Annotated in this window: 107 protein-coding genes and 1 tRNA gene; 49 read left to right on the top strand and 59 right to left on the bottom strand. The window is 64.9% G+C overall.

Annotation, left to right across the window (positions count from 1 at the left end; genetic code table 11):
• From H292_RS0113605 to H292_RS0113630, 6 genes are all read right to left on the bottom strand, one after another.
• The coding region (locus H292_RS0113605) for an SDR family NAD(P)-dependent oxidoreductase (protein ID WP_020111770.1) at positions 1-317 on the bottom strand (317 nt) is incomplete at its 3' end.
• 142 nt (positions 318-459) lie between these two features.
• Positions 460-1,518: a hypothetical protein gene (locus tag H292_RS0113610; protein WP_019667069.1), complete on the bottom strand. Its 1,059-nt coding sequence runs from the start codon at positions 1,516-1,518 to the stop codon at positions 460-462.
• Positions 1,515-2,720 carry a sensor histidine kinase gene (locus tag H292_RS0113615; RefSeq protein ID WP_020111771.1) on the bottom strand — a complete coding sequence of 402 codons (1,206 nt, stop codon included), beginning with the start codon at positions 2,718-2,720 and terminating at the stop codon, positions 1,515-1,517. The genes H292_RS0113610 and H292_RS0113615 overlap by 4 nt, the downstream gene beginning before the upstream one ends.
• Positions 2,721-2,760: 40 nt before the next feature.
• Positions 2,761-3,453, bottom strand: a complete 693-nt coding sequence (locus tag H292_RS0113620; RefSeq protein ID WP_020111772.1) for a TMEM165/GDT1 family protein — start codon at positions 3,451-3,453, stop codon at positions 2,761-2,763.
• 236 nt (positions 3,454-3,689) lie between these two features.
• Positions 3,690-4,217, bottom strand: a complete 528-nt coding sequence (locus H292_RS0113625; protein ID WP_019667072.1) for a hypothetical protein — start codon at positions 4,215-4,217, stop codon at positions 3,690-3,692.
• Positions 4,218-4,380: 163 nt separating this feature from the next.
• Positions 4,381-5,004 carry a superoxide dismutase gene (locus tag H292_RS0113630; RefSeq protein WP_019667073.1) on the bottom strand — a complete coding sequence of 208 codons (624 nt, stop codon included), beginning with the start codon at positions 5,002-5,004 and terminating at the stop codon, positions 4,381-4,383.
• Positions 5,005-5,240: 236 nt separating this feature from the next.
• Here H292_RS0113630 and H292_RS0113635 point away from each other — a divergent pair, with 236 nt between their 5' ends.
• The gene (locus H292_RS0113635; protein ID WP_020111773.1) at positions 5,241-6,371 is read left to right on the top strand and encodes an acyltransferase family protein; all 1,131 of its coding nucleotides are present in this window, start codon (positions 5,241-5,243) and stop codon (positions 6,369-6,371) included.
• A 31-nt stretch (positions 6,372-6,402) separates the two neighbouring features.
• Here H292_RS0113635 and H292_RS0113640 read toward each other — a convergent pair whose 3' ends face one another.
• Positions 6,403-7,320 carry an LLM class F420-dependent oxidoreductase gene (locus tag H292_RS0113640; protein ID WP_027498811.1) on the bottom strand — a complete coding sequence of 306 codons (918 nt, stop codon included), beginning with the start codon at positions 7,318-7,320 and terminating at the stop codon, positions 6,403-6,405.
• A gap of 198 nt (positions 7,321-7,518) precedes the next feature.
• On the opposite strand from H292_RS0113640, the gene H292_RS0113645 reads away from it, so the two are divergent.
• From H292_RS0113645 to H292_RS0113665, 4 genes are all read left to right on the top strand, one after another.
• Positions 7,519-7,839 (top strand): rhodanese-like domain-containing protein, encoded by a 321-nt coding sequence (locus H292_RS0113645; RefSeq protein WP_020111775.1) that lies wholly within the window; start codon positions 7,519-7,521, stop codon positions 7,837-7,839.
• Positions 7,839-8,876 (top strand): DUF4328 domain-containing protein, encoded by a 1,038-nt coding sequence (locus tag H292_RS0113650; RefSeq protein WP_196806171.1) that lies wholly within the window; start codon positions 7,839-7,841, stop codon positions 8,874-8,876. The genes H292_RS0113645 and H292_RS0113650 overlap by 1 nt, the downstream gene beginning before the upstream one ends.
• Positions 8,873-9,652, top strand: a complete 780-nt coding sequence (locus H292_RS0113655; RefSeq protein WP_019667078.1) for a glycerophosphodiester phosphodiesterase — start codon at positions 8,873-8,875, stop codon at positions 9,650-9,652. Before H292_RS0113650 ends, H292_RS0113655 begins: the two co-directional genes overlap by 4 nt.
• A 155-nt stretch (positions 9,653-9,807) precedes the next feature.
• Positions 9,808-10,713 (top strand): DUF5926 family protein, encoded by a 906-nt coding sequence (locus tag H292_RS0113665; RefSeq protein WP_026348127.1) that lies wholly within the window; start codon positions 9,808-9,810, stop codon positions 10,711-10,713.
• 64 nt (positions 10,714-10,777) lie between these two features.
• Here the strand turns inward: H292_RS0113665 and H292_RS0113670 are convergent, their stop codons facing one another.
• The 5 genes from H292_RS0113670 to H292_RS0113690 form a co-directional block, all read right to left on the bottom strand.
• Positions 10,778-11,332, bottom strand: a complete 555-nt coding sequence (locus H292_RS0113670; protein WP_019667080.1) for a ferritin — start codon at positions 11,330-11,332, stop codon at positions 10,778-10,780.
• Between the two features lie 111 nt (positions 11,333-11,443).
• Positions 11,444-11,986, bottom strand: a complete 543-nt coding sequence (locus H292_RS0113675; protein WP_020111777.1) for a ferritin — start codon at positions 11,984-11,986, stop codon at positions 11,444-11,446.
• Positions 11,987-12,085: 99 nt separating this feature from the next.
• Positions 12,086-13,315 (bottom strand): LCP family protein, encoded by a 1,230-nt coding sequence (locus H292_RS0113680; protein ID WP_442978564.1) that lies wholly within the window; start codon positions 13,313-13,315, stop codon positions 12,086-12,088.
• A gap of 285 nt (positions 13,316-13,600) precedes the next feature.
• The gene (locus H292_RS0113685) at positions 13,601-14,407 is read right to left on the bottom strand and encodes a CPBP family intramembrane glutamic endopeptidase (RefSeq protein WP_019667083.1); all 807 of its coding nucleotides are present in this window, start codon (positions 14,405-14,407) and stop codon (positions 13,601-13,603) included.
• Between the two features lie 14 nt (positions 14,408-14,421).
• Positions 14,422-15,189 carry a DUF2470 domain-containing protein gene (locus H292_RS0113690; protein WP_019667084.1) on the bottom strand — a complete coding sequence of 256 codons (768 nt, stop codon included), beginning with the start codon at positions 15,187-15,189 and terminating at the stop codon, positions 14,422-14,424.
• Between the two features lie 107 nt (positions 15,190-15,296).
• Between H292_RS0113690 and H292_RS0113695 the strand changes: the two genes are divergently transcribed.
• Genes H292_RS0113695 through H292_RS0113705 form a run of 3 tightly spaced genes read left to right on the top strand, consistent with a single transcriptional unit; the run spans position 15,297 to position 17,625 of the window.
• On the top strand, positions 15,297-16,010 hold the full coding sequence (locus tag H292_RS0113695) for a hypothetical protein (protein ID WP_019667085.1): 714 nt from the start codon (positions 15,297-15,299) through the stop codon (positions 16,008-16,010).
• Between the two features lie 11 nt (positions 16,011-16,021).
• Positions 16,022-16,966: a prephenate dehydratase gene (gene pheA, locus H292_RS0113700; protein WP_019667086.1), complete on the top strand. Its 945-nt coding sequence runs from the start codon at positions 16,022-16,024 to the stop codon at positions 16,964-16,966.
• Positions 16,963-17,625 carry a histidine phosphatase family protein gene (locus tag H292_RS0113705; protein WP_020111778.1) on the top strand — a complete coding sequence of 221 codons (663 nt, stop codon included), beginning with the start codon at positions 16,963-16,965 and terminating at the stop codon, positions 17,623-17,625. Before pheA ends, H292_RS0113705 begins: the two co-directional genes overlap by 4 nt.
• Positions 17,626-17,638: 13 nt before the next feature.
• Here H292_RS0113705 and H292_RS0113710 read toward each other — a convergent pair whose 3' ends face one another.
• The 4 genes from H292_RS0113710 to H292_RS0113725 form a co-directional block, all read right to left on the bottom strand.
• Complete coding sequence (locus tag H292_RS0113710) at positions 17,639-18,451, bottom strand: ESX secretion-associated protein EspG (RefSeq protein ID WP_020111779.1); 813 nt, start codon at positions 18,449-18,451, stop codon at positions 17,639-17,641.
• Complete coding sequence (locus H292_RS0113715; RefSeq protein WP_230620991.1) at positions 18,448-19,701, bottom strand: PPE domain-containing protein; 1,254 nt, start codon at positions 19,699-19,701, stop codon at positions 18,448-18,450. The genes H292_RS0113710 and H292_RS0113715 overlap by 4 nt, the downstream gene beginning before the upstream one ends.
• A 58-nt stretch (positions 19,702-19,759) precedes the next feature.
• The gene (locus H292_RS0113720; protein ID WP_170949280.1) at positions 19,760-20,062 is read right to left on the bottom strand and encodes a PE domain-containing protein; all 303 of its coding nucleotides are present in this window, start codon (positions 20,060-20,062) and stop codon (positions 19,760-19,762) included.
• A 118-nt stretch (positions 20,063-20,180) separates the two neighbouring features.
• On the bottom strand, positions 20,181-20,732 hold the full coding sequence (locus tag H292_RS0113725; RefSeq protein ID WP_020111780.1) for a histidine phosphatase family protein: 552 nt from the start codon (positions 20,730-20,732) through the stop codon (positions 20,181-20,183).
• A 198-nt stretch (positions 20,733-20,930) separates the two neighbouring features.
• Here H292_RS0113725 and H292_RS0113730 point away from each other — a divergent pair, with 198 nt between their 5' ends.
• Together H292_RS0113730 and H292_RS0113735 are read left to right on the top strand one after the other, a co-directional pair.
• A complete protein-coding gene (locus tag H292_RS0113730) occupies positions 20,931-21,125 on the top strand; it encodes a CbtB domain-containing protein (protein WP_019667092.1) in 195 nt (64 codons plus the stop codon).
• On the top strand, positions 21,116-21,895 hold the full coding sequence (locus H292_RS0113735) for a CbtA family protein (RefSeq protein ID WP_020111781.1): 780 nt from the start codon (positions 21,116-21,118) through the stop codon (positions 21,893-21,895). The genes H292_RS0113730 and H292_RS0113735 overlap by 10 nt, the downstream gene beginning before the upstream one ends.
• Positions 21,896-21,923: 28 nt before the next feature.
• Here the strand turns inward: H292_RS0113735 and H292_RS0113740 are convergent, their stop codons facing one another.
• Together H292_RS0113740 and H292_RS0113745 are read right to left on the bottom strand one after the other, a co-directional pair.
• Positions 21,924-22,256: a metallopeptidase family protein gene (locus H292_RS0113740; RefSeq protein ID WP_019667094.1), complete on the bottom strand. Its 333-nt coding sequence runs from the start codon at positions 22,254-22,256 to the stop codon at positions 21,924-21,926.
• 13 nt (positions 22,257-22,269) lie between these two features.
• The gene (locus H292_RS0113745) at positions 22,270-23,337 is read right to left on the bottom strand and encodes a septum formation family protein (RefSeq protein ID WP_019667095.1); all 1,068 of its coding nucleotides are present in this window, start codon (positions 23,335-23,337) and stop codon (positions 22,270-22,272) included.
• Positions 23,338-23,371: 34 nt separating this feature from the next.
• Between H292_RS0113745 and H292_RS0113750 the strand changes: the two genes are divergently transcribed.
• Both H292_RS0113750 and serS read left to right on the top strand, forming a co-directional pair.
• A complete protein-coding gene (locus tag H292_RS0113750) occupies positions 23,372-23,764 on the top strand; it encodes an ankyrin repeat domain-containing protein (RefSeq protein WP_019667096.1) in 393 nt (130 codons plus the stop codon).
• A gap of 11 nt (positions 23,765-23,775) precedes the next feature.
• Positions 23,776-25,029, top strand: coding sequence for a serine--tRNA ligase (gene serS, locus H292_RS0113755; RefSeq protein WP_019667097.1), 1,254 nt, complete (start codon positions 23,776-23,778; stop codon positions 25,027-25,029).
• Positions 25,030-25,038: 9 nt separating this feature from the next.
• Here the strand turns inward: serS and H292_RS0113760 are convergent, their stop codons facing one another.
• From H292_RS0113760 to H292_RS0113775, 4 genes are read right to left on the bottom strand one after another with little or no spacing between them, the layout of a single operon-like run.
• Positions 25,039-25,857: an ABC transporter permease gene (locus H292_RS0113760; protein ID WP_020111782.1), complete on the bottom strand. Its 819-nt coding sequence runs from the start codon at positions 25,855-25,857 to the stop codon at positions 25,039-25,041.
• On the bottom strand, positions 25,854-26,693 hold the full coding sequence (locus tag H292_RS0113765) for an ABC transporter permease (RefSeq protein WP_019667099.1): 840 nt from the start codon (positions 26,691-26,693) through the stop codon (positions 25,854-25,856). Before H292_RS0113765 ends, H292_RS0113760 begins: the two co-directional genes overlap by 4 nt.
• Complete coding sequence (locus tag H292_RS0113770) at positions 26,690-27,499, bottom strand: ABC transporter ATP-binding protein (RefSeq protein WP_019667100.1); 810 nt, start codon at positions 27,497-27,499, stop codon at positions 26,690-26,692. Before H292_RS0113770 ends, H292_RS0113765 begins: the two co-directional genes overlap by 4 nt.
• Before the next feature lie 33 nt (positions 27,500-27,532).
• Positions 27,533-28,549 carry an ABC transporter substrate-binding protein gene (locus tag H292_RS0113775; protein ID WP_019667101.1) on the bottom strand — a complete coding sequence of 339 codons (1,017 nt, stop codon included), beginning with the start codon at positions 28,547-28,549 and terminating at the stop codon, positions 27,533-27,535.
• A 258-nt stretch (positions 28,550-28,807) separates the two neighbouring features.
• On the opposite strand from H292_RS0113775, the gene H292_RS0113780 reads away from it, so the two are divergent.
• From H292_RS0113780 to H292_RS0113800, 5 genes are read left to right on the top strand one after another with little or no spacing between them, the layout of a single operon-like run.
• The gene (locus H292_RS0113780; RefSeq protein WP_019667102.1) at positions 28,808-29,371 is read left to right on the top strand and encodes a MaoC family dehydratase; all 564 of its coding nucleotides are present in this window, start codon (positions 28,808-28,810) and stop codon (positions 29,369-29,371) included.
• A complete protein-coding gene (locus H292_RS0113785; protein WP_020111783.1) occupies positions 29,368-30,582 on the top strand; it encodes a CaiB/BaiF CoA transferase family protein in 1,215 nt (404 codons plus the stop codon). Before H292_RS0113780 ends, H292_RS0113785 begins: the two co-directional genes overlap by 4 nt.
• On the top strand, positions 30,579-31,961 hold the full coding sequence (locus H292_RS0113790) for an MmgE/PrpD family protein (RefSeq protein WP_020111784.1): 1,383 nt from the start codon (positions 30,579-30,581) through the stop codon (positions 31,959-31,961). Before H292_RS0113785 ends, H292_RS0113790 begins: the two co-directional genes overlap by 4 nt.
• An 8-nt stretch (positions 31,962-31,969) precedes the next feature.
• Positions 31,970-33,133, top strand: a complete 1,164-nt coding sequence (locus H292_RS0113795; protein WP_020111785.1) for an acyl-CoA dehydrogenase family protein — start codon at positions 31,970-31,972, stop codon at positions 33,131-33,133.
• Positions 33,130-33,960 (top strand): HpcH/HpaI aldolase/citrate lyase family protein, encoded by an 831-nt coding sequence (locus H292_RS0113800; RefSeq protein WP_020111786.1) that lies wholly within the window; start codon positions 33,130-33,132, stop codon positions 33,958-33,960. The genes H292_RS0113795 and H292_RS0113800 overlap by 4 nt, the downstream gene beginning before the upstream one ends.
• An 8-nt stretch (positions 33,961-33,968) precedes the next feature.
• Here H292_RS0113800 and H292_RS0113805 read toward each other — a convergent pair whose 3' ends face one another.
• Positions 33,969-35,219, bottom strand: a complete 1,251-nt coding sequence (locus tag H292_RS0113805; RefSeq protein WP_037188495.1) for an NAD(P)/FAD-dependent oxidoreductase — start codon at positions 35,217-35,219, stop codon at positions 33,969-33,971.
• Between the two features lie 53 nt (positions 35,220-35,272).
• Between H292_RS0113805 and H292_RS0113810 the strand changes: the two genes are divergently transcribed.
• Complete coding sequence (locus tag H292_RS0113810; protein WP_020111788.1) at positions 35,273-37,189, top strand: hypothetical protein; 1,917 nt, start codon at positions 35,273-35,275, stop codon at positions 37,187-37,189.
• A gap of 2 nt (positions 37,190-37,191) precedes the next feature.
• On the opposite strand, the gene H292_RS0113815 is transcribed toward H292_RS0113810, so the two are convergent.
• Positions 37,192-37,614 (bottom strand): hypothetical protein, encoded by a 423-nt coding sequence (locus H292_RS0113815; protein ID WP_019667109.1) that lies wholly within the window; start codon positions 37,612-37,614, stop codon positions 37,192-37,194.
• A 31-nt stretch (positions 37,615-37,645) separates the two neighbouring features.
• Positions 37,646-38,491 carry a hypothetical protein gene (locus H292_RS0113820; protein WP_027498813.1) on the bottom strand — a complete coding sequence of 282 codons (846 nt, stop codon included), beginning with the start codon at positions 38,489-38,491 and terminating at the stop codon, positions 37,646-37,648.
• A gap of 81 nt (positions 38,492-38,572) precedes the next feature.
• Here H292_RS0113820 and H292_RS0113825 point away from each other — a divergent pair, with 81 nt between their 5' ends.
• Entirely contained in the window at positions 38,573-39,313 is a 741-nt protein-coding gene (locus H292_RS0113825) for a lysophospholipid acyltransferase family protein (protein WP_020111790.1), read from the top strand.
• A gap of 4 nt (positions 39,314-39,317) precedes the next feature.
• Positions 39,318-40,055 (top strand): lysophospholipid acyltransferase family protein, encoded by a 738-nt coding sequence (locus tag H292_RS0113830; protein WP_020111791.1) that lies wholly within the window; start codon positions 39,318-39,320, stop codon positions 40,053-40,055.
• A 19-nt stretch (positions 40,056-40,074) separates the two neighbouring features.
• On the opposite strand, the gene H292_RS0113835 is transcribed toward H292_RS0113830, so the two are convergent.
• Both H292_RS0113835 and H292_RS0113840 read right to left on the bottom strand, forming a co-directional pair.
• Complete coding sequence (locus tag H292_RS0113835; RefSeq protein WP_019667113.1) at positions 40,075-40,818, bottom strand: CPBP family intramembrane glutamic endopeptidase; 744 nt, start codon at positions 40,816-40,818, stop codon at positions 40,075-40,077.
• Between the two features lie 32 nt (positions 40,819-40,850).
• Positions 40,851-41,951 (bottom strand): RNA polymerase sigma factor, encoded by a 1,101-nt coding sequence (locus H292_RS0113840; RefSeq protein ID WP_020111792.1) that lies wholly within the window; start codon positions 41,949-41,951, stop codon positions 40,851-40,853.
• A 76-nt stretch (positions 41,952-42,027) separates the two neighbouring features.
• Between H292_RS0113840 and H292_RS0113845 the strand changes: the two genes are divergently transcribed.
• Complete coding sequence (locus H292_RS0113845; RefSeq protein WP_020111793.1) at positions 42,028-42,861, top strand: Cof-type HAD-IIB family hydrolase; 834 nt, start codon at positions 42,028-42,030, stop codon at positions 42,859-42,861.
• A 328-nt stretch (positions 42,862-43,189) separates the two neighbouring features.
• On the opposite strand, the gene H292_RS0113855 is transcribed toward H292_RS0113845, so the two are convergent.
• Complete coding sequence (locus tag H292_RS0113855) at positions 43,190-43,678, bottom strand: nuclear transport factor 2 family protein (RefSeq protein WP_019667116.1); 489 nt, start codon at positions 43,676-43,678, stop codon at positions 43,190-43,192.
• Between the two features lie 142 nt (positions 43,679-43,820).
• On the opposite strand from H292_RS0113855, the gene H292_RS0113860 reads away from it, so the two are divergent.
• Positions 43,821-44,414: a TetR/AcrR family transcriptional regulator gene (locus tag H292_RS0113860; RefSeq protein ID WP_020111796.1), complete on the top strand. Its 594-nt coding sequence runs from the start codon at positions 43,821-43,823 to the stop codon at positions 44,412-44,414.
• Between the two features lie 274 nt (positions 44,415-44,688).
• On the opposite strand, the gene H292_RS0113865 is transcribed toward H292_RS0113860, so the two are convergent.
• Positions 44,689-46,761, bottom strand: coding sequence for an N-acetylmuramoyl-L-alanine amidase (locus H292_RS0113865; RefSeq protein ID WP_020111797.1), 2,073 nt, complete (start codon positions 46,759-46,761; stop codon positions 44,689-44,691).
• A 193-nt stretch (positions 46,762-46,954) separates the two neighbouring features.
• On the opposite strand from H292_RS0113865, the gene H292_RS0113870 reads away from it, so the two are divergent.
• The 17 genes from H292_RS0113870 (at position 46,955) to H292_RS0113955 (ending at position 71,938) form a co-directional block, all read left to right on the top strand.
• Positions 46,955-47,722: a cobalt-precorrin-4/precorrin-4 C(11)-methyltransferase gene (locus H292_RS0113870; protein WP_020111798.1), complete on the top strand. Its 768-nt coding sequence runs from the start codon at positions 46,955-46,957 to the stop codon at positions 47,720-47,722.
• On the top strand, positions 47,719-48,453 hold the full coding sequence (gene cobF, locus H292_RS0113875; RefSeq protein ID WP_020111799.1) for a precorrin-6A synthase (deacetylating): 735 nt from the start codon (positions 47,719-47,721) through the stop codon (positions 48,451-48,453). Before H292_RS0113870 ends, cobF begins: the two co-directional genes overlap by 4 nt.
• Positions 48,454-48,565: 112 nt before the next feature.
• Positions 48,566-49,825 (top strand): UDP-galactopyranose mutase, encoded by a 1,260-nt coding sequence (gene glf / locus H292_RS0113880; RefSeq protein ID WP_371828926.1) that lies wholly within the window; start codon positions 48,566-48,568, stop codon positions 49,823-49,825.
• Positions 49,822-51,729: a glycosyltransferase gene (locus tag H292_RS0113885; RefSeq protein WP_020111800.1), complete on the top strand. Its 1,908-nt coding sequence runs from the start codon at positions 49,822-49,824 to the stop codon at positions 51,727-51,729. The genes glf and H292_RS0113885 overlap by 4 nt, the downstream gene beginning before the upstream one ends.
• Positions 51,707-52,243 (top strand): phosphatase PAP2 family protein, encoded by a 537-nt coding sequence (locus H292_RS0113890; RefSeq protein WP_170949282.1) that lies wholly within the window; start codon positions 51,707-51,709, stop codon positions 52,241-52,243. The genes H292_RS0113885 and H292_RS0113890 overlap by 23 nt, the downstream gene beginning before the upstream one ends.
• Positions 52,240-53,148, top strand: coding sequence for a decaprenyl-phosphate phosphoribosyltransferase (locus tag H292_RS0113895; RefSeq protein ID WP_019667124.1), 909 nt, complete (start codon positions 52,240-52,242; stop codon positions 53,146-53,148). The genes H292_RS0113890 and H292_RS0113895 overlap by 4 nt, the downstream gene beginning before the upstream one ends.
• Positions 53,123-54,985: a flagellar motor control protein ZomB gene (zomB, locus tag H292_RS0113900; protein ID WP_019667125.1), complete on the top strand. Its 1,863-nt coding sequence runs from the start codon at positions 53,123-53,125 to the stop codon at positions 54,983-54,985. The genes H292_RS0113895 and zomB overlap by 26 nt, the downstream gene beginning before the upstream one ends.
• A 225-nt stretch (positions 54,986-55,210) precedes the next feature.
• The gene (locus H292_RS0113905; RefSeq protein WP_026348133.1) at positions 55,211-56,203 is read left to right on the top strand and encodes an alpha/beta hydrolase; all 993 of its coding nucleotides are present in this window, start codon (positions 55,211-55,213) and stop codon (positions 56,201-56,203) included.
• A gap of 315 nt (positions 56,204-56,518) precedes the next feature.
• Complete coding sequence (locus H292_RS0113910; protein WP_027498814.1) at positions 56,519-57,532, top strand: alpha/beta hydrolase; 1,014 nt, start codon at positions 56,519-56,521, stop codon at positions 57,530-57,532.
• 329 nt (positions 57,533-57,861) lie between these two features.
• A complete protein-coding gene (locus tag H292_RS0113920; RefSeq protein WP_019667129.1) occupies positions 57,862-59,688 on the top strand; it encodes an alpha/beta hydrolase-fold protein in 1,827 nt (608 codons plus the stop codon).
• Positions 59,689-59,841: 153 nt separating this feature from the next.
• A complete protein-coding gene (locus H292_RS0113925) occupies positions 59,842-60,384 on the top strand; it encodes a DUF732 domain-containing protein (RefSeq protein ID WP_019667130.1) in 543 nt (180 codons plus the stop codon).
• Positions 60,385-60,395: 11 nt separating this feature from the next.
• Complete coding sequence (locus H292_RS0113930) at positions 60,396-61,364, top strand: cutinase family protein (RefSeq protein ID WP_019667131.1); 969 nt, start codon at positions 60,396-60,398, stop codon at positions 61,362-61,364.
• A gap of 176 nt (positions 61,365-61,540) precedes the next feature.
• A complete protein-coding gene (locus tag H292_RS0113935) occupies positions 61,541-62,560 on the top strand; it encodes an LLM class F420-dependent oxidoreductase (protein WP_019667132.1) in 1,020 nt (339 codons plus the stop codon).
• 220 nt (positions 62,561-62,780) lie between these two features.
• The gene (fadD32, locus tag H292_RS0113940; RefSeq protein WP_019667133.1) at positions 62,781-64,679 is read left to right on the top strand and encodes a long-chain-fatty-acid--AMP ligase FadD32; all 1,899 of its coding nucleotides are present in this window, start codon (positions 62,781-62,783) and stop codon (positions 64,677-64,679) included.
• 48 nt (positions 64,680-64,727) lie between these two features.
• Complete coding sequence (gene pks13 / locus H292_RS0113945) at positions 64,728-69,788, top strand: polyketide synthase Pks13 (RefSeq protein WP_020111802.1); 5,061 nt, start codon at positions 64,728-64,730, stop codon at positions 69,786-69,788.
• 3 nt (positions 69,789-69,791) lie between these two features.
• Positions 69,792-71,336 carry an acyl-CoA carboxylase subunit beta gene (locus H292_RS0113950; protein ID WP_027498815.1) on the top strand — a complete coding sequence of 515 codons (1,545 nt, stop codon included), beginning with the start codon at positions 69,792-69,794 and terminating at the stop codon, positions 71,334-71,336.
• A gap of 122 nt (positions 71,337-71,458) precedes the next feature.
• Entirely contained in the window at positions 71,459-71,938 is a 480-nt protein-coding gene (locus H292_RS0113955; protein WP_020111804.1) for a DUF4265 domain-containing protein, read from the top strand.
• A gap of 25 nt (positions 71,939-71,963) precedes the next feature.
• Here H292_RS0113955 and H292_RS0113960 read toward each other — a convergent pair whose 3' ends face one another.
• The 9 genes from H292_RS0113960 to H292_RS0114000 all read right to left on the bottom strand — a co-directional run bounded on the left by H292_RS0113960 (position 71,964) and on the right by H292_RS0114000 (position 87,050).
• On the bottom strand, positions 71,964-72,716 hold the full coding sequence (locus H292_RS0113960) for an ABC transporter permease (RefSeq protein WP_020111805.1): 753 nt from the start codon (positions 72,714-72,716) through the stop codon (positions 71,964-71,966).
• On the bottom strand, positions 72,713-73,429 hold the full coding sequence (locus H292_RS0113965) for an ABC transporter permease (RefSeq protein ID WP_020111806.1): 717 nt from the start codon (positions 73,427-73,429) through the stop codon (positions 72,713-72,715). The genes H292_RS0113960 and H292_RS0113965 overlap by 4 nt, the downstream gene beginning before the upstream one ends.
• Positions 73,426-74,319, bottom strand: a complete 894-nt coding sequence (locus tag H292_RS0113970; protein WP_020111807.1) for an ABC transporter ATP-binding protein — start codon at positions 74,317-74,319, stop codon at positions 73,426-73,428. The genes H292_RS0113965 and H292_RS0113970 overlap by 4 nt, the downstream gene beginning before the upstream one ends.
• Positions 74,320-74,414: 95 nt before the next feature.
• A complete protein-coding gene (locus H292_RS0113975) occupies positions 74,415-77,741 on the bottom strand; it encodes an arabinosyltransferase domain-containing protein (protein WP_020111808.1) in 3,327 nt (1,108 codons plus the stop codon).
• A gap of 72 nt (positions 77,742-77,813) precedes the next feature.
• Positions 77,814-81,014: an arabinosyltransferase domain-containing protein gene (locus tag H292_RS0113980; RefSeq protein WP_051127761.1), complete on the bottom strand. Its 3,201-nt coding sequence runs from the start codon at positions 81,012-81,014 to the stop codon at positions 77,814-77,816.
• 105 nt (positions 81,015-81,119) lie between these two features.
• A complete protein-coding gene (locus H292_RS0113985) occupies positions 81,120-82,910 on the bottom strand; it encodes a hypothetical protein (protein WP_020111810.1) in 1,791 nt (596 codons plus the stop codon).
• A 34-nt stretch (positions 82,911-82,944) separates the two neighbouring features.
• Complete coding sequence (locus H292_RS0113990) at positions 82,945-84,837, bottom strand: galactan 5-O-arabinofuranosyltransferase (protein WP_020111811.1); 1,893 nt, start codon at positions 84,835-84,837, stop codon at positions 82,945-82,947.
• Entirely contained in the window at positions 84,838-85,602 is a 765-nt protein-coding gene (locus H292_RS0113995) for a decaprenylphospho-beta-D-erythro-pentofuranosid-2-ulose 2-reductase (protein ID WP_020111812.1), read from the bottom strand.
• Positions 85,599-87,050 (bottom strand): FAD-binding oxidoreductase, encoded by a 1,452-nt coding sequence (locus H292_RS0114000; RefSeq protein ID WP_019667145.1) that lies wholly within the window; start codon positions 87,048-87,050, stop codon positions 85,599-85,601. Before H292_RS0114000 ends, H292_RS0113995 begins: the two co-directional genes overlap by 4 nt.
• Before the next feature lie 74 nt (positions 87,051-87,124).
• Here H292_RS0114000 and H292_RS0114005 point away from each other — a divergent pair, with 74 nt between their 5' ends.
• Positions 87,125-87,625, top strand: a complete 501-nt coding sequence (locus H292_RS0114005; RefSeq protein WP_020111813.1) for a GtrA family protein — start codon at positions 87,125-87,127, stop codon at positions 87,623-87,625.
• 114 nt (positions 87,626-87,739) lie between these two features.
• Here H292_RS0114005 and H292_RS0114010 read toward each other — a convergent pair whose 3' ends face one another.
• The 6 genes from H292_RS0114010 to H292_RS0114035 all read right to left on the bottom strand — a co-directional run bounded on the left by H292_RS0114010 (position 87,740) and on the right by H292_RS0114035 (position 92,498).
• The gene (locus tag H292_RS0114010) at positions 87,740-88,327 is read right to left on the bottom strand and encodes a dTDP-4-dehydrorhamnose 3,5-epimerase family protein (protein WP_020111814.1); all 588 of its coding nucleotides are present in this window, start codon (positions 88,325-88,327) and stop codon (positions 87,740-87,742) included.
• A complete protein-coding gene (rfbA, locus tag H292_RS0114015) occupies positions 88,327-89,196 on the bottom strand; it encodes a glucose-1-phosphate thymidylyltransferase RfbA (RefSeq protein WP_020111815.1) in 870 nt (289 codons plus the stop codon). Before rfbA ends, H292_RS0114010 begins: the two co-directional genes overlap by 1 nt.
• A gap of 38 nt (positions 89,197-89,234) precedes the next feature.
• Entirely contained in the window at positions 89,235-89,585 is a 351-nt protein-coding gene (locus tag H292_RS0114020; RefSeq protein ID WP_230620989.1) for a hypothetical protein, read from the bottom strand.
• Positions 89,582-90,679, bottom strand: coding sequence for a hypothetical protein (locus tag H292_RS0114025; protein ID WP_230620988.1), 1,098 nt, complete (start codon positions 90,677-90,679; stop codon positions 89,582-89,584). Before H292_RS0114025 ends, H292_RS0114020 begins: the two co-directional genes overlap by 4 nt.
• A gap of 115 nt (positions 90,680-90,794) precedes the next feature.
• Positions 90,795-91,562 carry a hypothetical protein gene (locus H292_RS0114030; RefSeq protein WP_231383841.1) on the bottom strand — a complete coding sequence of 256 codons (768 nt, stop codon included), beginning with the start codon at positions 91,560-91,562 and terminating at the stop codon, positions 90,795-90,797.
• A gap of 180 nt (positions 91,563-91,742) precedes the next feature.
• Positions 91,743-92,498 (bottom strand): hypothetical protein, encoded by a 756-nt coding sequence (locus H292_RS0114035; RefSeq protein WP_231383842.1) that lies wholly within the window; start codon positions 92,496-92,498, stop codon positions 91,743-91,745.
• 87 nt (positions 92,499-92,585) lie between these two features.
• Between H292_RS0114035 and rfbB the strand changes: the two genes are divergently transcribed.
• Both rfbB and H292_RS0114045 read left to right on the top strand, forming a co-directional pair.
• On the top strand, positions 92,586-93,590 hold the full coding sequence (rfbB, locus tag H292_RS0114040) for a dTDP-glucose 4,6-dehydratase (RefSeq protein WP_020111816.1): 1,005 nt from the start codon (positions 92,586-92,588) through the stop codon (positions 93,588-93,590).
• Complete coding sequence (locus H292_RS0114045; RefSeq protein WP_020111817.1) at positions 93,574-95,049, top strand: hypothetical protein; 1,476 nt, start codon at positions 93,574-93,576, stop codon at positions 95,047-95,049. Before rfbB ends, H292_RS0114045 begins: the two co-directional genes overlap by 17 nt.
• On the opposite strand, the gene H292_RS0114050 is transcribed toward H292_RS0114045, so the two are convergent.
• The gene (locus H292_RS0114050; protein WP_020111818.1) at positions 95,035-96,555 is read right to left on the bottom strand and encodes a hypothetical protein; all 1,521 of its coding nucleotides are present in this window, start codon (positions 96,553-96,555) and stop codon (positions 95,035-95,037) included. The two genes, H292_RS0114045 and H292_RS0114050, sit on opposite strands and share 15 nt — an antisense overlap.
• A 113-nt stretch (positions 96,556-96,668) precedes the next feature.
• Between H292_RS0114050 and H292_RS0114055 the strand changes: the two genes are divergently transcribed.
• Positions 96,669-98,540: a glycosyltransferase gene (locus H292_RS0114055; RefSeq protein WP_020111819.1), complete on the top strand. Its 1,872-nt coding sequence runs from the start codon at positions 96,669-96,671 to the stop codon at positions 98,538-98,540.
• A gap of 43 nt (positions 98,541-98,583) precedes the next feature.
• Here H292_RS0114055 and H292_RS0114060 read toward each other — a convergent pair whose 3' ends face one another.
• The 5 genes from H292_RS0114060 to H292_RS0114080 all read right to left on the bottom strand — a co-directional run bounded on the left by H292_RS0114060 (position 98,584) and on the right by H292_RS0114080 (position 102,922).
• Positions 98,584-99,438: a TylF/MycF/NovP-related O-methyltransferase gene (locus H292_RS0114060; protein WP_020111820.1), complete on the bottom strand. Its 855-nt coding sequence runs from the start codon at positions 99,436-99,438 to the stop codon at positions 98,584-98,586.
• A 116-nt stretch (positions 99,439-99,554) separates the two neighbouring features.
• Positions 99,555-100,463 (bottom strand): galactofuranosyltransferase GlfT1, encoded by a 909-nt coding sequence (gene glfT1, locus H292_RS0114065; protein WP_026348205.1) that lies wholly within the window; start codon positions 100,461-100,463, stop codon positions 99,555-99,557.
• The gene (gene wzt / locus H292_RS0114070; RefSeq protein WP_020111821.1) at positions 100,447-101,322 is read right to left on the bottom strand and encodes a galactan export ABC transporter ATP-binding subunit Wzt/RfbE; all 876 of its coding nucleotides are present in this window, start codon (positions 101,320-101,322) and stop codon (positions 100,447-100,449) included. The genes glfT1 and wzt overlap by 17 nt, the downstream gene beginning before the upstream one ends.
• Before the next feature lie 9 nt (positions 101,323-101,331).
• Positions 101,332-102,207, bottom strand: coding sequence for a galactan export ABC transporter permease subunit Wzm/RfbD (wzm, locus tag H292_RS0114075; protein WP_020111822.1), 876 nt, complete (start codon positions 102,205-102,207; stop codon positions 101,332-101,334).
• 130 nt (positions 102,208-102,337) lie between these two features.
• Positions 102,338-102,922 carry a bacterial proteasome activator family protein gene (locus H292_RS0114080; protein WP_026348206.1) on the bottom strand — a complete coding sequence of 195 codons (585 nt, stop codon included), beginning with the start codon at positions 102,920-102,922 and terminating at the stop codon, positions 102,338-102,340.
• Positions 102,923-103,088: 166 nt separating this feature from the next.
• Between H292_RS0114080 and H292_RS0114085 the strand changes: the two genes are divergently transcribed.
• Positions 103,089-104,294, top strand: a complete 1,206-nt coding sequence (locus tag H292_RS0114085) for a cysteine desulfurase-like protein (RefSeq protein ID WP_019667521.1) — start codon at positions 103,089-103,091, stop codon at positions 104,292-104,294.
• A 65-nt stretch (positions 104,295-104,359) separates the two neighbouring features.
• On the opposite strand, the gene H292_RS0114090 is transcribed toward H292_RS0114085, so the two are convergent.
• Positions 104,360-105,331 (bottom strand): NAD(P)H-quinone oxidoreductase, encoded by a 972-nt coding sequence (locus tag H292_RS0114090; protein WP_020111823.1) that lies wholly within the window; start codon positions 105,329-105,331, stop codon positions 104,360-104,362.
• A gap of 10 nt (positions 105,332-105,341) precedes the next feature.
• Positions 105,342-106,379 (bottom strand): L-glyceraldehyde 3-phosphate reductase, encoded by a 1,038-nt coding sequence (mgrA, locus tag H292_RS0114095; protein ID WP_019667523.1) that lies wholly within the window; start codon positions 106,377-106,379, stop codon positions 105,342-105,344.
• A 116-nt stretch (positions 106,380-106,495) separates the two neighbouring features.
• Here mgrA and H292_RS27145 point away from each other — a divergent pair, with 116 nt between their 5' ends.
• Both H292_RS27145 and H292_RS0114105 read left to right on the top strand, forming a co-directional pair.
• The gene (locus H292_RS27145; RefSeq protein ID WP_026348207.1) at positions 106,496-106,993 is read left to right on the top strand and encodes a MarR family winged helix-turn-helix transcriptional regulator; all 498 of its coding nucleotides are present in this window, start codon (positions 106,496-106,498) and stop codon (positions 106,991-106,993) included.
• A 52-nt stretch (positions 106,994-107,045) separates the two neighbouring features.
• Positions 107,046-107,132: transfer RNA gene (locus H292_RS0114105), tRNA-Ser, on the top strand.
• A 269-nt stretch (positions 107,133-107,401) separates the two neighbouring features.
• On the opposite strand, the gene H292_RS0114110 is transcribed toward H292_RS0114105, so the two are convergent.
• The 6 genes from H292_RS0114110 to H292_RS0114140 all read right to left on the bottom strand — a co-directional run bounded on the left by H292_RS0114110 (position 107,402) and on the right by H292_RS0114140 (position 112,024).
• Positions 107,402-107,770, bottom strand: coding sequence for a hypothetical protein (locus H292_RS0114110; RefSeq protein WP_020111824.1), 369 nt, complete (start codon positions 107,768-107,770; stop codon positions 107,402-107,404).
• Positions 107,771-107,801: 31 nt separating this feature from the next.
• Positions 107,802-108,305: an LppA family lipoprotein gene (locus tag H292_RS0114115; protein ID WP_230620985.1), complete on the bottom strand. Its 504-nt coding sequence runs from the start codon at positions 108,303-108,305 to the stop codon at positions 107,802-107,804.
• Positions 108,306-108,400: 95 nt separating this feature from the next.
• Entirely contained in the window at positions 108,401-110,119 is a 1,719-nt protein-coding gene (locus tag H292_RS0114120) for an alpha/beta hydrolase (RefSeq protein ID WP_020111826.1), read from the bottom strand.
• Entirely contained in the window at positions 110,116-110,412 is a 297-nt protein-coding gene (locus H292_RS0114125; RefSeq protein WP_019667528.1) for a hypothetical protein, read from the bottom strand. Before H292_RS0114125 ends, H292_RS0114120 begins: the two co-directional genes overlap by 4 nt.
• Before the next feature lie 274 nt (positions 110,413-110,686).
• The gene (locus tag H292_RS0114135; protein ID WP_196250053.1) at positions 110,687-111,598 is read right to left on the bottom strand and encodes a pseudouridine synthase; all 912 of its coding nucleotides are present in this window, start codon (positions 111,596-111,598) and stop codon (positions 110,687-110,689) included.
• 75 nt (positions 111,599-111,673) lie between these two features.
• Entirely contained in the window at positions 111,674-112,024 is a 351-nt protein-coding gene (locus H292_RS0114140) for an excalibur calcium-binding domain-containing protein (RefSeq protein WP_019667531.1), read from the bottom strand.
• 111 nt (positions 112,025-112,135) lie between these two features.
• On the opposite strand from H292_RS0114140, the gene H292_RS0114145 reads away from it, so the two are divergent.
• The 3 genes from H292_RS0114145 (at position 112,136) to H292_RS0114155 (ending at position 114,199) form a co-directional block, all read left to right on the top strand.
• Positions 112,136-112,339: a DUF3072 domain-containing protein gene (locus H292_RS0114145; protein ID WP_019667532.1), complete on the top strand. Its 204-nt coding sequence runs from the start codon at positions 112,136-112,138 to the stop codon at positions 112,337-112,339.
• A 51-nt stretch (positions 112,340-112,390) separates the two neighbouring features.
• Complete coding sequence (locus tag H292_RS0114150) at positions 112,391-113,020, top strand: YrhK family protein (protein WP_020111828.1); 630 nt, start codon at positions 112,391-112,393, stop codon at positions 113,018-113,020.
• 141 nt (positions 113,021-113,161) lie between these two features.
• Positions 113,162-114,199 carry an alpha/beta hydrolase gene (locus tag H292_RS0114155; RefSeq protein WP_019667534.1) on the top strand — a complete coding sequence of 346 codons (1,038 nt, stop codon included), beginning with the start codon at positions 113,162-113,164 and terminating at the stop codon, positions 114,197-114,199.
• On the opposite strand, the gene hisC is transcribed toward H292_RS0114155, so the two are convergent.
• Positions 114,196-115,257: a histidinol-phosphate transaminase gene (gene hisC, locus H292_RS0114160; RefSeq protein ID WP_020111829.1), complete on the bottom strand. Its 1,062-nt coding sequence runs from the start codon at positions 115,255-115,257 to the stop codon at positions 114,196-114,198. The genes H292_RS0114155 and hisC overlap by 4 nt on opposite strands.
• Positions 115,258-115,343: the final 86 nt, after the last annotated feature.

A 115,343-nucleotide genomic window follows, 5' to 3' on the forward strand; every position in this document is an offset into this window, starting at 1 on the left:
AAGAGCTCGAGCTCGTGCGGGCCCTTCTTCGACAGGATGCGTCCCGCCCAGCCGACACCGGCGCAGTTGACGACGATGCGCAGGGGCACCCCGGACGCGGTGATGGTGTCGAGGGCTGCCTCGACGTCGGCTTCGCTGGTGACGTCGGCGGCGATGAGCGTGACACCGTCGGGCACGCTGTCGCCCGCCCGCTCGATCGACTGCGCCAGGTCGAGGCCGAACACCGTCACCCCGGCGTCGGCGAGGCGCTTGGCCGTTGCCGCACCGAGGCCGGACGCCCCGCCTGTGACCAACGCTGCTGTTCCCGAAATCTCCACGTGCACATCTCCTCGACTAGAGCGGTGGACGATCGGCGCAAACGATCAGCGCTGACCGTGATTGTCTCGTTCTGCACCATAACCGGACAGCAGTGAGCCGCAGCCGGCGGAGTGACAGAAGTGCAGTGGATCACACTCGGTGTCAGTGGCTGATTTCGCGAGCCCGACCGTCGTGCTCGTACTCGATTCGGTAGGTCCGTTCGGAATCGACCAGCATCGTGGCGAGGGCGGGCCGCCCTGCCGGGAGCAGTCGCACAGTGGCCGATCCGCTCGCCATCCCGTCGATGTGCTCCGCTGCGGAGTCGACGACGAGGTCGCGCACCGCGGGGTCGAGTTCGACGTCGGCGCGGTCGTCGAGGAGTACGACGCTGACGCCGCGGTCGCGTGCCGTCCGCACCGACGTACGTAGTCGATCGGTGACAAGAGCGCGCGCTCGCAACGAATCCCGCAACTCGGCTTCGAGCAGGGTGTACGACGCGATCTCCTCGGGAGCCAGGTCGGGGCCGTGGACGGTCCGTTCGAGGAGTGGGCGAGCGAGTTCGTCGAGCCGACGCAGTTGCGAGTCACGCTCTTCGAGCACGGCTGCGGCGGCCGCCTCGGATGCGACTCGCGACGTCGACTGGTCACGCAGCGCGAAAACGGAGCGAGCGAGGGGCCGGAGCGTGAACGCGAAGAACGTCGACATCAGCAGTGGGGCAGCGTTGATGACGCCGAAGGCGATGCCGTAGGCGGCGCCCTGCCCGGTCTGGACGGACCAGAAGATCGTCACGGCAACCGTCGTCCCCAGTCCGGCCCACGCTGCCGACGTTCGTCCTCGGACGCACAGGGCCGTGAACAATGCGACGCTCGTGCCCAGCGGCCAGGTCTGCAGTGGGCTGCTGACCGGAACGGGAATCACGCTGTAAGTCAACGCGCAGCTGACGGGGCCGAGGGCAGCGATGAATACGGTGTACCGCCACGGCAGTGGATCTCCTGGTGCGGTGATCATCGTGACTGCACCGATCGAGCACAACCCAGCGGAGACGAAGATCGGCCACGGGGAGCTCACTCCCTCCAACGTCGCTGCGGCGCAGAGAAAACACGTGAAGATGTAGAGGGCGACCAGTCCCGTCGCGAATCGCGACCGCAGTCCGATGAGGTCGCGAATATCCTGACCCGAGCCGTCCTGACACGCGTCGTGCGTGCTCCGGGTGCCGTTCACGACGGTGCCGACCAGTGCAGTGCCACCGTCGTGCCACCGTCGTTCTTGTCCGACTCGACGCGCGCGGAGCCACCGGGCAGGCTGCGCATGCGTCCGACGATGCTCACCGCGATCCCCATGCGATGCGGCGCGACCGAGGTGGGGTCGAACCCGGACCCGTCGTCGGACAGCACGATGGAGATGTCGTCCCTCGTCAGCGACAACGTTGCGACCCGCGTCGCGTCGGAACCTGCGTGCGTGACGCTGTTGCGAACTGCCTCGGCCAAGGCGGCACTGGCCGTGCGGATGACCTCGGCGGGATACAGAGCGTCGGTGCGTGATTCGACGGCGATTTCGATCTCCTCGTCGACATTCGTTGCGGCCGAACGTAACCGGGCGAGCGCCTCGTCGACATCGAACGTCGTGGTGGACGAGTGGTTTCGCAGCGAGTCCAGCTGAGCGAGAGTGTGCTCGGTCTGTCGGATCACGCCCTCGGTGCGTCCGAGGCGAGCCACCGCGAGAAGGGAGGACAACACGCCGTCGTGGATGAGGGCGTCGAAACGCTCACGCTCGACGGCGCGGGCGCTGACGGCAGCCTCCGTCGCCGCCTGTCGGTGGGTGGTTTCGCGCGTGCTGTCGAGAATGCGTGCGGTGCGGATGACGCCCAAGGTGGCGGCCACGAAGATGGAGCAGAACATCAGCGCGAACGTGATGTCCGCCAGCAACGGGCCGTCCAGCAGTGGACCACGGAGAATGTTGATGCTGAGCTGAACCGAGACGACAGTGACGGTCAGCTGTGCGAAAGCCAACCATGACGGCAGCGACGCGGCCGCGGCCAGTCCCGCCAGGCCGGGGAACGACGCCAGGGGCATTCCGTTGGTGTCGACGACGGAGCTGTCCCACGCCAGCCACCAGCTCAGCGCGGCGGCCAGGAAGGTGAAGGTCGCTACGGCACCGGTGACGCGGATCCACCTGGTGTCCGTGGCCAGGGACGCCACTCCCATGGACAGACCTGTTCCGAACACGGCGACCATCGCTGCGGGCGTCCACCAGGATTCCGTCACGTAGGCGGTGCGGAGGAAATCCGGCAGCAGAATCGCGAAATAGATGAGGTAACCGGCGGCGACGAAGCGCGCTACCGTCCGGAGAAGCCGATCCGACGACGTGTTGTCGTCGTGGGTGGTGCGGCGCGTCCTGCTGGGATCGTGGTCGATGGTTGTCATGTGCCCCTGGTTCTGATCGGGGCAGATGATACGTCGATTCTTACTTGTCGTTCAATACCTCGACCGGCGTCGGGCGACGGCGCCGGACGGTTGCGATTGCTCCCCACACCGCTGCCGACAGGACGAGAACGACGCCGCCGGCGATCACGGGCGCGGACGTTCCGGGCATTACGCCCTCGAAGAACAGCGAGACGCCGAACACGAAGAAGAGGATTGCGGCACCGAACTGGATGATGCGTTCGGGAAGATGCTTGCCCAGGACCGCGCCCACGACGATGGCGAGGGCATCGGCTGCGACCATGCCGACGGTAGAGCCGATCCAGACGCCGACCCAGTTGTTGTCCGCGGCGAGGGTGACGGTGGCGAGCATGGTCTTGTCGCCGAGCTCGGCCAGGAAGAATGCCGACGCGATTGCGATGAACGCCGAGCGGGTGACCTTGGAGGCTTTGTCGCCTTCGTCGTCGGAAAGCTTGTCTCCCTTGAGGGTCCACAGTCCGAAGACGACGAAAGCGACTCCGGCGACGATCGAGATCAGGTGGGTGGGAATCGAGAGTCCGAGGAAGTGCCCGACGGCGACCGACACGAGGTGGGTGACGGTGGTGGCGATCGTGATGCCGCCGATGACGACGTACCACTTGTAGCGCAAGGCGAACGTCATGGCCATGAGCTGCGATTTGTCGCCAAGTTCGGCGACGAAGATGACTGCGAAACTCAACAGCAGCGCGGACAGCATGTGGAGGCACTCCTTCGGTCGTCTGAATGACCGAAGGTCTCGCCCACCGGCGCCGAGCACGCAGCCTGTGCGTGAGCGGTATCGGTTCACGGTGCCGGGCCCGATTGCGGACCAGTATGTCGACACGATGATTGGGGGCTACTCCCCTTCGCTGCACTCCACAGTAGGAGGACGTAGTCGAAAAGTCCAATGCCGCAGCAAGTTTGGGAACCCGAAAACTCTTGTACGGGCCACGTTCAGGACGCGAGGAGCATGGCCAAAACTGCAGTGTCGGGATCGCTGATCGGGTCGAGGCCGATGCGGCTCACCATCGAGGTCACGGTGCCGTCGGATTCGGCTTCCACCCAGGCAGCGCGATGATCGAGACCGAGATGCGGCAGGCCGGGAAGGAGGACACACCCGGACGCCGCACCGGCGCATTCAGGGAGTGACGGGGTGGTCTCCGACGGCGGATGCAGCATCAGAATCGCCGCCGGCTGGTGGTGCGCGAACCGCTCGGGTGTGACAGCAGTCTCACCCACGATGGGCCCCTCGGCGAGGACCAGCCCTATCGTTCCCGGGGCCGGATCGTCGGGAAGCTCCTCGCGAGCCCCGAAGACCGTCGACGTCGTGAGCAGGCCCGGCATCGATGCGACCTGGACGGCCAGTACGAGAAACTGCGCCCATTCCTTCGTCGTGTCCGGCCACCGCCCGGAGATCACGAACCCGCGCAGAAGCCCAGCGGCATGGAAAGGGGAAACGCCGATCAGATCGCGATCGCTCATGTGCACTCCTCGTTCGCCCAGAAATATCCGGTACGCCACGCTGGGTACACCCCAATATGAACCAGAAACGTGCTGGCACACAAGACGTGTCGAGTGCTAACGAAGGGAAACTCGAAAAGGGCCACCACGACGTTGCGTGATGGCCCTCTGCGGTGCGGAAGAATTACGGGAAGATCAGACCCGGGGTCTTCGACGTGGCTGCCTCGAAGCGGGCCTGAACGTCGGCCCAGTTCACGACGTTCCAGAACGCCTTGACGTAGTCGGCCTTGACATTCTTGTACTGCAGGTAGAAGGCGTGCTCCCACATGTCGACCTGGAGCAGCGGGATGATGCCCAGCGGCACGTTGGCCTGCTGATCGTAGAGCTGGAACGTCAGCAGCTTCTTGCCGAGCGAGTCGTAGCCGAGAACGGCCCAGCCGGAGCCCTGCAGACCGTTGGCTGCCGCGGTGAACTGTGCGCGGAACTTGTCGAACGAACCGAACTGATCGTCGATGGCTGCGCCGAGTTCACCCTCGGGCTTGTCGCCACCGTTGGGGGAGAGGTTCTTCCACCAGATGGAGTGGTTGACGTGGCCGCCGAGGTGGAACGCGAGGTTCTTCTCGAGCAGGAAGATCGAGCCGTGATCCTCGGCTTCGCGGGCTGCAGCGAGCTTCTCGAGCGCGGTGTTGGCGCCGGCGACGTACGTTGCGTGGTGCTTGGAGTGGTGCAGTTCGTTGATCTCGCCCGAGATGTGTGGCTCGAGGGCGGAGTAATCGAAATCAAGGTCGGGCAAGGTGTACTCGGACACGTGGTTCCCTTCTTTGTCGACGCCGGCTTCATCGATCGAAGCGCGGCGCGTAGTGCTGCGGATCTTCTCTCGGGTTCAACCCAATCTCATTACTACCCCCAGTGCAACCGTTGTACTCGAGACTCATTTCTCGGAATAAAACCGCGCTGCCGCGGCAGCCTCGGGAGGTCACGGCGAGGTCACGGCTCGGCGTCACGATTGGTCCGGCAGGTGAACAGGAATCTAGACTGGCCGCCGTGAGCCCCCATCGCAGGTCGACCGATGCGGTCGACGCCCGACAGGCGGTCACGGACGTCCATGCGCCGAGGGTCCAACTCGACGGCGCGAACCTGCTGCGGTTGATCGCGGTACTCGCCGTTCTCTACTCGCACATCTCGTTCTACCTGATCGACGACCGCGGCGACGGCTGGTGGATGATCGACGTCGTCTACCGGGTGTTCGTCCAGGAAGCCGGCCTCAACAACCATCTCTCGTTCGTCGGCGTCGCGATCTTCATGCTCCTCACCGGCCTGCTGGTGACCCGCTCGGCGATGCGGCAGTCGCGACGGGATTTCGCGGTCAGCAGGCTTTCCCGCCTGGTCCCGGCGCTGTGGGTGTCCGTCGCGCTGGCCATTCTGCTGGTGCGTCTGGGAATCAACGGCATGTTCAGCGGTCAGAACGGGATCAGCAACTCCGAAGCTGCGCTCAGCTTCGTGCTCGGCGGTTTCTTCCTGAAGCCCGAAGTCGCCGTACTGGGCGTCACCTGGACGTTGACGGTCCAGCTGATGTTCTACCTGTACTGCATCGCGGCCCGCGACATCCTGCGGAAGTGGCCCGTCGTCGTTCCACTCGTCGGGGCCTTCCTCTGCGCGGCCGTGCTGATCTACAACCTCTACATCCCGCAGCCGTGGTCGGTGCCGATGCTGTCGAAGATCGCCGCGACGCTCCCGACGCTGTTCCTCGGGCAGATCATCTACCTCGGCTGGGCCCGGATCATCAGCTGGAGATGGGTCGTCGTCTCGGTCGTCGCGCAGGCCGAGGTGGTGCGACTGGCAACCGACGTCCACGCTTACTGGGCAGGCGACCAGTACATGTGGACCATCGTCGTCGTCACCGGTCTTGTCCTGCTCCTCGCGCGGTACGACGGCAGGATCGCTCATTGGGCGATCGTTCGCTGGACGGGCACCCGCAGCTACGCGATCTACCTGGTCCACACGCTGATTCTCTACCGGGTGTACGAGAACGTGGTTCCGTACACCGGACCGACGGGCGCGGTCGTCGCGTTTCTCGTCGCCACGGCCGCCGTGTCGGAAATCGTCTACCGATGGGTCGAGACTCCCGCTGCACGCTGGCTGGGCGCCCGGCTGCGTCGACCCGCGCACGCCTGAGGGCAGGCGTGCGCGAGCCGGGGCCGACGTATCAGAGCTGAGGCATGACCTCCGACGCCACCAGTTCCAGATGGTCCAGGTCGGCCAGGTCGAGGACCTGCAGGTACACCCGGGATGCTCCGAGCTCGCCGTAGCGTCCGAGTTTGTCCACCAGTTCTGCGGGGGAACCGGCCGCACCGTTCTCCCGCAGCTCGGACACGTCACGACCGATCGCGGCAGCGCGGCGGGCGATCTCCTCCTCGGACTTGCCGCAGCACAGCACGAGCGCGCTCGAATACGCCAGCTCGCGTCCGGTCTCGGACGCCGCGGCCCGCACTCGATCGAACTGAGTTCCGGTGGCCTTGAGCGAGGCGAACGGAATGTTGAACTCGTCGGCGTACTTCGCAGCCAGTGCCGGGGTGCGCTTCTTGCCGCCACCGCCGATCAGGATCGGGGGCCGCGGGGACTGCGCCGGCTTGGGAAGCGCAGGTGAGTCGACGATGGGGTAGTGCTTACCGTCGTACGAGAACGTCTCGCCGACGGGGGTCTCCCACAGTCCGGTGATCACGGCCAGGGACTCCTCGAGCTTGTCGAAACGCTCTCCCAGCGGTGGGAACGGAATGCCGTACGCCGTGTGCTCCTCCTCGAACCAGCCTGCGCCGAGACCGAAATCGACGCGGCCCCCGCTCATCGCGTCGACCTGCGCGACGCTGATGGCCAGTGGGCCGGGATAACGGAAGGTGGCCGACGTGACGAGAGTGCCGAGGCGGATCGTCTTCGTCTCGCGAGCAATTCCGGCGAGCGTGATCCACGCGTCCGTCGGACCGGGTAGGCCGTCGGAGTTCATCGCCAGATAGTGATCGGAGCGGAAAAACGCGCCGTAGCCCAGACTTTCAGCGGTCTGGGCGACGCGAAGAAGATCGTCGTAGGTGGCGCCTTGCTGAGGTTCGGTGAAGATTCGAAGTTCGATTGCGGCCATGGTTTCGAGTCTAGGGAATCGAGCCGGGAGCGCTCCGCGCCTGTGGATGAAACCGGCAGATGCCCGGTTTCTGTGGATCGGTCTGTGGATAGTGTGGATAACTTCCTTGCTCTATCCACAGGGAACGGGTGGCAGGGCCGGTGGATTGCGTGACAAGATCGTTTTGTGTCTGCTCCGGATCTGCCCTCAGTGACCGTCGCCCAGCTGCCCACCGAGCTGAGCGAGTCGGTGATTCTGCTCGACGTCCGCGAGAACGAGGAATGGCAGCAGGGCCACGCTCCCGGTGCCGTGCACATTCCGATGGCCGAAGTGCCGTCCCGCATCGGCGAGATCGACGCCGACGCCGACTTGTACGTCGTGTGCAAGGCCGGGGGGCGCTCGCTCCGCGTCGTCGAATACCTCGCGCAGATCGGATACGAAGCCACCAACGTCGACGGCGGCATGTCGGCGTGGCAGCACGCAGGCCGTCCACTCGTGCGCGACGACGGCGCCGAGGCGAGAATCGTCTAGTGTCCGCATTTCAGGTCTGTGCCCGCTGCGCGACGCGGTGGCCCGTCGGAACGCGACCGGCGGTGTGGTGTCCGCGCTGCCACGGCGTGCTGCTGTCCCCGGTGTCGGCGCAAGCGCCCGCAACCGGAACCCGCAACTTCCGCTGGGTCGCCAAGAAGCCGCGGAACAAGACCTCGCGGCCGGCCGGCTCGTCGCATCCACGCCGCACCGCGACACCGAAGTACGACGAGATCCCGCGCTGGGGTCTCATCGACCAGCCCGTATCGAACGTCCAGGAACGGGAACCGCGACTTCGACGCTGGGCAGGCGCTGCACCCGGTCTGCTGGTGCTCGCCGCATCGCTACTCGGCCTCGCCGCAGCAGCGGAGCTGTTTCGGTACGGAATCCTGCTGTACAACCGCACACGCCTCGTCGGGCAGACGACGATCGTGACGTCCGACGCGGTGGTGCTGTTCGCCGAGACCGCGTCGATCGTCATCGGAATCGCCGCCGCCGTCGGCTCCGCATGCTGGTTGGTGGATCGACGACGAATCTTCTTCGAGAGAGCCGGAACACGTGACCCACGCTCGTCGCGCACCCTCTTCGTCGGAACACTCGTTCCGGTGCTGTCTCTCGCACTCCCCGGAGTCTTTCTCACCGAGCTGGCCGACGCCAAAGCCGGCGTCGACAAGCCACGCCTGGTCCGTGACATCCGCATCTGGTGGGGACTGTGGGTCCTGAACTGGGCACTCGTCGTCGCCGCATCCCTCTGGCGGCTGCGCGACTCCCTCCAATCTCAGGCCGACGGCGTACTGCTCTCCGCCATCGTCGCCCTGGTGGGCGTCCTCACCGCCCTGTGGACCGTCCACCTCCTCCACAGCATCGACGGCCTCGGCTGGCGCGGCACCCACAAACCCTCGCCGACGCGATGGGTCATGTCGGTTCCACGTGAAACCGTCGCCGACGCCCCCCTCCCGGACCGAATGAACCGTTCGGTCACTCAGAGTGACCGAACGTCACGTTCGGTCACCGAGACGGAGAAGGCGGCGGCGTCGTGAGCGGAGATCGTCGCGGACCGTTCGTCGTTGCGCATCGCGGAGCGTCGGCGGAGAAGAAAGAGCACACGCTGGCTGCCTACGACCTTGCGCTACGCGACGGAGCCGACGGCCTCGAGTGCGATGTTCGGCTGACCCGCGACGGCCACATCGTGTGCGTGCACGACCGGAGAATCGACCGCACGTCCTCCGGTACCGGAATCGTCAGCGAGCTGGACTACGACACCCTCAAAGGCTACGACTACGGCGACGGCGCCGAGCCCGCCGATCTGCTGACACTCAGCGACCTGATTCAGCTGGTGCTGGACTGGACGTCCAAACCGACGAAGCTGTTCATCGAAACCAAGCATCCGGTGCGCTACGGGTCGCTCATCGAGAGCAAGGTGCTGGCGGAGCTGCACCGCTTCGGCATCGGCCAACCTGCGTCCGCCGACCATTCGCGCGCAGTGATCATGTCCTTCGCGGCCACCGCTGTCTGGCGAATCAGACGAGCCGCGCCGATGCTGCCGACAGTTCTTCTCGGCGACTCGTCGCACTACCTCGGGGGAGGCGCCGCGACCACCGTCGGAGCCACGGCAGTCGGACCGTCGATCAAAAGCCTGCGCGAGCACCCGTCGATCGTCGACCGCGCGGCGGCGTCGGGCCGCGCGACGTACGTGTGGACCGTCGACGACAAGGCCGACGTCGACCTGTGCCGTGAACTGGGCGTCGGGTGGATCGCCACCAACAACCCAGCGCGCACCCGTGCTTGGTTGGCAGGAGCGGAGCCTGCGGAGTGACTCGGTAAGGCAGGAGCGGAGCCTGCGGAGTGACTCGGTAAGGCAGGAGCGGAGCCTGCGGAGTGACCGGGTAAGGCAGGAGCGGAGCCTGCGGAGTGAGCTGGAGCTTTGGGCTTGCTGGACGTGCAGGTGGGGTGACCCTGTAGGTTTCGGGCGTGGGTAAGAGCAAAAGAAACAGTGGTCCGAAGCAGGACAGTAACCGCGCAGCAAAGCTTGCTCAGCGCGCGGCCGAGCGGGAGAACCTGTCCGCGGCGCCGGTGCGGCCGTTCCATGGTGTGCGGGCCGAGTGCGATCTCGTTGCGATGCGGGAGTTCGTTCCGTCGGCGACGGCACCGGTTGTGGTCGACGGTCGCACGCTGACGGTGGCGACGGTGTTGCCCGGTGCGGTTGCGGCGCTGGTGCGTGAGGAGAGCGGCGACGTGCGGGGCTTTGCTGGCCTGCAGGTTCAGGTGCATTCGCCGAATGTCGCTGCTGATCTGTCCAGTGCATTGTCGTGGGCGTCCATCGCGCAGCCGGGTGAGTCGTTGGAGTCCGCGGGGCCGGACGGCAACACTCCTGCGCTGTCGGAGGTGCTGGATCCGACGCTGGAACTCGACATCACGGTGCATCAGGATTTCAACTGGTGGCTTCCCGAGGGCGCTGAGCCTGCTGCCGACGTCGCGGCGACGGTGGAGCGTGCGAATGGAGCCATCATGCCGTCGGCTCGCCTCGAAGGTGAGGGCCTGACTGCTGCGTGGTGGGTCGATGCGGGCGACAAAGCGCATCTTCGGTGGGTTCGTCCGGAGAGCGAGGACGATCTGATGCTCGCGTTGGCGCGTCTGCACGCTGCCGGTGATCTGACGCTCGGCGAGGGCTCGCGGTACGCCGGTTCGTTCCGGACGCACGGGCTGCTCGTGCCGGTGTTCGATCTGGATCCGGAGATGCACCCGACGGAATGGGCCGCGCCCACCGTTCGGTTCGGAAACAAGCTTGCCGAGGCTCTGGCTGTGGATGCGCCGCTGACCTCGGAGCAGCGGCGGTCGCGCGACGGACTGCGCGGGCGTCAGGTGACGCTGAGGTGATCCGTTGTGAGTGGAAATGTGTCCCCCAGGACACATTTCCACTCACGAGCGCGGGACGCGCGACTTAGATGGCGCCGCCGGCAGCCTGAGGTGCACCGCTGTCCGAGGGGACAGTGTTGCTGTACTCACGAGCAACGAACTGCTCGAGGTCGAACAGGTTGTGTCCGGCACGGTCCGCGACGTTGAGCAGCGTCTTCATGCTCGCAACTTCCTCGACCTGCTCCTTGAGGAACCACTGCATGAACTGCTCGCCGAGGTAATCGCCCTCTTCGCGTGCGGTGCTCGCGAGCGCGATGATCTGCTCGGTGACGGTCTCTTCCTGGGCCAGGGCCAGAGCGATCGGCTCGCGGGCGTCGGTGAAGACGGACTTGGCGCCGTCGACTCCGGTAAGCTCGACGGTGATGTCGCGGTCCAGGAAGTACTGGACGATCATCATCGCGTGGTTGCGCTCTTCGACGGCCTGCGCGTAGAAGTGCTTGGCCAACTGCGGCAGGTCGGTGTTGGCGAAGTAGACCGCGGTGGCGATGTACTGATGCGAAGCGTTGAACTCGTTCCGGATCTGATCGCGGAGGAGTGCGTGGAATTTGGAATGGTTGGTTTCTTTGACGTCTGCGCTCATGGTGAAGAGAATATGCAGGTCAGAGGCTATTGTCACCCAAGTTCACCCTTATTGAGGTCAAGGTTGCCTAAATAAGAGGGCCCTAATTCTTGACTATGACCAGCGAAAAAGTCATACTTCGCCGGCCTGTTTGGGGGCGTTTGTGGTGCGGTTCACTCGCGCGGCGGTCTCCCTCGCAACGTACGTCTCGACGTCGAACAGTTGATTGCCTGCCCGGTGCACGATGTTCAGCAGGCTCCTCATGCTGGCCACTTCCTCGACCTGCTCCTGCAGGAACCACTGCATGAACTGTTCGCCGATGTAGTCACCGTTGTCCCGTGCCGTGCGCGCAAGGGCCGTGATCTGCTCGGTCACCTGTTTCTCCTGGGCAAGCGCCAACTCGACAGGCTGGGCGACCCGGTCGAACTCGTCGACGACGTCGCCGATCCCGGAGATTCCGACCTTCACCTTCCGGTCGATGAGGTACTGCACGATCATCAGGGCATGCCCGCGCTCTTCGGCCGCCTGCGCGTAGAACCTCGCCGCGAGCTGGGGGAGATCGTTGGTCTCGAACCACACCGCAATCGCGATGTACTGCTGCGACGCCGTGAACTCGTGACGCACCTGAGCGCGGAGAAGGTCGTGAAAAGCGTTGCTGCCGTCGCTCGAAGTCATGCACCCCAGATTACCGCTGGGGGTTGCTCGACCCCGGTCGTTCCGCAGGCTCCCTTCCTGCGGCACCGCCCCGGTCGTTCCGCAGGCTCCACTCCTGCGTCAGGGCCCTGACGTCCTGAGGTCCTCCGGGATCTGCTGGTCGTCGGCCAGCAGTCCGAAGAACTGCGAGGCGCGGTCGGAATCCCACAGCAGGACGTTGCCGACGTCGGTGTTCTCGAATCCAGCGACGGGCACCGTCGTCGTGACGAGGTCTCCGCGCATGGCCCAGGCGAGCGAGCCGAGATTCCAGATGTGATCACCGTCGTCGACGCTGAGGGATCCGGCGGCGTCCTTGACCAGCGGCCACAAACGGAACGGGTTGAGGAATGTCGACGGACTCGTCGCCTTGTCCAGCAGGGCGGACATGAACTGGCGCTGATTGTTCATGCGGTCGATGTCGGCGAGCGCGGTCGCGCGGGTGCGAACGAATCCGAGAGCGTCCGATCCGGCCAGCTCCTGGCATCCGGCGGGCAGGTCGATCCCGGCGAGGGGATCGGAAATCGCGTTCTGCAGGCAGACGTCGACGCCGCCGACAGCGTCGACGATCCCCGCGAAGCCACCGAAACCGATCTCGGCGTAATGGTCGATGCGTAGACCCGTCGCGCCTTCCACCGTCTGGACCAGCAGAGGCGCGCCTTCGAACGCGAATGCCGCATTCAGCTTGTCCTGGCCGTAACCGGGAATGGACACGTACGAGTCACGCGGGAGGCTGACCATTGTCGTGGCGCCACCACCCTCGGGAATGTGGATGAGAATGATCGTGTCCGTGCGCGACGGGCCGGTCTCGCCACCCGTCGACAGCGAGGCCTCCTGCTCGGGCGTCAAGCCGGTTCGAGAGTCCGAGCCGACGAGCAGCCAGTTGGTTCCCGGTGTGTCCGCGATGCGCCCGTCGTAGCTGGTGAGCGCGTCGACCCGGGTGAGCGAGCTGTCGACGTAGTAGACCAGTCCGCCGACGATCAGAAGCAGCACCAGGAACGTCAGGCCGAAGCGTCGACCCCAGTGCCGTTTCTTGCGAACCCGAGGAGGCTTCGCGGGCTCGGGGCGGCGCAGGGCCCGCTGCGGGGGCGGCGGAGTCCGGCGGCGTGGAGGTTCCTCGACGTACGGCCGAGGAGTCTGCCGCGGCGCGTGATCGCCGTCGTAGCGATCGGCTCTGTCACGAGGCGGGTACTGCTCGGTCGGGCGGTATCCGGCGGTGCGATCGCGGGAGACGACTCCCGGCTCGGGTGCCTGCGACCACGCCTGCTGCGATGCCGGTGGCCGGTGCGAGTCCGGCCGGCCGTCGCGTCGAATGATCTGAGTGCCCTCCTGCCGCGGTGGGAGCGGCGGGCGAGCGCCGGGAGGGGGCGGCCGGTAGCCGTCGTGTGGTCGGCCGCCGGCGGGAGGTGGCCGGCGATCGACCGGAGGCGGCGGCTGACGATGACCGGGCGGGGGCTGAGAGCCGGCCGGCGGCGGAGGCCGGTAGCCGGGCGGGGGTGTACGACGCCCAGGGTTTCGAGGCGCAGCAGGTGGACCCTGTGGCGGGGTGCCTCGTCTTCTGCGGTCGTCGTCGTTCACCCGTCGAATGTACCTACAAATCTAGGGTAGCCAGGAGAGATGGTCGCGGAGGAGGGCGTAGCCGACGAAAGCGACGATGTCGATGAGGGCGTGGGCGACGAGCAGTGGCCACAGACGGTTGGTCTTCTGCCAGAACCGTCCGAACACCAGGCCCATCAGAAAGTTCCCGACGCCGGCTCCGAGGCCCTGATAGAGGTGGTACGAGCCGCGGAGCAGGGCGGAGAGCAGCAGTGAGGAGTTCTCGCCGAGTCCGAGCTTTCGCAATCGGGAGATGAGGTAGGCGACGACGAGTATCTCCTCGGCGCCGGAGTTGGCGAAGGCGAAGGCCACGAGGGCTGGAATGCGCCACCAGGTGTCGTCGATCGTGCTGGGGACAACGGTGAGATTGAGTCCGACGGCGTTTCCGACGAGGTAGAACACCAGGCCTGGCAGGCCGATCAGCGCGGCGAGCCCGATGCCGGCGAGCAGGTCCTTGCCGAGCTTCGGTGTCGCGAGCCCGACGAGCCTCGGTCCCAGCCCGGCGCGCCACAGTAGGTACAGACCGAGGGCTCCCCACGCGCACAGTCGCAGGATGCGCAGTACCTGGTACAGCAGATCGATGACACCGAGGGAGGAGTTCGACGTGTTCAGCGCTACCGATCGGTCGGACAGACTGCCCGCGAGCAGGGCGTCTTCCACGAGCGAGAGGATGCTGCTCGCGCCGCTGAGGCCGAACGTCACCAGCAGAACGATGACGATCTCGATTTTGATCGCTCGTCGTTCTCGCGGATCCAACGGAGGGCCGTCGGGCACGTTCGGCGGGTTGATCCAGCCCTTCAGATCGATCACGAATCAAGTATGAGCTAACCCCGTGCGCGCAATCCGTTCAGGAACGGGCACCCAGCGAGTACACGGAGCGCGCGGCTCAGCGCCATGGTGTCGTCGACGGGTTCGGCGAAACCGAGCCGAACGTCGTTGTCCCCGTAGTCGCTTTCGATGCGCAACCGGATGCCGTAGCGATCGATGCCGAGAGGCCGGATGCGTCCCTGTCGCAGCGACGGCGGGAGGCGTCGGGCAAGTTGGTTGACGAGGTCTGCATGGTCCTCGTCGAGGTGTTGCAGCCAGCTGGTCTCCATCTCCCAGAACGGATCCGGCTCGGCGGAGAGCAGGTCGTCGACGGCGACCGGCTCGGCGCCGGTGCTGTCCGCGACGACGGCCGAGGTGAGGATCAGCCGCAGCAACACCGTCGAATGTCCGACGTCGAGCAGTGCGGGGTGTGGGTGCTCGGCGGCAACGGCACCGGCCATGGGTCGCATCAGCGACTCGGGCACGGGCCGTAGCTCGCCGCGCAGCCACACCAGCGAACGAACCGGCTCACGCAACGCCAGTGGTGCGTGATCGGTCAGTTCGAGGACAGCCGGGACCCCTGCACGGGTCGACTGCCACGCAATGGCGCCGGTAGCGGAATCGCTGGGCACCGCAAGCACTACTTCACCGTTGGACCGCAGGTGGTGAAGGCTCGTGACGACGGGTTCGCTGCCTTCGATCGCCAGAGCCGCACCCTCGGCACGCGCACAAGCGCTGCGGACTCGTTCTGCGGTCGACGGTCCGGTCGTCGTGGCGCCGATCATGGGCTCCTCCGATGCGGTTGCTAGTAGGTGAGGCAAACCTAAGTTAAATGACGGGAGCCGGTATCGCAAGTGCACGACGAAAATTCCTCCGCGCTAGCGTGAGAGCCGTGTCCATTCCCCTGACCCTGGGCGTGCCCCACCGACCGGAACCGGGGGCCCTCGTCGCCGGCCTCCTCCACCAGCGTTCCCGCAGTTCCGAGCGCGTCGAGCGCGATGCCGACGAGGTGACGAGCGGTCCGGCGATCGTGTCCGCATCGGTGTTGCGCGACCATCCGGGGGAACCTGCGCTCGGCAGACTCGTCGTCGACCTCGACATCGATCCCGAGGAACTCCGAGGATCCCGCGCCGTCTACGAAGCCGTCCGGTTCCACCTCGACGTCGACGCCGAGACCATCGACGACGCCACCGCCCTGCGCGTCCCGTCGCCGCTGGTTCTGTTTCCCGACCTCGGTGATGGACCGACACTCGACGCGGTCACGCAGATCGTCGAAGCACACCGCATCCCCGGTCTGATCGCGTCGGCGTCGCCGCGGCAGGTCGCCGACGTGCTCGCCGTCGTCGCCCACGCCGACGGCGGATTCTTCGCGCGGGCTCGGTCGGGTTCCGAGGTCATCGCGTTGCTGTCCGCCACCGTCGCAGCCCTGCGCGGTGACGACATCGCCACCGCATGGGCGAACCCCGACACGGCCGCGTTGGCGGCATTGAGGCCCGAGGCCGCGGAGGCGGTGCGGACGGTACTTCTCGGCATCGAGGTCGACGACGCCACCGCCGCGCATCACGATCTCGCGGCAGCGGGCTTGGTTCCGGCACCGTCGGCGTAATCTCGTCTTCCGTGCCCACAATCGCGTATTTCGGTCCATCGGGAACATTCACCGAGATGGCACTCGGCCAGTTCGAAGCGCAGGGCGTCTTCGCGGATCTCGGTTTCGTCGGAGATATCGAACGACGTCCACTCGGTAGTCCGCCGGCGTCGCTCGACGCGGTCCGCGCAGGCGACGTCGATGCAGCGGTGGTGCCCATCGAGAGTTCCGTCGAGGGTTCGGTCTCACCCACTCTCGACGCTCTCGGCGCGGGCAGCAGGCTGCAGATTCTCGCCGAAACCGAGGTGGACGTCGCGTTCTCGATTCTCGGCGCGCCCGGTGTCGCGCTCGCCGACGTTCGTACGGTCCGTGCGTATCCGATTGCCGCAGCACAGGTTCGGCAATGGATCGACGCCACGATCCCGGGTGCGGAGGTGCAATTCGCCTCCTCGAATGCCGCTGCGGCGGAGGATGTTGCGGCCGGGCTGGCCGACGCGGCGGTGTCCACGCCGCTGGCCGGCGAGAAAACGGGATTGCCGACGCTTGCTGCGGGCGTCGCCGACGTCGACAACGCGCGCACCAGGTTCGTGCTCGTCGCGCCTCCGAGATCCGCACCACCGCGAACCGGTGCCGATCGCACCGCGCTGGTGCTCATGCCGGACAACGTTCCCGGCGTGCTCAACCGGGCTCTTGCGGAGTTGGGCATCAGGGACATCGATCTCACACGCATCGAATCACGTCCGACGCGTGAGCAATTCGGCACCTACTGGTTCTACCTCGACCTCGCCGGTCACATCGACGACGAAGCCGTCGGCGAGGCACTGCGTGCACTGCACCGCAAGATGAAATTGCGGTTCCTCGGATCTTGGCCTGTCGCGACGGGAACAGGGCACCGTCCTCCGTCGTTGGAGGAGGAGATCGAATGGTTGAGTGCGCTTCGCGGAGGTGCGCACCGAGACGAAGAGGAGGATCGATGACGGGCAAGCTCGTACTCGTCCGTCACGGACAGACGTTCTCCAACGTGGACAAGCTCCTCGACACGAAGCTTCCGGGGGCGCAGCTGACCGATCACGGTCACGAACAAGCCAGGCGCTACGGCGCCTCGATCGCGTCGACACCTCCGAGCGTTCTCGTCTCTTCCTTCGCGATCCGCGCCGTGCAGACAGCGACGCACATCGGTGATGCCACCGGACTCGAGCCCCAGCAGCGCGAAGGTATTCACGAGGCGCAGGCAGGGGAATGGGAGGACCGGAGCGACGACGCCGCGCACAAGGGCTTCACCGAAATCTACGGCCGTTGGCACGCAGGCGATCTCGACGCCACGGTCCCTGGCGGGGACAGTGGGCGCAGCATCCTCGACCGATACGTGCCGGTTCTCGACGAGCTGCGGGAGCAGTACCTGACGTCCCCGGACTCCGCCGATGTCGTCGTGGTCAGCCACGGCGCCGTGATCCGGTTGGTCGCTGCCGTACTCGCCGGTGTCGACGGCACATTCGCCGCGGACAACCATCTGGACAACACCGAGACCATCGAGCTGGTGCCGTCGGGAACAGGTTGGACCTGCGAGCGTTGGGGTACGTTCCTGCCGCCGTTCGAAGGCAAGGGAAGCACGACCGCGGACAACCCGATCTCCTAGAGCGGCCTGTCGATCAGCGCGCCCTGTCGATCAGTTCGGACAGGGCCGCTCTGATGCGGGTGTCGGTGCCGGCGGACAGGGTGGTCCAGTGGCTCCCGTCGGCAGCGCTGCTGGACGTCGCGGCGATCCGTCCCCGCGGGGTGTCGAAGAAGGCGACGGGGTGAGCGCCTGCCGATCTGTTGCCGGATTCGACGGTGACCGAGGTGATCTCGGCTTGTGCCGAACACATACTGATCGCCGACGCCACCTCCTGGGCCACGTCGGCGTCGATTCCGAGGTGTGCCAGGCGGGATGTCGTGGCCCCGGAGTCGGTAGGCGCAGCGTCGAGGGCCTCCGCGAGTCCGTCCGTCGGAGCCGACAATCCACGGAATTCCAACGGCCGGCCACTACCGAGCTCGGTGAACAGCTCGACGGCCGGGTCGACCGCTGCGATGCGCAGCCGTAGACGGCCTTCCGCCTTGGTTGCGATCACGGTGCCGGTGCTGTTGGCTGCCAGGCAGATTCGTAGGATCGGACTGTCCTCCGTGTACGGCGTGGGGACCCGACGCGCCGATACGTACCATCGTGGTTGCTCGAGCATCCGGAGCCATGCCTCCAGGTCCGGGTGGATGAAGCCGTCGACAATCAGATTGTCCTGCACCAGGCCGGCATGACCGCGTGCGAGCGATTCGTGTTTCTTCTCGAACGAGTCGTAGCGAGGGAACACGTCGAGAACGACGGGCAACTCGACGATGCTCAAACTGTCGACGAGGAAATCCGTTCTGTCCGCGTCCAACTCGGCGAACGGGAGAGTATGGCCGAGCGGTTGGGTTCCCAAGTCGATCAACGATCGTTCCAGGACGGATCGGCCCCGATCACCGAGGGAGCAACCGTGCGCCCGTCGGAGAAATGCTCGAACTGACGTAGATAACCGGGTGTGTCGTGTTCGTCGTCTTCGTTGTTGCTGCTGTGGCCTGCGCCGACGGGTCCTGGGCCGTGGGCTCCGCGTGCCGCCGCGGCGCCGTCCGGCGCGGCAGAGCCGAACATGGACCCGGTACCGACTGCGCGTTCGCCGCCCACCCCGGGGCCCGAGCTCGGCGACCCTGCGACCGGACTCCCGAGTGAACCTGCAGCCGAACCGAATCCGCTGCCCGAGCGCAGCCCACCGGCGCCCGGCACGCCGACGTTCGACGCGGACACCGCACGGGTGGACGTCGTCCCCGCCGTCGGGGACTCTGTTCTGAACGAGGCAGGGGTCGACGCCTGCCCGGTGGAACTGGAGTTCGAGCTCATCAGCGACGACACCGCGGCGCTGCCGATGTTGGTTGCCGCCGATGCCACGGTGGTGACCGACGACCCGGCGACCGAACCTGCCGTGCTCGCAATCTGGCCTGCGGCACCGGCCAACGCGGGATTCTGCAGCGCGGAACCGACGGCGGCGAGAGCTGCCTGAGCCGGGGACGTGTTGGTGCTGAAGCCGAATATGCCTGTCTCCGAATGAGATCGTGCGGAGTCGATGGGGCGTCCCGCGCTGTCGATGCCTCCGCTCACGGCAGAGTCGTTGACGATCTTCGGCGGATGGTCGAACGATACCTGCAGTGCAAGGGGTGTCGTCGCGGCCTCGTAACCCTCCATGACCAGGCCCGCCCGGACGTCGAGGGCGCGCTCGGCGACTTCGAGCGCCTGGGCGCTCCCGTTGAGCGCACCACCGGCACCGTAGGCGGCGATCTTGGCGCTCTGCACGGCACCGATCTCGACGGGATTGGGCATGGTCAGCGCGGCCGTCGAGTACGCCGCGGCTTCGCCGGCAGCCATTCCGGATATCTGAGTGGCCTTCGCCGTGACGCCTTGCGTCCAGGCGAGAAAACCACCGAGTCGCTCCTGAGCGGCATTGGCGGCCTCACCTTCCCACCCCGCGGCGAGAACGGCCATCACGCGAGTGAGGGTGATCGAGGTGTCCGCGTACGCAGCCGCGACGGCCTGCCAGGCTCCGCCGGCAGCAGCCAACGGAGCAGCGCCCGCACCTGCCAACAGCGACGTCGAGTTGACCATCGCCAAGCGTGGCATCCACACCACACCGGTGACTCCGAGTGTCATCGTTTTGCTCCCAAGGATGAGTGGGCGTGAAAGAAGGTTCTTCGGCGCGCGGAGGTTCTCAGCTGCCCAGCGCTTTTCCGTGCTCGAAATCCACGTTGCGGTAGGCCGCCGCCTGCGCACGGAGGGCAGCTGCCGTCTCGATCAGTTCGCCCACCGCCTGGGCCGCGGCCGGGGAGAACGTGCCTGCCGAATTTCTGAAGAACCGGTTGGCGAGCAGAGAAACTTCCTCGCTACCGGAGGGAATCGGTTGAATGGGCAGTGACACCGCGGTGAGGTTCGCCTGCAACCGCGCGGCCGCGGCATCGAGATCCGCGGCAGCAGCGTCGAGGGCCACAGGGTCGACCCGCACGGTACCTGGCATGCTCACTCCTCGTTCAAGTTGTTCTCGCGATGCGGCGGCCCTCGTTGCCGAGAATTCGCCCTTCGTATGGATTGGACGAGACCGGAACCCGATCGGTTCCAGCAGAACGAGAAAAAGCTCAGCTAATTTTTTCCGCGACCGAGCGGAGGGTCCATCGACCCGCCCGACACTGCACTGTCGTCGAGGTCAGCGGCGGAATGTCGACGCGCCAGAAGGACAGCCTCGGTGCGTCGAGAGTTCTCACGACCGCCGCCCTGATCACCGCGGGATGAGTCACCGCGCAGACCCTCGTCGGATCGGAGGCGACACGATCCATCCAACCGGTGACCCGAGAGAAGAGATCGTCGACGGATTCGCCACCGGGCGGTGTGAACGATGTGTCCGTCAGCCACGCCAGAACGTCGGGCTCGGGGAGTCGGTCCATCGTCGAGCCACGCCAGTCGCCGTAGTCGATGTCCGCGATCGCCTGCGTCGTCGACCCCGTCAATCCGAGCCCCTCCGCAGTCTGCCGGGCGCGTAGTTCGGGAGCGATCACGACTGCGTCGGCGGTACCTGGATACCGAACGGCGACAGGAGCAATGACCGGTTCGTCCGATTCGAAGCGCGCCCGACGCTGCGCTTCGGTGACGGCATGGCTGACCAGCGTCAGTCGCAGCACCGAATTGCCCACGCGCGTCACTGTAGTTCCGATTGACAGCTGTAGGAGATCGGTGCCACAGTTCGCGGGTAAGTGCGACGTGTGCAGGTAATCCGGTGGAAATCCGGAGCGGTTGCGCCACTGTGAGCAGGTCCCGGCCTGTCAGCCAGAAAACTCACACGTCGTGGACGTTTCTACGGGACGCACAATCCCAGGAGGCAACACCGAATCATGGCTACAGTCGTCCATCCCAGCAGATCCGCGGAGTCCGCGGCCCTCGCCCTCGTGGTGGGAGCGGTCATCCTTCTCGCATTCCTCGTGCTCTATCTGGTCGGCTTCGACCAGGGCGCCATCTCCCGCAGCGGGATGTACATGCACGAGTTGATGCACGACGGACGCCACCTGCTGGGGCTCCCGTGCCACTGACCACACTCGGAGGCACGTTCATCCAACTTCTCGTGCGCGGTCTGCTGGCAGGCCTGATCGCCGGATTACTCGCCGGTGCGGTGGCCTTCACCATCGGTGAGCCACACATCGACTCGGCCATCGCTATCGAAGAAGCCGCAGGCGCGGGCGAGCATTCGCACGGTGAAGAGGCCGCGGCCGGACACTCGCACGACGAGGAGGACGCTCTCGTCAGCCGCGACGGACAACGCGCAGGACTGTTCCTCGCGACAGGGCTGGCCGGTCTCGCTCTGGGAGCGATCTTCGCCGCGGTACTGCACTACGCCCGACGATTCACCGCACTGCCCGGATCGATCCTCGCGCTCGCGACGGCGTTCCTCGGGTGGGTGGCCATCGAAGCGGTCCCGTTCTTCAAGTACCCCGCGAACCCACCCGCCGTCGGAGACCCGGACACGATCACCCAGCGAACCTGGCTGTGGCTGGCAGCAGTGGTTCTCGGACTCGTCGCCGTCGGCATCGGTGTCTACGTCGCCAAGCTCGTGTCGACCCAGACCTCCGTCGCCATCCGCATCGGAGCCCCGACCCTGACCTTCCTCGTCATCGCGGCACTCGGATACGTCCTACTACCCGGAATCAACGAAGTCGGCGACGACTTCCCCGCCACCCTGCTCTGGGAATTCCGACTGTCGTCCCTCGCGACCCAGGCAACACTGTGGCTCGGCCTCGGCCTGGTCTTCGCCTTCCTCACCGACCGCACCTCCTCGCCCACCAGGGAAGCGGTCTCGGCCTAGCGCCTCCCGCCCGCAGCTGGGCCGGGGGTCAGCCGAAGCCGAGTTCGTGCAGACGTTCGTCGTCGATACCGAAGTGGTGGCCGACTTCGTGGGCGACGGTGATGGCGATTTCGCGTTTGGCGGTGTCGGCGTCGTCGACCATGTCGAGGATGGGTAGCCGGTAGATCGTGATGACGTCCGGTAGGTGTCCGCTGTATTCGTAGCGCTCGGTGAGGGCGACGCCTTCGTACAGGCCGAGGATGTCTTCCGTCGGGTGTTCTTCTTCGACGAGGATGACGACGTTGTCCATGCGGTCGGTGATGTCGGGCGGGAGGGTGTCGAGGGCGTCGGCGACGGCTTCTTCGAACTCGGCGCGGGTCATGTGGGTGGGAATGTCACCCTCCGGGAGTGATCGGCGCTGCGCCGGGCAGCGGAGTGGGGAGGGCGCGGCCGTCGGGAGCGGCGGGGGGAGGCACGGGGGCTTCACCGTTGATGAGGATGTCGCCCTTCGCGGATCCGGCGATGGTCGCGAAGCCGCCTTCGTCGAGTTCCTTGCCGATGGAGCAGCTCACCTGGCGTGAGCCGGCGAGCCAGCTGGTGACGTCGATGGTGTTCCAGAAGAGCGTGAGCGTTTTGTCTCGCAGCGCGGTGTCCGAGCCGAGGTAGCCGTTGACGGCTTCGGTGCAGGTCTGTTCGAGGTAGGCGTCCTGGTCGGCTTCGGTGGGGATGCCGCTGGGGAACTGCTGCTGCAGGTCGATGATCGATGCGACTTCGAAGGCGTGTGCCTGGGCGCAGTCGACGGGGTCGGCCGGGACGTTCTGGTTGATGCCGATGCAGGTTCCGACGTCCCACACGTTCGATTGGTCCTGTCCCTGAACCGAGCCGCTCATCTCCTGCGGGATGCCGGTGTTGGAGGACTGTTGGATTCCGCAGCGCAACGTTCGTTCGCCCGACGCCCATCCGGCCTGGCTGGGGAACATGAGCCCGACGCTGAACTTGCCGCTCGGATCGAACTTGGTGCCGAGGTAGTCGTCGACGACGTCGATGCAGTGTTCGTCGCGTAGTTGCCCGAACCGTAGGGCCCCGGGGTACGCGGCTCCCGGGGCGAACTCGAGGCCCGGGTAGGCGGTCATGTCGACGTCCTTGGCGACCTCGAATCGGTGCGGTTCGGCGCAGGAGACCTCCGCCAGATCCTGGCGGTCGGTCTCGGGGTCGTCGGTCGGCGTCCAGTCGAGGCAGGTGCCCGGGTCGGCCGAGCCGAAGGACGCCGCGGACACCGGGCCGTCGGTGGCGGGACCTGCCTCGGAATGCGTCGTGATCTTCTCGGGCTGGGAGAAACCGTCGGACACGAAGAGGGTGATCGCCGCGGCGGCGACGGCGCCGATGGCGACGAGCACCAGGCCACGACGCGCGACGTGGGCGGTGACGGTGCGCTGGTTCGGTTTCTCGGGCTTGCTGGACATCGCCTTCCATCATGCCCGAGTAACTTCTACTGTCATGACGGGACCTGATGACGCCGACGACGTTGCCGAGCTCGCCGGACGGCTGTTCGACATGGCTCGTGCCGGGGACACCGAGGAGCTGACGGCGTACGTCGATGCGGGTGTTCCGGTCGATCTGAACAATTCTGCCGGGGACACGTTGGTGATGCTCGCGGCGTACCACGGGCATGCGGCGACGGTGAATGCCCTGGTGGAGCGGGGTGCGGACGTGAATCGGCCCAACGACAAAGGTCAGACGCCGCTCGCCGGTGCTGTGTTCAAGGGCGAGGACGACGTCGTGAAGGCGCTCGTCGACGGTGGTGCCGACCCGGCAGGGGGTCACCCGTCGGCGATCGATGCAGCTCGGATGTTCGGACGCGAGGACTACCTGGGGTTGCTCGGCAAGTAAGGTTTGTCTCCGTGATCGACCTCAAGTTCCTCCGCGAGAATCCTGACGTAGTTCGAGCCTCGCAGCGCACACGTGGTGAAGACCCTTCACTGGTGGACGCGTTGCTCGAGGCGGATGCGTCTCGTCGCGCAGCTGTGTTGGCCGGGGATCAACTCCGCGCCGAGCAGAAGGCGCTGGGCAAGAAGGTCGGCAAGGCGTCTCCCGACGAGCGCCCGGCGCTGCTGGCCGGTGCGTCCGAGTTGGCGGCTCAGGTCAAGGCTGCCGAGGCGACGCAGAACGAGGCCGACGCGGCCCTCGACGTCGCGGCCCGCAAGATCTCCAACATCGTCGAGGAGGGCGCACCCGCCGGCGGCGAGGACGACTACGTTCTGCTCGAGACCGTCGGCGACATCCCGACGTTCGATTTCGAGCCGAAGGATCACCTCGAACTGGGCGAGTCGCTCGGCCTGATCGACATGGAACGCGGCGCGAAGGTGTCCGGTTCACGGTTCTACTTCATGACCGGGTACGGCGCTCTGCTGCAGCAGGGAATGCTGCAACTCGCCGCGCAGAAAGCCGTGAAGAACGGTTTCACGATGATGATTCCGCCGGTGCTGGTGCGCCCGGAGATCATGGCGGGCACCGGTTTCCTCGGGGCGCACGCGGACGAGATCTACCGGCTCGAAGCCGACGACCTCTATCTCGTCGGAACGTCGGAAGTTGCTCTTGCGGGCTATCATTCGGGCGAGATCATCGATCTGTCCGACGGTCCCAAGCGCTACGCGGGATGGTCGTCGTGCTTCCGCCGCGAGGCAGGCAGTTACGGCAAGGACACCCGCGGCATCATCAGGGTCCACCAGTTCGACAAGATCGAGATGTTCTCCTACATCAAGCCGGAGGACGCTGCGGCCGAGCACAAGAAGCTGCTCGAGTTCGAGCGCGAGATGCTTGCCGCGGTGGAGCTTCCGTACCGCATCATCGACGTCGCCGGCGGCGATCTCGGTTCGTCGGCCGCCCGCAAGTACGACTGCGAGGCATGGGTGCCCACCCAGAACGCCTACCGCGAGCTCACCTCGACCTCGAACTGCACGACCTTCCAGGCGCGTCGTCTCGGCGTTCGGTACCGCGACGAGAACGGCAAGCCCCAGATCGCGGCGACGCTCAACGGCACCCTGGCGACGACCCGGTGGATCGTCGCCATCCTCGAGAACCACCAGCAGGCCGACGGTACCGTGCGGGTACCGGAAGCGTTGGTGCCCTTCGTCGGAACGGATGTCCTGCGCTGACGCGCGGGGTCATCCGCCGAACTTGGCGGTGATCCGGTGCTCGAGCCATTGGAGTGCGATGGTGGGTGGCAGCGCCATCACCATGATCAGTACGACGGTGCCCATGATGTTCTCCATGCGGACCAGGCTGACGTTGCGCAGCAGTTCGTAGCCGATGCCGCTGGACGACGAGAACATCTCGGCGAGAAGCAATCCCAGGAACGCCAGCCCGAACGTCATGCGCATTCCGGTGGCCAACGCCGGCAGCGCCGAGGGAATGACGATCTGACGGATCAGCCGTGGCCAGCTGACCTGCAGTGACGCTGCCATCTTCAGGTGGATCTGCTGGACCGACGCGGTGCTCTCGACGGCGACGAGAAACATGGGTACGAAGGCTGCGTAGAACGTGAAACCGCCTCGGCTCAGTTCGCCGATCCCGAGGAACGACAGGAAGATCGGGTACAGGACGATCTTGGGAATGCTGTTGATCGAGTAGAAGATCGGCAGGATCGACCGTGTCCAGAACGGGCTGATTCCAAGAGCGAGTCCCAGCAGCGACCCGGCCACGGTACTCGCGAGGTAGCCGAGGGCGAGGATGCGCAACGAATCGAGAACGTTCGCACGGAATTCGGCTTTCCCGAGGTCGTCGGCGAGGGAAGACATGGCCTCGGCGGGCGTCGGGAAGATCAGGCTGTTCGCCACGACGGCGGCGAGCCACCAGAGAGCGACAGCCAGGACTGCGACGACGACCGGGGGTGCGAACCGCCGCAGCAGGCTGGGTTTCGTCGAGGGGGAGCGTTTCGGTGCGGCACTCGGTGCGGTGGCAACCTTCGCGGTCACGGTGCTCATCGGCGACGCCTCCAATCGAATCGGTTCAGGGCAGCGGAGATGCCGAGGGTGGCGAGAAGGGCGAGAGCGGTGACGACCAGGATTCCTGCGTACATCTCTGCGATGTCGAAGCTGTCGTAGGCGATGGAGATGTAGTGACCGAGGCCTTGGGTCGACAGGATGAACTCGCTGGCGAGCACGGAGATGATGGCGTAGGACAGGCCCAGCTTGAGTCCGGTGACGATGTTGGGCAATGCATAGGGCAGGAGTATCGACCGGAAGTACTGCCACCGGGTCAATCTCAAGGTCGACCCGAGTTTGGCGACGATGGGGCTGACGGAGTTGAAACCTGTACGAGCGTTCATCGCGACGACACCGAACGCGAAGATGGTCGAGAGTATGGCGATGGGGGCGATGCCGCTACCGAAGAGTACGACCATGATGGGGTACAGCGCGAAGGTCGGCACAGCGTAGTACACGTTGAGGTAGGGCTGGAATGCTCTGTCCCACACATCGAACCGCCACAGCAGGTAGGCCGCGCCGATCCCGAGCAGCGAACTGAGAACGAATGCGACGACGATGATGCCGAGGGTCCGCCCGAGTGCATCGACGAGGAAATCCGGATCGGTCATGAGCTGCAGGGCTGTGGCGGCCATGTCGGATACCGGCACGATGTCGAGTGGCGAGGCCAACGGGGAGCGTGCGTACATCTCCACCACCAGCACAGCCAGTACGATGACCGCTGCGGTCCAGCCGGCAGCTGGAATCTTCAGTACGGCTTTCGGTGCGGGACGCAGATAACCCGGTACGACGGAGCGTTGTCGCGTTGTTTCTGCCGCAGTGGACGTGGTCGTCATGGCTCCACGCTCATCGTCTTCTTGGCTTCGTCCCGCAGAGTCGACCAGATTCGCTCGTGAACGGTGATGGCCTCGGGGCTGGACAAGACGTCCTCCGACCGCGGCCGCGGAAGATCGATCGGCATCTCGTCGATGAATCGGCCCGGCCGCGCGCTCATGACGAGCACCCTGTCGGACAACAACACCGCCTCCTGAATGCTGTGGGTGATGAACAGGACTCCACACGTGAGCTTTTCGACGATCTTCAGCAGCTCGTAGGACATGACGAGCCGAGTTTGCTCGTCGAGCGCGCCGAACGGTTCGTCGGCGAGAATCAGATCGGGTTCCATCGACAGGCATCGGGCAATGGCGACGCGTTGGCGCATACCGCCGGACAACTGCGTCGGAAAATGGTCGCCGAACTTCGACAGTCCGACGGTGGCGAGCAGTTCGTCGGCGCGTGCCCGTCGTTCCTTCTTTCCGACGCCCTTGACCTCGAGCGCGAACGCGACGTTGTCGCGGACGGTCCGCCACGGAAGCGTCGCCGATTCCTGGAAGATGATGGCGGTCTTGCTCCGTGGGCCGGTGAGCGGACGGTCGTCGACGGTGACGGTGCCCCCGTCGTGGTCCTGCAGGCCCGCGAAGATCTCGAGCAGCGTGGATTTGCCGCATCCGCTGGGCCCGACGATGGAGACGAACTCACCCCGTCCGATCGTCAGGTCGATGTTGTGCAGAGCGGTCACCTCTCCGAAACGCCGGGACACCGAGTCGGCGACGGCGATGTTCGGTGTGGTGGTGGTGCGTGGTCGATCGTCTGTCTGTGTCACGTGGAATACCCTCTCGTGCAGGCGGAGTGAAGATCAGGTGGTGCAGTCGACAGGCATGTCGCGCGCGACGCCGTCGGCCAGGAAGTCGGGGTCGAACAGAGTGCAGAAGTCGGGTTCTCGGTCGCTGCCCGACGCCTCGACGCCCGCTTGTGCGGATGTCACGGAAGCCGGGTCGAATCCGCCGCCCCACGTGTCGACCGAGGATGCGCGTTCCACCACCGCCAATGCCGACGCGGCGTCGAACCCGGTGTAGGCGGCGTAGATCTGCGCCGCGGCTTCGGGATCGGCCTTGATCGACGCCACGGCCTCGGTGTATCCGGCGTTGATGGCGCGGACGACACCTGGATTGGATTCGGCGTAGTCCTTCGTGGTGGTGATCGTGGACTGCAGAAACCTCTGCATGTAGTCGGGGCTGCTGACGATGAGCTTGAAGTCCTCCGGACGCTGCTCGGCGACGATGGAGGGGATGAGCGCGATGTCGACGGAGCCCGCTTCCAGGAGGGCCAGGCCTTCACCGATGCCTCCCGACGAGACCCGTTCGATCTTGCTCGCATCGACGCCGGCGAGGTCGGGTAGCAGAAGCGTGAGCGCGTCGGAGGCGGAATTGGGGCGGGTGTACGCCCACCGGCGAACGTCGTCGATGGAGTTGATCGACGGATTCGATGCCAGCGCGTAGAAATTCATGGGGTATGGCCCCTGGGTGCCGCCCCCGACGATCCGGAGCTCGGAACCGCCTGCGTCGGCCTGGACGATGGAGGGGTAGCTGACCTCGCCGATGGGGATGTTCCCGTCGAGCAGCGTGCGCATCGTGGCGCTGCCGCCTTTGCCCGGCACGATGTTCTCGACGATCACCCCGTGCTTCTCGAAGAGGCCCTGCTGCTGGGCGACGAGCCACGGGATGCTGTAGATCTCCGCGGCTGCGGACACGGTGACGTCGATGGTGACGGGGTTCTCGGGGTCGGCGTCGGGGCCCGGATCCGACCCACAGGCGGTGAGTCCGAGAGCGAGTGTCAACGCCACCGACAGGGCGGCGGTTCGATGAAGGAACATGGCAGGCCTCGTAGACTTGTTGCGGATTCGAGCGGCGGAGCGTCGCCGCAATGACCTCGGCCACTCACGGTGGTGAATGAGACGTAAGTAACAGATGTCCAACTTTAAACATAAGACGTTTACGTCGTCAAGGTGAGCCTGCGGGGCCGCGAGGATGGTCCGATTCACCCTGGGGCGGGATCGATCGAGCTCTTGACTCGTTAATCATCTGATGTTTATGGTGTGAGCAACGCTACAGCCCAAGCCTGAGGAGGCACCGTGGCAACTCACCCCGCAACGCTCGGACGATTCTTCGAGGACTACGTCGTCGGCGACGTGTATCAGCATCCGCTCGGTCGCACCATCAGCGAAGCCGACAACACGTGGATCACGCTGCTTTCGATGAACACGAACCAGAATCACTTCAATGCGCATGTCGCAGAACAGAATCCGATCACCGAAGGGCGAGTGATCGTCAATTCCGGGCTCACCGTCGCCGTTGTTCTCGGTATCTCGGTGCTCGACATGAGTCAGAACGCGATCTCCAATCTCGCGTTCACCGACATCAAGATGAGTCACCCGCTGTACGCAGGCGACACCCTGTACGCGGAAAGCCTCTGCACGGACAAACGCGAATCCAAGTCCCGGCCGTACGCCGGGATCATCTCGATGATCACGCGCGGACTGAATCAAGACGGCGACGAAATCATCTCCTGGAAGCGGTCGGTCATGATCGCCACTCGCGCAAGCGGAATCGGCCAGAACTATTTTCCCGACGCCAAGGCCGGGCCGCTGGAACTGTCGGCCCTCGTCTCGACCGGAACCAACGGGGTGGCGAAATGAGACCACTGGAAGACGTACGGATCTTGTCGCTCGAGCAGTACGGTGCCGGCCCGTTCGGCAGCCTCCACCTGGCGGACCTCGGCGCCGACGTCCTCAAGGTCGAGGACCCCGGTGTCGGAGGCGACGTGGGGCGGTACGTGCCTCCGTATGCGTCGGGGGAGGACTCGTTGTTCTTCGAGACCTTCAACCGGAACAAGCGCAGTATCTCCATCGACCTGAACACCGAGTCCGGGCGCCGCGTCTTCGAGGACTTGGTGCGAGAAAGCGACGTCGTCTACTCCAACCTCCGCGGCGACGTGCCGGCGAAGATCGGCATCACCTACGACGACCTGAAGCATCTCAATCCCGCCATCGTGTGCTGCAGCCTCACCGGGTTCGGTATGACCGGCCCGCGCGCGAAGGAACCCGGGTACGACTACATTCTCCAAGGCTTGGCCGGGTGGATGTCCGTCACCGGTGATCCCGACGGTCCACCGACCAAATCAGGTCTGTCCCTTGTCGACTACTCGGGCGGGTTCGTGGCCGCCATCAGCATTCTCGCCGGCCTTCATGCGGCACGGCGTGACGGCGTCGGCGGCGACTGCGATCTGTCGTTGTACGACACGGCCATGGGACTGCTGACCTATCCGGCCACGTGGCACCTCAACGAAGGTTTCGAGCCGGTCCGGACCAAGAACTCGGCTCATCCGTCGCTCGTTCCGTTCCAGGCCTTCGAGGCGTCCGACGGTTGGCTCGTGGTCGGTTGTGCGAAGGAGAAGTTCTGGCAGCGCCTCGTCGAGGCCATCGGTGCGCCGGACCTGGCGTCGAACCCGCGGTTCGCGAACTTCACCGAACGCGGAAAGAACGCCGACGCTCTCCTGCCGATACTGGAGAAGATCTTCGCGACGGAGTCCGTGGCCCATTGGCTTTCGCTGCTCGGACCGGCGGGTGTGCCGTCCGGACCGATCAACGACATCGCGGAGGCGCTGACCGAGCCGCACACTCTCGCTCGCGGCCTCATCGTGGAGACCGAACACCCGAATCTCGGCACGATCAAACAGGTCGCATCGCCCGTTCGATTCGGCAGCGAGCCTGCCGTCTACACCCGCGCCCCACTTCGCGGAGAACACTTGGACGAGGTGCTCGATTCGCTCGGCTACGACGCCGAGACAGTCGCCGATCTTCGCCGCAGCGGCGCATTCGGGAAGACGGTAGTGGGAAGCACCGTATGAGAACGGCATCGGAAACCCTTGCTGGGTGGGTTGTTTCGTTCGGTTCCGACGATGTCCCGGATGCCGTCGCCCACGCCGTGAAACGGCACCTCCTCGACGGGATCGGCGACGCCATCGCCGCGCGGAGGCTGGGTGCGGGCGCTCCCGGGTGGGCCGTCGCGCACGCACTCGGAGGGCCGGGTGAAGCCCGAGCCCTCAGCGGAGACGTCGCACTCTCGGCGCCCGCCGCTGCCATGGCGACCGGAATACTGGTGCACGCACTGGATTTCGACGACACCCACGCCGGCGGGCTCGTGCATGCCACTGCAGTGGTGCTTCCCGCAGCGTTGGCCGTCGGCCAGGAAGTAGGCGCGACGGGTGCCGAGGTGGTGACGGCGTCGGTGATCGGAATGGAGACGGTGTGTCGCCTCGGCGCCGTCAGTCCGCACGGATTCCATGCACGGGGACTGCACGCCACTGCGGTAGCAGGACCACTCGCCGCAGCTGTGGTGGCATCGAAACTCGTCGGCTCGCGCGAGGACACCGTCGTCGACGCACTGGGTATCGCCGGATCGTCGAGCGGCGGGCTCCTCGAATTCCTCGACACGGCAGCGGACACCAAGTCGCTGCACCCGGGTAGCGCCAGTGTCGACGGCATTCTCGCTGCTCGTCTCGCCGCTGCCGGGGCCACCGGACCGCGCACCGTGCTCGACGGTCGCCGAGGCGTGTACGCGGCCCTTGCCGATCGGCCCATCGACTTCGCCGTGCTGACCGAAGACCTCGGAACACGCTGGGAAGCAGCGCAGATCGGCATCAAACCGTACCCGGCATGCCAGCTCATGCACGTGACCCTCGATGCGGTGACCGCAGCGACGGCAGGAACCGTCGTCGACCCGTCGGACATCGTGTCGGTGCAGGTGCACGTGCATCCGGATTCGTCTCCCTTCGTGTGCGGCGAGCACGCGGGTACGGCCGCACCGCGGAGTACCTACGATGCCAAGTTCGATTTGCCGTGGAGCGTGGCCGCGTTGCTCGTCGACGGATCGGTGACCATCGCGACCTACACCGACGAGTCGATTTCGCGCAGTGATGTTCTGCAGATCGCCAAGGCGGTCGAGGTGATCGACGCGCCCACCGACGGTCCGGCCGCCGCGGCACCGGGCAAGGCCGTCATCACCCTGCGCGACGGTTCCACGCTCACCGGTGAGGTCGGTGGCAGCCGGGGGACGCCGAGTTCGCCGTTGACCGACGACGAACTGCGCGCGAAGTTCCTGGCCAACTGTGGTGAACATCCGCGCGCCGCCGAGCTGGCCGACATCGTCGCGAATCTCGAACTCGAACCCGATCTGACCCGCGTGCTCGATCTGGCCGCGGAGATCTCCCGAACAACCGACTCCTAGGACACGTCATGGATTTCACGTTCACCGAGCAACAGCAGGACTTTCGATCCGCACTGCGAAAGTTCGTCGACAAGGAAATCATCCCGGTTGCAAGCGAATACGAGCGCAGCGGCCGATACCCGACGGAAATCGTCGAACATCTCAAAGCGATGGGGCTGTTCGGAATCACCACTCCCGAGGAGTTCGGCGGACTGGATCTGGACAAGGTGTCCTTCACGCTGGTCTACGAGGAACTCGCACGTGGGTGGATGGGTGTGGCGGGCATCCTCGGCAGTCACAACCTGTCCTGCTGGATGATCGCCAAGCACGGTACCCAGGAGCAGAAGGAACAGTTGCTCCCCAAACTCGCGGCAGGTGTGTATCGCACCGGCGTCGGCCTCACCGAGCCCGGTGCCGGTACCGACCTGCAGGGAATTCGGACGACCGCCAAGCGCGACGGTGACCACTACATCGTCAACGGGACCAAGACGTGGATCACCAACGCCCGCTACGCCAACGTCCTGCCGACGCTGGTGAAGACCGACAACACCGCCGATCCAGCGCACAAAGGCATGAGCCTGTTGCTGATCGACACGGAGACCGAGGGATTCGAAGTACAGCGCGATCTCGGCAAGCTCGGTTACAAGGGCACCGAGTCGTGCGAAATCCACCTCCAGGACGTCCGCGTTCCAGCGTCGGCCCTCCTCGGCGGAGTCGAGGGTCGCGGGTTGCAGCAGGCACTGTCCGGCCTGGAGATCGGGCGACTCAACATCGCGGGCCGCAGCGTCGGAATCGCCCAGGCAGCCTACGATGCCGCACTGAAGTACGCGAAGGAACGCACCGCATTCGGCCAACCCATCGCGGACTTCCAGGCCATCCAACTGAAGATCGCCGACATCGCTACACGGTTGCAAGCCGCGCGGCTGATGACGTACTGGGCTGCATCGCAGGCCGATTCGGGCAAACGCGTCGACATGGAAGCCGGGATGGCCAAGTACTTCGCCTCCGAAACCGCGATCGAAGCCAGTCTGGAATCGATGCGCATCCACGGCGGCTACGGATACTCCACGGAATTCGTGGTCGAGCGGTTGTACCGAGATGCCCCACTGATGGCGATCGGTGAAGGAACCAACGACATCATGCGCACCGTCATCGCCAAGGCACTCGTGGCAGGCCACGGAGTGATCGGATGACCGCACTGACGTTCCTGTATGTCCCGGGCGACGTACCTGCTCGGTTCGACAAGGCGTCGAGATCCGGGGCCGATGCCGTGGTCCTGGACTTGGAAGACGCAGTCGTCGCGTCGAACAAGGACGAGGCACGCAGCACCGTCGCCACGTGGTTGGCCGCCTGCGAACCGGGACAGGTCGAGATCTGGGTGCGGGTGAATCCGGGTGCTCTGCAGGATGCAGACATTCGTGCGGTCGCAGGCCCGAACCTCACCGGCATCTGGCTACCCAAGGTCGAATCGCTCGAGGAGATCGAAGCAGCCGCGCGCATTCTGGATTCGGTCGCACCGCACGCGGAACTCTCGGCGCTGATCGAGACGGGAAAAGGGCTACTCGCCCTACCGGCGATCGCGACGGGCCCGAGGCTGCGGTTCCTGCAGATCGGCGAGGTCGACCTCGCCGCCGACCTGTCCATCGAGCCCGGCGACGACGGTCGCGCGCTGCTGTTCGCACGCAGTCAGGTCGTTGTCGCGAGCGCGGCAGCGGGGCTCGAGCCGCCCCTCGCCGCGGTCTCGGTCGAGTTCCGCGACACCGACGCGTTCGCTGCCGACACCGTGGAACTGCGCAGGCTGGGATTCCGCGGCCGAGCGTGCATCCACCCGGCCCAGGTGGCCCCGGCACGGGACGCTTTCGTACCGACGTCGGAGGCGGTGCAGGAGGCCGAGGAGATCCTGGAGGCCCTTGCACAGGCGACATCCGGCGTCGGCGTCGACAAGAACGGACGTCTGATCGACGAGGCCGTCGCACGATCGGCACGCCGAGTTGTCCAGTACGCCCAGAGCCGAACCTAGCGTCGGCGTCAGATCGTCGGCTTGGCGTCGCCTGCCCAGGCGATGCGTTTGGGGTCGCCGTGGCATTCGACGATGGCAGCGTGGTCGCTGTCGAAATAGTCCCACGCCCAGGACAGGAAAGCGTCGACCTTGCTGTGCGCGCCGCTGAGCAGGGCTGCGTGCACACCCAACCAGGCCGCGAACGCGAGGGGACCCTCCACCTGGTGACGGTGCGCTCCCACCTCGGCGACGGCGGCGCCGCGTCCGATCATCGCCATGATTCCCTTGTCCTTGTAGGCGAACGGCTTTCGAGGTTCACCCGCGATGGACAACAGAATGTTGCGGGCGGTCCACGCTCCTGCCTGCTGCGCAACGGATCCCAACTGAGGCAATGCCTTTCCGTCGGAACCGGGGATGTTGGCCACGTCGCCGACGGCGTACACGTCGTCGAACGTCGGTACCGTCAGATCGGCGAGTACGTCGATGCGGCCGCCGTGGCCGGGCGTCACCGACGCCGTGGACGCGATGGGTGACGCGGACTCCCCGCCTGCCCAGACCACCGTGCGGGAGGCCAGGCGAGAGCCGTCGGAGAGCAGTACACCGTCGGCGTCGACGGAGGCCACACCGACGCCGAGCCGCACCTTCGCTCCGTGCTGGACGAGCTTGTCGTGGGCGTACTCGTGGGAGCGTTCGCTGTACGGCGCGAGCAGCGCGGGCCCGTGGTTGATCAACCACGCCTCGCCGCGGCCGCCCGGGTGGTTCATCTTGCGCAGCGCCGTGAACAGCTCGGCGAACGCGCCCGCGGTTTCGACTCCGGTAGGACCGCCTCCGACGATCACCACGTCCAGCGGGTCGTGTTCGCCCCGGAGGAGGTCGCTGACGTGGTGACGCAGCTTCTCGGCGTCGGCGACGGAGTAGAGCGGAAACGAGTGTTCCTCGGCGCCCGGGGTGCCGAAGAAGTTGGCCGTCGCACCCGCAGCCACCACCAGGTAGTCGCCGGACACCCGTTCGCCACCCGCTACGAGGGAGCGCTCGGAGAAGTTCAGATCGGTGATCTCGGCCTGGACGACGCGCACCGACTTCATCGACTCGAAGATCGACGCCAACGGCCGGGCGATGTCCTCGGCGGGCAGCTGCGACGTCGCCACCTGGTACAGCAGGGGCTGGAACTGGTGATAGTCGTTGCGGTCGACGAGGGTGACGTCGACGCCCTTTCGGCCTAGATCGTGCGCACATCCAATTCCGGCAAGACCGGCACCCGCTACCACCACGTGAGTCATGGGATCCACAGTAGTTCCGCCGCGTGCCGCCCGGCGGGTTTACGCTCTGTCGCATGGTGCGTCTGCGCTCGTGGTTCCTCGGTGAGGTGACCGAGAACCCATCCGGGCATCTGGGTCCGTACCGCAAGCCCACCGAAACCGAACACACCCACCCGTGGTGGAAAGTGATGTGCCTGACGGGCGTCGACTACTTCTCGACGCTCGGGTATCAGCCGGGAATCGCGGCCCTCGCCGCGGGCACTCTTGCACCGCTCGCCACCGTCGTGCTGATCGTGTTGACGCTGTTCGGGGCTCTCCCGGTCTATCGGCGCGTCGCCCGAGAGAGCCCGACGGGTGAAGGTTCCATCGCGATGCTCGAGAAGCTGCTGCCGAAGTGGGGCGGCAAGGTGTTGGTGCTCGTTCTGTTGGGCTTCGCGGCTACCGACTTTCTGATCACCATGACGCTGTCCGCGGCCGACGCATCGGCGCACGTGATCGAAAACCCATTCGCGCCAGCAGGTCTGGACAGCGCACAGGTGATCGTCACCCTGGTGCTGCTTGCGTTGCTCACCGCGGTCTTCCTGAAAGGGTTCACCGAGGCGATCGGAATAGCCGTCGTTCTCGTCGGGACGTTCCTCGCGCTGAACCTCGTCGTCGTCTTCGTCGGATTCTGGGAGATCGCGAAGAATCCGTCGCTGCTGTCCGACTGGCAGCACGCCATGACCGCGCAGCACGGAAACCCGCTCATGATGATCGCCGTCGCCCTCATCGTCTTTCCCAAACTCGCACTGGGCCTGTCCGGTTTCGAAACCGGCGTCGCCGTCATGCCGCAGATCGCAGCCGACGGTGACGACGCGCTTCCCAACCGGATTCGCGACGCCAGAAGGCTCATCACCACGGCCGCTCTCATCATGAGTGGCTTCCTGCTGACGTCGAGCATCATCACCACGGTCCTCATTCCGCAGGACGAGTTCCAGAGCGGCGGCGGAGCCAACGGACGCGCGTTGTCCTATCTCTCGCACGAATACCTCGGTGAAGTGTTCGGCACCGTCTACGACGTCAGCACCATCGCAATTCTGTGGTTCGCCGGGGCGTCGGCGATGGCGGGATTGCTCAACCTGGTTCCTCGCTACCTGCCGAAGTACGGCATGGCGCCGGAGTGGGCTCGCGCGGTTCGACCACTGGTGCTTGTGTTCTCGTTGATCGCGGTCGCCGTCACGCTCTACTTCGACGCCAGTGTCGACGCGCAGAGTTCTGCCTATGCGACGGGTGTTCTGGTACTCATCACCTCCGCGTCGGTTGCGGTCGCGATCTCCGCCGCGCGGAACCGTCAGCGTGTGCAGATGTGGGTCTTCTCGGTCATCGCCGTCGTCTTCGTCTACACCACCGTCACCAACATCTTCGAGCGTCCCGACGGCGTCAAGGTGGCGTCGTTCTTCATTCTGGTGATCATGGCCGTGTCGTTCTGGTCGAGGGTCACGAGGTCATTCGAACTGCGCACCGATTCGGTCGAATTCGACGAGGAGTCGCTGCAGTACATCGAAGAAGCAGCCGCTCGCGGACGGATACGCATCGTCTGCCACGACGCCCGGCATCTGGACCCGGCGGAGTACGCCGCGAAGGAAGAGCAGCAGCGCCGCGACAGCAACATTCCCGCGGACGAGCCGATCCTGTTCCTGGAGGCCAATATCCGGGATGCCTCGGACTTCAGCTCGGACCTCCTCGTCCACGGAGAGCAGAAGGGCGACTATCGGGTGCTGTGGGTCGACGCCTCGGCCGTACCCAATTCCATTGCCGCAGTGCTGCTGCAGATCAGGAACGTCACCGATGTACGCCCCGATGTCTACTTCGAATGGTCCGAGGGCAATCCGCTGGTGAACCTACTGCGTTTCCTCTTCATCGGCGTCGGCGAAGTCGCTCCGGTGACCCGAGAAGTGTTGCGCCGGGCGGAACCCGACCGAGACCGAAGGCCGAACGTGCACGTCGGGTAGGTCTAGAAGAACTGCCCGACGACGAAGCCGGCAACCAGTACCCCGGTCCCTCCGATTTCGGCGACGGCAAGGGTCCACATGAAGGCGTGGGTGCCGTGGACTGGGTTCTCGAATTGGTTGTCCGTGTCTCGCAACAGCCCGTGGACCATGTAGCTCGCGATGGCTGCGACGAAGAAGACGGTGACGACCAGTCCGGCGATCAGATTCACGGCCGTCGGGAAACCGGAGAACTCTGCCAGGGCTGCGAGGATCAGGGTCGCGAAGGAGTACATCAGAGCAGCGCGGTGTGCGATGTCGACGTAAGGGTGGGCCAGAGCCGTCGGCGACGTCGCCATCTGGCGGTACTTCCACACGCCGAGGCCCAGTGCCCACAGCAGGATCATCCCGGCGAGCAGCAGCAGTATCTTGGTGTCGATCCCCAGCATCGTGTCGTACCCCCCGTTCGTGGACGTTGCGTCAGGCGATGTCGCCTATGCAGTACCCGTTGGCCCCGATGCCCAGTGTGAACACTTGGTTCTGTTCGAATCCCGACACGTTCGTCACATCGGCGTACACCGTCTTGTAGTCCCCGTTGGTGAAGGCCACGTAGACGCTCGCCGGGTTGTAGGACGCCGACCCCGTGAGCCTGCCCGGGTTGTTCGCCAGCGGCGCGGGCGTGGGAACGCCTGTTCCCTGCGGATCCCACGTCGGGCGGGTGTCGCAGACGAGGGGGTAGTCGCCTTCGAGGTCGGCGGGGTCGACCGGCGCTCCCGTGAATCGCCCGAGGTATCGCTCGACGGTGTACGTCGCGTCGAGGTCGGTGAACACCGGTGCGGTGCCGGTCGGGTAGACGCTCGGGCAGGCATAACCGGAGGCGATCTCGCTGCGCTTGATCGACACCGTCGACACCGGGCCGGTCCACGTCACCGCGTACTGACCGTCGACGCCCGGCTGACCGGCCGCGTCGACGATCGAGGCGACGTCGGAGTATCGCACCGGAATGTCCGTCGGCGGCACGGTCCAACACGTCGGCGTCACAGCCGGCGGCCCTCCGGCTTCCAGGTCGGCCAGGAACGCCCCCAGTGCGGACGCGGCCTGCGGATTGCTCGGAACGTCGCCGACGGCGGGTCCTGGAGGCGGTTCGGGACTGGTCGTCGTCGCTGACGTCGTAGGGGTCGTCGCTGTGGTCGTCTCTTCCGTCGTGGGTGCCGACGTTGGATCGGTGGGGATGCCCTGCTGGCCGTCACCCTCGCACGCGGTGAGTACCAGGACTGCCCCCAGCAGCCCTGCACCGGCACGAGCGATTCTGCTAAGCGAACTCATGTTCAGCTGACCTTCCCCGTTCACGGCTTCTCCCCAGAGCGTTCTTCTCGCGACCGCCCGATACGACTACGCTAGCCGACTGTGGAACCCGTCTACCGAACTGTCATCGGCATCGCCCGCGTCGTCTTCGCGTCCCAAGGCCTGAAGTTCGAGGTGGAGGGCGAGGAGAACATCCCTGCCAGTGGCGGTGCGGTCATCGCCGTCAACCACACCGGGTACCTGGACTTCACCTATGCCGGGCTGCCGCCTCGGCGGGTGAAGCGCTACATCCGCTTCATGGCCAAGAAGGAAGTGTTCGACAACAAGATTTCCGGTCCCATCATGCGGTCGCTGAAGCACATTCCCGTCGATCGCGGCGCGGGCGCGGAGTCCTACAAGGCCGCGGTCGCGGATCTACGCAAGGGCGAGCTGGTCGGGGTGTACCCGGAGGCGACCATCAGCCGCAGCTTCGAGATCAAGGAATTCAAGTCGGGTGCGGCACGCATGGCCATCGAGGCAGGTGTTCCCATCATCCCGACGGTCATCTGGGGTGCGCAGCGAGTCTGGACCAAGGGATTCCCCAAGAGGCTGGGCCGCACCAACACTCCCATCCGCATTGCCGTCGGCGCGCCGTTGGAGCCCGTCGGACCGGCGAACGAGCTGACCGAGAAGCTGCATTCCACGATGAAAGAGATGCTGCTCGAACTGCAGGACGGATACCCGCACGAGCAGGGTGCGTACTGGGTGCCGGCACGCCTCGGCGGCAGCGCTCCGACCCTCGAGGAAGCGGACAAGCTCGACGCCGCGGACGCGGCAGCGAGAAAGGCAAAAAGGGAGGGCTGACGCCATGTCGCGCGAACCGGTGTATGCCGCGTTGACCGGGCTGGTTCGTGCGATCACCGCCGTGCAAGGCCTACGCACCATCTATCGGGGAACCGAGAACATTCCGCGCCGCGGCGGCGTCGTACTCGCCGTGAACCACACCGGGTATCTCGACTTCATGCAGGTCGGACTCGTTGCGCGCCAGGGCAAGCGGCGGGTTCGCTACATGATGAAGAAAGAACTCGAGCGCAATCCCGTCGTCGGGTTCCTGATGCGACACTGCAAGGCCATCGGCGTGGACCGCGCAGCCGGAGCCGAGTCGTATGCCGCTGCTGTGCAAGCGCTTCGGGACGGTGAACTGGTCTGTGTGTATCCGGAGGCCACCATCAGCAGAAGCTTCGAGCTGAAGGCGTTCAAATCCGGTGCCGCACGGATGGCACTGGAAGCGGGCGTTCCGATCGTTCCGGTCGCCATCTGGGGGTCGCAGCGAATCATGACCAAGGACATGCCGAAAGCATTGGGTAGACACAACTTTCCCGTGCACATCGCCGTCGGACAAACAGTTCCGCCGCACGGAACCCCCGACGAACTCACCACAGCCCTACGTAGTGGATTGGAAAGCGCCCTCGGCGTGGCGCAGCAAGGTTACGAACACCCGGCAGGCGCCCGGTGGGTACCGGCACGACTGGGCGGCAGCGCACCCACCCTCGACGAAGCAGCAGTCATCGAAGCGGACGAGAAAGCGCGGAGGGCAAAGGGATAGTCGGCTGTCCCTCGACTGCTCAGCTGGTCGAGGCGTGCCAGACCAACGCGGCGGCGAGAGCGCCTAAGCCGTTGAGGGACCAGTGCAAAGCGATGGGGGCGATGAGGCTGCCGCTTCGGTTGCGAAGCCAGGTGAACACGAATCCCGCCGCGGCCGTCGCGATGACTGCGCCGACGATGCCCACGACCTGGCCGAACAGTCCGCCGCCCAGGAAGTTGCTGAATCCGGTGTTGTTGGCGGTGAGGCCGAGCGACGAAGCGATGTGCCAGAGGCCGAACAGCAGGGAGCCGGCCGCGAACACTCCGCGCGCCCCGTAGATCCGACCCAGGGTGCCGTGCAGGACGCCGCGGAACGCGAGTTCCTCCGGGATGACGGTCTGCAGCGGAATGACGATCATCGACGCGACCAGGGCCGCCGAGATGGTTGCGTATCGATCGGCCATGAAGAACGGCCGAGTGATCGGCAGCAGTGCGCCGATCGCGATGACCGCGAGGACCAGCCCCACGGCTGCGAGAGCATAGATCGAACCGGTCTTCCACTGCTTGGGTGACAAACCGAGCTCGGACCAGCCCAGACCCCGGCGTCGGGTCAAGGCGACGAGAACGACGGCAGCGATGGGGACCGTCGCGATGCTGGCCCACACCGTCGTGAAATGCGCGATGAGGTTCGTTGCGATCAACACGAGCACGACGACGGCCACGTCGAGGTAGGCGTGGAAGCCGCGCCAGCGAGCGGCCCGCGCAGCATCTTGCGTCATGAGCATCCCGCCGAGTGTACGGATCGATGCTGAGAAACTCAGCCGTTCTCGGGCTGGGACTGGGTCGTCGTGGTCGCGGGAGCGTTCGGCGTGGTCGTGGTGGGTTCGGTCGTCGTGACGGGTGGATCGGTGGTCGTCACCGGTGGGGCAGTCGTCGTCGGCACGACGGCGGCGGTGGTGGTGACGGGTGCCGGTGCGGGAGGTACGACGGCGGGAGCAGGCGATTCCGGGACCACCGTGGCGACCTCGGCGGTGGAGGTCGTCGGGGCCGCGGGCGACGGGGACGGCGGTTCGGTCGTCGTGGTGGGCATGGTCCTCGGGACGGGGCCGGGTGCGACGTCGACCTGCGCCGGCGCCGTCGGGCGGCTCGTGGGCTCTGCCACCAGGAATCCGATACCCGCGGCGATCAGCAGAGCAACGCCGGCGACTGCCGCCCACACGACCTTCCCGGAGGCCGGACCGTGCGTCGGGAAGCCGAGTCGGTCGGTCCGATCGAGAGTGGTGGTGTTCACGACGACCCCCATCTCGGAGTCGGTCAGAATTTTCTCCCGCAGCCCGAACGGCGCGGTTGCCAGCGGAAACAGCCGGAGAATCGCGGCAGCTCCGACGACACGCTCCTGCCCGGCTCCGGCCGAACGCTCGAGCTCCTCTCGCGCCCGGGAGATCAGCGTCGACGCCCGACGTGTTCCGATCCCCAGCACCGCGGCGACGTCGGCGTCGGCGAGTCCGTGACGAATACGCAGGTCGAGGACCTCACGGTGCTCGGCGCTCGAGGCAGTTGCCGCCGTCGCGACGAACTCCTGAACGGACCGTTCCTCGTCGCTGGCATCGGGAGCGATCGTCGATGTGAAGTCGCACCGGTCGCGGCGTGGGCGGGGCAGGCACTCGGCCCGAGCGATCGCGTACAGCCAGGCCCGGAATCGTTCCGGATCGCGAAGCACAGCACTCCGCCGTGCGGCGATGAGCATCGTGTCGTGGACGACGTCGGCAGCGGCGTCCTCGTCGGCCAGCATTGCCTTCGCGTAGCTGAACAGGTGGCCGGAATGCCTGTCGTACGCGTCGCCGAGGCCCGAAAGTTGGCCTGCGACCAGCGCGGCAACGATCCGGGCGTCGGGCGAATCCTCGGACACCCCGGGCATCGTCGGCTCCCTCCCTCGTCGGTTCGCAAGTCTAAGGGACCCAGCGGCGGGCACTGCCGGAGCCACCTCAGGCACAATGACCTCGATGCCTACCACCAGCCGCGCACCCCGCCTCGTCGCCAGTGATGTCGACGGAACGCTCCTCGACCACCGCGAGAAGGTCACCGAGCGCACCCGACGCGCTGTACTGGCGATGGTCGGCGACGGCACACCGTTCGTGCTGTCGACGGGTCGTCCGCCGCGCTGGATTTCCCCTGTCGTCGACCAGCTGGGCTTCGCGCCCATGTGCGTCTGCGCCAACGGCGCCGTCATCTACGACGCCGGCACCGACCGGATCCTCGACGCCGAGGTCCTGACCGGGGAGACGCTGCACTGGCTCGCAGACCTTGCATACAAGGCCCTGCCGGGTTGCGGGCTGGCCGCGGAACGCGTCGGCGAAACAGCGCACGACGCCGCCACACCGCAGTTCGTCAGCTCGCCCGGCTACGAACACGCATGGCTCAACCCCGACAACACCGAAGTGTCGTTGGCCGAGGTCATCGACGTCCCCGCCGTGAAATTGTTGATCCGGCTCTCCAGCGCGTCCAGCGGAGACATGGTGGCCGCCCTGGCACCCCTCGTCGACGGCCGGGCCGACATCACCTTCTCCACCGACAACGGACTGATCGAACTCTCCGCACCCGGCGTGACCAAAGCATCGGGCCTCGCCCTCGTCGCCGAACGCCTCAACGTCCAGGCCGCCGACATCGCCGCATTCGGCGACATGCCCAACGACGTCCCCATGCTGCACATGGCAGGCCTCGGCGTCGCAATGGGCAACGCACACCCCGCAGCAGTCGCCGCAGCCGACGAAATCACCACAACCAACGCCGACGACGGCGTGGCCAGAGTCCTCGAACGCTGGTGGTGAGCTCCGTCTCCGGACCGAACGTGACGTTCAGTCACTTCAAGTGACCGAACGGCACATTCGCTCACTCACCCGGTCCACTTTGGCGGCGCCGGTCGGTGCGACTGGGTGGGACGGAGTGCCCGATACTTTCGAAATCGGCGGACTTCCGCTGTTCGTCGAAGTATCGGGCAATCCATTGCATCGGGCGTGCACGAATGCGGGTTTCGCCCCCCTGACGGAAGCGAACGTGACGTTCGGTCACTCCAAGTGACCGAACGGTTCATTCGGTCGCCCTCGCCTCGACGGTTGGCTGGTGCGCGGACGGAGCGGAACGCGGCGCATCAGGTGGTCACAAGCCGAGGTCGGACAGGCTCGGATGCTCCGCCGGTCGCGGTGCATTCCGGTCCCAGAAGAACTTGCGCTCGCTTTCGTCGATCGGCACGTCGTTGATGCTTGCGTGGCGGTGCGTCATCAGGCCGTCCTCGTCGAAGAGCCAATTCTCGTTGCCATAGGCTCGAAACCATTGACGCGAATCATCCTGATACTCATAGGCGAAGCGGACGGCAATGCGGTCGTCACTGTGCGCCCACAGTTCCTTGATGAGGCGGTACTCGTGCTCGTGGTTCCATTTACCGCTCAGGAATTCGACGATCTGCGCACGGCCGGTCACGAAAACGGACCGATTCCGCCAGACGCTGTCGATCGAGTAGGCCAGCGCAACCACCTCGGGATCACGGCTGTTCCAGGCATTTTCGGCCAGCCTGACTTTCTGTACCGCTGATTCGTCGGTGAACGGCGGAACCGGTGGCTTCGTGGTGGTTTCCACATTTGCAGTCATTGATCGTCCTTCGCTTCGAGGTTTGGTCGAGGTGCTCTGCCCATGTAGACAATGCTGTCTACATGGCAAGAACGTACGCCATGTAGACAGACTTGTCCACATGCATGTGGCGCCGGTGGACAGATTTGTCTACTCTTGCGACGTGAGCATCTCCCAGACTCTTGATCCGCAGGTCGACGTGTCGGCCCTCCCCGCTCGGGAGCGGATACTGGCCACCGCGTATCGGCTGTTCTACCGCGAAGGAATTCGAGCAACCGGTGTGGACAAAGTGATCGCGGAGGCAGGCGTCACAAAGGTGACCTTCTATCGCCACTTCCCAAGCAAAGACACGCTGATCCTGGCGTTCCTGGACCTACGGCATCGGCGTTGGATGGAGTGGTTCGTCGACGCGTTGGACCGCTACGCTGCAGGCAACCGTCGCAGGCCCGTGGTGGTCTCGGCAGTCGAGGAGTGGCTGACCTCGGATACCTTCCGAGGATGCGCCTTCATCAACAGTGTCAACGAGATCGGGGCTGAACTGCCGGAGGTGTACGAGATCGCCACTCGCCACAAGGCCGATATGGTCGGGGCTATCAAAGCGACACTTCCGCCGGGCCCCAACCGAACCCGCGCGGCACAAGCGCTCGCAGTGGCGATCGATGGCGCTGTTGTACAAGCTCAGTGCCAGCTCGACGCCACATCGGCAGTCAAGGCTCTGACGACGATCGCGTCGACGCTGCTGCCGGAAGGCAGGTAGTTGAGCGGCGCCGGTACATGCGCAGTGAGATGAATTGCCCGATACTTTCGAAATCGGCGGACTTTCGCTGATCGTCGAAGTATCGGGCAATCCATTGCATCGGGCGCGTACGCATGCGGGTTTCGCCCCCCCGACGGGAGCGAACGTGGCGTTCGGTCACTCCAAGTGACCGAACGGTTCATTCGGTCATCGGTGAGGTCGGTGGGGGAGGGGCGGAGATGGGTCGAGCGGCGATTCGGTGGATTCGAATCGCCGCTCGACTGAGGGTGGTGATTTACGGTGCCGGTGCGGGCTCCGGGGCCGGGGCCGGCTCGATCGGGGCTGCGACGGGGTTCTGCATCTGCTGCTCGTAGGTGTCGTTGTAGGTTTTGATGACCGTGGTGACGATGCCGGTGAGCTCGTTGAAGATCAGTGAACCGTTTTCGAAGTCGGTGCGCAGACCCTCGGGGACGCGGTATTCGTCGGTGGTCGGCAAGCCGAGTTCGCCGTTCTCTCCGCCGAGTGCCATGAACTGTTCGAAGATTTTTCCGATCACGGCAACGGCTTGGCCGGCAAGGGAAGTGAAGATGGAGCCGTTGGCGAACTGTGCGGCTTCGCCTCCGCCCTTGACCTGGACGAGGCCGCTGACGGGGGTGCCGAGGGTACCGGTTTCGCCGCCGGATGCCAGCCACTTCTGGGCGATGGGGTTGGAACTGGCGAGGCGAACCAACTCGTCGACAAGTCCTGGAATGTTTTCTCCCAGAGTGCTGCTCGCGTCGGAGGTCGGCAGGGACGAATCCGTGGTTGTGTCGGATTCCGTGTCGGACGGTGCCGGAGCGGTGTCGACGCTTCCTCCGCCGCCGAGGTTCGCGGCGGCGATGTCGCGGATTTCGTCCATCTTGGCGTAGGCGCCGTCACCGGGGCATGCGGTGTTGCCGACGTCGCGGTGCGCGAAGATGACCGGCAGGTCGACGCTCTGGCCCTTGCCGACGAAGGTGAAGTTGGTGCCTTCGCTCGTCATCGTCGTCTCACCGTGTGGGTCGAGACCTGCTTTGCCCAAACGCCATCCGAGGAACTTGCCCACCGAGTCGAGGGTTTCGGTCGACGGTGCTTCACTGGAGTAGTCGCCCATCATTGCGATGCCCATGGTGTTCTCGTTGAAGCCACCGGCGTGTGCGCCCTGGACGGGACGGTCGAGTCCGCCTGCGCGGCCTTCGAAGATCTGACCGTACTTGTCGACGAGCACGTTGTAGCCGATGTCGCACCAGCCGAGCGTCTGTGCGTGGTAGGCGTAGATCGCCCGCACGATCTCGGCCGATTCGTTCTTGGAGTACTCGTTGCTGCCGGCGGTGTGGTGCACCGTCGCACCGCCGAGGAAGTCGTCGTACGTCGGTGTGGCGCAACGAATCGACTCGTCGGCGCCCCACTGCGACCGCGAGATGACCTTCGGTCCTGCGTTGCCCGCGACCGGAGTCGCGATGTCGGCGAGCGCTGAATCGGCGGGGGAGCTGCCTGGCTGGATCAACACTGCGCTGATGTCGGCCAGTGCGTCCGCCACCGGGGTGTCCTGCTGACGCAGCGGCTTCGAAACCGATGCCGGGGTGTATCCCAGCTCCTGTTCCGGTGCTGGTGCCGCCGCGGGTGCGGGGGCAGGTGCAGCGTCGGGTGCCGGCGCAGCGGGAGTGGCAGGCGGTGTCAGAAGAAGCTGAACGGCTTTCGTGGCTCCGACGAAGATGGGCTCGGTGCCCTTCTTGTCCGGCTCGGCCGCGACGTCGCTGGCTGCGGTGTCGATCGGCTCGGTTGCGATCCACGGACCCCAGGACCCGTCGTCGAGCTGGCGACGAACCTGCGCGACGGCACCGTCCACGGCGGTCGACGTCAACGCGACCATGCTGAACGGATCGTCCTGACGCAGTTCCTTCACGACCGCTCCGAGCGGGGCGCCCGGGTCGTCGCCGGCCGGGAGTTCAGCAGGCGGGGCGATCGGGGCCGCGACGTCGTTGCGGCCCGGCACCGGCGCCTGGGCCGACGGGCTCGTCGGGGACGGCACGGTGATGCCGGGGATTTCGGGAATCTGGATCGGCGGGATGGTGATGTTGTCCGGAAGCGGCAGGTACTTCAGATCGGACAGGCGCAGGTCGGGCAACGGCAGACCCGTCAATTCCTGCAGAGGAACGACGATGTCCGGTGCCGCAGTCAGTGCTGTTTCGACGATCTTGGTCGGCACGGTCACAGGGGTGGTCTCGTTTGCCGATCGAACATCGGTGGACGCGGAGTCGCCGGAAATGCTGTAGACCGCCACGGGACTCGCGACGGCCAGCAAGGCGACAGCGCCGAGAACGATCGACGGCTTCGTTCGACGGTGCAAGGCGGTACTCCCTGGTTGTTGGTGCGTGCCTGTCCGACACGATTCGAACAGGCTTGCGAATTGCTTCGAGATTGACTACTCTTCTGTCACAGGAGTCACATCAACCTCATCCGACACAAGGCTAAACCTTAGCTTGAGAGTTAGCCACCTCATGGATTGACCGGCCCACGGCGCGTCGGCATAGGTTTGTTCCGTGACTGTTCACTTCATCGGCGCAGGACCGGGCGCGGCAGATCTGCTGACGCTGCGAGCCGTCGAGCATCTACGCACCAGCCCGGTATGCGTTTATGCAGGTACCTACGTAGACGACGCGATTCTGGACCACTGCCCTCCGGGCGCGCGGAAAGTCGATACCGCGAAGCTCGACCTAGACCGGATCACCGCGGAACTCGTCGGTGCGCACGAGCGCGGCCAAGACGTCGCACGGCTGTGCTCGGGTGATCCATCTCTCTACTCGGCGCTCGCCGAGCAGTCCGCGCGTCTCGACGAAGCGGGTGTTCCGTGGGACGTCACGCCTGGCGTGCCCGCGTACGCGGCTGCTGCGGCCGAGTTGCGCGTCGAGCTCACGGTCCCGGAAGTAGCCCAGTCGGTGGTGTTGACGCGAGCTCATGCCCGTTCGACGGCGATGCCCGACGGCGAGAAGCTGGCCGCGTTCGCCGCGACCGGGTCGACGCTCGTGCTGCATCTGGGGATCACTCGCACGAGGCAGCTCGCCGACGAGTTGACGGGGTACTACGGTGCCGACTGCCCGGCCGTCGTCGTCTTCCACGCCAGCAAGCCGGACCAGCTGACGTTGACGGGCACCCTCGCGGACATCGCGGATCAGGTCGACGCCGCCGGATTGAGACAAGCAGCGGTGATTCTGGTCGGCCCCGCCCTCGGCCGCACGCCCGGACGGGAACGACCCGAGAGGCTTGCTGTGGAGTCTCATTTGTACGACGCGAATCGAGCCAGGACATGAAGGCCCATCTCGTCGGTGTCGGTGGCGGGCATCCGGATCAGGTGACGGTGCAGGCGATCGAGAAGCTCCAGCAGGTGGATGTCTTTCTCGTTGCCGACAAGGGCGACGGCGTCGGCGATCTGGCCGAGGCGCGGACGGAGATTCTGCGGCGCCATGTGACGGGGGACTACCGCGTCGTTCAGGTGCCGGACCCGGCGCGGGATCGGAAGCCGAGTGACTACGGCACGGCGGTGACCGACTGGCACGAGGCCCGGGCGCGCGCGTACCGGGAGGTCCTGGACGGCCTGCCGTCGGACACTGTCGTGGGCTTTCTGGTGTGGGGTGACCCGTCGCTCTACGACAGCACCATTCGTGTCGCCGAGCAGTTGGGCGTGGAGTTCGACGTCACGCCGGGTGTGAGCAGTGTGTCGATGCTGGCGGCGTCGCATCGGATCGTGCTGAACCGCATCGGTGGACCGATCGTGATCACCACGGGCCGGGCTTTGCAGAAGGACGTCGCGGCGGGTGCGGACAATCTCGTCGTGATGCTCGACGGCGGCTTGGCCTGCCGGGAGTTGGTCGGATCGCGGCCATGGGACATCTACTGGGGTGCCAACCTGGGAACGGAAGATGAAAAGTTGGTGGCGGGCGTTCTCGACGACGTCATCGACGAGATCGCGTCGATCCGGGCCGAGCTGAAGGCTAGACACGGCTGGGTGATGGATATCTACGTACTGCGTGCTCGGCGCTGACGAGTACCTGCGGGGTCTTTCGGGAGTGACCATGGGAGGCCGGGAGCGGAGCCTGCAGGAGTGACCATGGGAGGCCGGGAGCGGAGCCTGCAGGAGTGACCATGGGAAGTGAATGCTCCGCTGTCGGATACCCTGGTTGCCCGTGACTGCTGTAAGCCCTGAGCCCACCTCATCCGATGCATCCGTGACCGGCCGATTCGACCTGATCGTCGTCGGATCGGGGTTCTTCGGCCTGACCGTGGCGGAGCGTGCAGCGTCCCAGTTGGGCAAGCGCGTGCTCGTGTTGGATCGTCGCCACCACCTGGGCGGTAATGCCTATTCGGAGGCGGAGCCGGAGACGGGTATCGAGATCCACAAGTACGGTGCCCACTTGTTTCACACGTCGAACAAGCGTGTGTGGGAGTACGTGAACAAGTTCACGGAGTTCACGAGCTATCAGCACCGTGTGTTCGCGATGCACAAGGGCCAGTCGTACCAGTTCCCGATGGGGCTGGGCCTTATTTCTCAGTTCTTCGGCAAGTACTACTCGCCGGCGGAGGCTCGCGCTCTCATCGAGGAGCAGTCCAGCGAGTTCGACGCGAAGGATGCGCAGAACCTCGAGGAGAAGGCGATCTCGCTGATCGGTCGCCCGCTGTACGAGGCGTTCATCCGCGATTACACGGCCAAGCAGTGGCAGACCGATCCGAAGAATCTGCCGGCAGGCAACATCACGCGTTTGCCGGTGCGCTACAACTTCGACAACCGCTACTTCAACGACACCTACGAGGGTCTTCCCGTCGACGGTTACACCGCGTGGCTCGAGAACATGGCGGCCAGTGACCTCATCGAGGTTCGCTTGAACACCGATTGGTTCGATGTCCGCGAGGAACTGACGAAGGAAAGCCCGGACGCGCCGATCGTCTACACCGGCCCGCTGGATGCGTACTTCGACTACTCCGAAGGTGAACTCGGCTGGCGCACACTCGATTTCGAGACCGAGGTGCTGCCGACGGGTGACTTCCAGGGAACGCCGGTGATGAACTACAACGACGGCGACGTCGGCTACACCCGTATCCACGAGTTCCGTCATTTCCACCCCGAGCGGGAGTACCCGGCCGACAAGACGGTCATCATGCGCGAGTTCTCTCGGTTCGCCGAGAGCGGCGACGAGCCGTACTACCCCATCAACACCCCCGACGACCGGCAGAAGCTCGAGGCGTACCGGAACCGCGCCAAGGCGGAAACCGCGTCGAACAAGGTGCTGTTCGGTGGCCGGCTCGGCACCTACCAGTACCTGGACATGCACATGGCCATCGCCAGTGCGCTGAACCTGTACGACAACACGCTCGCACCGCATTTCGAGACCGGTGCGTCGCTGGCGGGGGACAAATGACGGCCAAACATCTGCTCGACGACGGAATCGCCGACGTAGCACCTGTTCTCGGCAAATCACTGCTGCAGCGGATTCTGCTGCCGCGGTCCGGGGAGCCGCTCGACGTACGCACCCTGTACCTCGAAGAAGCCAAAACCAATGCCCGACGGGCACACTCGGTCTCGCGTACGTCCGTCGCCATCGGTGCGGAGTCCGAGGTGTCCTTCGCAACGTACTTCAACGCGTTCCCGGCGAGCTACTGGCGTCGCTACAGCATCCTGAAGTCCGTCGTGCTGAGTGTCGAGGTTTCCGGGCACTGCCGAGTCGACGTCTACCGGTCCAAAGCCGATGCGTCTCGCATTCACGTCGAAGGTCGCGAAGTGACCCCGAGTGATGCGGCGCAGGAATTCGAGATCGACCTCGGTCCGTTCGAGGACGGTGGCTGGATCTGGTTCGACATCACCTCCGACTCCGAGGTCGTTCTCGAGAGCGCCGGCTGGTACGCGCCGATCGACGCACCGGGTGAGGCGAGCGTCGCCGTCGGCATCCCGACGTTCAACCGTCCCACCGACGCCGTGAAAGCCCTTGTCGCGCTTGGCTCGGACCCGCTGGTTCTCGACGTCGTCGAGGCCGTCATCATGCCGGATCAGGGCACCCGCAAGGCCAAGGACGAGCCCGGGTTCGACGAGGCCGCAGCCGGTCTCGGCGGCAAGTTGGCGGTCCACGATCAAGCGAACCTCGGTGGCTCCGGCGGATACAGCCGCATCATGTACGAGGCGTTGAAGAACACGTCGGCGCAGCACATCCTGTTCATGGACGACGACATCGAGATCGAGCCGGACTCGATTCTGCGTGCGCTCGCGATGTCGCGGTTCGCCAAGGTCCCCACCCTGGTCGGCGGTCAGATGCTGAACCTGCAGGCGCGCAGTCACCTGCACGTCATGGGTGAAGTGATCAACCGCGGCAACTTCATGTGGACCGGCGCTCAGAACGTGGAGTACGACCACGATTTCTCCGAGGACCCGCTGCGCTCGTCGAAGCTGCTGCATCGCCGCATCGACGTCGACTACAACGGCTGGTGGATGTGCATGATCCCCCGCGTCGTCGCCGAGGAGATCGGCCAACCGCTGCCGCTGTTCATCAAGTGGGACGACGCCGAATACGGTTTGCGCGCACGGGAAGCCGGATATCCGACGGTCACCTTGCCGGGTGCCGCGATCTGGCACATGGCGTGGAGCGACAAGGACGACGCCATCGACTGGCAGGCGTACTTCCACCTCCGCAACCGCCTGGTGGTCGCCGCGCTGCACGCTCCGGGCAACGGACGCGGCATCGTGGTCGACACCGTCAAGGCGACCGTCAAGCACCTACTGTGCCTGGAGTACTCCACCGTCGCGATCCAGAACAAGGCGATCCGCGACTTCCTCGCCGGACCCGAGCACATCCTCGACATCCTCCCCACGTCGCTCGGCGAGGTGCACGCACTGCGCAAGACCTATCCCGACGCCGTCGTCGTCGGATCCTCGACGGAACTGCCGCACGCATCCGGTGAGGAAGTCGGAGCCGTCGGCGAGCCGAAGAACCCGCTCGCGAAGGTCAAGCGCCTCGCGTCGGGACTGCTGCACAATGTCCGGCCCGCACACGAGCGGCACCACGAGCGCCCGCAGCTCAATGTCCCGACACTCGACGCTCGCTGGTTCCTGCTGTCGCAGGTGGACGGCGTCACCGTCACCACCGCCGACGGGCGAGGGGTCGTCTACCGCCAGCGCGACCGAGACAAGGCAGCAGCGCTGCTGAAGGAAGCGATGTCGCTGCGAGCCGAGTTGTCGCGCCGGTTCCCCGAACTGAAGGGTCGCTACCGCGACGCCGTCCCTCACCTCACCAGTAAGGAAACCTGGGAACGTGTCTTTCGTTACGAGGCGTAAGAACCAGACCGAATCCGCCGCCGAGGTGCGCGTCCTGTCGGCGATCCAGTCGACGATCGGTGCACAGCCCGGCGTGGTGTCGGTCGCGAGGGGCATGTCCCACTTCGGCGAGCACGCACTCGGTTGGGTGGCTGTGGCAGGCATCGGCGCCGTCGCCGATCCCGGGCGGCGCAGGCAGTGGGCGGGAGTGGCCGTCGGAGCAGTCGGCGCGCACGCCGCGTCGATAGTCGTCAAGCGCATCATCAGGCGCCCTCGTCCCAACGATCCGTCGGTGAAGATCAACGTGTCGACACCGAGCAAGCTCAGCTTCCCGTCCTCGCACGCCACGTCGACCACAGCAGCCGCCGTGTTGCTCGGTCGGTTGACGGGGCTACCCTTGCCTGCGGTCCTGGTACCGCCGATGTTGCTGTCGCGGCTGGTGCTCGGCGTGCATTACCCCACAGATGTTCTTGCAGGATCTGCGCTCGGCGCTTTGTCTGCAGCCGCAGTGTGCAAGTTCGAAGGAGACAAATGAGCGAGGAAGCCACCGCCGTCGGAGCGCCACCGAAGAATCTGCTCGACGGTGTGATCAAGGCGCTTCGTCCACGTCAGTGGGTCAAGAACGTTCTCGTTCTCGCGGCGCCGCTCGCCGCTGGTTCGGTGACGCAGGCCGATGTGCTGGCGCCGGTCGCGCTGGCGTTCGTCGTGTTCTGCCTCGCGGCGTCGGGTGTCTACCTCGTCAACGACGCGATGGACGTCGAAGCCGACCGGGCCCACCCCACCAAGCGTTTCCGTCCGATCGCCGCGGGTGTCCTTCCGGTCAACCTCGCGTACGCGATGGCTGTGGTGTGCCTGGGCGGTGCGATCGGCCTGTCGTTCATCGCCAACTGGAAGCTCGCGCTGGTCATCGGCGTCTACATCGCGATCCAGCTGGCGTACTGCTTCGGCCTCAAGCATCAGGCCGTGCTGGACATCTGCATCGTGTCGTCGGGCTTCCTGCTGCGCGCGATCGCCGGTGGCGTCGCCGCGTCGATTCCGCTGTCGCAGTGGTTCCTGTTGATCATGGCGTTCGGTTCGCTGTTCATGGCCGCAGGCAAGCGCTACGCCGAGCTTCAGCTCGCGGAGAGCACCGGCGCGAAGATCCGCAAGTCTCTCGAGAACTACACCACCACCTACCTTCGCTTCGTCTGGACGCTCTCCGCCACGGCAGTCGTGATTTGCTATGGACTGTGGGCCTTCGAACAAGACGCCGAGACGAACACGAACTGGTTCGCCATCTCGATGATTCCGTTCACGATCGCGATCCTGCGCTACGCGGTGGATGTCGACGGTGGGCAGGCCGGTGAGCCCGAAGAGATCGCGCTCGGCGACAGGGTGCTGCAGGTGCTGGCTCTTGCGTGGATCGGAGTAGTCGGTGTCGCTGTATACGTCGCCGGCTGAGGTAGATCAGCAGGCTTCGCGCGGGGGCCTGACGAGCAAGGCGATCTTCGCCGTCGGCGTCATCGTGACGTCGGTGCTCTTTTTCATCGGGGCCTGGGAACGGCGCTGGATCGCCGACGACGGGCTGATCGTCCTCCGCACGGTGCGCAACCTGTTGGCGGGCAACGGGCCGGTGTTCAACGCAGGCGAACGCGTCGAGACGAACACGAGCACCATCTGGACCTACCTGGTGTACGCGGGCAGTTGGCTCAGCGAGGTGCGCCTCGAGTACGTGGTGCTCACGATCGCGCTCGTCCTGTCGACTGCAGCCGTCGCAGTGGCCATGATCGGAACGTTCACGCTGCATCGCGCCGGTCGCTGGACCGGCGGCATCACCGCGTTCCTTCCGGCCGGGGTGCTCGTCTACATCGCGGTTCCTCCGGCACGTGATTTCGCGACGTCCGGGCTCGAGACCTGCCTGGTGATCTTCTGGATCGCCGTGCTGTGGCTGCTGATGGTGCGCTGGGCGACTCGGGACACCAGCACCGTGGGCGTGCTGTTCCTGGCGTTCTGGGCCGGCCTCGGCCCGCTGGTGCGTCCGGAGCTGGTGATCCTGTCCGGTCTGTCGCTCGTCATGATCTTCCTGGCCCGGCAGAGCTGGCCGAGTCGCGTCCTCGTCTTCGCTGTCGCGGGTGCGACGCCGGTGCTGTACCAGATCTGGCGGATGGGCTACTACGGTCTGCCGTATCCCAACACCGCGGTGTCCAAGGATGCAGGCGGAGCCAAGTGGGCGCAGGGGTTCGACTACCTGTGGAACCTGCTCGGCCCGTACATGCTGTGGCTCCCACTGATCCTTCTCCTGCTCGCGGGTGTGGTGTCCTCGTCGCGCCCGACGGTTCCGCGCACCATCCGTGACGCGCAGGGTTGGCTCCGCAGCCCGACGGCCGTCGTCGTGTTCGTTCTGGTGGGTGGCGTGCTGTCGCTGGTCTACGCGGTGCGCGTCGGCGGCGACTTCATGCACGGACGGACCCTGTTGCCCGCCCTCTTCACCCTTCTGCTGCCGGTGGCGGTCGTACCGCTCCGAGTCCCGACGAGCATGTCCGACGTCCGTCAGGTGGTCGTCTTCGCCGTCGGAGGTCTCGTGTGGGTCACGACGGTCGTGTGGGCGTTCTTCGCGGCGAACACGACGGGTATGCCCGAGGGCTCGATCGTCGGAAGATCCGGCATCGTCGACGAGCGTGCGTTCTACGCGCTCAACACCGGTCATGCGCATCCGATCCTGGCGTCGGACTACCTGGACTACCCACGCATGCGCGCCATGGTCGAAGCCATCGACAACACCCCGGACGGCGGTCTGCTGCTGCCGAGCGCACAGTTCACCTACTGGGATGTCGTACCGCCACCGTTGCCGATTCCTCCCGGCGGCGCCGGCCACACGGTGTTCTTCCTCAACTTGGGCATGACCAGCATGAACGTCGGCCTCGACGTTCGGGTGATCGACCAGATGGGTCTGGCGTACCCGCTGGCGTCGCACACCGAAAGGTTGGAGAACGGCCGCATCGGTCACGACAAGAACCTGTACCCGGACTGGGTCGTCGCGGATCTCGGAATGGTCGGAGAGCACCCGTATCTGCCGTGGTACATGGACGAGGACTGGGTGACGCAGGCTCGCGTCGCGTTGTCCTGCGCGGACACGCAGGAGCTCATCGCGTCGTACCGGGCGCCGTTGACGAAGGAATTGTTCGTTCGCAACATCAAGCGGTCGCTGTTCTACGCCGGATATCGATTCGATCGCGTTCCGGAATACGAAATACAACGATGTGGTTTGGAGCCTCCGATTCTGGAAGGTCACAATTAGTCGATCGGGTCGCGTCGCAATCCGTTCGTCGCCAAGATGGGATATCTCATTTCGGTAACGGACAGCGCCTCACGGACGATGTATGCGAAAGATATGTGTGACTGCCCCTGGTCTGTCGGCCGGGTCAGCGCTCTCGATGAGCGTCGATGGAGGGGCATGACCGCCGAAACGGGTGTTACGTGCAGTGACTGCGCGGTTCACCGACACTGCTGAGAGGTCGAATGCATGCTGGGTAGAACGAAGAAGGGTGCCGGGGGGCGCCTCCGCCGGATAGCTACATCTCTGGTGATGGCTGTTGCACTGCCGCTCGGTCTGGCCGTGGTCGGAACAGGTGCGACCGCCAGCGCCGCGTTCGATCCCGGTGCCCAGGATTTCTGGACCGATTCGAGCATGGGCCCGATCAAGAGCAGGATCTGGCGTGCGGCCGACGGCAACACCGACCGCGTCGTCTACTTGCTGGACGGACTCCGCGCCACCAACGACATCTCCGGTTGGGAGCACGAGACCGACGCAGGTGCCTACCTTGCGTCGTGGAACATCAACGTCGTTCAGCCTGTCGGTGGACAGTCCAGCTTCTACTCGGACTGGTACGCGCCCTCGAACTTCAACGGTCAGAAGTCCACGTACAAGTGGGAGACCTTCCTGACGCAGAACCTGCGCAACAACCTGCGGGACCGTCTCGGGTTCAATCCCAACCGCAACGGCGTCGTCGGCATCTCCATGGGCGGAAGCGCGGCGTTGACGCTGGCGGCGTACCACCCGGATCAGTTCTCCTACGCGGGTTCGCTGTCCGGTTATCTGAACATCTCGGCACCCGGAATGCGCGAGGCCATGCGAGTGGCGCTGCTGGATTCCGGTCGCTACAACATCGACGCCATGTGGGGTCCTCCGTGGGATCCGGCGTGGCTGCGCAACGACCCGTTCGTCTTCGCTCCGCGTCTGCGTGACAACGGCACCCGAGTGTGGGTCTTCGCAGGTAGTGGTCTGCCCGGTGGTCTCGACCGCCCGCGCAGCTTCATCGACTACTACAACACCGGCAATGCAATGGGCCTCGAGGCGATCGCACTGGCGAACAGCCGCGCGTTCCAGATTCGCATGGCGAGCATCGGTGCGAACAATGTCACATATGCGTTCCCTGCCGTCGGCACCCACCAGTGGGGCTACTGGCAGGAGCAGGCGCACATCATGGCACCGGATCTCAGCGCGAACATCGGCTGATTCTGCCCGCTCGACACCCGCAGGCCACCTTGTTTTGTGAGAAATCACTGGTTTGACAGGGTGGCCTGCGGCGGTCGCGCGGGATAGTGTCACAGTCTGATATCGCCCTCGAAGCAAGCACGAGATGCAGATCACAGTTTTGCTTCGGGGCGAAGGAGTGGAATAACCTCCCTTCGGTGCGTATGTCCACTGGACGTGTGCGCTTCACAACTTCATACCCAGTACTACGGCCCGACGGGGCCGAAGACAGCCCTGTTGGAATGCCGGGGGCCGCAGATCGCGGAGACCGCAGCAGAACGAGAGAGAGCACGATCCATGCGATTTTCCGGCCCCTCGAACAAGCCGAGTGTGACCAAACGATGGCGGCAGCGACTGCTCGGACTCGGCGCAGCAGCGCTGGTCCTTCCTCTCGCAGCCGGTGTCGTCGGTGGAGCAGCAGCAGTTGCAGCGCCCACCGCGGTCGTGCACAAGGCTCCTGCCGGTGGACGTGAAGATCTCTGGGTACCGTCCGAAATGGGGCCGATCAAGGTCCAGGTCCAGTGGGCCGCTCGCGGTGGCAACGCCGCCCTCTACTTGCTCGACGGCCTCCGCGCCCGCGACGATCGCAACGCGTGGACCTTCGAGACCAACGCCCAGGACCAGTTCGCAGGCGACGACGTCACCCTCGTCATGCCGGTCGGTGGCCAGGCCAGCTTCTACAGCGACTGGTACGCGGCGTCGAACCTCAACGGCCAGGAAGTCACCTACAAGTGGGAGACGTTCCTGACGCAGGATCTGCCTGCCTTCCTCGAGGGCTACGGAGTCTCGCGCTCCAACAACGCCGTTCTGGGAATCTCCATGGGCGGCTCGGCTGCACTGACGCTGGCCGCGTACCACCGCGATCAGTTCAAGTTCGCCGGCTCGTTCTCCGGTTACCTCAACATCTCCGCTCCCGGCATGCGTGAAGCCATTCGTGTCGCGATGCTGAGCCAGTCCTGGTTCAACGTCGACTCCATGTGGGGACCTCCGTGGAGCCCGGCATGGCTGCGCAACGATCCGTTCGTGTTCGCTCCCGAGCTTCGTGGACTGTCGCTGTACGTCTCCGCCGCATCGGGTCTGCCCGGTGAGTTCGACAAGCCGCGCGCCCCGATCGACTTCTACAACACCGCGAACGGCATGGCACTGGAAGCTCTCGCACTGGCCAACAGCCGCGCATTCCAGGTCCGCCTGGCAACGCTCGGAATCCCGGCTACCTTCAGCTTCCCGGGCAACGGCATTCACAGCTGGCCCTACTGGTCCGCCGAGCTGTTCAAGGCTCGTGGCCAGATCCTCGAGGCTCTGAACGCCTGACCTGTGCTTCTCTCGCCGATGCCGTCCTGCCGTGCGCAGGGCGGCATCGGTGCGTTTCCGGCCTCGATCAGCAGTGTCGTCGGGATCTCGACGATTCCTGATTCACAATTGCACCATCAGTCACAGCGAGCCTCGGCCTGACCGACGCACTTCGCGTGTAGAAAGACTTGAGAACTACAAGTCTGCGACTCATGCGTTCGGTGCGGACTTGATCAGGTAAGAGAAAGAGAGTCACCACCATGCGTACTGGGTCCAACAGGTTCGGCCGGGGTCGAACGGCCGGAACGGCGGCCTGGCAAGCAAAATCCACGAAAGCAGGAGCTCGCCGGATGGCGACGGCTGCAGTCGTCGCTGCTGCGCTGATCTCCCCGTTCGGAGCCGCAGGCATCGCTCAGGCCGCGCCGACGGCCCTGACCGCGCCGTCGCAGACTCAGGCCCCGTCCGGTGCGAGCGTCACGGCCGTCGACTGGCTGTCCGACCGCCGCGTGGCCCTCTGGATCGACTCCCCGTCGATGGGAACGCCCATCCAGGTTCAGCTCCTGCTCGCTCGTGACTGGAACATCAACCCCCAGGCGACGTTCCCGTCGGTGTGGATGCTCGACGGTCTGCGTGCCACCGACATGGAGAACGGCTGGACCGCCGAGACCGACGCGGAGTCCTACTTCGCGGACAAGAACGTCAACGTCGTCCTGCCGGTCGGTGGGCAGTCGAGTTTCTACTCGGACTGGGTGGACCAGGACAACGGCAAGAACTACCAGTGGGAGACGTTCCTGACGAAGGAACTCCCGCCGATTCTCGAAAGCAGCTGGCGCACCAACCAGACCCGCGGCGTCGTGGGCCTGTCGATGGGCGGCACCGCTGCGATGTTCCTCGCTGCTCGTAACGAAGGCTTCTTCAAGTTCGCCGGGTCGCTCTCCGGAATGCTGACGACCACGACCCTCGGAATGCCGCAGGCAATCCAGTACGCGATGGCGGACGCCGGTGGTTTCGACTCCAAGGCGATGTGGGGCGCACCGTCGAACGACCTGTGGGCACAACATGATCCGTACCTTCTCGCGGAGAAGCTGAAGGGCGTGAGCCTGTACGTCTCGAGCGGCAACGGCGTTGCCGGACCGTACGATCCGCCGTCGGGCATCCCCGGCGTCAGCTCCAACTACGCCGGCATGGGCCTCGAGATCCTGTCCCGCCTGACGTCGCAGACGTTCGCGACCAAGCTCAACAAACTCGGCATCCCCGCTCAGGTGGTCTACCGCCCGTCGGGACTGCACACCTGGGAGTACTGGGAGTTCGAGCTCAAGCAACTGTGGCCGCAGCTCGCGAGCGCGCTCGACGTCGAGGCGGACAAGCCGTCGTGCAGCGTCGCCGGAGCAATCGGAAACGCCGCGGGAGCGAACTCCTGGCTGGGCGACTGCCTGACGGCGGAGTACAACGTCGCGGGTGGCCGTGCACAGGACTTCCGGTTCGGTCGCGTGTTCTTCAGCCAGGACACCGGCGCTCAGGTCGTTGCCGGAGCCATCGGCGGTAACTACCAGGGTTCGGGTGGGCCTGCGGGTCCCCTCGGCTTCCCGAAGACCGGTGAGTTCGGAACCCCCGACGGCCGCGGACGAGCCAATGCTTTCCAGAACGGCATGGTCTACTTCACGCCGCAGACCGGCGCGCACGCCGTACGAGGAGCCATCCTCGACGAATGGGCGCGCCAGGGCTACGAGGCCGGGCCGCTCGGCTACCCGGTGCTCGACGAGGTCGCCACACCGTCGAAGCCCGGCGCGGTCCAGGGATTCGAGATCGGTGCGATGTACTGGAACCCTGATCTCGGTACGCATTCCGTGCAGGGCATGATCCTCGGAAAGTACGGCCAGATCGGGTGGGAGAACGGGCCACTCGGCTTCCCGAAGACCAGCGAGCTCGGCCCGATCAGGGACGGCGGCAGGTTCAACGAGTTCGAGGGCGGCAACATCTACTGGAGCCCCCTGACCGGCGCCTGGGCGATCCGCAACGGCGAGATTTTCGACGCGTGGAAGAGCGTCGGCTACGAAGCCGGCCGGCTGGGCTACGTCACGAGCGATCAGTTCGAGATGGACGGCGGCGGAATCCAGCAGAACTTCCAGTTCGGCATCATCACCGTCAAGGACGGCAAGGTGACCATCGCGCCGTGACGTCGCGGCACGTCGGCTCCTGCAGGGTCCCTCAGAGTTCTCTCAGTGGCCGTCGGTAGCGTCTCGGTTTGTCGTCGTCCGTCCGGCCGCCCGGTCGTGAACCCATCGACCTCCGGGTCATGGTCCCAACGAAACGTCGAAGGACTCTCCATCATGCGCACTTCTCTTTCCCGGACACTGTCCCTGGCGGTACTGAGCGTCGCCGCGGGCGGCCTGCTCGTCGCCTGCGGTAGCGACGACTCCACCGCGACCGGGTCACCGTCCACGTCATCGACCACCACGGCGGCGGAGACGACCAGCGCGGAGGCAACCTCGTCGCAGGAGACGTCGAGTGCGGCTCCGACGACCAGCCCCGGCGATGCGGCGACCGCACCGCCGGAGCAGCCGCAGCCGGTGCCCGAGGGATTCCCCGGGCCGACGGAGGCACCCGTCGACGCGCGGGGCCAGGCGTTCCTCGACGAGCTCGAGAAGCAGGGCGTCACAGTTGCGGGCAACGGTGAGATCGCCATCTCGACGGCGTCGTACATCTGCTCCGCCCAGTCCCAGGGCGTGCCCGCCGACGAGATCGCGACGTTCGTGACCGCCAACGTCGGTGTGGAGGCGAGTGCCGCCGGCACCCAGATGTCCGCGGAGCAGGCAGGTGAGACCGCGCAGGTCTACATCGCGTCCGCTCAGAACACCATCTGCAAGGCCTGACGGACACGTCGATGGCCAATCGAACGAAGCGCAAGAGAAGGCTGCTGCCGAAGCTGCTCGCAGTGGTGGTCGTTCTCGGGCTGATCGTCGTAGCCCTGTGGTACCTGCTGGCCGGACGTCTCCCGAAGGAGATCCCGTCGCCTCTGCCGGGGCCAGGGCCCGATCAGCCGCAGTCGCAGCCCGCCGATTGCGCCGACGTCGCGGTCATCGCGATTCCGGGAACGTGGGAGTCGGCCGTCGGCGACGATCCGTACAACCCGACGGCCAACCCGGCGTCGCTGATGCTGAACGTGACCCGCCCGCTGCAGGAACAGTTCGATCCGTCGCGGGCGAGCGTGTACACGGTTCCGTACGTCGCTCAGTTCTCCAACCCGATCGCGTTCCCACCGGACGGGCAACAGTCCTACAACAACAGCAGGACCGAAGGCACCGCCGCGGCCAGAGCCGAACTGGCTCGCGTCAGCGATCGCTGCCCGTTGACGAGCTACGTTCTCGCCGGCTTCTCCCAGGGTGCGGTCATCGCCGGGGACATCGCCGCCGACATCGGTGCGGGCAACGGCCCCGTCGCCGCGGACAAGGTCCTCGGTGTCACGTTGATCGCCGACGGTAGGCGCGACGGCACGTCGGGAACAGATATCGGACCGCCCGTCGACGGCGTCGGTGCCGAGGTCGCGCTCGGTGGTCTCGACCTTCCGGGAATCACGATGACGGGTGCGCGTCCGGACGGTTTCGGAGCGTTGAACGACCGCGTGAATCAGATCTGCGCGGCGGGCGACCTCATCTGTGCGGCACCCTCGGAAGGGTTGTCGCTGCGCAACATTCCGCAGAGCATCGGCATCCTCGCGGGTGCGGCAGGCAACCCGGTCCACGCGTCGTACAACTCGTTCGTCGTCGACGATGCAGGCACGACGTCGACGCAGTGGACGGCGGGCTGGGCGGCCGGGTTGATCTCGTCGGCGCCGGAGATTCCGCACTCCTGATGCACCCCGTGTAGTTCTCACAAGGTCGCCTCGGGGCACCTGAGGAATACGCACAAAGGTGGTCCCGGCGTACCCCGCGAAGTGTATTCCCATGTCGTGAGCAGATAGAGTGGCGCCTTGGACCAGCTGGCGATTGGCGCTGGGCACCGAAGATGACCGCACGAGGAGACCTATACATGTGTTCTGCCCAGGCCCCCGATCTGCCCGCAGAAGGGCACGTCACGGCACTGCGCAAGTTCCGATTCGCGGCAGGCGGAGAAGGCAACGCGGAGGAGGGCGGGGCGCGTAAGTTCGTCAAGCTGGCTCAGCAGGCGGAGGAGCTCGGGTACGACAGCTTCATGATCCCCGATCACCTGGGCAACCAGGTCGGGCCGATCGCTGCGCTGGGCGCCCTGGCCGTCGCGACCGACAAGATCAGGCTCGGTACGGCTGTCCTCGCCAACGGCTTCCGGCATCCGGCGATTCTCGCCAAGGACGCCGCCACCATCGACGTGCTGTCCGGCGGTCGCCTCGAGCTCGGTCTCGGCGCGGGCTGGATGCGCGACGAGTACGACAAGGCGGGCATCCAGTACGACAAGCCCGGTATCCGCATCGAGAAGCTGGAGGAGAGCCTCGAGATCCTCGACACCTTGCTTCGCGGCAAGGAGTGCAACTTCGAGGGCAAGCACTTCCAGATCTCCGGACTCAAGGGCAGCCCTCGTCCGCGGCAGGGACCTCGTCCTCCCATCTGTGTCGGTGGCGGCGGCCCTCGCATGCTCGCGCTCGCGGCCAAGTACGCGGACATCATCTCGGTGGTTCCGGCCAGCACGAAGGAAGGCAAGCTCAAGCTCTCCGGTATGACGCTCGAGCAAACCCTCGAACGCGTCGAGCTCATTCGCGCAGCAGCCGGGGATCGCTTCGACGAGATCGAACTGAACTGGGCCATCACGACCATCGTCGTCACCGACGATCGCGAGCAGATGGCGGAGATGGCGCTCGCCGCATTGGACAACGGATATCCGCCCAACGTCGACGTGGACGTGAAGCTGAGCGTCGAGGACATCCTGACGTCGCCGTACCTCGCATTCGGGACATACGAGGAGATCGCAGATCAAATCCGTAACGTTCGCGCGAAAACGACGATGTCCTATGTCGGGGTTTTCCCCACTCAGATGGAAGCGTTCGCTCCGGTCATCGACCTGTTGAAAGGCGAGTGACCGAAGGACGTGTCTTCCGGGCATGCGCCGCCGTTTCGGAGGAGCATGACGAAGACAGCAAGTATTTGCCGTGAGGCAAGCTACCAGCTAGTAATATTCACGCAGTTCGGGTGCGAGTCGTGAGTGAAAAGGAAGTCGGGGCGCGGGCCGAAAGAGCTCCGGGGCGCCAGCTTCGGGAAGCGCAATCGCAGCGGACACCGTCGGAGGAGAAACGAACACCATGAGCCACACATTCGATGACTACATCGATGAGAACGGCCACATCACCATCGCCGAAGGCAAGACGCTCGTCCGCCACGTCGAGGTGAACGTCGCCGAGAACGCCGACACTCTTGCCTATCGGTTCATGGATTACTCCCGCGAACGTGACGGTGAAGCACACGAGCTCACCTGGGTCGAGTTCGGCAAGCGTCTTCGCGCGGTGGCAGCACGGCTGCAGCAGGTCACCCAGCCCGGTGATCGCGTCGCAATTCTTGCTCCGCAGGGCCTCGACTACGTCGTCGCATTCTTCGGCGCCATCTACGCAGGCACCATCGCCGTGCCGCTGTTCGACCCCGACGAGCCCGGTCACACCGACCGTCTGCACGCGGTCCTCGGCGACTGCAGCCCTACCGCGATCCTGACGGCCACCAACTCCGCGGCCGGTGTCCGCGCCTTCTTCCGTGCACTCCCCGCCAAGGAGCGCCCCCGCGTCATCGCTGTCGACGCCATCCCGGACAGCGTCGGCGAGACCTGGGTCGAGCCCGCCGCCAAGCTCGACGACATCGCGTACCTGCAGTACACCTCCGGCTCCACCCGCGTCCCCGCAGGCGTGGAGATCACGCACCGCGCGGTCGGCGTCAATGCGCTGCAGATGGTCGACAGCATGGAGATCAACGAGGACTCGCGCGGCGTCACGTGGCTGCCGATGTTCCACGACATGGGCCTGCTGACGGTCATCCTGCCCGCGCTGGGCGGCAAGTACATCACCATCATGAGCCCCCGCGCGTTCGTGCAGCGGCCGTGGCGCTGGATCAAGGAACTCGCCGCGGTCTCCGACGGTGCAGGCACCTTCGCTGCCGCCCCGAACTTCGCGTTCGAGCACGCTGCGCAGCGCGGACTGCCGAAGAACGGCGAGAAGCTCGACCTCTCCAACGTCATCGGCCTCATCAACGGCAGCGAGCCGGTCACCACCACGTCGATGAAGAAGTTCAACGACGCGTTCGGCCCGTACGGCCTGCCGAAGTCGGCCATCAAGCCGTCCTACGGCATGGCCGAGGCGACGTTGTTCGTCTCCACCAGCAAGCATGCCGACGAGGCCAAGGTCGTCTACGTCGACCGCACCGAGCTCAACGCAGGCAACTTCGTCGTCGTCGACGCCGACGCCCCGGGCGCGATCCCGCAGGTCTCGACCGGCACCGTCGCTCGTAGTCAGTGGGCAGCGATCGTCGACTCGGACTCCGCGACCGAACAGGCCGACGACCACGTCGGCGAGATCTGGCTTCACGGCGAGAACATCGGTCAGGGCTACTGGGGTCGCGACACCGAGACCACGGAGACGTTCCACAACAAGCTCGTCAGCCGCATCGCGACCGGCTCGCACGCCGACGGTGCCCCGGACGGCGCCAACTGGATGCGCACCGGAGACTTCGGCGTCTACCACGACGGCGAGCTGTACATCACCGGCCGCGTCAAGGACCTCGTCATCGTCGACGGCCGCAATCATTACCCGCAGGACCTCGAGTTCTCGGCGCAGGAATCCAGCAAGGCACTGCGCCCCGGTTTCGTCGCCGCCTTCTCGGTCCCGCTCAACCAGCTCCCGGACATCGTCTTCGACTTCAGCGGCTCTGCGCTGACGAAGGATCCCGAGGACGGCGCCGAGCAACTCGTCATCGTCGCCGAGCGCGCCCCGGGCGCGGGCAAGGCAGATCCGCAGCCCATCGCCGACGAGGTCCGCGCCGCCATCTCGGCACGGCACGGCGTCACCGTCCGCGACGTCCTGCTCGTCCCGGCCGGATCCATCCCCCGCACCTCCAGCGGCAAGATCGCCCGCCGCGCCTGCAAGGCCGCCTACATCGAGGGCACCCTGCGCGGCGGCTACCAGCAGCAGGCCTTCCCCGACGCGGAACTGCCGGACTGACGTCTTCGGATCGGGTCCCGTTTCCTTCTACACGTAACTTGGTGAGTGATGGCTGAACAAGAAACCGACAAGATCCAGCGTGCGGAGGGCGACGGCGACTTGACTGTCGCTCAGCTTCGCGAGTGGCTACGGAACTGGGTCGCCGAGGCAACCAACCAGTCACCGGACCAGATCTCCGACGACCGGCCGATGGAAGAGTTCGGCCTGTCCTCGCGTGACGCGGTCGCACTGAGCGGTGAGATCGAGGAGCTCGTCGGAGTCACGCTGACCGCGACGGTGGTCTACCAGCACCCGACGATCGCGTCGCTCGCGAAGATCATCATCGAGGGCGAACCCGAGGTACCCGCGGGCGATGTCGACGACTCCTTCTACACCCGCGGCATCGTCGCCGGAGACTCGCACGACATCGCCATCGTCGGCGTCTCCACCCGTTTCCCCGGAGCAGGCACCACCCCCGAGGAGATGTGGGCCCTGCTCAGCGAGGGCCGCGACGGCATCACCGATCTGCCCGACGGCCGCTGGGAGGAGTTCACCTCCGACCCGGCCATCAAGGCAGCCGTCGACGCCACCGTCACCAAGGGCGGCTACCTGGACGACGTCAAGACGTTCGACGCCGAGTTCTTCGCGATGTCGCCCAACGAAGTCGTCAACGTCGACCCGCAGCAGCGGCTGGCTCTGGAGCTCACCTGGGAGGCGCTCGAGCACGCGCGCATCCCCGCCAGCTCGGTCAAGGGCTCGCAGGTCGGTGTCTTCATCGGCAGCTCGTCCAACGACTATCAGCTCCTCGCCGTCAGCGACCCGAAGGCGCACCCGTACGCCCTGACCGGAACGTCGACGGCCATCGTCGCCAACCGCGTCTCGTACTTCTACGACTTCCGTGGCCCGTCCATCGCAGTCGACACCGCGTGCTCGTCCTCGCTCGTCGCCGTCCACCAGGCCGTGCGCAGCCTGCGTACCGGTGAGTCGGACCTCGCCGTCGCCGGTGGCGTCAACATGTTGCTCGCACCGCCCATCACCGTCGGCTTCGGTCAGACCGGTGTGCTCGCGCCCGACGGCAAGATCAAGGCGTTCTCCTCCGACGCCAACGGCATGATTCGCTCCGAGGGTGGTGGCCTCGTCGTACTCAAGCGGCTCGAGGACGCCAAGCGCGACGGCGACAACATTCTCGCAGTGGTCGCAGGCTCGGCCGTCAATCAGGACGGACGCTCCAACGGGCTGCTCGCACCGAGCCCGGATGCTCAGGCCGACGCGCTGCGCTTCGCCTATCGCGATGCAGGTATCGCACCGTCCGGCGTCGACTACATCGAGGCGCACGGCACGGGAACCATCCTCGGTGACCCCATCGAGGCCGACGCTCTCGGACGTGTCGTCGGACGTGGCCGCGACGCAGACAAGCCGGCACTGCTCGGATCGGCCAAGACCAACTTCGGTCACCTCGAATCTGCCGCCGGTGCAGCAGGTTTGATCAAGGTCGTGCTGGCCATGCAGCAGAACCGTCTGCCTGCCTCGCTCAACTACGCGGGACCGAACCCGTACATCGACTTCGACAAGGCACACCTGAAGGTCATTCCTGAGGGTTCCGAATGGCCGCGCTACACCGGCAAGGCCGTCGCGGGTATCTCCGGCTTCGGCTTCGGCGGCACCAACGCCCACGTCGTGGTGAAGGAGTATGTCGCCGACGAAGTTTCGGAGGGTTTCGATCCGGAAGCGGTTGATCCGGAAGCTGTCTTGGTAGAGGGTGTTTCGCCGGTCTCGGAGATCGAGACCACCGATCCCGTCGCCGAGGCCGAAGAAATTCTGGAGCAGTCCGTTTCGGTCGACGAGACGGTCGTCCTCGCGGTGTCCGCTGCTCTGCCATCGCGCCGTAAGCGCGCCGCATCGGATCTCGCCGACTGGCTCGAGACCGAAGAAGGCAGCACGACGCCTCTTGCGGACGTCGGCCGTGCGTTGGCCAAGCGTAACCACGGGCGTTCGCGTGCAGTGGTTCTCGCGAAGACCCGAGCGGAAGCGATCACGGGGCTTCGTGCCATCGCGGCCGGTAAGCCCGGGCAGGGTGTTTTTTCCGCTGATTCGCCGGCCTCCAACGGTGCTGTGTGGGTGTTCTCCGGCTTCGGCTCGCAGCATCGCAAGATGGCATCGACGCTGTACCGCACCAACCCGATCTTCGCGGCGGCACTCGACGAGGTCGACGAACTGCTGATCGACGAGGCCGGCTACTCCATCAAGGAGATCATCCTCGACGATTCGCAGACGTACGAGTTCGAGAACTCGCAGGTCGGTATCTTCGTCATCCAGATCGCTTTGGCTGCAACGCTTCGTGCGCACGGCGCCGAGCCCGCCGCCGTCATCGGGCACTCGATGGGTGAGGTCGCCGCCGCATACGTCGCAGGCGGGCTCAACCTGGAAGACGCCGTGCGGATCATCTACGCCCGCTCGCGACTGCTCGCCGAGGGCCAGGACGGTCTGGGAGCCGCGTCGCAGGGCGCAATGGCATTGGTGGAGTACACCGCCGACGAGGTCACTGCCCTGACCGATCAGTTCCCGGACGTGGAGCCCTGCGTGTACGCCGCGCCGACGCACACCACCGTCGGTGGGCCTCGTGCGCAGGTGGAAGAACTTGTCACCGTCGCCGAAGCAGCCGGAAAGATGGCTCGCCTTCTCGACGTCAAGGGCGCGGGCCACACGTCCGCCGTCGATCCGCTGCTCGGCGAACTCGCCGCCGAACTTGCAGGCATCGAGCCCAGCACGCTGACGGCCGGGGTCTACTCGTCCGTCGATCTCGAGGCGCACTACCGCGTCGGACACGAGGCCATCCACGGCGTCGACTACTGGGTCAAGGGCATGCGGCACCCGGTGAACTTCACCCAGGCCGTCAATGTTGCTGTCGGAGACGGCCACACGACGTTCGTCGAACTGGCTCCCAATCCTGTCGCGCTGATGTCCGTGGCGGCGACGGCATGGGCTGCCGGTGTTGCGGACTCGACGCTGATTCCCACCTTGAAGCGCAAGGAAGACGAGTCCGAGACGTTCCTCGCTGCCCTGGCGCAGCTGTACGTCCACGGCCACGCCCTGGATCTGCCGACTCTCTTCGCCGAAGGTGGCTACGCTCCCATCCCGCGTACGGCCTACCTCCGCAAGGAGTTCTGGCTGAACACTCGCGTCAATTCCAGTGGTAGCGGCCGTATTCCGGGATCGCACGTCGCCCTCCCGGACGGCAGGCACGTCTGGGAGGTCGAGGCGCCGAGCGTCGAGTCTCTGGGAACTCTGGTCGAAGCCGCGGCAGCGCAGGTCTTCTCGGGCGTTGCGCTCGGTGCATCGGTGTCGCACGCCGCCATCCCGACCGCAGGAACCTTGGTGACCACGCTGACCCCGCACCTCGGGGGAGCGTCCGTCCAGGTGCACGCGCACGCGGGCTCGTCGTTCACGTTGCTGCACGACGCCGTCGTGACGTCGGGCGAAGGGCTGCCGGAACCTGTTGTCGCCGAGCCATCCACGGGTGTCGTGGACCGTGGCCGGCCCGGAGTGGAGGAGTTGCCGGAGGTTGTCGAGGACTTCGGTGATCGTTGGGATCCCAACGGCAACCAGAAGCTCGAAGACCGCCTGGCCATCATCGTCGCCGAGTCCATGGGGTACGCACCCGAGGACCTGCCTCCCGAGATCCCGCTCATCGAGCTCGGTCTCGATTCCCTGAGCGCCGTCCGTATCAAGAACCGCGTGGAGTACGAGTTCGACATCCCCACTGTTCAATTGCAGGCCGTCCGGGACGCAAACCTCCTCGAGGTGGAGAAGTACCTGCGGTACGCGATCGAGAACCGTGAGGAAGTTCAGGCTCTCGCAGACAAGCAGGCGGCCGAGAAGGAAGCGGAAAAGGAAGCCGAGAAGGCTGCCGAGGCCGGAGCGGGGGCACGGGACGCCGCAGTCGACACCGCCGTCGCGTCGGACGAGGTTGCGACGCCGAGTGCGGAGTACCAGCCGGCGCCGTCCGCGCAGACCGATCTCGGTGGCAAGGAAGCTTTCGCGGAAGCAGCGGGATCCGATGTTCCGCCACGTGACAACGCCGAGCGCATGACGTTCGCGACGTGGGCCGTGGTGACGAAGGAATCCGCCAAGGGCATCTTCAACACGCTCCCGATTCTCGACGACGAGACCGCGGAGAAGTTGGCGGCGCGCCTCACCGAGCGGGCCGGCGGCGAGATCACCTTCGACGACGTGCTGGATTCGGAGACGATCGAGCAGCTCGCGGACAAGGTGCGTCCGCACCTCGAGGGCGGAGAGATCGACGGTCTCGTCCGCAATCTGCGTCCACGTCCGGAAGGATCCACCGCGACACCGGTGTTCGCGTTCCACTCGGCCGGCAGCTCGACGGTCGCGTACGAACCACTGCTGCGCAAGCTCCCTGCGGGTACTCCGATGTACGGGTTGGAGCGCGTCGAGGGGCCGATTTCAGTCCGTGCGGCGGAGTACGTTCCGCTGATCAAGGCGATCCAGCCGGAGGGCCCGTACGTTTTCGTCGGATGGTCCCTCGGCGGCATCCTGGCCTACGAGGTCGCCCGTCAGATGGAGGAAGAGGGCATCGAGGTCGCGTACGTCGGACTCCTCGACACCGTCATGCCGGGTGCGAAGATTCCCGACACCAAGGACGAGGTTCGTCGTCGGTGGGAGCGGTACGCGAAGTTCGCGAAGAAGACGTACGACGTCGACTACCCGATTCCGTACGACAAGCTCGTCGAAGCCGACGACGAAGGCCAGATCCGGATCATCACCGATCTGGTCAAGCTCAGCGGCGCCAAGATCCCGGGCGGAATCATCGAGCACCAACGCACGTCGTGGCTGGACAACCGCGCGATCGAAACAGCGGAGCTCAAGCCGTACGGCGGCCCGGTGACGCTGTACATGGCGGACAAGTACCACGACGACGCCATCGCGCTCGAGCCTGCCTACGCCACTCGTGAGGATCACGGCGGCTGGGGACCGGTCGTGAAGGATCTCGAGATCGTGCAAATCGGAGGCGACCATCTCGCCGTCGTCGATGAGCCGTACATTGGACGAATTGCGGCACACATGACGAAGAAGCTCGATGAGATCGAGTCGCTGAGAACCGGAGACTAAATCTTGACTGGTACTACCGCCGAAAAGTTGGCCGACCTGCGGGCCAACCTCGAACTTGCCAAGGAACCGGCAGGTGAGATCGGTATCGCCAAGCGCGCGAAGAAGGGCATCCCCAGTGCCCGGCAACGCATCGACATGCTGCTCGATCCCGGCAGCTTCGTCGAGATCGGCGCCTTGGTGAAAGCGCCCAACGACCCGTCGGCTCTCTACAGCGACGGTGTCGTCACCGGTCACGGAACAGTCGACGGTCGCCCCGTCGCCGTCTTCTCGCACGACCAGACGGTGTTCGGCGGAACTGTCGGCGAGATGTTCGGCCGCAAGGTCGCCGGCGTGATGGACTTCGCCATCAGGGTCGGATGCCCGGTCATCGGCATCAACGACTCCGGTGGCGCTCGCGTGCAGGACGCCGTGACGTCCCTGGCCTGGTACGCCGAACTGGGGCGTCGCCACGAGCCGCTGTCCGGAATGTGCCCGCAGATCTCGGTCATCCTCGGCAAGTGCGCAGGCGGTGCCGTCTACGCGCCCATCAACACCGACGTCGTGGTCGCCACCGAAGAGGCGTACATGTTCGTCACCGGACCGGACATCATCAAGTCCGTGACCGGCGAGGACGTCAGCCTCGACGACCTCGGAAGTGCACGCAAGCAGGCGCAGTACGGCAACGTGCACCACGTCGCGCCCGACGAGAAGGCCGCGTTCGACTGGGTTCGCAACTATCTCAGCTACATGCCGTCGAGCTGCCAGGAAGACCCACCCGTCGTCAACCCGGGTCTCGAACCCGAGGTGACGGACTCCGACCTGTCGCTCGACAAGATCATGCCCGACGCCGACAACGCCGGTTACGACATGCACGACATCATCCTTCGGCTGTTCGACGACGGTGAATTCCTGGAGATGTCGTCGGAGATCGCACCCAACGTCATCACCGGTCTGACCCGTGTCGACGGCCGGTCCGTCGGTGTCGTCGCCAACCAGCCGATGTACCTCTCCGGTGCACTCGACGCCGACAGTGCCGACAAGGCAGCACGTTTCGTGCGCATCTGCGACGCCTACAACATTCCGCTGGTCTTCCTCGTCGACACACCCGGCTTCCTCCCCGGCGTCGACCAGGAGAAGGTCGGCGTCATCAAACGCGGTGGCCGATTCCTGTTCTCCTACATCGAAGCATCGGTACCCAAGGTCACCGTCGTCGTCCGCAAGGCCTACGGCGGCGGTTACGCCGTCATGGGTTGCAAGCAGCTCGGTGCCGACATCAACTTCGCTTGGCCCACAGCGCGTATCGCCGTCATGGGTGCCGAAGGTGCCGTCAACATCATCGGCCGCAAGCAGATGGCCGCCGCGGGAGAGAACGCTCCCGCCGTGCGTCAGCAGCTCATCAACTTCTACAACGAGCACGTGGCCACTCCCTGGGTCGCCGCGGAGCGTGGCTACATCGACGCCGTCATCGAGCCCTCGAGCACCCGCCTCGAGCTCCGCAAGGCGCTGAAATTGCTGAAGGACAAGGAAGTCTTCAAGAACCCACGGAAGCACCACCTGTTCCCGATCTGACTGTTGCTGGATGGCTGCCCCCTGCCGCATGCTGAGCAAGGACCGCCGTCGCTCCCTCGGTCCACGTTTCCGGTGCCTGATGTGTCGGTGGAGAGTTCGAGGTGGTCTGGCATGCTGTCCGAATGACTGCGGGGCGTGAAACGACGGCATTGGTGAAGGTGGTCTTCGAGCTGCCCAGGACCGAGGACAACTGGCCACCTGTGGGTTCCGAGCGTATGTGGGCGATACCCCGTGGTGACGATCTCGTCGAGCTCAACAACACGCCGTTCTTCGTTCGGGGCGCTGCCGAAGGCGACATCGTCCGTGTCGAGGAGAACGCGGACGGCGAACTCGTCGTCCAGGACACCGTCGAACCGTCGGACAACTGTACGGTCAGAATCATCCCGTTGCGGGACGGCGGGGAGACCCTTCAGTCGGTGATGGACGTGTTCGGGCAACTGGGTGCCGAAGGCGAAGGCGCCGAACAGTTCAACTTGCTTGCTTTGAATCTTCCGTCGTCGGTCGACCATGGTGCCATCAAGCAACTGCTGATGGCGGGCGCGGCCGACGGCCGATGGGACTGGGAAGGTGGCGCGCTCACCCAGGAATTTCGCGACGCCTGATCGCGTGCCTGGGCCCGTCACGTGATCAGGAACGACCATCCCGACGGTCGAGGATTCTGCTCGAGCCGACAATTGCCACCGCAGAGAGAAATATGGTCGCGCCGACGACGGACAGGGTGGATGCCGCGGTGAGCGAGCCACCGTCTCCGAAGGTGCCGGTGGCGAGTTGTGTTGCGCGCGAGACCAACGCATGCGGCAGTACGACGATGGCGGCACCGACGTCGGCGGTGAGCAGGAATGCCGAGACGCCTGCGCCGACGAGCGCAAGGGCAATCGGTACGGCGAAGGATCCGACGAGCATCGACAGTGCGGACTGCACTGCGGCCAGTGGAACCGCCGCGAAGATGGTCAACCCGGCGGCGATCCACAACGGCGCGGGCAGTGGTCCGTCCAGTCCGAACACCAGTTTGCCGACGACGAGGACTGTCGCGACCATCGACACCTGCATGGCAGCGGTGAGGAGTGCCACGACCGAGGTCTTGGCGACGACGATTCGTAGCGAGGGGACCCGGCCGCTCATCAGGAAATTCCAGTTCCCTCTGTCGTGCTCGGGTTTCCAGATCAGCGATGCCAGGAGGGCGACTCCCAGTGCGAGCGGGAAGAGGCCGTGGAACACCACCGTTCGCAACCAGAGTGTGTGCCAACCGTTCTGCAGTTGTTCTCCGGACAGAACTGTATTGAATGTTCCGACTCCGACTATCAGGATGGGCAGCAGGATCACGACGGTCAGGCTCTGGGATCGTTTGAGTTTGATCAGTTCGGCGGCAACGGTGTTCATGCCAGAAACTCCTGTCGATCGAGCCGAGCCGTGACGAACAGAAACAGTGCGACGCCGACGACGGCGAGCCCGGCCACACTGGTGTAGGACGGGGACAGTGTCATGACGTGGTCGCCTCGGTAGTCCGCGGCGGACGCGAGTGCGTAGTATCCCCACGGTGTGAGATGTGCCAGCCACGAGGGAAATCCGGATGCGCAGATCGCGACGACGGTGCCCAGGACGCCGATTCCCAGCGAGATCAGCTGGTTGACCGCGAGTGTCGAAACCGTCAGGTGCAGCGTCAGGACCGCGAGATTGACGACGACCATCGCGCCTGCGTAACCGAGCCATGTCCACAGCGGCTTCGTTCCGCCGAGTAGCGCCCCGAGGGAGACGGCCACGACTGTCGCTGTGGTGACGACGAGTCCAGCGGATACCACCTTGGCACGTAGGAGTTCACCGAGGGTCACTCCGGTGGCGCGACTGAGAAGCCATCCGTTGCCGTGATGTTCGATGTCGATGGTTCGGCTTGCGACTACGGCGATCATGAGCGGCGAGACGAGAGGAAACGCGAGGGACAGTCCGGCGAGGGACAGTGCCGAGGCGTGCTGTGCAACATCCCCTGTCATCGTTCCGACGACGGTCAGCGCGACGATGCCGGCGGTCATCGACGCAGCAAGGGCCACGAGGTGCAGATGCCGCAGTTTGGCGAACTCGTTGCGTAGTACGTTCATAGTCTTCCGCCGCTCGTGAGGTTCATGAAGACGTCGTCGAGTGACTGCTCGTCTCGCCGGACTCCGTAGACCCCGGCTCCGGATGCGACGAGTTCGCCGACGACGTGGGCGGTGTGAAGGTCGTCGACGGATGGGATACGCAGCGTCTCTCGATCCCGAAGCTGTTGTTCAGCAGTGGAATTGGGGTTGTCTGAACCGAGGATGTCGATGACGACGTCGGGAGTGGAGGCGGCAAGAAGTTGGTCGCGGCTGCCTTGGAAGATCAGTCGCCCCTCGCTGAGAATTCCAAGTACGTTCGCCGTCTTGTCGATCTCGCCGAGGAGGTGCGACGACACCATGACGGTCACTCCGTGCTCGGCGAGATGCTTCAGCAGGGCTCGAATTTCCTCGATTCCCGCGGGATCCAGTCCGTTGGTGGGCTCGTCGAGCACGAGAAGTCGGGGTTCGCGGGCCAGTGCCATGGCGATTCCGAGTCTCTGCTTCATTCCGAGTGAGTAGTTCTTCACCTTCTTGTTCAGTTGGTCCTGCAGTCGAACGGTGGCGACGGCGCGAGTGATCTGGTCGTGGGTCGAGCCCAGGTGTCGTTGCACGATCTTCATGTTCTCTGCGCCCGTGAGGTGACCGTAGCCGGGTGGTGATTCGATCAACGAACCTATCTCGGTGAGCAATTCGCGTCGGGTGTCAGAGTTCATCGGTCGACCGAACACTTCCACTTCACCGGAAGTCGGCCGGATCAGAGACAGCAGCAGTTTCATCGTCGTCGACTTGCCCGATCCGTTGGGACCGAGGAAACCGTAGACGCAGCCCTCGGGAATGGCGAGGTTCACGTCGTCGACGACGGTGTGGTTGTCGTATCGCTTGACGAGGCTGTGAGTTCTGACGATGTCCATGCCTCGACCCTGCCGCGGATCGAGGATGGAATCATCCGTCCAGAGGATCAATCACGAGTACTACTGCGGTATGACCCGGTGAAGGGCAACGAGCTCTACCGATCGAACACCCTCAAGTTCCCTGGCGTCCAGAAGCCGGACCTGGTGACTTCGTTGGTGTCGAGTGTTGCCGGTACGGCGCCGGGGTAGTACTGCTCGTACCGTTCGAGCGAGCCCCAGTCGCGAGCCCAGTCGCGGTCGAGGTACGTCGGGACGGTGACGGGACGGGCGAGGAGTTCGCTCCAGCCGAGGGGGCCGCCGTTGTCGCCGGACTGCCAGGTGTCGGTGGAGCTGACGGCCAGTGGGCGGTCCGGGAGGATGCGGTATCCGGGTACTTCGGCGACGCCGTATTCGTGGTCGAACGGGCGCTGGCAGGGGAACTGCAGTCCTACGGCCCAGTCGAGCAGTACGGGCTGTTCGCTACCGATGAGGTCGTTCAGCTTCTCCAGCTGAGGTACTCGCGGTGGCGTGAATGCGAACCACTGGTCGCCGGTGAGGTTGGGGTCGTTGGCGACGATGCGCACGGCGTCGGCGTCGGCGGGCAGGTCCGCGATGGGGATGCGGAGGTTGCGCCACGACGGTGCGGGTCCGATGTCGCGGGGCAGGTAGGTGCCCTTGACGTCGACGGTTCCGTTGGGCTGACGCGTGCCGTACTCGACGAGGAGCGACTGGCCGTATGTCATGGCGCCCGTGTCGTCGTAGGACAGGATGCGGCCTGCGGCGGACACGACGATCAGCGGTGCGCTGTCGGAGCGCTCGGGCAGTGAGTACCAGCTCGAGGTCGCCGACGCCGGTTCCTGGATGCCTGGCTGGTAGGAGCCGAGGACGGGGGTGGTGGCCGGGTCCAGTCCGAAGGGCAGGGCTGCGGTGGAGCCGTTGACGCCGAGGGCGCCGATGCCGCCGCCGGTGCCCGAGCTCTGGCCTTCTTCGAATGCGGGTCCGACGCTCTGCTGGTCGGTGTTGCCCTGTCCGGGTTTCACCTCGACGGCGTCGGCGCTGAGGTCGGTGGGAATTCCGTTGGGGGTGAAGCCCGACGGGGTTTCGCCTCCGAGTGGGCCGGTCTGTGGGTCGAAGGCCGACGGGATGGGGTTCAGGATGCCGGCGTTGGGGTTCGATTCCACCAGTACGTCGTTCGCGAGGCCGCACGAGTTGCCGGTGAGGGCCTGGACGTTCGAGCGTGCGAGCGAGTAGGCGGGGTACTGGGACACTGCTCCCTTGACGAGGGAGAGGACTTCGAACAGCACCATGAGCCCGGCGATCACCGTCAGCGGTGCGGCGGCGAATTTCTTGATGCGCCTGCCTCGTTCGCTACCGGCACGGGGTTGTGGCGGTGCGTAACCCTCACGGAGGTACTGCCATCCCGCCAACGCGAGTGCGGCGGCGAAAAGCACGAGGAACAGGGTGTTGGATTCGTTTCCGCCGAGCGAGACGGTCTTGTCGAACCACGGCACGCCGTAGCTCGACACGTACCAGTACCCGTTGATTCCCGAGAACGCCAGTGCCAGCACGAACATCAGGCCGGCGAGGAATATCGTTCGGTTTCGGCGAGACCTCAACGCGCTGGCGGAGATCGCGACGGCGGTCAGCGCGGCGAGGCTGCCCGCGATGCCTGCGTACGACCCGAAGTGGTGGGTCCACTTGGTCGGGTTGAACATCATGAAGAAGATCGTTCCGAACACGACGCCGATGAGACGCCAGGCCGGTCCGTTGGAGATTCCGGGAACTCGCCTGCGTCGCAGCAGGATGAACAGCGTCGAGAACAGGCACAGCAGCATCACGAGGAATGCGAAGCGGCGAGCGACGGAACCGTCGACCGTTTGGACGAACAGATAGTAGTAGCGCAGGAAGTCCTGGTACCACTGCTCGTTGGGGCCGATTGCCGTGCGCACACGCGTCGACTCCATGACCGTCGCGTAGGTCTGATCGGCGAAGACGACGACGAGGACCAGGAAGCCGGCGGCAGCGAGCGGTGCGAGAAGCGGCAGGGTGCCGACCAGGCGGTGGCGTCGAACGACGATGCGCGCCATGGGCCGCGCTCCGGCCAACAGGGCAGCGACACACATCAGGCCCGTCGGCGCCGAGGCGAGGGTGAACGCGCCGATCAGGAACGCCGTCGCAGCAGGAAGCAGTCGGCCGGTGGCGATGGCCCGTTCGATGGAGCACCACGTCAGGAGGGCGCCGAGCGCGACGATGGGCTCGGGGCGGAGGCCGTTGTTGTAGGGCAGCCAGAACGCGAGGAACACGAGTCCGCCGGTCCACAGCGCCACGTTGGACTTGCGTACTGCACGGCCGAGACGCGGGACGACCTCGCGGCTGATGACCATCCAGCAGAGAACGCCGGCGATCAGGGCTGGCAGGCGCATCCAGGGGCTGGCGGTGGAGATCTTCGCGAAGACGGCGAGGACGTCGTAGTACCACCCGAACGGGGCCTCGGGGACTCCGAACCAACGGAAGTAGTTGGCCATGTAGCCCGACTGGTCCGCGGCCCGAGCCATGGTCAGCAGGTAGCCGTCGTCCGAGGTGTTGGCGCCGACGAAGTGCCAGCCGACGAGGACTCCGACGACGGTGACGTCGACTCCGGTGAACTTCCACCAATGCGACGGGAAGAACCGTCGGTGACCGCGTCCGTCGATGCCGTCGAGGCGACCGAGGGCGGTGACGGCGATGATCGTGCAGACCACCGCGAGAATCATCGCCAGCAGCTTCAGGATCGTCGGGCTGGAGGAGAAGCGCGAGTCGACGTCGATGGTGACGTTCAGTCCGGCGGGTGCGGCGCCGTCGAGGTCGGTGAAGACGCCGACGACCTGGGGCCGCAGGTCACCGTCGAGACGTCCGGTGCGTTCGAGGCCTTCGTCGTCGACGAGGCCGGTGAACGATGCCGAGGTGTAGTCGATGTTCGAGGTGATCTCGATGGAGCTGCAGGCTGCGCCCTGTACGTCCTCGCGCGGTGCCGACGCGACGACGACGTTGCGGTCCAGTACGTCGACCGAACCCTCGTTCACTCGCACGAACAGGCTGTTGAGCGCGGCACCCTCGCCCTGAGGCGGCGCAGTGGCGAGCAGCAGCCCGCCCTGCGGGGGTAGTGCGGCCACCGCGGAACACGGGATGGTCGCGGTCAGGGAGATCGGCGCCTGCGAGACGAGCGGGGCGTCGATGTCCTGGATCGAGCCCGATTCCGGCCACGAGATGGTCGACGTCGTCTGCACGACGGGCAGGAACGGCGTCAGGAGAGCCAGGACGGCACCGAGAAGACCCGTGACGATCGCGACCAGACGCGTCGTACGCACCGTGGATCGCAGATCGGTCCCGGTGCCCTTCGACACCGAACCCTTCGGCTGGGGGGCGTCGGGCACGGCGGGAGAATCATTCACGGCGTCGGGCACGGTTGTCGATGTTATTCGAACGTGATCGGTTCACCGCACCCGCATCGCGATGAAACCGGCTGTATGCCGGTTTCATCCGACCCTTATCGGACCTTCGGTCTCCCACCCGCTGCGGGTGACGGTTCCGACCGTCAATTCTGCCGGCGTCGCCGACGTGTCCAGTGGGATGAATCTCTCGAGCGAGCCCCAGTCGCGATCGAGATCATTGTTCAGATAGGTCGGGACAACCTGGGCGGACAGCACGAGTTGTTGCCAGCCGAGCGGCCCACCGCCGAAGGCGTCCATCACCGGACTGTGTGCGGCGGCACCGCTGCGGTCCGGCAGGATGCGGTACTCCGGCAGTTCCGCGACGCCGTCCTTGTGGTCGAACGGGCGCTGGCACGGGAAGCCCAGTGCGACGGTCCAGTCCAGCATGACGGGCACGTCGGGTCCGATGACGTCGACGAGTGGGGTCGTGCGGGGGATCCGCGGCGGCGTCACGGCGAGCCATTGATCCGGTGAGATGTCGCCGTCGGTTGCGACGAGGCGGATGCGGTCGGCTTCACGTGGGATGTCCGACAGGGGCACGCGCAGGTTGCGCCACGACGGCTGGGGCCCGATGTCGATCGGGGTGACGCGGCCGAGGACCTGATCGCCCGCGGCGTACTCCACCTCGAGCGGCTGGCCGGAGGCCACGATGCCGTCGGAGTCGACGGATCGGATGCGCCCGGCGGCGCTGATAGCGATGAAGTCGTTGCCAGGAGTGGAGCCCGCGGATCGACCCGATCGGTCCGCATCCGACGGTAGGGCGAACCATTCGGTTTCGAGGGTTGCGGGTTCCGCGGTGTCGGCGCCGTAGCTACCGAGGACGGGCGTGCGCGACGGGTCGAGTCCGAACGGCAGTGCGACGGAGCTTCCGTTGATGCCGGTGGCTTCGGTGGTGCCGCCTTGGGTGCCGGAGGAACCTGCGGAGGTGGGTCCCTGAGTGTCGGAGTCGGTGCCGCTGTCGGGGTCGTCGCTGAATCCGCGGGTGCTCTCCTGGGAGACGTCTTCTTCGTCGGCGGTGAGATCGTCGGGGATTCCGTCGGGGGTGAAGCCGACGGTGTTCGGTCCGGCCAGTGAGTTCTGGACGGTGGAATCGATCGGCGTCAGCATCGAGCTGTTCGGATCTTGTTCGACGAGAACGTCGTTCGCGAGGGAGCAGGAGTTACCGGCGAGCGCGTTCAGGTTGGAGCGGGCCACCGAGTACGCGGGGTACTGGGCGACGATGCCTTTGGCGAAGGACGCGAGCTCGAACAGTACGACGAATGCGGCCATCACCGTCAGCGCGGAGACTCCGAAGCGCGCGGAGCGGGTGCTGGTTCGGTACGGCGCGCGGAGGTGTTGCCAGCCTGCGTACAGCAACGCGAGCACGGTCAGTCCGAGGAAGATGGTGGAGAAGCCTTTGCCGAGGATCATCGGAGGCTTGTCGAACCAGGGGATTCCGTAGCTGGAGACGTACCACCAGCCGTTGGAGCCGGTGAACGCGAGCGCGGCCAGGAACAGCACGGCAGCGGTGAACAGAGTGCGGTTGCGTGCGTTGTCCCGGGTGGCCGACGCGACGGCGACGGCCGCGACGGCAGCGAGCGATGCGGCCAGGCCTGCGTAGACACCGAAGTGGTGGGTCCACTTGGTGGGAGTGAACATCATCAGGGCGAGGGCGCCGATCACGATGCCGACGATGCGCCTGGACGGTCCGATCGCGACGCCGGGGATGCGGCCGCCTCGTCGGAGCATGACGACGATGGTGACGATCACGCACAGGATCATCGCGAAGACGGCGAAGCGCCGTGCGAGGGAGCCGTCGGGTGTGATCTCCATGAGGGAGTCCCAGCGGGCGCGCTCGTTGAACCAGGCGACGTTGGGTCCGACGGCGGCGCGGGCGCGGGTGGCTTCGAGGACTGTCGAGACGGTCTGGTCGGCGAACACGGCGGCGACGATGACGACTCCCGACGCCAGGATCGGGGCCAGGACGGGTGCGTAGCCGACGGTGCGGGCGCGTGCGATGACGATGCGGACGAGTGGGCGTCCGCCGGCGAGGAGCGCGGCAACGCAGATCAGACCCGTCGGGCCTGCGGCGAGCGAGAACGCGGCGATGAGGACTGCGACGGCCGCGGGCAACAGTCGGCCGGTCGCGACGGCGCGTTCGATGGAGCACCACGTCAGCAGGGCACCGAGAGCGATGATCGGCTCGGGTCGCAGGCCGTTGTTGTAGGGCAGCCAGAAGGCGAGGAACACCAGGCCTGCGGTCCAGATTGCGACTTTGTTGGAGCGGACGGCGCGACCGAGACGCGGGATGACCTCGCGGCTGATCACGGCCCAGCACAGAAGCGCGGCGATCAGCGCCGGCAACCGCATCCACGGGCTGGCTGTGGAGATCTTCGCGAACGCGGCGAGCATGTCGTAGTACGGCATCCCGAACGGTGCTTCGGGGACGCCGAACCAGCGGTAGTAGTTGGCCATGTACCCGGCGTGCTCGGATACGCGTGCCATGGTCAGCAGGTAGCCGTCGTCGGAGGTGTTGGCGCCGATGAAGTGCCACACGGCGAGTACTGCGATGACGACCCCGTCGACGACGGTGATGCGGAGCCACCGTGCCGGGAAGAACCGGCGGCTGCTGCGGCCGTCGAGCAGATCGAGTCGGTGCAACGCGACGAGCGAGATGATCGTGAAGATCACCGCGGCGGCCATGGCGAGTTTCTTCAGAACGGTGGGGGTCGAGGAGAAGCGGGAGTCGATCTGGACGTCGACGTTCAGGTCCGCCGGTGCGGCACCCTGCAGTTCGGTGAAGATTCCCACGGTCTGGGGACGTGCGTCGCCGTCGATCGTTCCGGCGACGTCGGTGCCCGTCGCCGACGCGGTCGTCGACGTATCGGTCGAACTGATGGTCACCGACGAGCACGACGCGAGTTCGGCGTCGGTCAGCGACAGCAGAACCTTCTCGCGCAGGACGGCCTGCAGGCCGGAATCGGTGCGGGAGACGACGAGGCCGACGCCTTGGGCGTCCGGTGCGCCGGGAGCGGTGGTCGAGAGTACGAGCGTGCCGGGCGCTGCCGAAGCGATGGTGTTGCACGGAATCGTGGCATCGAGCGACAACGGCGAGTACGAGACGAGCGGAGCCTCGACCGAGTTCAGCGTTCCGTTCTGCGGCCAGCTGATCGACGCCGAGTCCTGGGTCACCGGCAGCAGCGGCGTCAGAATCGCGGCGAGGACTGCGATGACACCGGAGACGACGGCAACGACTCCCGCCGACATACGCGTCGACGACGATGATTCAGGGGGCTTCGGTGCGGTGGCTGCAGCGGTGGACACGATTGTCGATGCTAGGGCACAGCCCCGACCGACCCCTTTTCCTGCAGGTCAGCGGGCGAAGTCCCGCACGTCCCAGATCCACACACCGTCGTGGTACTCGGCATCGAAGCCGAGGAGTTCGTCGACGGTGTCGCGTAGCTGGGTGCTGTTGCGGCCGGGTTGGAGGACGACGACGTCGGCGCCCCAGAATCGAAGATCGGCTCGAGCGTCGGCCTGCTGCTGTGCTGTGACGTCCGGGACGGTGCCGGAGTTCCGCACGGACCCGAGCAGCAGGGCCGTCGGCCGATCCACGGCGCCGTACTTGGCTTTGCGTTCGACGTTGTCGCCCGGCCCGACGAAGTATCCACCCGCGAGCGGGAAGCCCATGTCGGCTTCGATCTGCCAGTGCAGGGGACGAGCGTCCTCGGGACGGGGGAGGGGCACGGTGACGACGGATCCGTCGTCGACGTAGTTCTTCCATTCACCGCTGGCGAAGAAGGACGGCGTCGACGCGCGTTCGACGGTGTCGAGTGGCGTCGGAAGCAGTGGCACCAGCGCGAGTGCGAGAGCGATCGACCACAGTGCCGGTATCGGCCGCAGTCCGGCCTTGAAGGCCTTGTCGGTGGCCAGTACCAGCAGAAGCGCCAGTGCCGGAACGGCGGCGAGCGCGAAGCGCGTTTCCAGGATCGACTCGACCAGTGGGGTGTCGGCGAGCCATTCCCACGGCAGTGCGATCTCGGTGTTGTTCTTGCCGATGATCAGCTCGGACCCGAGGGACAGCACGGCGACAGCGACGGCGGTGGCCGCGGCCGCTCGGGCGCAGGCGACCCGCCACAGCCAGACCGCGGCGACCCCCGCGAGCACCAGGAGGGGCCACCCGAAGTAGGCGTTCTCTTCCGTCGCGTTGATCCGGACGTTCTGACCGGGGGTCGCGACGCCGCCGATGGATTGCGTCGGGAACTGGGTGAGGGCTTTGGCGTCATTGCCCATCGCGCCGTGTTCGAGGAACGAGTAGCTCTGCGGGCCGAAGAACTGCCAGTACAGAGGGAACGCGACGAGGGCGATCGCGAGCGCAGCCGCCAACGGCAGGCTTGTCGCCGAGTTCTTCACGGCCGGCCACAGGCTGCGCGGCTTACCGACGTAGTAGACGACGGCGAACAGTCCGAACGCGATCGCGAAGATCAGCAGGGGTTCTTCGCCGAGCATGATCTGCAGCGCGACGACGAGTCCGAGCGCGATGGTTCGTTTCGCCGTCGGGCCGTCCTGGGCGGTGCGGACGACGAGAGCCGCGATGACCGGCAGCAGGAAGAGTACGACGAAGTTGGGGTGGCCGTTGGCGTGGGAGATCATGCCAGGCGCGAAGCCGCACAGTGCTCCACCGAGCGCCGACGACGGTCGCGACGCCCCGAGCGTGCGTGAGAACAGCCAGTACCAGGCGTATGCAGTGCCTGCGAGACCGATGGTCAACGCGATGGCCCAGGTGACAGTCGGGCCGAACAGCAACGTCACGGGTGCGAGCGGGATCGACAACCCGAACATGGCCGTGTTGGCCATCAGGTTCACCCCGAGCGGGAAGTTCTGCAGATCGCTCGACATCGGGTTCTCGAGGTGCGCGACGGAATGCGCAGCTACCGCGAAGAACCATTCCCACATGGCCTGGTCCTGGCCACTGTTGTAGAGATAGCCACTACCGAGGTTCCGCCACTGTCCCTGCAGCACGAAGAGAGCGACGACGGTGAAGGCCGACGCAGCCGCGACATCGGCTCGATCGGCACGCCGAAGACGGGTGGAGAGCGCCCCGATTCGCCGTGCCGGGGCGGTCCGCGGCTGCTCGAGAACAGTCTGGTCCGAGGTAGGCATCGGTTGAACGTTACGTGAACGTTATGTCATTTGCCTATGTAGCGCGGGTGACCAGCGCGAACGGCCCGATATCGGTGACCTGGAACCGCGGATCCTCGAACAACGACTCGTCGAACGTGACCGTGTAGCGACGAACGTTCGGATCGTTCGGATAGACGTCCTCCGCCAACCGCAAGGTGTAACCGTCGGCGCCGCGGCGGAACAGGAAGGCGTCGGGCGCCTGCCACCGGCTCTCGTCGAGCTTGGTGACCAACTCGTCCGGGTTCTCGGCCGTCGTCCAGTCCTCGATGGCCGCGGCGCGCTGGTCGAACTGAGCGAGCGGGTTGGCGTAGTGCGACGTCAGCCCCTGGAAGCCGAAGTACGGGTAGTAGCTGAGGAACGAGGTGTCGGCCGTCAGGACGATCGTCTCGTCTCGGGGCCTGCCGACCTGCTCGGTGATTGCTCGGTCGACCTCGGAGTAGTAGGACACCGCACTCGGTGGGCGCTTGTCGGCGCGGTTGCCGTCGCCGTCGGTGTCCGAATACGCGACGGTGATCTCCGACTGCAGAACCTGAGGGATGTTCTGTGCGAACGCAAGTGCACCGATCGTCGCCACCGTCACCGCGGCGACCTTGAACCGCGACGGTTCACCGACTGCCTGGTAGATGGCCTTCGCGCCTTCGACGAAGCCGAAAACGCCTGCCGCTCCCAGCAATACGATCAGTACGGCTTCCAGGCGGAAGCTGAGCAGTGTGGTGCCGGCAACGGTCGCCGCCATGGACAGCAGCGTCCACAGATACACGGAGACGACGCCGATGCTCAACGCCTGTGCTCGACGCGACGTCGCTGTCCTGACGGCGAGCCACAGGGTCCCGGCCATGGTCAGCGCACCGAGCAGGGAGAACTCGAACATCGGGAACGGCAGCTCGGCACCGGCCTCCGGAAGGTAGTGCAGCGCAGTACCCGACGTCGCAGGTGCTCCGGTCAGTGCATCGACAAGATAGGGAGCCCAGACCGTCAGTGCGACAAGTCCTGAGATCGCGGCGATCACAACGAGGCGAACAGCAACCGGAATTGCTGCACGCCAAGTTTTGTGAGCGCGAACATTCAGAAACGCCGACACAACGGCCATGAGCGTCACCGCAAACGCCGCCACACCCAGATACAAGGTGTAGAACGTTGCCGCGAGGCCGAGAAACAGACCCGTCCCGACGACAGCTCCCCAGCCCCAGTTACTCGATCGCTCGGGCTCGTCGGGAACCGGCCGATTCAGCGCGCCCCACGCGAGTAGGAGTGCAGGCGCAACAAGCAGCGCGATGACGGCACTGTAGGCCTCCGGGGAGGCGTAGGCGACGACGAGTGCGGTGGTGACGGCCGAGACGGCTACCGCGAGGTCGGCGCGGACCAGTTGGCGCCAGAGCGTGTAGGCGACGACGGCTGTGACGGCGAGAAATCCGATTGCGAACGGCTTGAACACTTCCCAGCCGTCCATGCCGAGCAGGTTCCCGACGCGTCCGCCGATCCAGAACCATCCGGCCGGGTAGAACGGTGGGATGTCCGGGTACGTCATGTCGCGCAGCGCAGGCGAATCGGTGAGGCGCGTCAGGTACTCGGTTCGAAACTCCTGGTCGACGGATATGCCGAACAGATAGAGCTTGGTCGCCGCCAGAGGCATGCCGAGCGTGACCGTCACGAACCCCGAAAGCCCGCCCCACGTCAACACTTTCGCGAGCCACGCAAGGGTGCCGCGTCGGTACAGCACGATCGCCGTGGCCAACAGGGCGACGCAGAGCACCTGCCCGAGCGTCGTCAGCGCACGGGTGACGTTGGACGAGTTGAACGCAGGCCACTCGACGAGTGAGAACGCGAACAACCCGACCGCCGCCACCACAGCTGCGACTAGAGCGGCCAGTACACCGTCGACGGCTGTGCCGAGCGCTCGTTTCATCTAGATGGGGAGTTTGCGGAAGATCGGACGCGGCACGTGCCGCAGAGCGATCATGACGAAGCGGAAGGGGCCCGGTGCCCAGACCAGATCCTTGCCCTTCTGCGACGCTGCGACGGCGAGCTTCGCGATGTCTTCCTTGTCCACCGTCAGAGGTGCTTCCTTGACGTGGGCGCTGAACTTGGTGCGCACCATGCCCGGGCGGATGACGGTGACGCGAGGGCCGAACTCGCGCAACGCTTCTCCGAGCCCGAGGTAGAATCCGTCGAGACCCGCCTTGGTGGAACCGTAGACGAAGTTGGATCGGCGCACGCGCTCGCCCGCCACCGAGGACATGACGATGATGCGTCCGTATGCCTGGGCCTTGAACTTCTTGGCCAGCAGAACACCGACCGACACCGACGCGGTGTAGTTGATGTTCGCCGTCAGGACGGCCTTGCGCTGGTTCTGCCACAGCTCTTCGGCGTCGAAGTCCACCGCGAACGCGACGATCGCCACGTCGACGTCACCTTTGGACCACGCCTCCTCGATGACCTTGGGGTGCGACTCGGTGTCGAGTGCGTCGAAATCGATGACGTCGACATCCTTGGCGCCCTTGGCTTTCAACTGAGCAACCGACGCATCCCGGAGCGGGTCGTTCGGCAAGGCCGCGAGGATCACGCGCGCCGGCGACTTGGACAGGTACTCCTCGGTGATGGCGAGACCGATCTCGCTCGTTCCACCGAGTACGAGAATGGTCTGCGGATTGCCCACAGCGTCGATCGTCACAGCAGTTCCAACCTTCTGGCCATATCGGAGGCGAAAACGCCCGTGGGGTCAACGGATCGGCGGACCTTGATCCACTCGTCGATCCGCGGGTACATCGAATGGAACGTCTCCGCATCGGTGCGCGAGTCCTTGGCGGTGTACAGCCGGCCGCCGAACTCGAGCACGCGCTTGTCGAGTTCGCGCACGAACTCGTTCAGGCCCGGCTTGATGGGGAAGTCGACGCAGATGTTCCAGCCGGGAATCGGGAAGCTCAGTGGCGCTTTGTTTCCGGGGCCGAACAGCTTGAAGACATTGAGGAAGGAGTAGTGCCCCGACTTCTGGATGTCGACGATGATCTTCTTGAACTCACCGACGGCCTCGGGCGGCACCACGAACTGGTACTGCAGGAAGCCGTTCGAGCCGTAGGCACGGTTCCACTCACCGAACATGTCGAGCGGATGGTAGAACGCGGTGAGGTTCTGCACCTTGTTCCGGTAGTTGCCTGCCTTGAGGTACCAGGCCTGACCCACTGCACTCAGCGTGAACTTGTTGGCGAGTCCGTTCGGGAACACGTCCGGGAACGTGACGAGTGGCTTTGCGTTGAACCGCAGCGGATCCTTCTGCAGCTTCGTCGGCAGCTGATCGAGCTTTGCCAACGATCCACGTGAAACAGCGGCGCGACCGAGCTTGGGCGGCGCGGCGATGGCGTCGAACCAGGCGCTCGAGTAGTCGTAGTTGTTCTCGCTGCCGTCGCTGTGCAGGGCGATGGTCTCGTCGAGCGTCTGCGTGACGTCACCGTCGGCGATGAAGTAGGCCGTCTCGGTCGGCGTCATCTCGATGGTTGCCCGCAGGATGATGCCGGTCAGACCGTTGCCGCCGACCGTCGCCCAGAAGAGCTTCGAGTTCTTTCCCGACGGCGTGAGGTGACGAATCTGGCCGTCCGCGGTCAGCAGCTCCATCGAACGCACGTGGTTGCCGAAGCTACCGGCACTGTGATGGTTCTTACCGTGGATGTCCGTGCCGATTGCGCCGCCGATGGTGACCTGACGCGTGCCCGGCAGCACCGGAACCCACAGCCCGAACGGCAGAGCGGCGCGCATCAACTGATCGAGGTTGACGCCGCCGTCGACGTCGACGATCCTTGTCGTCGCATCGATGCTGTGAATACCGTTCAGCGCATTCATGTCGACGACGAGGCCGCCGGAGTTCTGCGCGTTGTCGCCGTACGACCGACCGAGGCCGCGAGCGATGACGCCGCGACGCAGGTGGGCGGGCTTGCTGTCGTTCTGCTCCGCGACCTGCTTCACAGCGCTCGCGATGAGCTCTGGATCGGAGGTCGAGAGCACCTCACTCGTCGAGGGCGCGGTGCGTCCCCAACCTGTGAGTGTGCGGGTCTGCGTGGGTAGCGGCGCAGTGTTCCCGGCCTGTGGTTCCAGGGGGAAGAGTGCGTCGTCGGCTGTCGTGGACATCGTCGTTGAGGGTACCTGTTCGATCGGGTCGCTCCGCAGGCTGCGCTCCCTGCTCGTCATGACAGCTAGTCTCAGTGATCGTGTCCACCCCGCAGAACGACGACTGGCCCGCCGAAGCGTCGGAGCCGCAGCATCACGTGCCGCTGCCCGTCGAACTCCCACTGACGGAGAACATCGCCGACGAGGCCCTCGACCTCAAGACCCAGATCGTCCGGTTCCTGGCAACGGGTGTGCTCTCTGCCGTCGTCGACCAGGGCGTCAACCTGCTGCTTCACTTCGTGTTCGGTGTCGGTGTGACGCTGGCGAAGGCAATCGGCTTCGTCCTGGGCACCACGACGGCCTACCTCATCAACCGGCGCTGGACATTCAACGCAGCACCGTCGCGCGCCCGCTTCTTCGCGGTCGTGGTGCTGTACGCCGTCACCTTCGCCGTCCAGGTCGGTATCTACACCTGGCTTTACCAGGCATTTCCCGACGGTTTCTGGTTCGCGAACCTCGCCTTCGTCGTCGCCCAGGGCACCGCAACGGTCATCAACTTCATCGTCCAGCGGGCCGTGATCTTCAAAATCCGCTGACGCTCCCGGTGACCGAACGGCACATTCGCTCCGCGGGGGGATGAAAGGCGCGCGTGCGGCACCTCCCGGTGACCGAATGAGCCGTTCGGTCCCGACGCCCCTGGATCGAGGAGGTCAGCCTTGGTAGTTGGGGAGGTAGCCGTCGGCGATGGCGTGGGCGAGGGAGGGTGCGGCGCGGTCTTTGTCGGAGAGTTGGTACTCGAGTGTCGATCCGTCGCGGGCGTGGGTGGGCCAGTCGATACCCAGGTCCGGATCGAGTGGGTTCAGATCGCGGTCCAGCGACGGGGTGTACTCGATCGAGCACAGGTACATCACGGTCGAGCCGTCTTCGAGGGACAAGATGGCGTGCCCGAGACCTGCCGGCAGGAACACTGCGCGGCGGTCGACGTCGTCGATGAGCACGCTGTCCCACTGCCCGAAGGTCGGCGAACCCACCCGCAGGTCGACGATCACATCCAAGAATGCGCCTGTGACGCAGGTGACGTACTTCGCCTGCCCGGGCGGGGTGTCGGTGAAGTGGATACCGCGCAGCACCCCGGCCGCGGAGACCGAGCAGTTCGCCTGCTGCAGTTCCAACGGCCCGCCCACTGCGTTCTCGAAGGCGGAGGATTTGAACCATTCGAAGAACACGCCGCGATCGTCGCCGAACTGTCGTGGGGTGAATTCGTAGGCGCCGGGGATGGTCAGTTCACGAAAGCTCATCACTTGCCTCGCGCCAGTAGATCGAGCAGGTACTGCCCGTATCCGGATTTGACGAGTTTCTCGGCTCGTACTCGTAGTTCGTCGTCGGTGATGAAGCCGCGTCGCCAGGACACTTCCTCGGGTGCCCCGATCTTCATGCCCTGACGTTGTTCGATGGTGCGGACGTAGTTGGAGGCATCGAGCAACGAGTCGAAGGTGCCGGTGTCGAGCCAGGCGGTACCACGCGGAAGCACTTCGACAGCCAACTTGCCTGCCTCGAGGTAGTGGCGGTTGACGTCGGTGATCTCGTATTCCCCGCGTGCGGACGGCGCGAGATCGCGGGCGATCGCCAGGACGTCGTTGTCGTAGAAGTACAGCCCGGGGACGGAGAAGTTCGATTTCGGTGCGGCGGGTTTTTCCTCGAGGGAGATGGCCTTGCCGTCGGCGTCGAATTCGATGACGCCGTAGGCGCTGGGGTCCTTGACTTCGTAGGCGAAGACAGCGCCGCCGTCGATGCCTTCGAATCGCGAGAGCTGGGAGCCCAGTCCGGTGCCGTAGAAGATGTTGTCGCCCAATACGAGTGCGGCGCTGTCGGTGCCGATGTGGTCGGCGCCGAGGACGAAGGCCTGGGCGAGGCCGTTGGGCTCGTGCTGGACCTGGTAGGTGAGGTTGATTCCGAATTGTGAGCCGTCGCCGAGGAGCCGTTGGAACTGATCGGCGTCCTGTGGGGTGGTGATGACGAGGATGTCGCGGATGTTGGCGAGCATCAGGGTCGAGAGGGGGTAGTAGATCATCGGTTTGTCGTAGACGGGGACAAGCTGCTTGCTGATGCCGACCGTGATCGGATGTAGACGCGAGCCCGTGCCGCCCGCCAGAATGATTCCCCGCATACCGGGAAGTCTCCCAGATGGCACCTGGTCGTGCGCGCTCACTGCCAGGGGATGCTGTACGGCTCGTCCTCCTGTGGCAACGGCCAGTGGCGGGGCCAAACAATTCTGGGGTCGGCCTTCATCTGTTCGACTTCCGGTGGGATCGGTACGGCATCGAACTCGATCCGGTCCCATGTGGTGCTGCCCGACGCCACCCTCACGCCGTACGTCTGGAGTTCCGGGCTTGCTGTCCTTGCCTGTGAGAGGCGTTCGAGCAATGCCTCGTCGACGACGACAGGGCCCTGGTCCACACGGATCGGTGTGGCATCGGCGCGGAGTCGAGCTGCGCGCAGGCGGTCGACGGCGTCGAGCACTCTCCTGTACTCGGGAGTGTTCCTGGGATCGGTCATACCGCGTCCTGCCACGGTTGGTCGCCTTCGCCGACGGAGAATTGTTGGTCAGGCGTGTCGAGGACTGGGGTTATGTCGGCGGTTCTGCCTGCGTCGACGGCAGTTTTGCCCTTGTCCAGAGCCTCGTTGAACGGCTGGAGGTACTTGTCGATCGTGCGGCTGACCTGACCTTCCGGGTCGATGATCGCGTCGAGGAACAGTCCGAACTGGTCGACAAGTTCTTCGATTCTGCGCACGAGATCCATCGTCAGGTCCATCGTCTGTCTCAGTATGTCGACGATCGCTCCGAGCTGCCAGGCTGTCCCGAGGACAGGAACTTTCTTGAGCGCCACTTTCATTGCTGCGGAGCCGGACCCGAGATCTACCTCGGCCTCCAACATCTCGGCGAACTTCCTCACGACGGTCTGGACGCCCTCGCGAATTTCCTCGGCGATGGCTTCGGAGATGGCGTGGATCGTGCGACCGCACGAACCTTCCCAGTACATGGCTGCAATCTGTCGACCGGAATACTCGGTGAAAGCTTGGGCGGCCTGGCCATCCCAGTAGTCGTCGACGCGCCGGACGCCACGCTCGAGTGATGCGGCGGCAGCTTCCATTGCGCTGCCCGCGATGTCGAATGCTTCTCCAGCTCGTCTGATCTCGTTCCAGTTCCCGCTCAGCGGTGTGGTGACTTCAGTCAGGGGGCTCCAAGTGGTGAGTTCGAAGATCGTCTCGTCCACGTCGCCCAGCCAGCCTGCAGCCGCTTGAATGACCTCACGGGTGTCGTCCACGGCGGGATTTGCTGGCGGATAGTCGATTCCGTCAGGGTGGCCGTAGTCGGCGGCATTGACGTAATCGTCGACATTTCCCACCGCGGCGGTCTTCGAATTACCCAGCTGCGGAACAGGTACAGGGACAAGATCGGTGTGAGCGTTCAGTTGGTCGTATGTTTCCTTCTCGGCATCGTGATAGAGCCATGCTGCTTTTCGGAGTTCGTCTCCGATGTAGGTGCAGTTGGCCGATAGGTGGACGTGCCTGCTGCGCGTATTCTCTTGGTAAAGAGCAATGGACGGTGCAAGCCGCTGCAGAATCTGACCGGGGATTGTATCGCTCAAGCCCGCGTGATCTCCGATATAGCGATGGCATGCCATCGTTCGTAGACCTATCTCGGACGTCAGTTTCCCCATCCCAGCGACTTCTGATGGACGAGCACCGAAGATTTCTTCCATGTCAGCTCTTCCTTATCGTAGAGATTATGGCGTCGATATCCGAGTCGCCTAGTGCGCCTTCGACACCGCGGGCGGAACGGACGATGAAAACCACTGATTCTGCTGATGCGTAGCCGGGCGTGGCGATGACGTCGAATGTTGCCTGGCTGGACGAGCAGCGCTGAGCTGCGTCGGGTATGTCGTCGATCGTCGCTCGGTACCTAACCGCAGGTCGATCGCCGATCCGGAAGGTCTGCGGCCCGGTGATACGGATCGACGGTTTCCTCGACTCATCAGAGCTGGAGAAGATCAGTTCGGCTCGTTCGACTTCGCTGCGTGCCGTTGCGTCGAGGTTAGTTGTTCGGCGTCCAATGACTCCGGTAATGGCGAGCTCGGAATGTTCGCCGTCAGAACACTTTGTGCGTTCGTAGAACCCTAGTGACCCGAACACCACCGAGGTTCCGTCGTCGAAATCCCATCCAGCCACCCCGCCGGACCAATTGTCCCAATCTGGGGCAACGTCGTAGGTCAGTCCGTACTTTGTTGCGATCGGTTGTGGTTCGCCGTCGCCGACGATGATCCGCGGCGGCCTCGACATGGATGGAAACCCCGACGGCAGAGAAGCTGGTGTTGTCGTCGGAGCAAGTGGGCTCGTCTTGGACGGTTCGGCGACCGAGACCCCCTCGTACCGGCCGGGTGCCTCTGGTGCCAGTTCTGTTATTCCCCACAACACTAGGTTGAATACGGCCAAGCTTCCTGCCAGCAGCAGTAGCCGTTTACGTAATCCCACGAACGCTCCCCCCGAAGTCTGCGAAAAGGTAACACAGGGGTCGGACACGGTCGGCTCGGAAGAATGGCGATCGAGCAACATCGTCGACGACAATGGCGCCGTGTTTCGCGCGAATGGCTGTGTGGTCGGCGTGCATTCGAAGAGGACGCGGGCGGTAACCGCGTACGGCGCCCTTCCCTGTCAGGTCCTCCTTATCGTCGAGACGATCTGTTCGATTTGATCGTCCGTAAGAGCTCGTTCTACCCCGCGAGCTGCGGTCAACACGAACAGTGCTGTTGCTGCGGTGGCGTAGGAGGGGGTCGCAATGATGTCGAAGCGAGCCTCGCTCGGTGTACACGAATCTGTGGAAACGATGTTCGAAACGTCCGCGCGGTATCTGATCGCTGGACGTCCGTCGACAGTGAATTGAGTAGGAAGGTCAACGGTCACGGACGTTTGGGCATCGTCGCTGAAGATCTTGGATACTTTATCGATCTCCGCGCGCGCTACTTCGGCAATGTCTGCATCAGGCCGACCGGTCATGCCAGTCATCGCAAGTTGTCTGTGCTCGCCGCCGCACTTTTCTCTTTCGTAGAATCCGAGGGCACCGAACACCAGGGAGGTGCCGTCGTCGAAGTTCCAGCCGGACATACCGTCGTACCAGTTGTCCCAACCGCTGGGGATGTCATATGTCAATCCGAATTTCGTTGCGATGGGCTGGGACTCCCCGTCAGGAACGATGATTTTGGGAGGCGGATACTCCATTGTCGGAAACCCCGACGGCAGAGGGGCTGGTGTTGTTGTCGGATCTTGTGGGCTCGTCTTGGACGGTTCGACGACAGAGACCCCCTCGTATCGGCCGGGCGCTTCAGGTGCCAGTTTGGGTATTCCCCACAGCACTAGGTTGAAGACAACCAAGCTCCCTGCCAGCAGCAGTAGCCGTTTACGTAATCCCACGAACGCTCCCCCCGAAGTCTGCGAAAAGGTAACACGGGGGTCGGACAAGTTCGGCCCGAAACCGGGCACACCGGTATGGTCACGGTTATGAAACTGCTCGTGACCGGGGGTGCCGGGTTCATCGGCGCGAACTTCGTCCATCTGACCGTCTCTCAACGGCCCGATGTGGAGATCACTGTCCTGGACAAGCTGACCTACGCCGGCAACCGAGCATCGCTCGACCCGGTTGCGGACCGGATCGAGTTCGTCGAAGGCGACGTCGCAGACTCGGATCTGGTGTCGAGCCTGATCAAGGACACCGATCTGGTGGTCCATTTCGCCGCGGAATCCCACAACGACAATTCCCTCGCGAACCCCTGGCCGTTCGTACACACCAATGTCATCGGCACCACCACCCTGCTGCAGGCAGTCCGCGAACACGACGTGCGCTATCACCACATCTCCACCGACGAGGTCTACGGCGACCTCGAACTCGACGACCCCGCACGGTTCACCGAGAACACCCCGTACAACCCGTCGAGCCCGTACTCGTCGACGAAGGCCTCCAGCGACCTGCTGGTCCGAGCGTGGGCGCGGAGCTTCGGGGTCCGAGCCACGATTTCCAACTGCTCCAACAACTACGGCCCTTACCAGCACGTGGAGAAGTTCATTCCGCGTCAGATCACCAACATCCTGTCCGGTCTGCGCCCCAAGCTGTACGGCGAAGGCAGGAACGTCCGCGACTGGATCCATGTCGACGACCACAACAGCGCTGTCTGGACGATCATCGACGCCGGTGTGCTCGGCGAGACCTATCTCATCGGCGCCGACGGGGAGAAGAACAACCGCGACGTGCTCGAGACGATTCTCGAGGAAACAGGACAAGCCGCCGACGCCTTCGATTTCGTCACCGACCGTCCCGGCCATGATCTGCGCTACGCAATCGACTCGACCAAACTGCGCACCGAACTGGGTTGGACCCCGCAGTACGTCGACTTCCGCAGTGGTTTGAAAGCAACCGTCGACTGGTACCGAGACAACGAGAACTGGTGGCGTCCACAGAAGGACACCACCGAAGCCGCCTACGCAACCGCGGGTGAACGCACTGTCTGAACGCGTCCGGACCTATCTTCTTCCTGCGGCGACGGCAATTGTCGCCGCCGCGGTATTCGCGTTGGCGTCGCGGTTCCTGATCGACGACACCTTCATCACCCTGTCGTACGCGAGGAATCTTGCATTCCATGGTGAATGGGCTCTGGTCAGTGGTCACCCGTCGAACACGGCAACGTCGCCGCTGAACGTTCTGGCGCTCGCTGCCGGAACAATCGTGGTGCGCGACGCCGTACTTGCCTGTGGGATCGTGTTCGTCTTGTCCTGCGTGGCGACGGTGGTGGCATTTCGAAGAATTGCTCTTCACCAAGGTTTCTCGACGGCCTTCGCTCCGGTGACGCTTGCATTGATCGTCGTGAACCCGGTGGTCTCGTCGTCTCTGGGATTGGAAGTGATTCTGGGAACGGCGATTTTGGCGTGGGTGGCGGTGTTCGCCATGGAGCACTCACCGATTGCTCTCGGTGTGGCGTCGGGCCTCGCCGTGGTCGCTCGTGTGGATTTGGTCGTTGTTGCGGCCGCGTTGGTGCTGATCAGGAGCGCGCCGCTGCGTCGACTATGGCTGTCTGCGCTCGCCGCTGCAGCCACAGCGTTGCCGTGGTTCTTCGTCAGTTGGGTGTTCCTCGGCTCGGTGGTCCCGGATACCGTCGTCATCAAGACCGGCCAAGGGGCCTGGGGGGAATGGGGTTTCGGCAACGGTTTGCTGATGTACCTCGACATCTATCCCGCCGCGGCTGTCCTGACAGCTGTCGTGCCGATTCTCGGAGCGCTGTGCTTGCTTGCAGTGCCGGCGGTGCGGCGATGGCGTCGAGCAACGGTGTTGTGGGCCTGGGCGCTCGGCGGCGTCGTCTACTACGCCGCGTACACCTTGCTCGAGGTTCCTCCGTACCACTGGTATTACGGGGTTCCGGCAGTGGCGGGGACGGTGATGTTCGTCGGCGCGATGTTCGCGGCTCCTTCTGTCGTGAAGTCTGTCGGCCTTGCGGCGGCGGGAGCCGCAGGGCTGGCGGGCGCGGCCCTGTGGAGTTGGACGACGGCCACCGATCGCGTCGTTCCCATCACGACCAACCATGCGACGGCGAATCAGTACGAGGACATCGGCGCCCAGCTGCCTGCCTACGCGGGCGACAAGGCTGTCCGTTCGGGCGGTGAAATCGGCGCGCTGTCGTACTACTGCGAGTGCCTCGTCGTCGACAAGTTCTCCGATCGGGGTGCACTCGAAGCGGATCTCCGGAAAAAGACGGCCGAGCCAGGAGTCGCCGGCTGGTTGTGGCGCAAGAACTTCCACTTTCTGGATTTCGACGCTCTCGAACAGGTAGGTCCGATCCCGCTGGACTACCGGCTCCTGCGGGTGAACTTGGTGCAGGAGAGCCCGCCGTCGTTCGTGGACTGGCCGATCACCTCCCCGTGGACCGGAGCGGGCGAGCTACATTTGACGAATCCGGATGTGTCAGTTCCGAACTAGCGCGAAGTGTGCGACGCCCCGCGCTGCGGAATCCACTGTCCATGTCCAGGGTGAGCCGTCGCTCGGGCCTGGACGGTATTCGATGCGGTAGACCGGTACGACCGGCTTACGGGAGTAGTCGAGGTTGGCGTAATTTGCGCGAAGTAACAGGTCGCCGACAGGCCCGGATTCCTCCAAGCGCGGGATGATCCGCTCGTTGATGATGACGCCTCGGTCGGAGAACTCGTCGACGATTCTGCACTCGCATGCGTAGGCCAGCGTTCCGATCTCGCCGGGCGACTTGACGGCGTCGTCGCCGACGATCTTTCCGATCTCCTCGCCGACGCGCTGGTAGTCCGCGGCCGAAGCGAAGTTGCCGAAGATGGGCGGTGACGCCCACGGCATGGGCCTGGCTGTGTCGAACGCGATGGAGCCCGCGATTCCGATGACGACAAACAGAAGTGAGACGGCGGCCACCGGGCGCGGTGATATGCCGGCAAGGAATATTGCTGCCGATCCACCCGCGATCATCGGGGTGACGTAGTACCAGTGGTAGGGGACGGTGTCGAGAGCTGTGTACGCGAGGTAGTAGGCACCTCCGCCGAGTCCGAGACCGATCAGAGGCCATGACGCCCGGTCGCGCGCGCGTCTGGATACGCATGCGGCGAGCCAGCCGACGGTGACGACGAGGCCGACGACGGCAGGGCCGAAACTCGCGAGCGTGCCCCACCAGTCGCCGTCGTAGTAGAGGGACGGCCCGTCGAAGTAGTTGAAACCCTCGATTGCCTGGCCTTCTTTGAGGACGAGCGTGTCCGGCACCAGTGATCCGAGCACGATCCAGCTGAAGACGTACCAGGGCAGGGACACCGCAGCCGCGGCTAGAAGAGCCCGGGGCCAGCGGCGGTACAGCGTCGGCGCGAAAGCAGCGAGAAGTAGTACGAAGAGGACAAGGTCCAGTCGTACCAGGACGGCCAGTCCGCTCGCGACGCCGAACAGTACGGGGCTGCCGCGCAGAGCCGCAGCGGTCAGCGTGAGCACCGCTGCGGGAATGAGGAGAACTTCGAGTCCGATGGACGACAGCAGGAACGGGTTGCTCATCACCAGAACGACCGCGATCCCACCGAGCCACAGGCCTCTACCGACCGACCGTGAGATCGACGCGCATGCTGCACCGACGATTCCCCCGGCCAGAACGTTGGCGACGAACAGAGCGAACAACGGCGCCGGCGCGCCGAAGAACGACGTGATCCACACGATGAAGCCGAGGAGCAGAACGTTGAGGGGCGAGGTCGACGTATTCGCGGTCAGGTCGGTGACGATCGCCCACTGACCGTGTTCGGCGAGATTTCGGGCCGCGGAGAGGCTGATGTACGCGTCGTCGGTGAGGCTGGGTGCAGCAACCCAGTACCCGACGGCGCCCAGGGCCGCGCCGAGCGCGATGAGTATCCATGACGAGTGTCCTGCGCGCGACAACCGGGTTCCAGGCGAGTACGCCTCCGCGTCGGCGGCAGCGGACTGTGCAACCATGGTCACCAGAATGGCAGACAACAGGGCTCGTACGCTGCACCGCGAGCCCTCGCCCGGCGTTGTGTCTCGCAATACGGGCAGCACAAGAGCCAAGGAGAAAAGGGACCGTTGCTGTGAGTCACGCTGATTCCACCACCACGACCGAGGCAGACACCGTCGACCTGCCGTCGTCGACGGAGTTGCGCGCACAGCGTCTCCTCTTCGACGGGCCGTCGCCGCTGGTGAAAGCGGATATGTACACGAATGTGGCCAAGGGCAATGTCGAGCGTTCGAGGTATGCGGCGAAGCTGGCCAAGCGCACGGTTCTCGAGACGAACAGTTACTTCGGGCGGTTCCCGGCGAGTTACTGGCAGCGCTGGACCGATGTGACCGAGGTGCGTTTCTCGGCTTCCGTTGCCGGTTCGGGGCGCGTCGATATCGTCGCTACCGACTACAAGGGTCGTAAGCGAACGATGGCCAGCGAGACTGTGACCACCGACGGGCGGGCCAGGCGGCTGGACTTCGCTGTTCCCGTCAAGCAGTTCCTCGACGGTGGAGCCTTGTTCGCCCGATTCACCACCACGTCCGGTGAGCTGACGGTCGAGGACGCCGAGTGGACCGTCGACGCGCCGGAGAAGCTGCGTCCGACGTCCGTGGTCATCTGCACGTTCAACCGGGCCGACGACTGCGCCAACACCGTGGCAGCCATGGCCGAGGATCCGATTGCACTGCTCGGCGTCGACAACGTGTACGTCGTGGACCAGGGCAGCGACCAAGTCCAGACGCGGCCCTTGTTCCAGCGTGTCGCGGCCGAACTCGGCGACAAGCTGGTCTACATCACTCAGCCCAACCTCGGTGGTGCGGGTGGTTTCACCCGCGGGCTCTACGAGGTGCAGGGCAAGGGCGGCGACCCGGCCAACGTCGTGTTCATGGACGACGACGTGCTGTGCGAGCCCGAGGCGATCGTGCGTATGAACGCGTTCGCGAACAAGACCATCGAGCCCGCGATCATCGGTGCGCAGATGCTCTACCTTCTGCATCCCGATCGGGTGCATGTCGGTGCCGAGGTCGCGAACCTCCAGAAGCTCGAAGCCGGGTTGCACGTGAAGAACGCGATCTCGGACAAGAGCGCGTTGAAGAAGAAGCAGGAGATCCGCGTCGACGCCGGCTACAACGGCTGGTGGTCGTGCCTGATCCCGTCGGAGATCGTCTCGCAGATCGGTTACCCACTTCCGCTGTTCTTCCAGTGGGACGACATCGAGTACGGCTACCGGGCCCGTGCCAATGGATTCGCGACGGTCACGCTTCCAGGCGCGGCGGTGTGGCACGCCGATTTCGCGTGGAAGGACTGGGACGAGTGGCACCGCTACTTCAACCTGCGCAACGGCATGATCACGGCGTCGCTGCACGCGGGGCTTGACGGTAAGAAGCTCGCGCGTCAGCTGACGACCGATCTGTTCCGCTATCTCGTCTCCATGCAGTACGGCATGGCGTTCACGTTGATCAAGGCCATCGAGGACTTCCTCGTCGGGCCGAGCAAGCTCACCGACGGCGGCATGGACGCTGCGGCGGCGATCCGTCGTGACCGAGCCGCGTACAACGAGACCAAGCGCTACAACGCGAACGCGGTTCCTGACGTCCGCCCTGCGGACATGTTCATCACCCCGGCAGGGCCTCACCCCAAGAAGAGCCTGGAGTGGGCCGTTCTGGCCAAGCGTGTGCTCAACCAGTCGCGTGGCCGCGTTCACCCCGGCCCGGTCGCGATCTCGGCCGATGACGCGCATTGGTGGCACGTCTCGCTGTTCGCGCATGCCGTCGTCACCGATCGTTCGCAGGAGGGTGTGCGAGTACGTAAGCGCGACAAGGCAGCCGCCACGGAGCTACTGAAGCGAGGGCTGAGGGCGCTGCGTCGTCTGCGTGTCGAGACCGACAGCGTGGCCGAGTCCTACCGGCAGGCTGTTCCTGAGCTCACCAGCCGAGAGAACTGGACGCGGCTCTACTCCTAGGTGAGTGGAAATGTAGGCCGACCAGAACACACCGCATTGTCGCTCACAACGACGGAGCGGTGCGGATTCGTACGACGACCTGTTCGTTGTCCGCGGTGTAGCCGAGGTAGTCGAATTCCGTGCCGGTGCGGCCGACGAACTCTGTCCACGCGCGGTACTCGTGATTGCGCCAGCCGGGGAAGTTGAAGTACTCGTCGAAGACGATGACGGTTCCCACGGCCAAGCGGTCGGCGACGAGGTCGAGGACGGTCACGGTCGACGAGTACAGGTCCGCGTCGAGGTGAAGGAACGCGAGCTTGTCCTTGTGGCTCTTCAGGAACTCGGGTAGCGATTCCTCGAACATGCCGGGAACGATCTCCGCGCCGGGCACCGTCGGCTCGGTTTCCTGCTCGAACAGTCCCTTCGGGAAGCCCGTTCGCCACGTCTCGGGGAGACCGGAGAAGACGTCGAATCCGGCGACGATGGAAATGTCGTGTCGCTTCGCCATCTCCTCGGCGATGATCTCCAGCGTCGTACCGCTGGCGACACCGAACTCGAGCGCCATCCCCGGTACCGATACCTCGCCGAGCGCGAACCTCAGCGTCGCGTGGGGGCGCAGGAACGTGGGTGCCTTCGGCATGACCTCTTCGGCGAACTCGGCGCTCTGAGCGGCGGCCTCGACGTCGGACGCATACGGGATATCGCGTCGCATGCGCATTTCGAGTCCACGGATGAAGGCGTGCAGGTCGTCGATCTCGCGGCGCTGACGTTCGAGGATGTCCAGCAGCTTGGTCTGCTGATCGCTCGTCTGCTCGGCCAGCTGGGCTGTCTGCTTGTCCAGAACCTCGCCGATCGCACGCTGCAACTTCTCCCGCGCCGAATGCCGAATCCGATCCGTCAGCTTCCGAGATTCCGTCATGCGCACACGGTAGCGGACGCAGACGCCCACGGCCGTTGTCAGTGGAAATGGAGGCCCTGGGGTAGGAGCGGAGCCTGCGGAGCGACCAGATGACACCGCATTTCCACTCACCTGGGTCACCTCCGGAAATGCTCCCGACGCCCGAGTCGACGGAGACGAAGCCATTCCAGCAGGCCCTTGGGATTGTGAGTGGTCACAAGGAAGAACCAACCGAAACGAATCCACTCCTGCGGCAGCAGTTTCCGCATACCGGGCTGTGACATGAGGTACCCGCGGTTGCGATAGGTGAAGTAGCGCTTGGTGGCGTCGTCCGGGTACTGCGTGTGCATCCGCCCGCCGAGGATCGGTTTGAACTCCTCGGCGCCGTTGGGGTGGACGTAGGCGGTCGTCAGACAGGTACCGAACTTCAGGCCCGATCGCTGCAGTCTGCGATGAACTTCCACCTCGTCACCGCGGACGAAGAGTCGCAGATCGGGCACCCCGACTGCGTCGATCGTCGAGGCTTTGAACAGTGCACCGTTGAACAGTGACGCGATTCCCTCGAGCAGATCGTCGTCGGGGTTACGAGGGTCGATCAGTTCGGACCTCAGTCGCCGCCATTCCACTCCGCGCCGCAGCGGGAACGCGAGACGATCGGGGTCGTCGATGTCGCAGACGACGGGGGAGACCTCGTCGAGGCCGTGCTTCAGTGCGCACTCGTGCAGCGTTTTCAGTACGTCCGGACCCTCGGGCCGCCCGTCGTCGTCGGCAAGGAACACCCAATCCGCGCCGAGCGACAGGGCGTAGAGAATGCCGAGCGCGAATCCGCCCGCACCGCCCAGATTGTGATGCGACCCAAGATAAGTAGTCGGAATCGACGCAGACTCGACGAGCTCGCGGACCTCGTTCTCGTGCGCGTTGTCGACGACGACGAGATGGTCCAGCGGGCGGGTCTGGCGCGTGATGACATCGAGTGACTTCGCGAGGAGCTCGCGACGCTTGTGCGTCACGATGACTCCGATGATCGTCTCAGCCACTGGTTTCATCTCTAGGTCGTTCCGCAGGCTCCACTCCCGATCCGTCTCGAGGTCGTTCCGCAGGCTCCACTCCCGCTTCGTCTCGAGCGAGCTCTTTCAAGATCGTCGCCACGTGGTCGCCCGCGTCGTTGCCTTCGTACGCACGCACGACGTCTTCGATGCCACCGTCCTGACGGATCTGGCCGTGGTCGATCCACATCGCGCGGTCGCAGAGCTGGGCGAGGAACTCGTTGGAGTGGCTTGCGAAGACGAGGATGCCGGAGCGTTGCACCAGTTCCTGGAGCCGGATGCGTGCTTTCTTCATGAATTCTGCGTCGACGGCGCCGATGCCCTCGTCGAGCAGCAGGATTTCAGGATCGATGCTGGTGACGACGCCCATCGCTACGCGGACGCGCATGCCGGTCGAGTAGGTCCGCAGCGGCATGTCGAGGTAGTCGCCGAGTTCGGTGAAGTCGGCGATCTCGTCCATCTTCGCGAGCATCTGCTTACGCGTCTGGCCGAGGAACAGGCCTCGGATGATGATGTTCTCGTAGCCGGAGATCTCCGGGTCCATACCGACACCCAGGTCGAAGACGGGGGCGACGCGGCCGCGCACCGAGGCGGTGCCGCGGGTGGGCTCGTAGATGCCGGAGAGCAGGCGCAGGAGCGTCGACTTGCCTGCTCCGTTGTGTCCGACGAGGCCGACGCGGTCGCCTTCCTTCAGATTCATCGTGATGTTCTTGAGGGCTTCGACGACGACGACGTCGGAGCTGTTCCGGTCGATGGCACCGCCGGCTTTGCCGAGGAACGCCTTCTTCAGGGAGCGAGTTTTGGCGTCGAAGATGGGGAAGTCGACGCAGGCGTCGTGCGTGTTGATGCTGACTGACATGGCAGACCCCTAAACCCAGTAGGGCACTCGGGCCCGGAATTTCTTGAGAGCGAAAATGGTCAGGAGCCAGCCGACGATGGTGCAGGCGATCACGATGTACCAGTGGTAGGCCTCCTGGGGCTCACCGATCATCGGGGCTCGGAGGATGTCCAGGTAGTGAAAGAGCGGGTTGATCTCGACGAGGCGGGCGCGCTCGGCGGCCTGTCCGCCCTGGTTGAGTAGCCCCTGCGTCGTCCACACGATCGGTGTCATGAAGAACAGCAGCGTGACCATGGACCCGAGAATCGGCGCAATGTCGCGGTAGCGCGTTGCGACGATGCCGAACAGCATCGCCACCCAGACGGCATTGATGGCGATGAGCGCGAAGGCCGGGATCGCCGCGAGGTCGGTCCAGTGGAACGTCGGTCGGAAGATCGCGATGATGATCACATAGACGATCAGGTTGTGCGCGAACAGCAGAATCTGACGCCACACCAGCCGATACACGTGCACCGACAGCGCCGACGGCAACTGCTTGATCAGGCCTTCGTTGGCGACGAAGACATCGCCGCCCTCGAGGATCGCCGCACTGATGAAGTTCCAGATGATCAAACCGACGGCCACGTGCGGCAGGAACGTCTTCAGATCCATGTCGAGCAGCACCGAGTACAGCAGGCCCATGGCGGTGGCCTGGACTGCAGTGGCGATGGTGATCCAGAACGGGCCGATGACCGAGCGTCGGTATCGCTGCTTGATGTCCTGCCAGCCGAGGTGGAGCCACAGCTCACGCTGATTGAACCCGGTCTTCAGATCGCGGAATGCGCGCTTGTACGTCTGCGAATCCGAAACAGGGAGGCTCACACGCTCTCCTGTCTCGTTCTCGGGTTCCTTCGCTGGAGCTGACACGACGGTCGACCTTACCCGCTCCCGACGGTCGTTCCGCAGGCTCCACTCCTGCCCAGCCCCCGGGTCATTCCGCAGGCTCCACTCCCGCCGCCTCCCTGGGTCATTCCCCAGGCTCCACTCCTGCCCAGCGCTACAGGTACTGGCCCGTTCCGCCGCCGGTGTGGCCTGGGCCACTGGGGTTGATGGCGACGCCGGGAGGCAGGGCGCCTTGGCGCATTTGTTCGAGTTGGGCGCGTGCTGCCATTTGCTGGGCGAACAGGGCGGTTTGAATTCCGTGGAACACCCCTTCCAGCCAGCCGACCAGCTGGGCCTGCGCGATGCGCAGTTCGGCGTCCGACGGGATGGCGTCCTCGCCGAAGGGAAGGGCCAGGCGTTCCAGTTCCTCGCGGAGTTCGGGGGCCAGGCCCTGTTCGAGTTCGCGGATCGAGGACTGGTGGATGCCTTTGAGTCGTGCGCGGCTGGCGTCGTCGAGAGGAGCTGCCCGCACCTCTTCGAGGAGCTGTTTGATCATCGTGCCGATGCGCATGACCTTCGCCGGTTGCTCGACCATGTCCGACAAGGGCGTTTCGCCGTTCTCCACGTTGTCGGTGCCTGCGGCGCGGGCCGCGGCGGCGGTTGCCTCTTCCCGGCTGAGTGCGAGAGGCTGTCCGTCTGGACCGATCACGACGACGTGGTCGCCGGCTTCTGGATTCGAGTGCGAGTCCGAGTGCGTCATGTTCGCCATCCTTCCGGTTTCGGTGGGATTGCGCGATGAGCGGGGCCGATTATTGTTGTTTCGGGTCGTTGAGGAGGGAAGACAAGCGTGCAAGACAGCCAGGCGGTCGATCCGAAAAAGGGATGTGGAACACACGCTCACGAAATCGGCGCTTAGAGTGTCCGGCATGGGGTACGACGTCGCACGAGTCAGGGGATCCATTCCCTCGTTGGGCGACGGCTGGATCCACCTCGATCCGCAGAACGGCATGCAGATCCCCGACCGTGTGTCGACCGCCGTGTCCACAGCGTTTCGCGGAAGTGCGCCAACTCACACTTCGGGTCACCTGTCGTCTCGTCGCAGCGCTGGTTTGCTCGACGCCGCGCGGCAGGCGATAGCGGATCTGGTCGGCGGCGATCCCGCAGGTGTCGTTCTCGGCCCTGATCGCGCGACGATGCTCGCGTGGCTCGCCGAGTCCATGTCGTCGCGTCTCGGGCTGGGAACGGGTCTTGTGCTGTCGCGCCTCGACGAGGAAGCGAACGTCGCGCCCTGGCTGCGCATCGCCAACCGCTACGGTGCTCAGGTCCGGTGGGCCGAGGTCGAGATCGACACGTGCGAACTCCCCAGCTGGCAATTCGAAGAACTCATCACCACGACCACTCGCCTGGTGGCAATGACCGCGGCCTCGCCCATCGTCGGGTCGGCCCCGAACGTGCGTGTCGCGGCCGATCGTGTTCATGCCGTCGGCGGCCTGATCGTCGTGGACGCCGCGGGCGCGGCCCCGTACGCGCACGTCGATATCGAGGAGCTGGGTGCCGACGTCGTCGCCGTCCAGGCGTCGGCGTGGGGTGGTCCGCAGGTGGGCGCGCTCGTCTTCCGTGATCCGGGTCTGCTGGATCGAATTCCGTCGATGTCGCTCAATCCGTTCGCGAAGGGCGTCGAGCGGCTCGAGGTGTCGGGCCATCAGTACGCGTTGCTCGCCGGTGTCGTCTCGTCGGTGGACTATCTGGCCAATCTCGACGACTCCGCGACGGGTACCCGTCGCGAGCGTTTGCAGCTGTCCATCGGGTCGTTGCAGGACTACCACGACCGGCTGTTCGATTATCTGTTGCGATCGTTGGAGAAGCTGGACCACGTCATGGTGCTCGGCGACGCTCCCAGCCGTATCCCGACGTTGAGTTTCACCGTCGCGGACACGTCCGCCGAGAAGGTCGCCGAGCACCTCGCGCAGAACCGCATCGGCACCGTCAGTGGAATCCATAGCGGCAGTAGGCTTCTGGATGCCCTGGGGGTCAACGACGAGGGTGGTGCGGTGACGATCGGGCTCGCACCGTACACGACGCGGTACGAGATCGATCAGCTTTCCAAAGCGTTGTCCAAGCTCCGTATGTGAGCGGAAATGTGTCCTCGGGTCGCTCCGCTGGCTCCGCTCCAGTGGCCCACGGCCGACATTTCCACTCACGAGACGCGGAGGACGACCTTTCCGATCGCGTCGGCGTCGAGCAGTCGATGGCCTTCTGCCGCATCGGTTATCGGTAGTTCGGCGTGAATGATCGGGGCGACGGCGCCTTCCTCGACCAGCGGCCACAACCGTGCAGTCATGTCAGCGACGATGTCCGCCTTGCTCGACGCTCCGGTTTCCGGTCGACCACGCAGACCTGCGGCGTGAACGGTGCCGCGCTTGGCCAGAAGTGCACCGAAGTCGAGCTCACCCTTCAGGCCGCCCTGCATCCCGATGGTGATGAGCTTCCCGTCCTTGGCAAGAGCATTTACATTGCGCCCCAGGTACTTCGCGCCCATGTTGTCGAGAATCAGGTCGGCTCCGTCGGGTAGTTTCTCGACGAAGTCCTCGTTCTTGTAGTCGATGAGGATGTCCGCGCCGAGGGATGCGCAGAAGTCGAGCTTCTCGCGCGATCCGGCCGTCACGGCGACGGTGGCGCCGAATGCTTTGGCGACCTGGATAGCGTGCGTTCCGATGCCGCTTCCGCCGCCGTGGAGGAGAACCACATGACCGGAGCGGAGGCCGCCGAACATCACCAGATTGGACCAGACCGTCGACGCCACTTCCGGAAGTGCCGCTGCCGCATGGAGATCGAGCTTTCCTGGGATGGGAAACAGCTGAGTCGACGGGACGGCGACCTGCTCGGCGTACCCGCCGCCGGCGAGGAGGGCGCAGACTTTGTCTCCGACCTTCCAGTCGTGCACTCCTTCACCGAGTTCGGAGATGATCCCCGAGCATTCGAGTCCCAACGTTTCGCTCGCCCCGGGCGGTGGCGGGTAGAAGCCCTGGCGCTGCATCAGGTCGGCGCGGTTGACCGCGGTGGCTGCGACGTCGACGATGACCTGCCCGCGCTCGGGCCGTGGGTCCGCCACTTCGGTCCACTGCATCACGTCGGGGGCCCCGAACTCTTTCAGCGTTATCGCATGCATGCCTGCCTCCTTACCCGATATCCCAGAGATTGATGCCGAAGTCCCGAGCGTGCTCGTCGATCCGGCTCAGTTCGTCCGCCGAGAAGTCGAGGTTCTCCAGTGCACCCACGTTGTTCTCGAGCTGCTCGACGCTCGATGCTCCGATGAGTACCGACGTCACGCGAGGGTCTCGCAGCGCCCAGCTCAGCGCGAGCTGCGCGAGTGTCTGGCCACGTGAGGACGCGATGTCGTTCAGGCCGCGCAGGTGGGCGAGGTGGTCGTCGGTGAACCAGTCGGGGTTCAGCGACTTGCCCTGCGTTGCGCGTGAGCCATCGGGGATTCCGTCGAGATACTTGTCGGTCAGCATGCCCTGCGCGAGGGGCGAGAACGCGATGGTGCCTGCGCCGATCGACGCGAGGGCGTCGAGCAGCCCGTCCTCGATCCACCTGTTGACCATGGAATACGACGGCTGGTGGATCAGTAGGGGCACCCCGGCGGCGGACAGGAGTTCGGCCATCTTCGTCGTGTTCTCGGGTGTGTAGGAGCTGATCCCGACGTACAGCGCTTTGCCCTGATGCACTGCGCTGATCAACGCCCCTGCCGTCTCTTCGAGGGGTGTCTCGTGGTCGGGGCGGTGGCTGTAGAAGATGTCGACGTAGTCCAGGCCCATTCGGTGCAGCGATTGGTCCAGCGACGACAGGAGGTACTTCCGCGATCCGCCGAAGCCGTACGGCCCCGGCCACATGTCCCACCCGGCCTTGCTGGAGATGACCAGTTCGTCGCGGTAGCCGGCGAAGTCCTCGCGCAGAATGCGTCCGAAGTTCTTCTCGGCGCTGCCGTACGGAGGTCCGTAGTTGTTGGCGAGGTCGAAGTGGGTGATCCCCAGGTCGAATGCTCTACGGAGAACCGCGCGCTGGGTCTGCAGCGGCGCGTCGTCGCCGAAGTTGTGCCACAGGCCGAGCGAGATCGCCGGGAGTTTCAGGCCGCTGGTGCCGGTTCGCCGATACTGCATCGAGTCGTAGCGATCTGCAGCCGCGACGTACGGGGGATCGATATGAGGTTCGGACATGCACCGAGCCTATTCCGACCGCCCGAAACGGACATCGAGCGGGAGCGTGGCCCACGGAATGACCTGAAGGGACAGCTGATCTACTCATCGGTAGCTCTGATGCCTAATATGGTCGGGTGACGGCCGAACGATCCTTTGGTCCAGGGGGGGACCCGCAGTGGTTAGATGCTGCGGAAATGAGAGCGTGGCGCGCCTATATCGACGGCGGCCAACGATTGCAGGGGGTACTCAACAAGGATTTGCAGGACGCGCACAACCTGACGATGGCGGAATATCGCATCCTCGTCATGCTGTCGGAATCATCCGATGGGTCGCTACGAATGAGCGACCTCGCCGACGGTGTCCTGTCGTCGAGGTCTCGCCTGACGCATCAGATCAGGCGCATGGAGTCAGACGGCATGGTCGAACGCAGCACGTGCGTCGACGACGGGCGGGGTGTCCTTGCCGTCATCACCGCCATGGGTCGCCGCCGGTTGGAGGAAGCTGCACCGACTCATGTCACCAGCGTCAGGAAGCATCTCGTCGATCTGTTGACCGCCCGTGAACTCGCGGTTCTCGGCGACATCTTCGAAAAGGTCGACGCAGCGATGGGCAGTCCGACGAGCCGGGGGTGATTGGCCCCGGGCCAGCAGAACCGTTTAGGATCGTCTTTCGTCAGTAGACGATGGAAGCGTGGCAGAGCGGCCCAATGCACTCGCCTTGAAAGCGAGAGACGTCCAAAAGCGTCCGGGGGTTCAAATCCCTCCGCTTCCGCAGCATGTCAGGGGCGGTTTCGACTAACCGCCCCCGGCATCGACTCATTTAGCCGTACGCCGGTACGACACATATGTGACACGTCCTCAGTCGGATCGTGCCATAGCGTTGCGACAAGGCGTGGATATAGTGGCGCTTGGGGACATCCGATACGAGGTGAGTGTAGTTAGCCTGGACCTTGCTTCGTACTTACGTTGGTACGACGGTCCTTGCGATCGGACGGCGTGTGTCACGAGTTCCAATGCTGAGTGCTTGCAGTAAGTCGCCGTTCACCGATCCCGACCGAGCGGATCCTGTCGGATGCTTTGGAAGTACATGTCGTCGACCTCGAGAGTCTGCGCCGGTTCAGCCTGTGTGCGGGCGGCGTAGCTATCGACGAACGAGGCTATTGCCTGGGCATCGGGGTCGCTGAGAAGATCCCGCATCGCCTTGTCCAACTGTGGCTGCTTGTCGAGTAGCGCGGCTCGGTACGCAGCCAGGATTAGGTCGGCATCTGGGTGATGCAGTGCGACGAGTCGGTTCTCGGCGTCGACCTCGACGGCGATATCACCGACCCTGCCGACACCACGAATCTCGCGCGCAACCGATTGTGCGCGTTGCACTTTCGCGCCCAACTCGTCGAATTCACTGCTCGACATCGTCACCTGGACTCCCTCGATGCGCAGACGATCACGGGGTCGGCGTGACCGGAGCCTGCGCCCCCGACATCTTCGCCTGTGGCAGGCGACATCCCGTGCTCGCCGAAATTACGGCACCTCGGCTGCCGATGAAGATGGCCGTTCGTTCCGGGCTGTAGAAGCGGACTTCGTGGTTGTCCGGATCGTCGTGGAATGTCTGAACCTTGGTCGCGCCCGCAGCCGCGGCGACACGTGTGGCGAACTCGAACACCTGCGGCCATACCGCATCCGGGATCGGCCCCTCCGACACATAGTTCTTCAGTTGGACATCGTCACCGTCGGTCCCATCGAACGGCCGGCCGCAGCCGCCGACACTTCGCTCGCGTATCCAGGTCCACCCCATGCCGGGCACCAGGGTGTCCACGAATGCTCCGATCTGCACGACGGCACTCTCGAGCTGCACTTCGGTGTCCTCGAGCGACGGCAACGTCTCCAGGATTGCGGCTGAGTCCGTCGTCACGGCCGGGTCGGATTTTTCGTACGGGTTGTCGAGCACGTCTGATCCACATCCTGCCAACGTAAGGACTGAGGCGACGGTCAATGCCGTCATCCACCGTCGTGATCGGGTACCGGTCGTTCGTCTCTTGCGCATCATCGGGTCAGGCCGACCAGGCCGTCGAGAATGTCGATACCTCCGGTTTTCATTGCCGAGTCACCGGTCACGAGCTGGCCCGGCACATCGGCCAGACCGGCGATGACAACGGCGGTGTTGTAACCGGAGGTACGCAATTCGCCGTTGTCGCCCGACCTCGGGTACTCGCTGTGCCCTGTCGCTCCTTGGCGCGCCACTCCGTCGGCGGTGGTCGTCGCATCGGTGTCGAGGTGGGTGAATTCGGACATGTAACCAGGACTCCATCCGAAGCGGTTCATGTGCGCGACGGGATCGTCGTGCGCGGTCATCTCGTACGCGTGCCCGGGTGCGATGTTGAGCTTGTCGAGGCTGCTGTCGACGAAGTCATGGCCGGTACCAAGGCCGGGGGACCCGTAGACCATCACATCGTCGACGATTCCCTCGGGAGTCTCTTGGAGCGCGAGCCCGGTGGTGAACGACCCGTACGAATGCCCGACAGCCGTCAGATGTGGGTCGCCGTCGTGGTTCGACGCGTCGATGCCCTCGTAGAACTGCGACAGGTCGGGCGCGGCTGCCTGCGCGTTCCATGGTTGCGCCACCTGGATTGCCCCCGCAATGCTCTCCTCGGAGAAGTAGTTGTCTTTGTCGAGTTGTGGTGCGTCGTACCCGATCCAGGCGATGGTCGACACCGTTTCGCCCGCATGGCCCGGTATGTTGTCGAGTTGCTTCTCCGCGTTCGTCTTCATCTGTTGGCCTTCGTCGGTCATGGCACCGATGGCACCGCCGACGGTGGTATTCAAACCCGGCGTGGTGACGGACACGTGCTCTGCGGTGTCCGGGTTTCCGACCGCCACCGCCGCGTGGGTCTGCGCACCCGACCGAGTATCGAGGAGCATCAGCATCCGGTTGGGGTCTTTCTCGACGGTGTCCCGGACGGCCTGTAGGTCCTCGAGCCGATTCGACACGGTCGGATCGCAGGCCTCGGCGCGGGTCAACTCGTCGTCGAGTTCGATTCGGTTGTAGTGATCACGATCGACGACGGGGAGGCCGTCGCGGTTGCCGATGTAGTTGTCGTGAGCGAACAGCGCATCCTTGTCGGCCGGGGACAACGTGGACCACAACTCGTGCAACTGCGCCGGGTCCGACGGCAGCGAGGTCTTGCCGCTGACGATGTCCGATACGACCGGGCTGATGGCTGCAGCCCCGGGCGATCCGGTCGCGTCGAGACGCTCTTGCGCTACTCGAATTGCTTGCGCCGCTTGCATTTCGGCTTCTCGGAACTGAACGAGAAGTGCCTTGATGCGTACCTCGACGGCGTCGGCCTGCGCGTCCAGTGTGCTCTGCAGGAGCATCGAGACAACTACAGCGCTACCGAGTGGAACAGTCGGGGCCGTCACGGTGCCGTCGTCGAACACCGTCATACCGGCACCGGGTGCCTCGAGGTCCACGATGGCCAACAGGGACATGCGGATGCCGTCGAGTATTCCTCCGTGGGAGGCGTGCGCTTCGGCGATGGCGATGACGGCCGTGTCGATGTGCGAGGCGGCGAGGCTCTCCGACAGACTGTGCGCCGACGCGGCTGCTGCCGCCTCCCCCTGCCATGTGTTCATCGCTGCGTCGACCGCACGATCCATCCGGAGGATCTGATCGGTGAACGTACTGTTCGACGCCAGTAGGGACGTGGCGTAGTCGAGCATCGAGCTCGGTTGGCAACCCCGCACGTGCGCGATGGTGGTCACCGCGCGGACCCGGCGTCGTAGCGCGTCAGCTGAGAACTGAACGCCTCGTCGACGCCCTCGTAGGTCGTGGCGTTGTACTGGCACGTTGCCGACATCTCGGCGACGTTGCCGGCGATGCGGGTGTACGCGTCGGCCGTGGTCTTGGTGCTCTGCTCCGAGGCCGGGGCGATCGGCGAACCCGGCATCGTGACCGTCGCCGTGACGCTGATTGCGTTCATCGCACTCGCCGTAGCGGCGAGTGTTCTACCGAGCGCTCGAAGCCCTTCGAGATCGACTGCCAGCAGTTCGCCCACTTCTCGCCCCCCAGCGAATCCATCGGCGCGATCGAACCAGCGCCATATCGCCAGCAGGCTAACACGCCGACGCCAGCTAGAACTCACAGCGATTCAGCCGATGGGTTGTCGGTCTTGAAGATTTCCGATCTTTATATGGTTCGGGAATTCGGGTGAAGCGGGTGCGCGACGAGTTGCAACGCGGCGATCGAGACGCGGACCGACATCCCGCATCTGTTGTGGTCGATCCACACTGAGCTGTACCGCCACCCCTTCAGCGAGAATTTGTCGGTCGTCACGTCAGCGCGTGGTCCAGGCGTCGAGCTGAGTGAAATTGCCTGCGTTCTCCGGTCAGCGGGTCGGTGAACTCCATCTCCGAGGCCAGGAGTTGCAATGGCTCGGTGAAGTCGTCGACGGCTCGGTCGGTGGGACGCGGATAAAGATCGTCGCCGACGATGGGGATCCCCATCGAGTTCATGTGCAGCCGTAGCTGATGGGTACGTCCTGTCGTCGGGTGAAGACGGTAGTGTCCCAGTTCATCACGGTGGGCGACGAGTTCGATGGTGGTGTGCGCGTTGGGCTCGCCGGAGACCTCTCGGGCGGCGAAGTCGTACTTCTCCTTGACGATGCGGCTCGATACTTCACGCGGAAAGTGCAGTGCCGGAAGGTAACCGGCCACCGCCTCGTAGACCTTGCGGACTTTTCGGTCCTGGAACAGAGTCTGGTAAGGGCCGCGTGCGCTCGGATCGATCACGAACAGCACGAGACCTGCAGTGACGCGATCCAATCGGTGCGCCGGAATCAGTTGCGGCAGAGCCAATTCCTGGCGCAACCGCACCAATGCTGTCTGCAGAATGTGGCCGCCGCGCGGGATGGTCGGCAGGAAGTGGGGTTTGTCGATCACCAGGATCGTGTCGTCGCGATGGACGATGGGGATGTCGAACGGGACAACGGATTCGACCGGAAGATCGCGGTGGAACCAGACGGCCTCGCCCGGGGCGTACGAGGCGTCGCGGCTTACAGGACCCTGCATGTCGACGACGGCATCGGCGTCGAGCATCTCGTCGATGCGGTCCGGTGACATCCGCGCTTCGGTTGCGACGAGAAATTCACGCACGGTCACCCAGCGGCCGTCTTCCGGCATCCGCACCCGGGCTGGATCCAGGCCGTGCCTTTTCGGCAACGGGGGTTGCTGCCGTCGTCTCACCGACCGACGGTACCCAGTTCGCACTTGTGCAGGCAAAACGCAGCCTAAAAGCTGCACAAGTGCGAACTCGTGGGGTTATTCGCAGCCGATGCCGTCGTTGTCGCGGTCGAGGTGCGGGCCGTAACCGTATTCGTCGCGGTAGACGGGGGCGGCGCCTGCGTCGCGTGCCTCGGTGCAATTCTTGTACTGGAACGCGGACTGTGGCCGGGGTGCGGCCTGGGGGGCGGGGGCAGGCGGAGGTGCGGGAGCGACACGCGGCGCGGGAGCCGGCTGTACGAACACGGGGCAGAACTGCGACGAACCGGAGTTGCAGAGGAAGTCTGCGACGGGATCGGCGGATGCGACGGCTGGGCTGACGGCCATCGTGGCAGCGAGGGCGATACCGCCCAGTCCGAGGCGGGCGAGCATGGAGGTCTTGCCGGTCATAGGTGTGGCTCCTGAGCTGAGGGGGGTTTCAATCGTCGGACAGGGGTGATCAAACGGTCAATCATCTGCGCGAATGAGTTTGGGATCCGACGATCGTGCGTATACGAACGTATGAGCGAAAAAGAGCAGGTCAACCAGAACCCCGAGAAGGACCCCGACCAGTGGGTGACCGGTGACGAGCCGATCACCGGGCCGCAGGAAAGCTACTTGAACACGCTGGCGCAGGAAGCGGGCGAGGAAGTGCCGGCTGATCTGACCAAGGCGCAGGCGTCGGAGATGATCGACAAACTGCAGGGCGAGACGGGTCGCGGATAACCATCCCCGACGGGTGAGGACGGCGCGGGCGGAGATCGCGACAATCGGCCGGTGAACGTGCAGGGGCTGCGGCGAGAGTCATGGGGATTCGTCGTCGGTTCGCTGCTGTTCGGGTTGGCCGCGGTGCCTGCGTATGGGCACTGGGTAGGAGTCGACGTCGACAACGTCACCTACTTCGTGGGTTCGTTGCTCTTCACCGCGTCGGGTTTCATCGCGTTGAGGCTCAGTGGGCGCCCGGTACCCGGTTCGGAGTCGGAGAAGGTGGAGCACTTCGACTGGTGGGCGGCTGCGGTGCAGTTCGTGGGTACCGTTCTGTTCAACGTGAGCACTGGTGTCGCACTGGTTGCCGGGTTGACGGCGGCTCAAGCCGACAAGTGGGTGTGGCGTCCCGACGTGTTCGGCTCGGCGGCATTTCTCGTCGCGAGCGCGCTCGCGGTCGTGGCGACCACCGAAACGGACAAATTGTGGGATCCGCATGCGCGCAACTGGCGGAGCACGTGGTTGAACATGGTCGGGTCGGTCGCGTTCGGAATTTCGGCGGTGGGGGCGTTCGTCAGACCTGCGACCGGGGATCCGGAGAACGCGTCGATGGCAAATCTTGGAACACTCGCAGGCGCCGTGTGTTTCCTCGCTGCGGCCCTGCTCATGCGGCCTTTGGGACGAGTCCCAAACAACTCGTAGAACTTTTGTACGACCCTCCTTACGACTATTGTGAGCGGAACCACAGCTCGCGGCACGGCTGCCTACCGGTGAGTTACCTTGTGGAACAGATGTTGTTCGTGTTGCGCCGGAGACGGGGCAACGGGGGAGGATGGATCAGTAATGCACCGTCGTGTTCTGGCAGCGCTCGGAACCGGTATCGCCTTGTCGATACTCGGGTCCGGTGTGGTGTCTGCCCAGCCGCTCCCCGGGACCGGTAGCTCCGAGGGGGCCCCGGCACCGTTCTCGCAGACTTCCCCCGCCAAGTCAGCTCGCATCGACAAGGTCGAGATGTTGACCGATCGTCGTGCCGCGGTCTTCGTGGATTCGCCCTCGATGGGCAAGATCGTTCAAGTTCAGGTTCTGCTTCCTGCCGCCCAAGCCGTCTCGCGTCCCACGCTGTACGTGCTCGACGGCGTCAGCGCAGGCAAGGAATCCAACTACGCGGAGAGCACGTGGACGCAGAAGACCGACATCGTCGACTTCTTCGCCAACAAGAACGCCAATGTGGTTCTCCCGGTTGGTGGTTCGAGCAGCTACTACACCGACTGGAACGTTCCGGACCCCATCCTCGGCGTGAACATGTGGGAGACGTTCCTGACGCAGGAGCTCCCGCCGCTGATCGACGCGCGTTTTTCCGGTAACGGCACCAACGCCATCGCCGGTGTCTCGATGGGCGCGCAGGCCGCGATGGACCTCATCACCCGTCATCCGGATCTCTACACCGGCGTCGCAGGGCTCAGCGGGTGCTACGACAACTCGCAGAACAACCTGAAGGACGCCGTTCGTGCGACCGTCGCGATGAACGGCGGCAACGCAACCAACATGTGGGGCGAAAACGCCGACCTCCGCTGGGTCGAGCACGATCCGTCACGTAACGCAGAAGCATTGCGCGGCAAGGACGTCTACATCTCCGTCGGCACCGGGCTGCCCGGTCCCTACGAGCTCGGCCCCGGTGGAAGCGGATTGGAGGTGGCAGCACAGGGCGGTCCGCTCGAAGCTGCCGCGCTGTACTGCACCACTCTGTTCGATACCCGGCTGCGCTCGCTCGACATCGACGCGACCGTCGTATACCGCCCCTACGGCATCCACCAGTGGGTCTACTGGCAGGACGACCTACGTGAGTCCTGGCCGACGCTCGAGCGGGCCCTGGGACTCTAGAAAGCCGCGGTCGCCGCGTATTTCAGGAAAGCGTCGTTCTCGTGCGGATCACCGATGGTGATCCGCACGCCGTCGTTTCCGTAGGCACGCAACAGGACTCCGGCCTCGGCCGACCCTTGCGCGAAGGTGCCGGATCGGTCACCCAGCGGCAGGAACACGAAGTTCGCGTCGGAACGAGCGACGTCGTAACCCAATTCGATCAGAGCGTTTCGCACCCGCTCGCGTTCGGCGACCAGAGTGTCGGTGCGCGCCAGAAGCTCGTCCTTGGCCGCCAGTGATGCCAGTGCCGCCTGCTGTGCAACGGAATTGACGGCGAACGCGATGCGCACCTTGCCGAGGGCGGTGATGATCGAGGGATCGCCGACGGCATAGCCCACGCGGAGCCCGGCGAGCCCGTAGGCCTTGGAGAACGTGCGCAGAACCAGCACGTTGCGACGGCCGCGCGCCAATTCGACTCCATCGGTGTATTCGCCTTCGGGGTTCTCGCGGGCGTACTCGAAATACGCCTCGTCGAGCACGACCAGGACGTGCGCGGGCACGGCGTCGAGGAAGTGCTCCAGTTTCGAACGACGGACCACCGTGCCGCTCGGGTTGTTGGGGTTGCAGACGAACATCACGCGGGTGCGGTCGGTGATCGCCGCGAGCATCGCGTCCAGGTCGTGGACATGGTTCTCGTCGAGCGGTACCTGCACGGGTGTCGCTCCAGCGACGCGGGTGATGATCGGGTACGCCTCGAACGAACGCCACGCGAACACCACTTCGTCGCCCGGTTCGCAGGTGATCTGGACGACCTCCTGGCACAGTGCGACGGAGCCGTTGCCTGCCGCGACGTTCTCCGGTGCGACCTTCAACTGCGAGGCGAGGGCTGCGACAAGTTCGGTGGCCAGGATGTCCGGGTAGCGGTTGACACCCGCTGCGGCTTCGAGGATCTTCGCCTGAACGCTCGGCAGCGGCCCCTGAGTGGTCTCGTTGCTGGCCAGCTTGATCGCCCCGGGGAAGTTGCGGCCGGGTACGTAGGCGGGGATGGCGTCGAGGTCGGTGCGTATGCGAGCAGTCACGGCTCACATTATGCGCTCGGCGTTCATGTGCATTTTCTGCGTGTCCGCCGGTATTGATGCGAGCGCCGCACGAGCGCACTAGTTTG

The sequence above is a fragment of the Rhodococcus sp. 114MFTsu3.1 genome (genome assembly GCF_000383555.1).
GTDB classification, from domain to species: Bacteria; Actinomycetota; Actinomycetes; order Mycobacteriales; family Mycobacteriaceae; genus Rhodococcoides; species Rhodococcoides fascians_E.

What these genes read in the sequence shown, in the direction of transcription:
- H292_RS0113615 (WP_020111771.1), bottom strand. Translation starts at nt 2,720, where the DNA reads ATGACAACCATCGACCACGATCCCAGCAGGACGCGCCGCACCACCCAC.
- H292_RS0113620 (WP_020111772.1), bottom strand. Translation starts at nt 3,453, where the DNA reads ATGCTGTCCGCGCTGCTGTTGAGTTTCGCAGTCATCTTCGTCGCCGAA.
- H292_RS0113625 (WP_019667072.1), bottom strand. Translation starts at nt 4,217, where the DNA reads ATGAGCGATCGCGATCTGATCGGCGTTTCCCCTTTCCATGCCGCTGGG.
- H292_RS0113670 (WP_019667080.1), bottom strand. Translation starts at nt 11,332, where the DNA reads ATGAGCGCAGACGTCAAAGAAACCAACCATTCCAAATTCCACGCACTC.
- H292_RS0113675 (WP_020111777.1), bottom strand. Translation starts at nt 11,986, where the DNA reads ATGACTTCGAGCGACGGCAGCAACGCTTTTCACGACCTTCTCCGCGCT.
- H292_RS0113690 (WP_019667084.1), bottom strand. Translation starts at nt 15,189, where the DNA reads ATGATCGGCGCCACGACGACCGGACCGTCGACCGCAGAACGAGTCCGC.
- H292_RS0113705 (WP_020111778.1), top strand. Translation starts at nt 16,963, where the DNA reads ATGACGGGCAAGCTCGTACTCGTCCGTCACGGACAGACGTTCTCCAAC.
- H292_RS0113715 (WP_230620991.1), bottom strand. Translation starts at nt 19,701, where the DNA reads ATGACACTCGGAGTCACCGGTGTGGTGTGGATGCCACGCTTGGCGATG.
- H292_RS0113720 (WP_170949280.1), bottom strand. Translation starts at nt 20,062, where the DNA reads ATGCCAGGTACCGTGCGGGTCGACCCTGTGGCCCTCGACGCTGCTGCC.
- H292_RS0113730 (WP_019667092.1), top strand. Translation starts at nt 20,931, where the DNA reads ATGGCTACAGTCGTCCATCCCAGCAGATCCGCGGAGTCCGCGGCCCTC.
- H292_RS0113740 (WP_019667094.1), bottom strand. Translation starts at nt 22,256, where the DNA reads ATGACCCGCGCCGAGTTCGAAGAAGCCGTCGCCGACGCCCTCGACACC.
- H292_RS0113745 (WP_019667095.1), bottom strand. Translation starts at nt 23,337, where the DNA reads ATGTCCAGCAAGCCCGAGAAACCGAACCAGCGCACCGTCACCGCCCAC.
- H292_RS0113750 (WP_019667096.1), top strand. Translation starts at nt 23,372, where the DNA reads ATGACGGGACCTGATGACGCCGACGACGTTGCCGAGCTCGCCGGACGG.
- H292_RS0113760 (WP_020111782.1), bottom strand. Translation starts at nt 25,857, where the DNA reads ATGAGCACCGTGACCGCGAAGGTTGCCACCGCACCGAGTGCCGCACCG.
- H292_RS0113765 (WP_019667099.1), bottom strand. Translation starts at nt 26,693, where the DNA reads ATGACGACCACGTCCACTGCGGCAGAAACAACGCGACAACGCTCCGTC.
- H292_RS0113775 (WP_019667101.1), bottom strand. Translation starts at nt 28,549, where the DNA reads ATGTTCCTTCATCGAACCGCCGCCCTGTCGGTGGCGTTGACACTCGCT.
- H292_RS0113785 (WP_020111783.1), top strand. Translation starts at nt 29,368, where the DNA reads ATGAGACCACTGGAAGACGTACGGATCTTGTCGCTCGAGCAGTACGGT.
- H292_RS0113790 (WP_020111784.1), top strand. Translation starts at nt 30,579, where the DNA reads ATGAGAACGGCATCGGAAACCCTTGCTGGGTGGGTTGTTTCGTTCGGT.
- H292_RS0113795 (WP_020111785.1), top strand. Translation starts at nt 31,970, where the DNA reads ATGGATTTCACGTTCACCGAGCAACAGCAGGACTTTCGATCCGCACTG.
- H292_RS0113800 (WP_020111786.1), top strand. Translation starts at nt 33,130, where the DNA reads ATGACCGCACTGACGTTCCTGTATGTCCCGGGCGACGTACCTGCTCGG.
- H292_RS0113805 (WP_037188495.1), bottom strand. Translation starts at nt 35,219, where the DNA reads ATGACTCACGTGGTGGTAGCGGGTGCCGGTCTTGCCGGAATTGGATGT.
- H292_RS0113810 (WP_020111788.1), top strand. Translation starts at nt 35,273, where the DNA reads ATGGTGCGTCTGCGCTCGTGGTTCCTCGGTGAGGTGACCGAGAACCCA.
- H292_RS0113815 (WP_019667109.1), bottom strand. Translation starts at nt 37,614, where the DNA reads ATGCTGGGGATCGACACCAAGATACTGCTGCTGCTCGCCGGGATGATC.
- H292_RS0113820 (WP_027498813.1), bottom strand. Translation starts at nt 38,491, where the DNA reads ATGAGTTCGCTTAGCAGAATCGCTCGTGCCGGTGCAGGGCTGCTGGGG.
- H292_RS0113830 (WP_020111791.1), top strand. Translation starts at nt 39,318, where the DNA reads ATGTCGCGCGAACCGGTGTATGCCGCGTTGACCGGGCTGGTTCGTGCG.
- H292_RS0113835 (WP_019667113.1), bottom strand. Translation starts at nt 40,818, where the DNA reads ATGCTCATGACGCAAGATGCTGCGCGGGCCGCTCGCTGGCGCGGCTTC.
- H292_RS0113840 (WP_020111792.1), bottom strand. Translation starts at nt 41,951, where the DNA reads ATGCCCGGGGTGTCCGAGGATTCGCCCGACGCCCGGATCGTTGCCGCG.
- H292_RS0113845 (WP_020111793.1), top strand. Translation starts at nt 42,028, where the DNA reads ATGACCTCGATGCCTACCACCAGCCGCGCACCCCGCCTCGTCGCCAGT.
- H292_RS0113855 (WP_019667116.1), bottom strand. Translation starts at nt 43,678, where the DNA reads ATGACTGCAAATGTGGAAACCACCACGAAGCCACCGGTTCCGCCGTTC.
- cobF (WP_020111799.1), top strand. Translation starts at nt 47,719, where the DNA reads ATGAAGGCCCATCTCGTCGGTGTCGGTGGCGGGCATCCGGATCAGGTG.
- glf (WP_371828926.1), top strand. Translation starts at nt 48,566, where the DNA reads ATGCTCCGCTGTCGGATACCCTGGTTGCCCGTGACTGCTGTAAGCCCT.
- H292_RS0113885 (WP_020111800.1), top strand. Translation starts at nt 49,822, where the DNA reads ATGACGGCCAAACATCTGCTCGACGACGGAATCGCCGACGTAGCACCT.
- H292_RS0113895 (WP_019667124.1), top strand. Translation starts at nt 52,240, where the DNA reads ATGAGCGAGGAAGCCACCGCCGTCGGAGCGCCACCGAAGAATCTGCTC.
- H292_RS0113905 (WP_026348133.1), top strand. Translation starts at nt 55,211, where the DNA reads ATGCTGGGTAGAACGAAGAAGGGTGCCGGGGGGCGCCTCCGCCGGATA.
- H292_RS0113910 (WP_027498814.1), top strand. Translation starts at nt 56,519, where the DNA reads ATGCGATTTTCCGGCCCCTCGAACAAGCCGAGTGTGACCAAACGATGG.
- H292_RS0113920 (WP_019667129.1), top strand. Translation starts at nt 57,862, where the DNA reads ATGGCGACGGCTGCAGTCGTCGCTGCTGCGCTGATCTCCCCGTTCGGA.
- H292_RS0113925 (WP_019667130.1), top strand. Translation starts at nt 59,842, where the DNA reads ATGCGCACTTCTCTTTCCCGGACACTGTCCCTGGCGGTACTGAGCGTC.
- H292_RS0113930 (WP_019667131.1), top strand. Translation starts at nt 60,396, where the DNA reads ATGGCCAATCGAACGAAGCGCAAGAGAAGGCTGCTGCCGAAGCTGCTC.
- H292_RS0113935 (WP_019667132.1), top strand. Translation starts at nt 61,541, where the DNA reads ATGTGTTCTGCCCAGGCCCCCGATCTGCCCGCAGAAGGGCACGTCACG.
- fadD32 (WP_019667133.1), top strand. Translation starts at nt 62,781, where the DNA reads ATGAGCCACACATTCGATGACTACATCGATGAGAACGGCCACATCACC.
- pks13 (WP_020111802.1), top strand. Translation starts at nt 64,728, where the DNA reads ATGGCTGAACAAGAAACCGACAAGATCCAGCGTGCGGAGGGCGACGGC.
- H292_RS0113955 (WP_020111804.1), top strand. Translation starts at nt 71,459, where the DNA reads ATGACTGCGGGGCGTGAAACGACGGCATTGGTGAAGGTGGTCTTCGAG.
- H292_RS0113960 (WP_020111805.1), bottom strand. Translation starts at nt 72,716, where the DNA reads ATGAACACCGTTGCCGCCGAACTGATCAAACTCAAACGATCCCAGAGC.
- H292_RS0113965 (WP_020111806.1), bottom strand. Translation starts at nt 73,429, where the DNA reads ATGAACGTACTACGCAACGAGTTCGCCAAACTGCGGCATCTGCACCTC.
- H292_RS0113970 (WP_020111807.1), bottom strand. Translation starts at nt 74,319, where the DNA reads ATGGACATCGTCAGAACTCACAGCCTCGTCAAGCGATACGACAACCAC.
- H292_RS0113980 (WP_051127761.1), bottom strand. Translation starts at nt 81,014, where the DNA reads ATGTCGGCGGGAGTCGTTGCCGTCGTCTCCGGTGTCATCGCAGTCCTC.
- H292_RS0113985 (WP_020111810.1), bottom strand. Translation starts at nt 82,910, where the DNA reads ATGCCTACCTCGGACCAGACTGTTCTCGAGCAGCCGCGGACCGCCCCG.
- H292_RS0113990 (WP_020111811.1), bottom strand. Translation starts at nt 84,837, where the DNA reads ATGAAACGAGCGCTCGGCACAGCCGTCGACGGTGTACTGGCCGCTCTA.
- H292_RS0114000 (WP_019667145.1), bottom strand. Translation starts at nt 87,050, where the DNA reads ATGTCCACGACAGCCGACGACGCACTCTTCCCCCTGGAACCACAGGCC.
- H292_RS0114010 (WP_020111814.1), bottom strand. Translation starts at nt 88,327, where the DNA reads ATGAGCTTTCGTGAACTGACCATCCCCGGCGCCTACGAATTCACCCCA.
- rfbA (WP_020111815.1), bottom strand. Translation starts at nt 89,196, where the DNA reads ATGCGGGGAATCATTCTGGCGGGCGGCACGGGCTCGCGTCTACATCCG.
- H292_RS0114020 (WP_230620989.1), bottom strand. Translation starts at nt 89,585, where the DNA reads ATGACCGATCCCAGGAACACTCCCGAGTACAGGAGAGTGCTCGACGCC.
- rfbB (WP_020111816.1), top strand. Translation starts at nt 92,586, where the DNA reads ATGAAACTGCTCGTGACCGGGGGTGCCGGGTTCATCGGCGCGAACTTC.
- H292_RS0114050 (WP_020111818.1), bottom strand. Translation starts at nt 96,555, where the DNA reads ATGGTTGCACAGTCCGCTGCCGCCGACGCGGAGGCGTACTCGCCTGGA.
- H292_RS0114060 (WP_020111820.1), bottom strand. Translation starts at nt 99,438, where the DNA reads ATGACGGAATCTCGGAAGCTGACGGATCGGATTCGGCATTCGGCGCGG.
- glfT1 (WP_026348205.1), bottom strand. Translation starts at nt 100,463, where the DNA reads ATGAAACCAGTGGCTGAGACGATCATCGGAGTCATCGTGACGCACAAG.
- wzt (WP_020111821.1), bottom strand. Translation starts at nt 101,322, where the DNA reads ATGTCAGTCAGCATCAACACGCACGACGCCTGCGTCGACTTCCCCATC.
- H292_RS0114080 (WP_026348206.1), bottom strand. Translation starts at nt 102,922, where the DNA reads ATGACGCACTCGGACTCGCACTCGAATCCAGAAGCCGGCGACCACGTC.
- H292_RS0114085 (WP_019667521.1), top strand. Translation starts at nt 103,089, where the DNA reads ATGGGGTACGACGTCGCACGAGTCAGGGGATCCATTCCCTCGTTGGGC.
- H292_RS0114090 (WP_020111823.1), bottom strand. Translation starts at nt 105,331, where the DNA reads ATGCATGCGATAACGCTGAAAGAGTTCGGGGCCCCCGACGTGATGCAG.
- mgrA (WP_019667523.1), bottom strand. Translation starts at nt 106,379, where the DNA reads ATGTCCGAACCTCATATCGATCCCCCGTACGTCGCGGCTGCAGATCGC.
- H292_RS0114110 (WP_020111824.1), bottom strand. Translation starts at nt 107,770, where the DNA reads ATGTCGAGCAGTGAATTCGACGAGTTGGGCGCGAAAGTGCAACGCGCA.
- H292_RS0114140 (WP_019667531.1), bottom strand. Translation starts at nt 112,024, where the DNA reads ATGACCGGCAAGACCTCCATGCTCGCCCGCCTCGGACTGGGCGGTATC.
- H292_RS0114145 (WP_019667532.1), top strand. Translation starts at nt 112,136, where the DNA reads ATGAGCGAAAAAGAGCAGGTCAACCAGAACCCCGAGAAGGACCCCGAC.
- H292_RS0114155 (WP_019667534.1), top strand. Translation starts at nt 113,162, where the DNA reads ATGCACCGTCGTGTTCTGGCAGCGCTCGGAACCGGTATCGCCTTGTCG.